Here is a 90170-nt window from a genome sequence, read left to right on the forward strand (position 1 = left end):
GGTGCTGCGCACGCACACCTCGCCGGTGCAAATTCGCACGATGGAAGCGCAACAGCCGCCGATCCGCATCATCATTCCCGGCAAGACCTACCGCCAAGATTCGGATGCCACCCATTCGCCGATGTTCCACCAAGTCGAGGGCCTGGTGATCGACAGGACGGCGAATGTCGCCAACATGCGCTGGGTGCTGGAAGAGTTCTGCAAGGCGTTCTTCGAGGTGGATCAGGTGACGATGCGGTTCCGCCCGTCCTTCTTCCCCTTCACCGAGCCGTCCTTCGAGGTCGACATCCAGTGCGACCGCTCCGGCCCCATCGTCAAGTTCGGCGAAGGCACGGACTGGATGGAAATCCTCGGCTGCGGCATGGTCCATCCGAACGTGCTGCGGGCCGGCGGTCTCGATCCGGACGAGTATCAGGGCTTTGCCTGGGGCATGGGGCTCGACCGCATCGCCATGCTGAAATACGGCATGCCGGACCTGCGCGACTTCTTCAACGCCGACGTCCGCTGGATGACGCATTACGGCTTCCGCCCGCTCGACATGCCGACGCTCTTCGGCGGCCTTTCCGCTTGATCGCGCGCTGATATTTTTGGGACACAGGTGAAAACATGAAATTCACGCTTTCCTGGCTGAAGGACCATCTGGAAACCGACGCCTCGCTCGAGGAAATCTGCGCCCGCCTGACGATGATCGGGCTGGAAGTCGAGGACGTCGACGACAAGGCAGCGTTCAAGCCTTTCGTCATCGCCAAGGTCGTCTCGGCCGAGCAGCACCCGAATGCCGACAAGCTGAAGGTGCTGATGGTCGATACCGGCAACGGCCACCCGGTTCAGGTCGTCTGCGGTGCGCCAAACGCCCGCAAGGGTCTCATTGGCGCCTTCGCGGCTCCCGGCACCTACGTGCCCGGCATCGATGTCACGCTCTCGGTCGGCAATATCCGCGGCGTCGAAAGCCGCGGCATGATGTGCTCGGAAAAGGAGCTGGAGATTTCCGACGACCACACCGGCATCATCGACCTGCCAGAGGATGCTCCGATCGGCACCAGCTACGCGGCTTACGCCGGGCTCGACGATCCGGTCATCGAGATCAACCTGACGCCGAACCGGCCGGATTGCACGAGCGTTCACGGCATCGCCCGCGATCTCGCCGCCTCCGGGCTTGGCACGTTGAAAGCGCGGCCGGCACCGTCCTTCCCTGTGGAGGGGGAAACGCCGGTCAAGGTGAGTCTCGATCTCGGCGAGGACAAGCACCTCTGCCCCGGCTTCGCGCTCCGCCTCGTGCGTGGCGTCAAGAACGGCCCGAGCCCGGCCTGGATGCGCCAACGGCTGAATGCGATCGGTCTCCGGCCGATCAACGCGCTGGTCGACATCACGAACTACCTGACCTTCGACCAGGGCCGGCCGCTTCACGTCTTCGATGCGGCCAAGGTCACCGGCAACCTTACGGTTCGCCGGGCGAAGGAGGGCGAGAAGGTACTGGCGCTCGATACGCGCGAATATACGCTGTCGCCGGCTAATGTGGTGATTGCGGACGAGGACGGGATAGAGTCGATCGGCGGCGTCATGGGCGGCGAGCATTCCGGCTGCGACGCGAACACCACCGACGTGCTGATCGAATCCGCACTCTGGGATCCGATGAACATCGCCAAGACCGGCCGCACGCTCGGCATCATCACCGATGCGCGTTATCGCTTCGAGCGCGGCGTCGATCCGGAATACATGGTGCCGGGCCTGGAACGCGCGACCGAGCTGGTACTGGAGCTTTGCGGCGGCACGCCCGCCAGGCTGGATGTCGTCGGCTATGAGGGGCATACGCCCAAGGTGGTCGACTTCCCCGTCTCGGAGGTGAAGCGGCTGACCGGCCTCGAGGTCTCGACCGAGGAAAGTGTCTCGATCCTCACCAAGCTCGGCTTTGCCGCGGAGGGCTCCGGCGAGCGCTTCCGCGTCACCGTGCCCTCCTGGCGCCCGGACGTGGACGGCAAGGCGGATCTCGTCGAGGAGGTCATGCGCATTCATGGCGTCGACAACATCGTTGCGGCTCCGCTCGAAAGCCACAATGTCGTCAACGGCAAGATCCTGACGACGCTGCAGATCCGCACGCGTCAGGCCAAGCGCGCGCTCGCAAGCCGCGGCATGCTCGAAGCCGTCACCTGGTCCTTCATCTCGGAGGAACAGGCGAAGCTCTTCGGCGGCGGCCAACCGGCACTGAAACTCGCCAACCCGATCGCAGCCGACATGTCGGACATGCGGCCTTCGCTGCTGCCGGGGCTCTTGACCGCCGCGCAGCGCAATGCCGACAAGGGCTATGGCGACGTCGCGATCTTCGAGGTGTCCGGGACCTATGAAGGGGATGCGCCCGAAAGCCAGCGCCGTGTCGCCGGTGGCATCCGCCGCGGTACGGCATCGCTGAACGGCGCCGGTCGGCTGTGGTCGAATGCGGCGAAAGGCGGCGGCAGGCCGGTCGATGTCTTCGACGCCAAGGCCGATGCCATCGCCGTGCTCGAGGCTTGCGGCGTGCCGATGGGCAATGTCCAGTTCGAGGCCGGTGGCCCGGCCTGGTATCACCCCGGCCGTTCCGGCACGATCAAGCTTGGCCCGAAAATCGTTCTCGGCAGCTTCGGCGAGTTCCACCCGAAGACGCTCGATGCCCTCGACGTATCGGGCGCGCTTTGCGGCTTCGAGATCTACCTCGACGCCATGCCCGAGCCGAAGAAGAAGGCAACGCGCACCAAGCCGGCCCTGGAGCTTTCGCCGTTCCAGGCGGTCAAGCGCGATTTCGCCTTCGTCGTCGACAAGACGGTCGAGGCGGCAGCGATACTGCGGGCCGCATCCGGTGCCGACCGCAAGCTGGTGACCGGTGTCAACGTCTTCGACGTGTTCGAGGGAGCATCGCTCGGCGAGGGCAAGAAATCGGTGGCGATCGAGGTGACGATCCAGCCGGTGGAACGCACGCTGACCGACGAGGATTTCGAAGCGCTGACTTCGAAGATCATCGCCAATGTGGCGAAGAGCACCGGCGGCGTGCTCCGCGCCTGACGAAAGATGAAGGCCGCTGTCTGCAGCGGCCTTCATTCATTTGCAGTAAGATGCGTGCGGCTTCCGCCTGAATCCGAATGCGATGTCACCAGTCCACGGGCTGCATCAGCTCGATCCTGTTACCGAACGGATCGCAGACATAGCGACGCACGAATCCTGCAAGCGGTTCGTCTTCAACCACGTGAGCGCCGGCGGCTTGCAGTCGGGAGACCATTGCGAAAAGATCATCGACTATGAAGGCGGGATGTGCCTTGCGAGCGGGGACAAAGTGTTTCTCCACGCCAAGATGGATCTTCAGGCTTGGCCGCTCGAACCAGCCGCCGCGGCGTGCAGCCAGATTTTCTGGTTTCGGTACCTCCGGAATACCGAGAAGATCGGAGTAGAAGCGGCGGGCTTCGGTTTCGCCGCCCTCCGGCATCGCCAATTGCACGTGATCGATAGCAATTACCGATCCGCACATCGCGTGTGGCCCATTGCCGGTTTTTACCAAGGACAATGATGTCTCCCGCAGCCTACGAGTGCGCGTGCCAGACCTTGTTGATGATCAGCCATCGTCCGTCGACTTTCAGCAGCGACAGGTAATCCGTATAGCGTGAGCCGGCGAATTCATCGACGACTTTCACGCTCGCCGCGTCGCCGGTGACGTGGATCATCTCCACGTCCATGAGAGGCTGTGTTTCCGGCGGTGCCGCACCTTCCTTCAGGATCGTCGCGATGAAGGCGTCGCGGGCCAGCCATTCGACGGCGCCTTCATAATTGCCGACGATCGAGGCGTTCGGGTGGAAGGCTTTGCGCAGCGCCGCCTCGTTGGCAAAGGCCATGCCGTCGACGTAGAGATGGACCACTGCGCTGATCGCCTGCTCTTCCGACATTCCTCATTCCTCCTCTTTGGGGCCGACTGCACTAGATCACGATGATTTTAGGTCGAATCGACCTAAAATCATGACCGTGATCGATTCTAATAAGGCGGAAAACCGCACACACTTTTCCTAATCCCGCTCTATAGGTAGGGCATCGCCGGCGAAATGCGATGCCCTCCCGCGTGCCTGTCCGAGGGGCGAATGCGTCTTACCGGTTCGTCAGCGCCAGCGACGCCTCGGTGTAGCGCTTGCCGGCAACAAGGGCCGGCGACAGGATCTCGGCGAGCTTGGTGAGCTCGGCGTCGGAAAGCACGATATCCGCGGCGGCAACATTCTCTTCCAGGTGCCGGATCCTGCGGGCGCCCGGGATCGGCACGATGAAATCGCCCTGGTTGATGACCCAGGCCAGCGCGAGCTGGGCGGCGGTGACGCCTTTTTGCGCCGCCAGCGTTTCGAGCATCGAGACCAGCGCCGCATTGGCGCTCAAGTTTTCTGCCTGGAAGCGCGGCAGCGATCGGCGGAAATCATCGGCGGCGAGATCATCCATCTTGGCGATCGTGCCGGTCAGCATGCCGCGCCCCAGCGGACTGTAGGGAACGAAGCCGATGCCGAGTTCGCGGCAGGTGGCGAGCACCTCCTCCTCCGGGTCGCGCGTCCACAGCGAATATTCGCTCTGCACCGCCGCGATCGGGTGGACCGCATGGGCGCGGCGAATGGTGGCGGCACTCGCCTCCGAAAGGCCCAGCGCGCGTACTTTGCCCTCCTTCACGAGCTCCGCCATGGCGCCGACCGTCTCCTCGATCGGCACACTCGGGTCGACGCGGTGCTGGTAATAGAGGTCGATGACATCGGTCCCTAGCCGCTTCAACGAGGCTTCGGCGACCGCCTTGGCATTTTCCGGCCGCCCGTCGACGCCCTTGATCGCTTCGGCCGCCGGTTTGCCGGGCTCGATGCGGAAGCCGAACTTCGTCGCGATCGTCACCCGGTCGCGCCGGTCCTTCAATGCCTTGCCGATGAGTTTCTCGTTTTCAAAGGGGCCATAAACTTCGGCCGTATCGAAGAAGGTCACGCCGAGTTCGACGGCGCGATGGAGCGTGCGGATCGATTCTTGCTCGTCCGCCTCACCATAGGCGTAGCTCATGCCCATGCAGCCAAGGCCGATGGTAGAGACGGTCATTTGATTTCCGAGCTTGCGGGTTTTCATGGAATGTCCTTTCAGGCTGAAACTTGGGGCACCCAGAGGGCGCCGCGTGGGCGCGCGGGTGGCTCGCGTCGAAGGATGCGTTCGCTGAGTGGTCTCTTCATCAGGCGCCGACGCCCGATGTCGAGGTGAAGATAGGGCGGACGTCAGCAGTTGAAAATCGCTTTCAATTCTCACGGGTTGTTCTATTATTTCGATCAATGAACCGCACGCAGCTTTCCCAACTCGCAGTCCTGTCCGCCGTCGCCGCGCATGGCAGCTTCCGCGGCGCGGCAAAGGAACTCGGTGTCGCCCCGTCCGCCGTCAGCCACGCCGTCGGCAGTCTCGAGGCGAGCCTCGGTGTGCGACTGCTCTCCCGCACCACGCGCAGCGTCGCGGCGACGGAAGAGGGGCGGCGGCTGCTGGAACGGTTGCGCCCGGCACTTGACGAAATCGCCCATGCGCTGGAGGCCGCGGCCGACGCGCGCGAGCGACCCGCCGGGAACCTGCGCATCACCGCGCCGCGCTTTGCCGCCGATCTCATCCTTGCGCCTCGCCTCGGCGCCTTTCTGGATCGCTATCCCGATATTGTTCTGGAGATCGCCAACGAAGACGGCTTCACCGACATTGTCGAACAGGGCTACGACGCCGGCATCAGGCTTGGCGAGAGCCTGGAAGCCGACATGATCGCGGTGAAAGTCGGTCCGGACCTCACAAGCGCCGTGGTCGCGGCGCCATCCTATTTCGAGCGCCACGGAAGGCCCTCCCACCCGCGCGATCTCGCCGGGCACCGCTGCATCCGCAGGCGCTTTTCGAATGGCACGCTCTATCGTTGGGAATTCGAGAAGGAGGGGGAGGAGATAACGGTCTCGGTGGCCGGCCCTTTGATACTCGGCGAGGATCGGCCGATCATCAAGGCGGCGCTTGGCGGCGCTGGCCTCGCCTACCTCTTCGAAACGCGAGTGGCCGAATACATCGCTGCGGGCAGACTGGGGCGCGTGCTCGAAGATTGGTGCGCCCCCTATGCCGGCCCTTATCTCTATTATCCCAGCCGCCGGCAGATGCGCCCGGCGCTCAGGGCCTTCATCGATTTCTTCCGGCACGTGGCGTGACGGTGACCGGCGCCTACAGCGCCGCGCGTCCTATGAGACGTGCAAAGGACGCTGTGACACTTTGAATTGCTGCATGTTTTTATCCCTAAATCGGCTACGATTTAGGAAGCATGCAGTGGCGCCGGCCACCGCGAACGATCATGCGGCCTCCTTGTTCGCTTGCGCCATGACGAGTTTCGTCAGGTCCTCGTCGGTTTCCCCCTTGAGCGTAGTGTCGAACCGTCGAAAGTCCGGAGAGACCGGCCTTCCCGCTGCCTCTGAAATCGGGTGGCCGCCTGGCGCCGGATCTGGGATTCCTTTGTCGCTATCGAGAAAGGAGCCCGTGATGCCAAGACTTGAAGGAAAGATCGCGATCATAACCGGCGCAAGCTCGGGCATCGGTCGCGCGGCCGCCGCGCTTTTTTCCCGTGAAGGCGCAAAGCTTGTCGTCACCGCGCGGCGCGAGCGCGAACTTAAAGAACTCGTGCAGGAAATCGAGGACGCGGGTGGCGAGGCCGCGATCCTCGCCGGCGACATCCGTGACGAAGCCCTGAACGAGGCGCTCGTCGATGTGGCGATCCGCCGCTTCGGCGGGCTGGATATCGCCTTCAACAATGCCGGGGCGCTCGGCGCAATCGGCGAACTCCCATCGCTTTCCATCGAGGACTGGCGGGAGACGCTCGACACCAATCTGACGAGCGCTTTCCTTGCAGCCAAGCATCAGGTACCGGCGCTGGTGGCCCGTGGCGGCGGCTCGCTTGTCTTCACGTCGAGTTTCGTTGGACACACTGCTGGCTTTCCCGGCACCACCGCCTATGCTGCGAGCAAGGCCGGTCTTGTTGGTCTGACGCAGTCGCTGGCGGTCGAATTCGGACGGCGGGGCGTGCGCGTCAACGCGCTGCTGCCGGGCGGGACCGACACGCCGTCCAACCATGCGAACCTGCCGGGCGCGGCGCCGGAAACGCGAGGTTTCATCGAGAGCTTGCATGCGCTGAAACGCATGGGGCGGCCCGAGGAGATCGCCGAAGCCGCACTCTATCTCGCATCCGATGCCGCGAGCTTTGTCACCGGAGCGGCGCTGCTCGTAGATGGCGGCGTCTCGATCAACCGTACCTGATCTTGCAATCATTCAGCGCATGGTCACAGTGCTGTCTCGCAGGCAGCAGTTCAAAGCGCTACAGCGTCCTTTGCGCGTCTGACAGACGCGCGGCGCTGTAGGGAGGAGTAGCATGAAGAAGCCGGGATCGATGAAATCGCTTGAGGATTTGGGCCGCGTCAGGCTCTCGCAAAATTTCTTCTTGCGGGACTTCCTCCATTCCGAGATTGCCGATTTCTATCGCATTCCGAACATTCCGGACGATCCGGATCTCGCCATCGAGGCGGGGACCAGGCTCTGCGAGCAACTGCTGGAGCCGTTGCAGGCGACCTTCGGTCGCCTGCACATCCGGTCCGCCTATCGGAACCGGGCGGTCAACGCCTTCGGTAACGCCAACAAGCTCAATTGCTCCACCAATGGGGCGACGGCGGCGGACCACATATGGGACATGCGCGATGCCGACGGTTGCATGGGCGCAACCGCCTGCATCGTCATTCCCTGGGTTTAGGATCGGCAACGTGAGGGCGGCGGCTGGCAGAGCCTTGCCTGGTGGATCCACGACCACCTGCCCTATGCCTCCCTCTGCTTCTTTCCAAAACTCTGGGCCTTCAACATCCAGTGGCACGAGAGGCCGCGCCGCACCATCAGAAGCTATGCCGAGCCGCGCGGGCTTTTGACGAAGCCGGGCATGGCCAACCACGAGGGCAGCCACGCTCAGCACTATGCCGGCTTTCCATCGCTTTCGATGACAAACTCATAATTGGCCCCTCCCCACAAGGGGAGGGGCCTTCCTGTGGCGTCCGCTCCATTGCCATCGAAGCGGCTCCACGAGCTCGGACGTTGAAGGTGCCGCCGAGCGAACGACGTGCAAGTCCCTCCCCCTTGCGGGGAGGGGTTTTCGCGTCGCGTCGCCCTTTCCGCTAATCGCTCACCTCGTTGAGCCGTTGTATGGCGTCCTCTGACAGCCTCAATTCGGCCGACTTTACGAGGCTCTTCACTTGCTCGAGATTGGTCGCGCTCGCGATCGGCGCGGTCACGCCTTTGCGGGCGATGATCCAGGCAAGCGCGATTTCCGCCTGTTTCGCCCCGGTTTCCTCGGCGATTTCATCGAGCACGCCAAGGATGCGCATGCCGCGCCCGTCGAGGTATCTCTCGACGCCGCCGCCGCGGGCCGAGCCCTCGAGATCCATGTGCGAGCGGTATTTTCCGGAGAGGAACCCCCTCGCCAGGCTGAAATAAGTGATGACGCTGATTTCCTCGGCGATGCAGAGGTCGCGCAAGGGGCCGTCATAGGACGCCCGGTCGTAGAGATTATATTCCGGTTGGAGCACGTCGTAGCGCGGCAGCCCCTTCGCCGCCGAGACGTCGAGAGCGTCGCGCAGTTGCGTTGCGTCGAGGTTCGATGCGCCGATGGCGCGGACCTTGCCTTCAGCGAGAAGCGCATCATAGGCGGCAAGCGTCTCCTCGTAAGGCGTCTCTGGATCCGGCCAGTGCGAGAGGTAAAGATCGATGTGGTCGGTCTGCAGACGTCGAAGCGAGTCCTCGACGGCCTCTACGATCCAGCGCCGCGAAAGGCCCTTGCGATCCGGCCCCAACTCCGACCCCACCTTGGTGACGATGACCGCCTCGTCGCGCGCACGCCCTGACTGCTTCAGCCACTTGCCGATGATCGTTTCGGATTCGCCACCCTTGTTTCCGGGCACCCATGTCGAATAGGCGTCCGCCGTATCGACGGCGTTGAAGCCGGCGTCGAAAAAAGCGTCGAGCAAGGCGAAGGATGTCTTCTCATCCGCTGTCCAGCCAAAGACGTTGCCGCCGAAAACGAGCGGCGCAATCGAGAGGCCGGTGCGGCCAAGTCTGCGCTTTTCCATGGTTTCGCTCCACCAGGTTGGATGAAAACAAGTCTGCGATCGGGAGGATTGCGGGCTGAAAGATAAGCCAGCATCGCGCAGAATGACACCTGCCAGATCACGATGATTTCGGGTCGTATCGACCCAAAATCGCAAACGTGATCGATTCCAAGCGAGGTGCGGGCGGAAGACCGCCCGCACTTTTCCATGATCCCGCTCTGGCGTTTTTCTGCGCGTCGCATGGTTGCTAGGTACGTACCTCGGGGTTAGTGTCGGCGCAGCCAGGAAGGAGTCTAGCCATGCTGCGTTTCGGAATTCTGTCGACGGCCAAGATCGGCCGCGAACTCGTCGTGCCTGCCATTCAGGATGCGGAAAACTGCGTGGTCTCGGCGGTCGCCAGCCGCGATCTCGCCAAGGCGAGGGCGATGGCCGATCGCTTCTCGGTGCAGCATGCGTTCGGATCCTACGAGGAAATGCTGGCATCCGACGTGATCGATGCCGTCTACATTCCGCTGCCGACCTCGCAGCACGTGGATTGGACGATCAAGGCCGCCGATGCCGGCAAACACGTGCTCTGCGAAAAGCCGATCGCGCTCAAGGCGGAGGAGATCGACGCGTTGATCGCGGCGCGCGACCGCAACAAGGTGCTGGTTTCGGAAGCCTTCATGGTGACGTACAGCCCGGTGTGGCGGAAGGTGCGCTCGCTGCTTGCTGAAGGGGCGATCGGCAAGCTCAGGCATGTCCAGGGCGCCTTCACCTATTACAATCGAGATCCCGGCAACATGCGCAACGTCCCGGAACTCGGCGGCGGCGGCCTGCCGGATATAGGTGTGTATCCGACGATCACGACCCGTTTCGTGACCGGCAAAGATCCGGTTCGTGTTCAGGCCAATACCGACCGCGACCCGGAATTCGGCACCGACATCTATTCGAGCGTGCGCGCCGATTTCGGTGATTTCGAACTGAGCTTCTACATCTCGACGCAGCTTGCCGCCCGCCAGGTCATGGTCTTCCACGGCGACGAGGGCTATATCGAGGTGAAGTCGCCCTTCAATGCGGACCGCTACGGCCGCGAGGAAGTGGAACTGACCAACCAGAACCACGCCCAGTCGCAGCTCTTCCGCTTCCAGGATGCGCGCCAGTACAAGCTCGAGGCCGAGGCGTTCTCGCGCGCGGCAACCGGGCAACCGGAGGAAGTGGTGACGCTCGAGAACTCGCGCCTTAACCAGAAGCTCATCGATGCCATCTACCGGGCGAGCGAAAAGGACGGTTGGGAGACGGTCTAAATCTAAACATTAGCCGGCGAATGATGGCCCGCCTCGAGCGGGCCATTTGTTGGAAGCTCCTCATGCTGCTGGTGAACATCAAACCGATTACCTCCGAGGTAATGGATTTTGCGCTTCCATTGGGCGAGTCTGCCGGCGCAGTGGAGGAAGGGACTCATGGAATTCGGCCGTCACCTGAAGGAATGGCGCGGGCATCGCCGCATGAGTCAGCTCGATCTCGCCGTCGCGGCGGGGATTTCGGCACGCCACCTTTCGTTCCTTGAAACCGGCCGGTCGAAACCGTCCGAGGGGATGATCCTGCGGCTGGCGTCGGTGCTCGATATCCCGGCCCGGGATCAGGGCCCGCTCTTTACTGCCGCAGGCTACCGGCCGCGGATGACGACGCGTCCCGCTCGCGGGCTCGATGCCATGCCCCCCGCCGTCGCAAGCGCGATCCGGTTGATGCTCGACCGCCATGCTCCCTATCCCGGACTCGTTTTCGACCATGAATACACCGTGCTGCTCACGACTCCCGCTTTTGCCGCACTTGCGGAAGCGACGAAGATACCCGTCAACCCAGGTCAGAACTTCCTCGACGCCTTCCTCGGATCGGAGAGCATCCGCACGCTCGTCATCAACTGGGAGGCGGCCGCCGCGGACCTGGTCCAACGCGTGCGCATGGAGGCATGGCTGCAGGGGCCACGCAGTCCCTTGCAAAGACGGCTGGAGCGGCTCGTCGTCGATCCGGCGGTCGCCCGGGCAATCGACAACTATCCCGACACCGAGCGGCTGCCGGTGCTGCCGGTTGAACTGCGCGTCGGCGCGGCTGAACTGCGCTTCATCACCACGCTTTCAACCTTCGGCTCGACTCAGGACGCGCTGGTCGAGGGTGTGCTGATCGAGTCCTTCTTTCCGGCCGACGACGCGACGCGGCGCTTCTTCGAACATCCGGATTGATGCTTGGCAGAAGCGAGGACGGATTTGTTGAGCGACGGGATTCAGGAATTTATGACGATCATGCCGCCGATGATGAGCGCGGCGCCGGCGGCGTAGCGGATGGTCAGGGCTTCGCCGAGAAAAAGCGCCGCAAACAGCGGTACGAAGCAGAATGTCAGCGCCATGAAGGAATAGGCAAGCGTCAGCGGCACGGATCTCAAGGTGAAGATCCAGATGATCGTACCGAGGCCATAGAGCGCGAGCGCCGCGAGAAGCGTCGGGTTTGCGAGAAGCGCCGTCAGGCCTTGGAAATCGAATCCGCCCGTTCTGGCGCTGGTCATCTTGAACAGGATCTGCCCGGTCGAAATCAGGATCGGCGTGAAGATCAGCCCAAACCAGACGGCCGGCGCGAGGTTAAAAGCCATCATCCGCGCAGCCTCACGACTTGTCTTCGCAATAGAAAATGTCGCGCCCGATGTCGACGCACTCATGCTGCTCCGGCACCGGATGCATCGCCCGCAGGAAAGAATGCGTGTAGGGGAAGAAGTTGAAATGCGGGTTGAAGGTGTAGCGGTATTCTCGCTCGCGCGGCACGACGATGATCACCCGCCGCCGAGAGACGCGCCGGAGCTCCGATATCGCTTGCCGGTAGTCGAGAATATGTTCGATCACGTGGGTGCAGACGACCGTGTCGAACTCTCCATCCGAAAACGGCAGTTCCTCGATCTTGGCGGCAACGTATTCGATGCCGTCGATCGCAGAGGCATCGTCAATGGCGAAATCGACGCCGGCGAGCCTCTCCAGGGCCGGGTTCGCGCTTCTGATCCGCTTCAAAAGCGCGCCGGTGCCGCAGCCGACGTCGCAGACGCTGGTGCCGCGAATTTCCGCCGCGATCTTGCGGATGCAGGCCTCGGAGTTATCGGTTCCTTCATGCACACGCGGATGCTGCCGGTAGAGCTGTTCGTACTCCGCCGCCGAGAGGAAGGGCGCTCGTTCGCGAAAGCGCGCGAGGTGGGAGATATGGTCGCCCCAGGCAAGGCTCGCCATCCCCCTGAAAAGGCGCGAATCGCGCAGGATCGGCGGAATGACGTCCTCGATGACGAAGCGTATGCGGTTTGTCGTTTCCCGGTTCATCGGCAATGTCCTTCGGGCAATTCCAGGAGAGTGGGTAACGGGTTTCCGTCCGGAATTGCGTAGGTTCAAAGAGTTAGTTCTCAGGCGGCGGCTTTCCTGCTCCGCCGCTTCGGCAGGGAGGCAGGGATTGCCGACGATTTTTCTACGTCGTACGGCCTTTGCCGGGCGATCGACATGTAGTGGATCCGCAGCTGCTCCGTTCGAGCGCGCGAGACGGAATCGAGGATGAGGCCGGCGGTGAAAAGCATGATCGCCACCAGCATGAGCGCCATCGAAAGAACCCAGGTCGGCAGGCGCGGCACGAGGCCTGTTGCGAAATATTCGATGAGCACCGGCGCCATGGAGATCAAGCTTGCGGTGAGGAAGGCCGTGCTGATCAGACCGAAAAACGCGAAGGGCCGCGTCTCCTTCATCAGCATGGCGAACATCCAGAGGATCTTGACCCCATCCCGGAAGGTCGAAAGCTTCGAATGGGAGCCCTCGGGCCGCCGGCCATAGTCGAGTTCAAGTTCGCTGACGGGCAGCTTGAGCCGGGATGCGTGCACGGACATTTCCGTTTCGATTTCGAATCCGTTGGAGACGGCGGGAAAGCTCTTCACGAAACGGCGCGAAAAGGCCCGATAGCCGGAAAAGATATCGCTGAAGTCGGTACCGAAGATCGAACGGTAAAGGAGATTGAAGACACGGTTGCCGAAGGCGTGGCCCTGGCGTCCCGCTTCAACCCGGATATCCCTGCGGGTTCCGACGACCATGTCCGCCTGCTCGGTCAGGAGCGTGCGAACGAGGTCTTCGGCATCCGCAGGCGCGTATGTGCCGTCCCCGTCGGCCATGACATAGATGTCCGCGTCGATATCGGCGAACATGCGCCGGACGACATGGCCCTTGCCCTGGCGGCGCTCGCGTACGACCGTGGCGCCGGCGAGCATCGCCACGAGCGGCGTGCCGTCGATGGAATTGTTGTCGTAGACATAGATGCGGGCGGATGGCAGCGCCGCCCTGAAGTCGCGTACGACCTGTCCGATCGTCGATGCCTCGTTGTAGCAAGGCAGGAGGATGGCGATGTCTAGCTGATCGGACATGGGGCGCTGCTCCGGTGGAGGGAACTCACGCGATCCTACACGTGATGCGGTTAACAAGACGCTATGTCTGGCGGGGCATCGACTGCGCGATCCAGAGGCGCCTCCGGCGCGGCTTTACGCTTTCTTGATTGGCGCTCGCTAAGATTGCGGCACACTTCAGGCGGAAGCCGTGACGCGGTTCTTCGCATCAAACGATCGATCACGCAGCGTCCTTGGGCCATTTCGATCCAATCGCAGCCATGATCCCAGCGCGGGTAGACAGTCCGATGGCAGAGACGGTTGGGACATTGATTGCGTCGGATGAGCACGCCGGTGCAAGGCACGCTCCGCTTTGGTCGCGATTGCCATGGATGGTCTTCGCCTGCGCTCTGCCTGTAATCGCCTTTTCCGCCATCAGGATGCTGCGCGCCGAGGACTATGTCGGCCGCGACAACGACGACGCGATGCGGCTCGTTCAGGTCCGCGACCTGCTGGCCGGTCAAAGCTGGTTCGACCTCACCCAGACGCGGCTCGGCCTTGATGGCGGCACCTTGATGCACTGGTCGCGTCTCATCGACCTGCCGCTCGCGGCACTCATCTCCCTCTTCGAGCCGATCGCTGGTGCTGAGCGAGCGGAAATGATCGCCTTGGCGATCTGGCCGTTTCTGCTGGTCTTGCCACTGCTTGCGGTCATGGGGCTGGCGGGCAGGCGGATCGGCGGCCCGCAATGCATGCATTTCTGCCTCGGATTGACGGCGATCTTCGTCGCGACCAGCAACCGCTTTCTGGCGGGAGCGATTGATCACCACAATGTCCAGCTCGTGCTGGTGGCGACAATGGCGGCGATGGTGGTCGATCAGCGATATCGGGCGATCAACTTCGCGCTCGCCGGTGTCGCCGCGGCCTTGGCAATCGCCATCGGCGTCGAGACGACGCCCTTCGTGGCGGTGATATGCCTCGTCGTCGCTGTTATCTGGGCCTGGGAGGGGCAAGTGTTTGCCGCCGCGGCCGTCGCCTTCGGTGCGGGTCTGGCAGCAACCGTGAGCGCCGCATTCTTCCTGACTGTGCCGCCTAGTCTTTATCGAGCCGTTACCTGCGATAGCCTCTCGATCGCATTCTATGCCTTGTCCGCGACGGGCGGCGTCTTGCTTGCCGGTGCGGCGGTCGTTGCAAGCCGCCTTGGCCGGCCTGCGCGGTTTGCCGTTCTCGCCGTCAACGGCTTCGTGATCGCAGGAGTGCTTCTCGGCATTGCGCCGGAGTGCCTGCGAAATCCGCTCTCCGATCTCGACCCGCTCCTCACCGAACTGTGGCTGGACCGAGTTATCGAGGCGCGATCATTCCTGTCCATCGCGGGGCAGGACCCGGGTAGCCTCGGCGGCTTCTATGCTGCAGGCCTCTTTGCCGTGGTGCTTTGCCTGTGGCGCATCAGGCGGGGCGAACGCACCGGCTTGTTCCTCATCCTGCTGGCCGTGGTTCTCATCAATTGGGGCATCGCGCTGATGCAGGTTCGGGCGGCCGTCTTCTCCAATCTGCTTTCCATACTGCCGATTTCGCTTCTGCTCGTCGATCTGAGATCAAAAACGATGCAGGAGGGCGGTGGTCCGTTCGCATCCGTCATTTATGTCGTGGCTGTGCTCGTTTCCGTCCCGGCTGTCTGGGCTGTAGCGGGCGAGCTGGCGGTTAACGGCGTCAAGGAAATGGCAGGCGACGCGGCCAGCGGGCAGCAGCGCGCGGGCCGTTGCTATTCAGCGGCGGCGATGGCGGATCTGCAGAAGATCGAGCCCACCCTTGTTATCGATCCGTCGAACATGGGTGCTTCGATCCTGCGCTTCACAGCGCATCGCGCCTTGAGCGCGCCCTATCACAGAAATCCGCAAGGGATGCTGACTGAACTGCGGATCGGATTGGCGGAGCCGGATGAGGCGGCGCCGATGCTGAAGGCGCTGGGCGGCCCGGTGCTGGCCTTCTGTGCCGACGACCCGCAGACGCGAACGATCGTCAAGAGGGAACCCAAGGGGCTTTATGGTCGTCTCGCCGCGGGAGAAATACCGGATTTCCTCGAACCATTGCCGGTTACGGCGGGGACGGGCGTAAAACTCTTCCGTCTCAAGGCGAGTGTTCTACCGCAAGTCGTGGAATAGTCCGGCCATTGGCAGAAAAATGGTAGATAGGGGCGCGCGGCTGCTGATATTCGGGGCGCTGTCGGGTACAAAGGGCGCATGAACTCGTCTTTCGATTCTCCTGCGCCGTCCAATCTCGCCGAATATTCGGTCTCGGAGCTTTCCGGCTCGATCAAGCGCACGGTCGAGCAGGCGTTCGACCAGGTTCGCGTGCGCGGCGAGATCTCCGGTTATCGCGGTCCCCACTCGTCGGGTCACGCCTATTTTTCGCTGAAGGATGATCGCGCCCGGATCGACGCGGTGATCTGGAAAAGCGCTTTTTCGCGGCTGAAGTTTCGCCCGGAAGAGGGGATGGAGGTCATCGCCACCGGCAAGGTGACGACCTTCCCCGGCTCGTCCAAATATCAGATCGTCATTGAATCGCTGGAGCCGGCGGGCGCCGGCGCGCTGATGGCACTCATCGAGGAGCGCAAGCGCAAGCTCGCGGCCGAGGGCCTGTTCGACGCCGGGCGCAAGCGGCCGCTGCCCTTCATGCCCAAGGTGATCGGCGTGGTGACCTCGCCGACCGGCGCCGTCATCCGCGACATTCTCCACCGGATCGCCGATCGTTTCCCGGTTCATGTCGTCGTCTGGCCTGTGCGCGTGCAGGGCGACGGATCGGGCGAGGAAGTGGCGGCAGCGATCCACGGCTTCAACGCGTTCGAAATCGGCGGACCCATTGCACGGCCCGACGTTCTCATCGTCGCCCGCGGCGGCGGCAGCCTCGAGGACCTCTGGAGCTTCAACGACGAGGCCGTCGTGCGCGCGGCGGCCGCGTCCGATATCCCGCTGATCTCGGCCGTCGGCCACGAGACGGACTGGACCCTGATCGACTATGCCGCCGACCAGCGGGCGCCGACGCCGACTGGCGCGGCCGAAATGGCCGTACCGGTGAAGGCCGACCTCGAGGCGGAATTGTCCGCATTGTCGGCGCGGCTGAAGGGGGCCGCTGGACGACAGATGGAGAACCGCCGGCAGGCGGTGCGCTCGCTTTCCCGCGCCCTGCCTTCGCTCGATCAGTTGCTGGCTCTGCCGCGCCGCCGTTTCGACGAGGCGTCGGCCGGCCTTGGCCGTGGCCTGCAAATGAATACCGCCAACAAGCGCCGTGCCTTCGAGCGGATAGGTGCGCATCTCCGGTCGGATCTGCTGACGACGAGGATCAGCGACCGCCGACGGCGCCTCTCGGAGGCGATGAACCGTGCCGAGCGGATCGTCGAGCGTCAGGTCCATCGCGGCCAGTCGCGCGTCTCCGCCGCCGACGCCTCGCTTCGCGCCCTGCCTTCGCGGCTCATCGGGCAGATCCACCGCGCCTCGGATCGCGTCGCGGGCCTTCGCGCACGGTCTGATGCTGCTATCGGCGGCGAGATGCGCAGGCTCAAGGGCGTGCTCACCGCGCAGGACCGGGTGCTGCAATCGCTATCTTATCGCAATGTGCTCAAGCGCGGCTTTGCGCTGGTGCGCGACGCGGCGGGCCACCCAGTGAAACAGGCGGCGGCGGTCGCGTCCGGCATGGCGCTTTCGCTGGAATTCGCCGATGGCAGCGTGTCGGCAGTCGCGGGCGAGGGCGGTTCGCCCCCTTCGCCGCAAGAGCCGAAAAAGCGTCAATCACGGTCGCCGGAGCCTGCTTCCGGGCCGCCCAAGCAGGGCAGCCTGTTTTAAGGAAGGCACGATGCGATGGTGCTCCTCTTTCCGCAGTAGCGGCTAAATTTCCCGGCGATCCTCGAGGCCTTTTCGATCGGGTCTTCGCGCGCGGTGTCGCCTTCGATCATAATGAGGCAGGCGGTCGTATTGTCCCGCTGGCGACAACATCAGGCTGTTCTGGGCGCTGACCAGCACGGGTTCACCCTGTTGGTCGTGCATCTTTACATGAGCAATCCGGTGCGCCGGCTGCTCACTCGCGACCTCGCCGCCCTATGCGGCAAGGTCTCGACTTCTGCATGATCAGCCTGCATGACATGGACCGGGCGACGGAGGCGAAGCGTAAGCGCCATATTGAGCGCGTGCGGGCTCTGTTGGGCTCAACTCATTCAAACGTCGCCAGGAACTTCCGGAGCAGCGCATTGAGCGCTTTCCGCTCCTCGGGTTCAAGGCCGGCGACCAGGCGCTGCTGGTTGGCGACATGGGCCGTTACCGCCGCGTCGATGCGCTTTTTCCCCTCCGGCGTCAGGGCGATGATCACCCCGCGCCGGTCTTCGGGATTGTCGAGCCGCTCGACGAGGCCGGCCTTCTCGAGTTGGTCGATACGGTTGGTCATGGTGCCCGAGGTGACCATGGTCGCGGCAAGTAATTCGCCGGGCGAAAGCTGAAAAGGGGGGCCGGAGCGCCGGAGCGTCGCCAGCACGTCGAAGCTCGCCGATGTCAGCTCGTATTCGGCGAAGACCGCTTCCTGCTCCCGGGCGATATGAGCCCTCAGCCGTCCCATACGCCCGAGAAGGCCCATCGCCGAAACGTCGAGTTCCGGCCGCTCCCGGCGCCACTGCGCCAGGATCTTGTCCACGTGGTCCTTGTCTGACTCTTCCATATCGATCCGCAACAGCGAGGCAGCATCGACCCCTTCCGCCGTCCTGTCCGATCTAAATCCCTTGATATCTTGACGTCAAGATAAATCCGGTTAGAATTATATCTTGACGTAAAGATACTTGAGATGAAGACATGAATACGCGCAACTTCGACATCGGCCTTACGGCCGTAGCACCGGCCATATGGGGAAGCACCTATCTGGTCACCACGGAATTCCTGCCACCCGGCTATCCGCTCACCGTCGCGATGCTGAGGGCTCTGCCGGCGGGGCTGCTTCTGCTGCTCGTCGTCCGGCAAATGCCGAAGGGCATCTGGTGGCTGCGCAGCTTTCTCTTGGGTGCACTCAACTTCTCGTTCTTCTGGGCGATGCTCTTCGTCTCCGCCTACCGGCTGCCGGGCGGCGTCGCCGCGACCGTCGGCGCCATTCAGCCGCTGATTGTCATCGTGCTGTCGCGGATCGTTCTCGGCTCGCCGATCCGGGCGCTCAGCGTCGGCGCAGGCGTGGCCGGCATAGCAGGGGTGGCGCTGCTAGTGCTGACGCCAAACGCAGCGCTCGATCCGGTAGGCGTTTTCGCCGGTATGGCCGGGGCCGTCTCAATGGCCTTCGGCACGGTGCTCAGCCGTCACTGGGCGCCGCCGGTCTCCCCGCTCACCTTCACCGCCTGGCAATTGACCGCCGGCGGCCTGCTGCTGGTGCCGGTCGCGCTCCTGCTGGAGCCCTCCTTGCCGCCGCTCACCATGGCGAACCTCATGGGTTTCGCCTATCTCGGCCTCATCGGTGCCGCCTTCACCTACGTTCTCTGGCTTCGCGGGCTTTCACGTCTGGAGCCGGCGCAGGTCTCGCCGCTCGGTTTTTTAAGCCCCGTTACGGCAATCCTGCTCGGCTGGGGCGTGCTCGAGCAGCAGCTCACGCCCGTGCAACTGATCGGCATCGCCGTCGTCTTCGCGAGCGTCTGGATGAGTCAGCAGGCACAAATGCCGCGCCGCGCGGCGCCCGTCCGAGCGTAGCGGGATGCGGCACGAATTCGCAAGAGTCAGGCGGAATTACCCCTCACCCTCCGCAGGCGGGGAGAGGGGACTTGGGCGATGCAGCGAGTCTCCTTCGCCCCGCTTGCGGGGAGAAGGTGGCCGGCAGGCCGGATGAGGGGCCGCTATTCGCGCATGACCGATCAGGCCCACTCGCCCCTCCGCATGACCGGCACGCGGCTGCCGTCCGCCCGTACGCCGTCGATATCGACCTTGTCCGAGCCGATCATCCAGTCGATGTGGATCAGGCTTGAATTGCCGCCCTGAGCCCGGATTTGCTCCTGGCTGAGGTTGGCGCCATCAAGGAAGCACTTCGAGTAGCATTGGCCGAGCGCAATGTGGCAGGAGGCGTTTTCGTCGAAGAGCGTGTTGTAGAAGAGAATGCCGCTTGCCGAGATCGGCGAGGAATGCGGCACCAGCGCCACTTCGCCGAGCCGGCGTGCGCCCTCGTCGGTGTCGAGAACCTTCTTCAGCACCTCCTCGCCGCGCGAGGCCCTGGCTTCGACGATCCGGCCGCCTTCGAAGCGCACCTGGATATCGTCGATCAGCGTGCCCTGGTGGGAGAGCGGCTTGGTGCTCGACACGTGGCCTTCGACGCGCAGCGCATGCGGCGTCGTGAACACCTCTTCGGTCGGGATGTTCGGGTTGCAGGTAATGCCGTTCTTGGCGGTCGAGGCGCCGCCATGCCATTCGTGGCCGTCCGCAAGCCCGACAGTCAGGTCGGTACCCGGGCCGGTGAAATGCAGCGCGGCGAAGCGCTCGCCGTTCAGCCATGCCGAGCGCCTGCTGAGGTTCTGGTTGTGCTCCTTCCAGGCGGCGATCGGGTCGTCGACATCGACGCGGGAGGCGGCGAAAATGGCGTTCGCCAGCTTCTCGACGGCGACCGTCTCGGGCTCGTCCGGAAACATCTGCTTCGCCCAGGAGGGGTTCGGATAGGAGACGATGTTCCAGTTGATGTCGAAGTTGGAGATCTTTTCGAGCGCCGGCTTGTAGGCGATCGAGTTCGCCTTGTTGGCGCGCGCGACCTTCGCCGGGTCCTGCGCCGAAAGCATCATCGGGTTGTCTCCGGCAATGGCGAGCCGCGCGGCGCCGCCCGCATAGGCTTTCGCCATGCCCTCGTAAAGCCAGTAGCTTGCGCGGTCGAAACTCTCGTCCGGCGCATGGGCGTAGCGGGCAAGCGTTGTATCCTCATCCGAGTAGAACGTCGTCACCAGTCCCGCGCCGGCCATATAGGCATGCTTGGTGATGAGGCGCACGAGTGGCAGCGCCGCGATCGGCGCGGTCACCACCAGGTCCTGGCCCCTCTGCAGCTGCAGGCCGACCTTGACTGCGACCTCCGCGAGCTTTTCGAGTTTTACGGGATCGACGGGGTTTCTTGCGGATTGAAGGGGGGCGTTCATCGCGGCTCCTGCTGTCCTCTCGCGCCGTTTCCTGAGGCCACGGCGTTGCCGGTGGAAGCGAGCGCATGCCTGGCTTACGGTGCCGTCGCCGCTTCGCCCGTCTGGGGGCGCGCGGTCCGGCGGCGCGCCCGTTTTAGACCGGTTTAGCCGAAAACAGAAGGCCTTTGCGATGTGGCCCCCCGTGTCATGCGGCGGCGCGCCTTGAGCGAAGAAGCGCCGCCTCGTGTTTTTCGAGAAAGGCCATCAATCGCTCGGGATAGTCTTCGGTTACCGCGGCTTTCACGCTTGCCCGTGCGGCAAGTGCCTTCCGCCAGGCGGTGACGCGTGGCATCTTGTCGAAGATGCCCATGTCTGAAATCGTGTCGAACACGTCGAAATAGCGGAAGATCGGCGCAAAAACGGCATCGACCAGGCTGAAATCGGCGCTTGCGAAATAGGGGTCATCGCCGAGTTCTGCTTCGACAGTCGCGAATTTCGTGTTGAGCACGCCGCGCTTTGTTTCGAGCACCTCGGCATCCTGGGTCGTTTCATAGATCCAGAGATCGGAGAGGATAGCAGATCCGAATTCCATCCAGCCGCGATGGCGCGCCCGCGTCAGCGGGTCGGCCGGGTGCAGTTTCACTCCCGGCTGGGTCTCTTCGAGATATTCGCAGATCACCGTGCTTTCGAACAGGATCGCTTCCCCTCCGTCCCGGGGGATGCGGAGCAGGGGCACCTTGCCGAGCGGTGAGATTTTCAGGAACCAGTCCGGTTTGTTGGCAAGATCGATATAGACGCGTTCGAACCGCACACCCTTTTCGGCGAGCGTGATCGCAGCGCGCTGGACGTACGGGCAGAGGTGGTGGCTGATCAGGGTCAGTGGCGCGGTCATTGGTAGTCTCCCGCTTTGGCGATGTAGATGCAATTGCATATATAACGACTTGCCAAATCCGTCAAGGTAGATGTAATTGCATCTATGAAGGATGAAAGTTCAGCGGGCTGTGAGCCGACATTACTGACCACGCGGGCGTGGGTCGCGCTCATGCGCGCGCAGCGGCGTGTACTCTCGGCGATCGAGAAGGATTTCAAGGAGGCAGGACTGCCTCCGCTTGGCTGGTACGATGTGCTCTGGGAGCTGGTACGTGCCGAGGCGGGCAGGCTTCGGCCGTTCGAGATCGAGGCCCGCACGCTGCTTGCCCAATACAATCTCTCGCGCCTGATCGATCGGCTGGAAAAGGAACGCTTGGTGCGCAGGGAGGCCTTCGACGAGGACGGCCGAGGCTGCTGGGTCGTCGTGACCGAAGCGGGCCGTACGATGCGGGCGAGCATGTGGCAAATCTACGCGCGGTCGATCGAGAGGCACGTCGGCGCAAAGCTCGGCGAGGTCGAGGCAGGCAGGCTCGCCGAACTGCTTTCGCGCCTGACCTGAGACGGGCGGATCAGGCAATCAGCGGAGCGGCGATCGCTTTCAGCGCCGTCTGCGCATCCTTCGGGTGAAGCCGCACCTGCAGCCCGCGCTGCCCGCCGTTGATGTAGACCTGCGTTTCAACCAACGCCGCCTCCTCGATCGCCGTCGGAACGACCTTCTTCTGGCCGAAGGGACTGATGCCGCCGACATGGTAGCCGGTCAGGCGCTCGGCGTCGGCGGGTTTCATCATGTTGGCCGATTTGCCGCCGAAGGCGGCTGCCAGTTTCTTCATGCTGACTTCCCTATCGGAAGGCACGATGCAGCAGACCGGCTTGCCATCCACCTCGGCCATCAGCGTCTTCAGCACGCGGGAAGGATCCTCTCCGAGCGCCTCGGCTGCCTGCAGGCCGACGCGCTCGGCGCCGGGATCGTAGTCGTAGCTGTGCACGGTGAAGGAAACACCGCCCTTGGCGAGCGTCTGCGTGGCGCGGGTCGTCTTCGACATCGTCTGCCTCCTACGCGCCGAACCGGGCTTCATAGAACTCCGGCTTGAAACCGATGAGCAGTTTGCCGTCGGCATCGAGCACCGGGCGCTTGATCATCGACGGCTGCTTGAGCATGAGCGCGATCGCCTTGTCGGCCGTCATGTCCTGCTTGTCCGCCTCCGGCAGGTTGCGGAAGGTCGTGCCCGAGCGGTTGAGCACCGTTTCCCAGCCGAATTCGTCGCACCAGCGTTCAAGAGGCGCACGATCGATCCCCTCTGCCTTGTAGTCATGGAACTTGTAAGCGATGCCGCGGCCTTCGAGCCAGCTGCGTGCCTTCTTCATCGTGTCGCAGTTCTTGATGCCGTAGATCGTAACCGTCATGCCTAATCTCTTCCCGTCTCCAACAGTGCGCGCAACCACATAGCGGGGCACCGCCCCGGAGAAAAGCCCGGAAGCGGCCGCTTCAGGTTATGCCGACGTATCGGCCGGGCTTGTGGTTGATCGCGAGGATCATGTTGACGACGCAAGCGCCAACGATCGAGAGCACGAGATTCGCCGGCGGCAGCACGAAGAAGGCGGCGGCGAGGATCGCCAGATCGACTGCGAGCTGGAAATAGCCGGCGCGGATTCCCCATTTCTCCTGCAGATAGATCGCCAGGATGTTGATGCCGCCGAGGCCGGTGCGATGCCGGAAGAGAACGAGCAGGCCCATCCCCATCAGCCCGCCGCCGACAACGGCGGCGTAGACCGGATCGATCCGCGCGAACTCCACCCATTGCGCCGTCAGGCGGGAAAACAGCGAGACCAGGCTGACGGCGAGGAAGGTGCGCAACGCGAACGGCCAGCCGAGCCGCCGGACGGCAAGAACGTAAAAGGGCAGGTTCACGAGTGAGAAGACCAGCCAGAACCCGGCTCCGGTTGCATATTGCAGAAGCAGGGCGAGGCCGGCGGTGCTGCCGGTCAAAAGCACCGCCTTGCTGTAGATCACCACGCCCAGCGAGACGACGAGCGTGCCGGTAAGGATGGCAAGCCCATCCTCATAGAGCCTGTGGCGCTCGGCGGGCGCAACGGCAATGCGGGCCTCTCCGTCGACCTTCATCCCCGCTGCTCCGTCACAGGCTCGTGAAATTGCGGACGACGCCGGCGACTTCCGCCGTCTTCAGCCCGGCGATGTTGATGCGGCCCGACGTCGGCATGTAGATGCCGTGCTCGCTTCTGAGCCGCAGCACCTCCGCTTCCGAGAGCGGCAACATCGAGAACATCCCCTCCTGATCGGCGATCGCGCCGAGCGCCTGCCAGCGCGTGCGGAGACCTTCCGCAAGCGCCCGGCGGATGCCGGTCATGCGCAGGCGCATCGCCTCGAGTTCCTCCGCCCATTCGCGGGCAAGGTCCTTGTCAGCGAGGATCGTGCGCACGACGGCGGCGCCGTGATCCGGCGGCATGGAATAGCTGGTGCGGGCGAGCCCGGCGAGGTTGGACCGCACGGTATCGGCGGAGGTGGACGAGGCGGTGAGCGCGTAGATGGCGCCGGTGCGCTCACGGTAGAGACCGAAGGATTTCGAGCAGGAAACGGCGACGAGCGCTTCGGGAACGACGCCGATGAGATGCCTCAGGCCGGCAACGTCCTCGTTGAGGCCGCGGCCGAAGCCTTGATAGGCGAGATCGACCAGCGGCAGGAGGCCCCGCTCCGCGACGAGCGCAGCGATCTCCAGCCATTGCGCTTCTGTCAGCGCGCCGCCGGTCGGGTTATGGCAGCTTGCGTGCAGCAAAACGGCGTCACCGGCCGCAGCACCCTCGAGCGCCCCGATGACATTGTCGAAGAGCACCGCCTGCGACGGAATGTCGAAGAAGTCGTAGCTTGCCGTTTCGAGACCCGCCGCCTTGAAGATTGCCGCATGGTTCGGCCAGCTCGGCAGGCCGAGCCAGATCCGTCGGCCGCCCACGCGGTGGATAAGGTCGGCTGCGAGCCTCAGCGCGCCCGAGCCGCCCGGCGTCTGCACGCTTGCAATATGGCTCCGCTCGACCGTGTCGCCGCCGACGAGCGTCCAGAGATGGTCCAGGAACACATGGTCCCCTTCGGGCCCCACATAGGCTTTGGTGTCCTGGGTTTTCAGGAGCCGCGTCTCCGCCGCCTTCACGGCCCGGAAGATCGGCGTATGGCCGGTTTCGTCGCGATAGACGCCGACGCCAAGGTCCACCTTGCCGGGACGCTCGTCCTTTCGGTAGAGGCCGATCAAGGCTAGCAACGGGTCGTCGGGTTGACGGGCGAGAGCATCGAACATGCCAAGTTTCCCTCTGGTGCTGACAATCGAGGAATAGTCGTTTTGGGCAGGCGGAAAGGCAAGCCGCATGCGCGACTAGTTTGTTCTCTCTGTAAAATAGTCCGGACGCAAATTCGACGCTATATTTGCGAGTTGAGCGGATATGGCTTGCTTATTTTTGCGTAATTTGGTGAGTATCATGCCAGTATTTGCGCATTTATGGATCGGAGCGAAATCGCGATGGAGCGCGGAAAAACGGAACTGGACGCGATCGACCGGAGGATCGTCCGCCTGCTCGTCGAGGACGCATCGAGAAGCAACAACGAACTGGCGGAAAAGGTCGGCCTCTCGCCGGCGCCATTGTCGCGGCGCTTGGCGCGACTCTATTCGGCCGGCGTCATCCGCCAGACGGTCGTCGTGGATCCGAGGGCTACCGGCATCGGCTTCCAGGCCTTTGTCGAGGTGACGCTGGAGCGCACCGCCAGCAAGGTGGGACAGCGTTTCATCGAGCTGGTCTCGCGCATGCCGGAAGTGGTCGAATGCCATACGGTTGCCGGCGATTTCGACTTCCTGCTGAAGATCGCCGTGCGCGATGTTGCGGACTACAAGCGCCTGCTCTGGAGCGAGTTCGAACAGATCGCCGAAATCAAGACGCTCCGCTCGACCATCCTGCTTGACAGTCCGAAGATGCAGGCGGGTGCCACGCCGTAGATGGCGAAGAGCGCTTCAATGGCCCCTCATCCGGCCTGCCGGCCACCTTCTCCCCGCAAGCGGGGCGAAGGGACACTCGCGGCGACCGTTCAGTCCCCTCTCCCCGCCTGCGGGGAGAGGGCTAGGGTGAGGGGCATTGCCGCTACCAACAATCACGCCTCCAGTGTGCCCGGCTTGCGCGCCGCGCTCGAGGGTTCCGCACAGGCGATCTTCATCAGGTCCGACCGGCGGCGTGCGAAACGCGTCGAGACGCGCGTGACAATCAGCCCGTCCTGCGGAGCTCTCACTTCCACCGCGCCGTCCGGCATGCCGGGCTTGGCGAGGATCGTCGCGAGCAGGTCTCCAGCCTTCACGCTTTCGCCGATATCGCGATGGAACAGGATCGCGCCGGATACGGGCGCCCGGATCATCTCGATGTTGTCGAGCGGCACGGCTCGTCCGGCAAAGGTCGGAAGATCGAGGCGCGCCCCTGTAACCACGCCGCGACCGAGCAGAAACTGCCAGACGCCTTCGGCATCCTTCCTTGCAATTTCCGGATAGACATCGCGCGTGCCGCGCAGCTCCACGGTCACGGAAAGTCTGCCGGGCAGGGCCGTCCTCTTCCGGCCTTCGGCCTCGTTTTTCCAGGCATAACCGACCGCTTCCTCGAAAGCGGAGCTTTCGCCATCGGAGAGAAGCACGGCTTTCATATCGAGCGTCGCGGCGAGGTCCGCGGCTTCCGGCCAGAAAGCCTCGTCGATATAGGCGTATGGCAGCCCCTCGTCGTCGCAATGGAGGTCGAGCACCAGCTCGGCGCCAAGCGCCATGTGGATGAGATGCCGCTTCAACCTGTCGGCCGCCGAATATCGGTCGAGGTCTTCGAGCAGGGTGTCGCGCTCGCTGAGGGAAATCAGCGGGAAGTCACGGTTGAAATTGGCGCGGGAGCCGAGATCGAAGCGACCTTGCAGCTCGCCGAAAAGCGACTGCGCCGAACCGATCGGATTTGCCTGCGGAACGACGGTGATATCGCCGAGTATTGCGCCGTCGGTATCCGCCTGGCGCAGCCTCTCCAGAAGGAAATGCAAGAGCGCCGTGCCCGGCAGTTCGTTCGCATGAAGCGCCGCCTGGATATAGGTCCGCGGTGCCTCCGGTTTCGTCCCCTTGAACCGGAAGACCGGCAGTCGCCATTCGACGCCCGGCGTGTCGCCGGTGATGATGATGTCCGAAATTTCCACGGTCTCTCCCCGTCACTTATTGATGAGCGCTTATCGGTGCTCCTGTCCAGTTCCGCAAGTATGTAGGAGTGGCATCGACCCTGGCACGCTCGTCACCCGGCACTACAGCGCCGCGCGTCTTATCAGACGCGCAAAGGACGCTGTAGCACTTTGAATTGCAGTAGCCGCATCGTGCTTCTTCCGTCAGAGCGGAAGCCGCCAGCGATGGACAGTCCTGAATTCGCCCCGTCCTTTGCGCGTATGGACAAGTGCGAAGTCTTGAATTGTCCATGCGATCGGCCTCGCGAGATCGACGCGCGGGACTTTGCGGTCGCTGCAGTAAGGCGTCATATGCGGAGTGATCTCACCGGAGATAGAAAGCTGGTCCGAAGTCATGCAATACTCCCCGGGGTTCAGCATATCCAACGGCGATAAATCAAATACATGGGAATGCGAAAAGGGCGCACCAAGGCGCGCCCTTCAGAAATTAGGAGCAAGGAACGCTTCGGAGCCCTCACTCCCACTCGATCGTGCCCGGGGGCTTTGAGGTCACGTCGTAAACGACGCGGTTGATGCCGCGGACCTCGTTGATGATGCGCGTTGCGGCGCGGCCGAGGAATTCCATGTCGTAGTGGTAGAAATCCGCTGTCATGCCGTCGACGGAGGTTACGGCGCGCAGCGCACAGACGAATTCGTAGGTACGGCCGTCGCCCATGACGCCGACCGTCTGTACCGGGAGCAGCACGGCGAAGGCCTGCCAGATCGCGTCGTAGAGACCCGCCTTGCGGATCTCGTCGAGATAGATCGCGTCCGCCTCGCGCAGGATTTCGAGTTTTTCGCGGGTGATGCCGCCGGGGCAGCGGATCGCAAGACCCGGACCCGGGAAAGGATGGCGGCCGATGAAGCTGTCCGGCAGGCCGAGTTCGCGGCCGAGCACGCGCACCTCGTCCTTGAAGAGTTCGCGCAGCGGCTCGACGAGCTGCATGTTCATGCGCTCCGGCAGGCCGCCGACATTGTGGTGCGACTTGATTGTCACCGACGGGCCGCCGGTGAAGGAAACGCTTTCGATCACGTCCGGATAGAGCGTGCCCTGCGCGAGGAAATCCGCGCCGCCGAGCTTCTTTGCCTCTTCCTCGAAGACCTCGATGAAGAGACGGCCGATGATCTTGCGCTTGGTCTCCGGATCGCTGACACCTTCGAGTTCGCCGATGAAGCGGTCGGAGGCATCGATGTGGAGGAGGTGGAGGTTGTAATGTTCCTGGAACATGGCGACGACGTTCGCCGCCTCGTCCTTGCGCATCAGGCCATGGTCGACGAGGATGCAGGTGAGCTGGTCGCCGACGGCTTCGTGGATGAGAAGGGCTGCGACGGAGGAATCGACACCGCCGGAAAGAGCACAGATCACCTTCTTGTCGCCGACCTGCTCACGGATCGCCTCGACCGCGTTGGCGCGATAGGCCGACATGGTCCAGTCGCTCTTGATGTCGGCGATCTTGTGCACGAAGTTTGCGATCAGCTTGGCACCGTCCGGCGTGTGGACAACTTCCGGATGGAACTGCACCGCATAATATTTGCGCTTCTCGTCGGCGATGAAGGCGAAGGGCGCGTTCGACGAGGTCGCGACCACCTCGAAACCTTCCGGGATCGCCGTGACGCGGTCGCCGTGCGACATCCAGACCTGGTGGCGCGAGCCGACCGACCAGAGACCATCGAAAAGCGCGCATTCTTTCTCAACTTCCAGGAAGGCCCGGCCGAACTCGCGGTGATGGCCGCCTTCCACCTTGCCACCGAGTTGGGCGCATATGGTCTGCTGGCCATAGCAGATGCCGAAGACCGGCAGACCGCTGTCGAAGATGACCGAGGGCGCACGGGGCGAACCGATCTCGAGCGTCGAAGCCGGGCTGCCGGACAGGATCACCGCCTTCGGCTTCAGGCGCTTGAAGCCTTCCTCGGCCGACTGGAACGGCACGATTTCGCAATAGACGCCGGATTCGCGCACGCGCCGGGCGATGAGTTGGGTCACCTGGCTGCCGAAGTCGATGATGAGAACGGTGTCGGGATGGGCTGTCTGGGTCATGTCGGGCCTTCAAGCGAGCTTGATCATGGCGAGCCTTTAATGAAAGCCCGGCCTTGGCGCAACGATTACATTGCACCCCGACAATATACCGCCGGATGAAGGATCGTCAGAGCCGGATCTCGTGGTTTTCGAGCGCCGCCTCCAGTCGGTCGACCGTCGCCGCCAGCTTTTCGTCGATGACGTGCAGATATTCCGTCCAGTCGTCGACGTGCTTCAATTCCGCCTTGCCGTCCGAAATGCTGCGCAGGCCGATCAGCGGCAGGCCGAAGGACTGGCAGGCGCGCAGGACCGCGAAGGTTTCCATCTCGACCATGTCGGCGTCGATGCCGTCATAGGCCTTCCCCGAGACGATGTTGCCACCGGTCGAAAGCCGCGCCTCCTTCACGCCCGGGATGCGCAGGGGCAGTTTGACGACCGCGGGAAGATCGAGGAACGGCGTCGCCCCTTTCTCGAAGCCGAGCGCGGACGCGTCCATGTCGCGATAGCCGACCGACGTCGCCTGGTAGACTTCGGTCTGTTCGAGTGTGGCGGACCCCGCCGAGCCGAGCGAAACGACGAGATCGGGCAGGCTGCTGCCGGCATCGAGTTCGGCGAGCGTTCGGGTCAGAGCGACGGCGGCTTCGACCGGGCCGACGCCCGTCATCAGTGGTGCGATCCGGGCCCGCAGGCGTGCCCCGTATTCGGCATCGACCGCCATGACGTAAAGGATCTTGCTACCGGCCACCGGCTTCAGTTCAAAGCTCATCCCTCGATCCCCTCGCGCCCGCGCACGACCATCATCGTCCCCGTCATCGAGGCGATCAGCTTTGCCGGCCCGTCCGGCCGGATGGCATAGGCCCGCCCATCGGAGACGATGATGGTCGTGCCGGGCTTCGTCACCTCACCGCGGAACAGGAAGCGGTCGCCGCGGCCGGGCGAAAGCAGGTTCACCTTGAACTCGATCGTCAGCAACGATGCGCCGGGGTCGATGACGGAATAGGCGGCATAGGTTCCGGCGGCATCGAGCGCGGCGGAGATCACGCCGGCATGCAGCAGGCCGTGCTGCTGCGTCAGCTTGGGATCGAAGGGCAGCTCGATCTCCACCGTTCCCTGCTCGATGCGTGTCAACTCCGCGCCGATCGTGTGCATCGCCGCCTGGCGGTCGAAGCTTTCCCGGATGCGGGTGCGAAAATCCTGCAGCTCGCCGTCGTCAATCAATAGAAGAAGCCTTTCCGAGGGCGGGACCAAGCGCCCGCGTCGGGCCGACAGTGGCATGCGCGCGGAAGCAGGACAAGCGCGGGCGAGGCGGAAAATCGACGCGCCGGGAGGTCATTGGCCCGACATGCGGCGAACCACATCCGGGCGAAATATGCGACAGTTGCGGTGCGCGCTTGCTTTCGCGAAACCCGGCTGATCCATATATGTTTACGATGAGGAACATCAGACGCATTGAAATCCGACCTGCCGAACCCGACGACGTCCTGATGATGGCGTCGGTGCTTGTCGAAACCTGGCGGTCGACGTTTCGGGGCATCATCTCCGACGCCTATCTCGATGCGATGACGGTCGAGGATCAGGCGATCCGGCATGCGCGCCGCATGCGCGCCGCGGGCGTTTTCCATATGGTCGCGGCCGATATGGCCACGAAGAAGGTGATCGGCCTGGCGAGCTACGGGCGAGCACGAGGGATGCCGCCGGCTTTCGACCGCGAGCTCTACACGCTCTACCTGCTGGAGGAGTTCCAGGGTGCCGGCATCGGCTCCGCGCTGGTACGCACGGTTGCGCGGCATTGCCGGGACGCGGGCGCTTCGTCGCTTTTTGCCTGGGTGCTGGCAGGCAATCCGAACCGCGTGTTTTACGAACGGCTCGGCGCGCGCGTCGTCGGCCGAGGACGCGTCAGCGTCGGCGGAGAAAGCTATGATCAGGTCGCCTATCGCTGGGACGATCTCGCGATGCTTTCAGGCGCCGGAAATGCCGCGATGTGACGTCGGCGGCCCCTCTACCCTAACCTGACAATATGCTGGTCCCAGGCAACGGCGCTTTTGCGCTCCCGGAAGCGTCCTTCGTAGGAGGAGACGGCGAAGCAGTGCGTGGCGGCGGCGACACCTGCGGCCTCCGCGACGAACGTCTCATTCAAGACGGCGCCCGTCCGGGCATCGAGCGTGACGGCGACGTTGCCCTTCGGCGATGTCAGTCCGACGAGCCCTTCGCGACGATTGACGGCGATCGCGCCGACATAGTTGGCGAGCGCCTCGGTCGTTCGCTCGGGAAGAGTGACAAAGGCAAGGTCCTCACCTCGCGAGAAATGCCCGACGAGCGGCGGCAGGTCGTTGCGCGGCCCTTCATATTGGCAGGCGAACCATATCGTTCCATCGGCGCCGATGTCCACGTGGCGTGTCGATAGCCGGCTAAGTTCTCTCGGCAGCAATCGCTTTTCGATGAGCGCACCCGTGACGGTGTCGACCAGCGTCAGACTCGGCTCCATGTGGTCGAGATTGAGCTTGGTCCGGCCGAAGTCCGGGTGGGTCTCGATGCCGCCATTGGCGATCGCGAGCGTCCGCCGGTCGGCCGCAAGGGTCATGTCATGCGGCCCGATGCCGTAGGTCGGAAATTCGCCGATCCGGGCAAATCCCCTCGTGCCGTCGTAAATGCCGATCATGCCGCGATTGGCGGAAAAGTCGTTCTCGGTCGCATAGAGCAGGCGCCCGTCGGCGGAAAAGCAGCCGTGGCCGAAGAAGTGGCGGCCTTCGGCGGCTGTAATCACGACCGGTTCGGTGGCGCCATCGGCCGAAAGGATCATCGCGTAGGTGCCCGGCCGGCGGGCAAAGGCGACAGTGCGGCGGCTTTCCGGCGAGAAGGCCATGCCGTGCGCCCGCGCCGGCAGCAGCGTCCGGTCGATGATTTGGCCCTCGTCGGTGAGGGTCGCGACGCCGAAGCTGCCGTCCGGCGCCATGAAGGCCGAGGCGTAGACGGCATCCGCTCTTTCAAGCGCGAAAGCGCCACGCGGCGCAAGCGTTGCCATCCAGGCGGCGCCCGCCATTTTGACGAAGCTGCGTCGATCGATGAGTGTTTTCGCGGTCATGCGCGTCCTGCCACAAACGGGACGATGACGGCGGCGATGCTGCCGCCGATCTCGATTGGGTTTAGCAGATTATCGTCTCAGAGCCAGCCACGGCGCTTGAAATAGAGAAAGGGCAACAGCGCCGACAGCACCATCATGGATAGCGCGTAGGGGTAGCCGAGTTGCCATTTCATCTCCGGCATGACGTCGAAATTCATGCCGTAGATCGAGGCGACCAGCGTCGGCGGCAGGAACACGACCGCCGCGACCGAGAAGATCTTGATGATCTGGTTCTGTTCGAGATTGATGAGGCCGAGCGTTGCGTCGAGCAGGAAATTGATCTTGTTCGACAGGAACAGCGCGTGGTCGCCGAGCGAGGCTGCGTCGCGCTGGATCAGCTTGGTCCGCTGCCGGCTCTCCTTGGCTGCCTTGCGCTGGCCGCTTCCCTCGATTGCCACGTGGTAGGCGACGAGCCTGCCGACGCTCACCAGACTTTCACGAATAATCGTCAGCAGGTCGCCCTTCTGGCCGATCTGCTCGATCAGCGATTGCAGGTCTCGCGTCTTCTTGGTGGCGCTGGCGTTCGATTTGCGGAAGACTTCGCGCGAGATCGCGTCGACCTCGTTGCCGGCGCGCTCCAGCGCATCCGCCGTGCGGTCGATCATCGCCTCGAGCAGCCCCAGCATCACCAACTCACCGGTTTCGCACGCCGCTCCGTTCGGCCTCTGGATCCGGTTGGCATAGACCTGGAACGGCTTCGGATCGGCGTGACGCACCGTGACGAGACTCGTTCCCTTGAGAATGAACGTCACCGGCACTTTTGCCGGATAGTCGCTGTCGAGCTTCGCCGCGGCGGTCATCGTCATGAACTCGGCGCCGTCCTCCTGGTAGAGGCGGTCGGAAAGCTCGATTTCCTGCATTTCGTCGCGTGTCGGGATGGCGATGCCGAGGCGGTCTTCGACGAGGCGCGTTTCCTCGCTCGAGGGATTGAAGAGGTCGAACCAGATCACCGGTTCCTGGGATGCCAGGCCGTTGAGAAGGTCGACGGGCGCGAGATGGTTGTTCTGGCCTTTGTAGATGCGCAGCATGCGGGGCTCCATGAGCGAGTCGTCCGACCGCCTGAAGCCCTGATCAATCAGGACCGGACGGCCGTGAGCGTGAAGGCTCGACTTCGACTGTCGGGGTTCATTCCGGTTGATCCTTGGTAGGTGAAACATGCCCGCGACAGCGGACACGAATTGCGCTTTGCGCCCAAAAGGGCGGCTTGTCAACCGCCGGGCTGCCAGGCCCCTTCACGTTGCCGTGTCAACTTGCCGTGTCAATCGCCGTCGGCAAAGGAAAAGCCGGCGCCAAGGCCGATGGCGCCGCCGAATTCGCGGTTGAATCGATCGAGCAGGTCGGCGGTGTTGAGCGTGATGAAGTCGAGTGTGGCACGCTGATTCTCGTCCGCAAGCACGGCATCGATCGGTCCCTCGATGCGGTCCGCGGCGCGGATCAGCACGTGGAAGAGGAAATTGATCGAGCCGGCGATCGAGCGGCTGTCGGCTGGAAGCAGGCTTTCCATGCCGGCCGTATTGAAGAGTTTTTGCAGGGCGCGCAGATTCGCGGAAATGGACGGCATCGTATTGACCGAGCGCCAGTAGATGGCGAGCCTTGGACGTCCCTTATCCGACTTTCCGTCGACGGTGCCGGCGTAGAACGGCCGCAGCCGCTGGTCCTTCACCATCTCGACGCTGTGGACGAGGATGCCGAGGAGTTCGCTTGCGGCTTCCTTGCTGTCGCGGAAGAGCGGATTGTCGGGACCCGGCTTCCTCCAGGCGGCCTGGATTCCGTCCGGCCTTTCCCATTCGGCGAGGATCTCGCCGGCGATCGCCCTCAGGTTCTCCGATATCGCGACGCCGTAGCGGCAGCGAAAGGCGCCGTCCTTTCCCGCAAGCGTATCTGCCCCGGTGCCGTAGAGTACGTATTCGAGCGCCCCGAGGCCCTGGACAGCGACGCTTTTCGTCTTGAGGCTCTCGGCGTGCGTTGCGCGTTCGTCTTCCTTGGCAAGGATCGCCTGCACCTGCTTCAGACCGGTGCTCTTGCGGTCCGGATAGAAGAGGAAGCGCTCGAAGCGGTTCTGTTCGAGGGCCGGGCCGAGGCGGATGATCTCGATCGCCGACCATCTCTGCACGACGCCCGAAAAGGCCGAGCGGGCGGCCTCGAGCGCCGCTGCCGATGGCGTCTTGCAAAGCGCGGCGCTCGTTTCCGCAAGGCCGGCCGTCGCCTCCGCGAGGCCGCGATAGCCGGGGATGATGAAGCCGTCCACCGCCTTTGCCATGACGCCCGGCACGGCGGCTTCGTCGACGACACGCGGCGAGAGCGCTGCACCTTCTTGCGCGGCTGTCGGGGCGGCGATCGCCGTGAGCAGGATGACGGCCAGGGTTAGGGGAAGGCTCGGGCGCATCAGAGTGACTCCAGGAATGTGATCAGTGCCTTTCGGTCGTCCTTCGGCAAGGAAACGAACGCGTTGCGGGCCTTTTCCGCTTCACCGCCGTGCCACAGGATGGCCTCGGTAAGATTGCGGGCGCGGCCGTCGTGAAGGAAGAAGGTGTGGCCGCTCACGGTTTGCGTCAGTCCGATCCCCCAGAGCGGCGCCGTGCGCCACTCGCGGCCATCGGCGACGCCGACTTGCTGGCCGTCGGCAAGACCTTCGCCCATGTCGTGCAGCAGGAAATCCGAATAGGGCCAGATCAACTGGAACGCCTGCTCCTTGTGCGGCGCATCGCGCCGGGTCACGAATTTCGGCACATGGCAGGCCGTGCAGCCGGATTCGTAGAAGAGTTGCTTGCCCCGCAAGGTTTCGGGGAAGCTCGCCTTGCGGCGGGCGGGCACGGCCAGGTTGGAGGCATAGAAGGCGACGAGGCCAAGCACCGGGTCGGGCGCTTCGACGGGGCCGAGCCGTTCCTGAACGCCGGTCGGAAGCGCCAGGCATTCCCTCTGCGCCTCGGTGCAGTCACCGTGGCTGCGGTCGTTGCCCGGACTGGAGAGACCGATGTCGATGGCGAAGGCGTCGGCGGCCTGTCGGCTGAGCGTCGGGCTTTGGGCCTTCCAGCCGAAGCGGCCAAGCACCATGGTTCCGTTTTTGGCGTCGCGGATCAGGGCAGGCCGCCCGCTGATACCGTCCTCGTCGCGGTCTCCCGGATCTGCGCGCGCGAAAAGGTCGGCGTCGTGGATCGCCTCGATCAGTCCGAGACCGATCATCGGCGAAGCGACCCGCGGCGAGAGCGTCGTCGTCGGATCGAGCGGGCCATAACCGAGGCCGGTGACCGTATAGTGCGGCTTCCGCAGGGAGACCGTCTCGCCATCCGCAAGGCCCACCTGCTCTTCCCGGTAGGTGACCGTTACGCGCCCTTCGGCCGCAAGCCCCGGCACGGCGCTGTCCTGAAGTTGCGCACCGTAGACGGGATCTGGAAAATTGAGCGCGGCATGGGAGGCGATCATTTCCTGTTCGGCGTCGTCACGCGGCGCACGAGCAAGGCGATAGAACATCGACGTTGCGTCGGACGCCCCTTCCGGGGGATGACCCCGCCCGTCGCGCGGATGACAGCTCTCGCAGGCACGGGCGTTGTAGAGCGGGCCGAGCCCGTCGGAGGCTTGCGTGGAGGAGGGCGACGAAACCCAGAGCTTCTCGAAAAGCGCCTTGCCGAGCTTGAAGTTCTGCTCGGCCTCGAAGGGCAGGTTCGCCGAAAACTGGGAGAAGATTTGCCGGTCGATCGGCGCAATCGTCGTTGCCGCGCCGGCGGAAAGCGCCTCGAACTGTTCGGCCCTGGAGAAATCCGTCGTCGGCCGGGTAACGGTCAGCACGCGTTTGCGGTCGTGCTCGGAAAGGTCTTCGCGTTCGAAGTTGCACCCCCCTCTGCCCTGCCGGGCATCTCCCCCACAAGGGGGGAGATCGGCAAGGGGCGATGCCCCTCTCAACCGATTGCTCAGTGCATGTACTGCTGAACTCGGCGGATTCAGCGTTTGCGCGCTCACCGTCGGGCAGGGCCTTGCTTCCGGCCAATCTCCCCCCCTGTGGGGGAGATGCCCGGCAGGGCAGAGGGGGGTATCGACTGCAGTTTTCTGGGATTCCGCTTTCGCAGCGAGGCCAAGATCATCGCCTGTCGCCGATGCCGCGGCGGTGAGGCCGATCAGCGCAGCGAACGGCAGGGCGAGGAAAGGGGCGGTCGGCACATGCATTGGACTTGGGCCGGGCCGCACCCTTTCGGAGCGGCCCGCCTTTCGGCTCATTGGAAGACGGCGCTAGGATTATCCAGGCTGTCGGAACCTTCAAGCTCGATCGTGCCGAGATCGAGCGACGCGATGACGCGTTCGACGGTCTTCGCCTGCGCAATCAGGCCATCGATCGCGGCCTGGACGGTGGCGTTACCCTCCGCATTGCCTTCACCGATCATCTGATCATAGGCTTCGACGGTTTCAGCGCGCTTGGCCATCGCCTGCATTTTTTCGACGGTGGCGGCGAGATTGTCCTTCAGTTCCTTATCCAGCGCCGCGTCCTTCGCGGCAACGAGTTCGGAGAGCGAAGGACCGGTCAGCTTCGTGCCGTCGATACGGGTATATTCGCCGGTATAGGCGGACTGGATGCCGATCGCGTCATGGAGATGCGAGTTGTGCGTGTTGTCCGAAAAGCAATCGTGCTCTTCTTCCGGATCATGCAGCAGCAGCCCGAGCTTCATGCGCTCGCCGGCGAGCTCCCCGTAGGAAAGCGAGCCCATGCCGGTGAGGATGGTCGCGAGGCCGGCCTTGGGGTCGGCTTCGACGGCCTTGGCGGCGGCGCCATCCGGCGTCCAGTTGGCGACCATCTCCTTCAGATCGGAAACGAGCAGGCTGGAGGCTGCCTTCAGATAGGCGGCGCGGCGGTCGCAGTTGCCGTTCGTGCAGGCCTTGGTGTCGAAGTCGGTATGGGAGCGGTTGCCGGCGCCCGCGCCGGTGCCGTTCAGGTCCTGTCCCCAGAGCAGGAATTCGATCGCGTGGTAGCCGGTCGCGACATTCGCCTCGATGCCACCGGCTTCCTGCAGCGTTCCGGACAGGAATTCCGGCGTGATGTTCGTCGAGTCGACGTCCTTGCCGTCGATCTTGATCGACTTGTTGGCGATCACGTTGGCAACGAAGAGAGCGTTCTCGTCGCTTTCGGTGCCGTAGCTCTGATCGACATAGTCGATCAGGCCCTCGTCGAGCGGCCAGGCGTTCACCTTGCCTTCCCATTCGTCGACGATCGTATTGCCGAAACGATAGACCTCGGTTTCCTGATAGGGGTTGCGCGCCTTGAGCCAGGCTTCACGCGCAGCCTTCAAAGTCTCTTCGCTCGGGCTGGCGATCAGCGCGTCGACCGCCTTGTCGAGGGCTTCTGCTGTCGTCAGGGCGTCTTCGTATTTGGCGTGTGCAACCGCAGCATAGTGCTTGACGACCGCAGCGGCGTCGGTGGCGGCATTCGCCGGCTGCAAGGCCAGCGCCGACGTTGCCGTCATGAGCGCCAGCGTGGCGGCGCGGATGAAACTCTTGGTCATGACCCTCTCCTTTGCTCCTTCCAGGCCGAGCAACGTCTCAAGGCCCGCTAAGCCGGCCTGTCATGGACCAAAAGTAAACTTGTGTCAAAGTGTATAGTTTAGAATGCTTTCAATCTTTTCCCGGCGCGCGAAAACGCCGGCCGGCGATCCGGCATTAGCTCTTTCGGCCCATAAGGCAGAAGAAGAAGCCGTCGGTCCCTGTCGAGGCGGGCGTCAGCGTGACCGTCTTCATGTCGGCCGACCACGGCGGCGGTTTGTCGCTGCCGAAGAGTGTCGCCCATGTGTCGGCGGCCGAGAGGATCTCGAATTCCGGATTGTCCTCGCAGAAGCCGTAGACCTGCGACTCGTTTTCCTCGGGAAGCACCGAGCAAGTCACGTAGATCAGATACCCGCCCGGCCGGACGAAGTGGGCGGCGCTTGCAAGGGCTTCCTCCTGCTGCGCCAGCCTCTCCTCGAGGTTCTTTTGCGTAAGCCGCCATTTCGTGTCCGGGCGGCGGCGCCACGTGCCGGTCCCGGTGCAGGGCGCATCCACAAGCACGCGATCGAAGCGCCCGGCGAGCGGCGCGAGGGAGTCCGCCGATTCATGCACCTGCACATTGCGGGTGCCGGCACGCTTCAGCCGCTCGATGATCGGCGCCAGACGCTTGCGATCGGTGTCGTAGGCGTGGACCTGGCCCTTGTTGTTCATTGCTGCCGACATGGCGAGCGTCTTGCCGCCGCCGCCGGCGCAGTAGTCGAGCACCTGCTCGCCTTCCTGCGGGAAAACGAGATCGGCGACAATCTGCGAGCCTTCGTCCTGAACTTCGAACCAGCCCTTCTGGAATGAGATCTCCGCGGTAACGTTCGGCAGGCGCGAAGCGCCTTCGCCGGCCGGGATGCGCACGCCGTGGCGCGCGATCGTAGCGGGTTCGGCGCCGCTCCGTTCGAGCGCCTTCAAGACCTTGTCGCGGCTCGCCTTCAACGTGTTGACGCGCAGGTCCAGTGTCGGCCGTCCGGCAAGCGCCTTGGCTTCATTGAGCCAGTGGTCGGAGAAGTTCTCCTCGAAAGAGGCCTGCGTCCATTCCGGAATATCCGCCTGCACATGCTTGGGCGCATCTGCAAGCCGACGCTCGGCAAAGGCCTTCATCATTTCCGCCGAAGGCGCCTCGGGCGCGAACTTGTCGTCGGCCAGCTCCGCTGCAAGCGTCTCGGCGGTAAAACCCCATTGCCGATACATGACCGCATGGCCAAGCGCGGCCGCGCTGTCGCTGTCCATCAGATAGGCGTGGGAGAGTTTCATCCGCAGCGCGTCGTAGACGATGTTGCCGATGGCTGCGCGGTCGCCCGATCCGGCGAAACGATGCGAAAGGCCCCAGTCCTTGAGCGCATCGGCGACGGGACGCTTCCGCTTCTCTATGTCGTCAAGAACCTCAACGGCTCCGGCGAGCCTTCCGCCCAATCGCATCTTCGATGAACTCCTTTTTCGCCGTGGTAGCGGCGATGGCACCGAAGAGCAAGACGGAAGCGCTATAAATGGGCGAGAGCGCCTACTGCATGTTTCCTTAAATCGCAGCGATTTAAGGGCAAAAACATGCAGCAATTCAAAGTGCTACAGCGTCCTGTGCGCGTCTGGTGATACGCGCGGCGCTGTAGTCTCCGTGAACAAATCCGCCCGGTGCGAAAATCGGGCGGAAGTATTGGCGCATCAGGAATTGATGACGCGGTAACAGATGCTGGCGGTTCCCGAGCGGATCATGCCGATCTGCGAGGCGGCCGCCTTCGAGAGATCGAGCACGCGGCCGCGAATGAACGGACCGCGATCGTTGATGCGGACCACGACCGACTTGCCGTTGCGCTTGTTGGTCACCTGGACCTTGGTGCCGAATTTGAGGTTGCGGTGGGCAGCGGTGAGGCGGGCGGCGTTCATTCTTTCGCCGGACGCGGTCTTGGAGGTCAGGGCGTACCAGGATGCGCCGCCGCAAGCGGACCCTGCTGCCTGACTATCGGATGCCGAGACCAACCCCATCCCGACGGTGAATAGCACTGCTGCGGCAGCAGTTTTAATGTTCGCTGGTTTCAAGCGACGACCCCCACGGTTTGAAAGTTTAGTTAATTTCCCTGCTGATCGAGCTAATTGAGGCGAAACATGGCAAAACCGTGCTTCAACCGTTAACCATTCATTAGCTATTGTTGAAATGTAGTGAAAATTTAAAACGAAAGATTGTTTGAATTATTTTAAAACTTCCTGAGAAGTTCTTTGGAATCAGGGATTAAACGTCGGACAGGAGTCCGCGTCGAGTGCAGACTCCCTGTGGTGGAAAAAAATCATTTAAAATTTCAATTCGCATGAATTTCCACCATTATCGTTCATGGAATTCCGCTAACTATCGCTAAAGTTGTGCAAGCGGCGAAGTATAGGCCAAATATGGGCAAGCGTTAGGCAGTCAAACATAAGTCGTGCTCACCGTTACTATCGGATGATCTGAAAACATGCTTTCATCCGAACGGAGGTATTCTGGATAGACGAATTGTGGTGGAGTCTACTTCCCGCGCCAAATGCCTGTTTGCCACAACTGTGCAAGCGACACGCGATAGTTCGGGAAGGCGAATTGGAAGCCCGTCCCGCGAAGGCGGGCATTCGAGACGCGCTTGTTCTCGCCGTAGAAGGAGCGCGCCATTGGCGACAGTTCGGCGCTCTCGAAGGGTATTTCCGGTGGCGGCTCGACGCCCATCAGCCGGGCGGCTTCCGCTACCACATCTTGCGGCGGCGCCGGTTCATCGTCGGTGACGTTGAAGACCCCACCCATGCCGCGGTCGGCAAGGAAGGCGGCAGCCGATCCGATGTCTTCGACGCGAATGCGGTTGAAGACCTGATTGGGCTTCACCAATCGGCGTGCTGTGCCTTCGGCGAGGTTGCGAAAGGCATTGCGGCCCGGGCCGTAAATGCCGGCAAGGCGCAGGACCGCGACCGGAATGCCGCGCTGGGTGCCATAGGTAAGCCACGCATTCTCAGCCCCGACCCGTTGGATGGAACGCTCGGAAACAGGCTTGTAGGGCGTGTCCTCCGTCACCCAGGCGCCCTTGTGGTCGCCATAGACGCCGACGGTGGAAAGATAGCCGATCCAGCGAAGATTGGGCAGAAGTTCGGGCAACGGCGTGACGCCGGTGCGGAACATAGGGTCGCCGTCCTGACCAGGGGCAATCGACTGGACGAGGTGGGTTGCCTGGCGCATCGCCTCCGCGAGCTCGGCGGATATCGTCGCTCCATCGAAAAGGAGGGGACGAATCCCGGCTTGCGCGAGCTCGGCGAGCCTTTCAGGCGAACGGGTGGTGCCGGCCACGGACTGGGCCGCGGGCGCCAGCGCCTTCGCAATCGCCGTGCCGGAATAGCCGGCGCCAAGAATCAGGACATGCATCGGCTTACTCCTGCCATTTCCCATTCCGAAAGAACGTCGTTGTCGGTTTCCCGTTCGCACTGCCTGGCGAAGGCGGCAAGCTCGTCGCGCGGCAATAGCCGCGAGAGCGCCCAGATGGCCATGGCCCTCACCGTTGGGCAAGCGTCTCGGGCCAACGCCTTGCAATGCGGTATCAGGTCTTTTTCACCGGAATTGCCGGCCGCTATCAAGGCGTTTCTGACGAAACGGTCGCGACCGATGCGTTTGACCGGAGAACCGGAGAAGAAGGCGCGAAACGAGGCGTCGTCCAAGGTCAGCAGGAAACGAAGCTCCGGCTCCTTGAGGTCGTCGCGCGGCTTGAACTTCATCTCAGAGGCCGAGCGCGCGAACTTGTTCCACGGACAGGCCGCGAGACAGTCGTCGCAGCCATAGATCCGGTTGCCGATCAGAGGGCGGAGCTCGGGCTCGATCGGGCCTTTGTGCTCGATCGTCAGGTAGGAAATGCAGCGCCGCGCGTCGATCTGGTACGGTGCCGGAAAGGCCCCGGTCGGGCAGGCATCGAGACAGGCCCGGCAGGAGCCGCAATGGTCGCGCTCGGGCTCGTCGAGGGCGAGGTCGGCGGTCGTGAAAAGGCTGCCGAGAAACAGCCACGAACCGTATTCGCGGCTGACGAGATTGGTGTGCTTGCCCTGCCAGCCGATGCCGGCTTTCTCGGCGAGCGGCTTTTCCATGACCGGGGCCGTATCGACGAAGACCTTCACGTCCTCGCCGGCGCGGGCGGCAAAGCGCGTCGCGATCTCCTTGATCCGCCCCTTGACGACATCGTGATAGTCGCGGTTCTGCGCATAGACCGAAATCGCCCCGCGATCCCGCATGTCAAGGATCGCGCGCGGATCGTCCTCGGGACCGTAGTTCATGCCGAACATGACGATCGAGCGGACGTCGCTCCAGAGTACACGCGGATCGGACCGCCGTTCTGCCGTTTCGGCGAGCCACTCCATCGTGCCGTGAGCGCCTTCGGCCAGAAACTGTCTGAGCCGCGCCGGCGCCTCCGGAATGGCGTCCGGTCGCGTGATGCGACAGATGTCGAAGCCCTTGTCCGCCGCCTCGCTCTTCAGAAACGCGGTCAGCGTGCTGCGCTTCCTGCCCTGGTTCTCCGCTCTTACGGCGTCGCCGGGCATTGCCTTGTCCTCAGAAGTCGAGGTCCGCATAGTGCGAGACCGGTGTGACGCCGCGCACCCGCTCGCCGAGCAGCGGGCGGAAGGACGGGCGGGACTTCAATCGCTGGTACCACTCTTTCGCCGTCGGCGCCTCGGACCAGTCGATCTCGCCGAGATAGTCGAGCACGGAGATCGCGGCGGCCGCGGCGAGGTCGGCATAGGAGATGCGGTCGCCCGCAAGCCAGGGGCGCGAGCCGGCGAGCCAGGAGAGATATTTCATGTGCTGGCGGATATTGGCGCGCGACGTGCGCAGGATTTTCGAATCGGGCGCGCCACCGCCCTGATCCGGCGTCATCTGCAGCTTGAAGATGCGTTCGCGCACCAAGGGGCGCGTCACATCGGCTTCCATCTTTTGCAGGAACCATTCGGTGAGCCGGCGAATCTCCGCCCGCTGGAAAGGATCCTCGGCGAGCAGCCGGCGATCGCGCTTCAGAATGCCGTTCGTTTCGTCGAGATATTCGGAAATGATCGTCGCGCCGCAGAGCGCGCGCATGCTGTCGTCGACATAGACCGGTAGCGTGCCCGCCGGATTGAGAGCCAGAAAGTCCCGCCGGTTCTCCCAAGGCTGCTCCTCGCTCAGCTCGGTCTGGTAGCCGTATTCCGAAAGAATCAGGCGTACGAACCGGGAGGCGGAGGACATGGGGTGATGATAGAGTGTCGGCATCGAGGATCGGGCTTCGTAAATCTTTTTCAGGGAGCGTCAGCATCGTGGCACATGTGTCTGGCCACGGCTTGTCATAAAAACGAGCTATAGGTAGTTCAGGTGGCAAACACAAGCAAATCGACCTTCTCCTCCCACACCCCAACATGTCAGGAACATCTTATTTATGGCGGATCAATCGATCATCAGCGCGCTCGTCCTCGGGCTTGTCGAGGGACTGACCGAGTTCATCCCCGTGTCGTCGACGGCGCATGTTCTTCTTGCCGGCCACTTCCTTGGCTTCAGGTCACCCGGAAATACCTTCGCCGTCCTCATACAACTCGGCGCGATCCTTGCGATCCTGCTGGTCTATTCCCACCGGCTGCTCAAGATCGCACTGGCCTTGCCGTCGAGTGCTCTCGCGCGTCGTTTCGTGCTCTCGGTGCTCATCGCCTTTCTTCCGGCGGCCGTCATCGGCGCCGCAGCCCATGGCTTCATCAAGTCGGTGCTTTTTGAAACACCGATGCTGATCTGTATCGTGTTGATCGTCGGCGGCGTCATCCTCTACGCGATCGACCATCTGCCGCTGAAGCCGCGCTACACCGACGTGATGGACTATCCGCCTTCGCTCGCCTTCAAGATCGGCCTCTTCCAGTGCCTTGCGATGATTCCGGGCACGTCGCGTTCCGGCGCCACGATCGCCGGTGCTCTGCTGATGGGAACCGACAAGCGTTCTGCAGCGGAGTTTTCGTTCTTTCTCGCCATGCCGACGATGGTCGGTGCCTTCACCATCGATCTCTACAAGAACCGCGATGCGCTGTCCTTCGACGATATGACGCTGATTGCGGTCGGGTTCATCGCCGCCTTCGTGGCCGGGGTGTTCGTCGTGCGCTCGCTGCTCGATTTCGTCTCGCACCGCGGCTTCACGCCCTTCGCGATCTGGCGGATCATCGTCGGGGTTGCCGGCCTCATCGGCCTTTGGCTTCTTGGCTAGATTCAGAAGGGCGCAATTCGCTCTGCCGTGGATTTGCTCCTCACCCTAACCCTCTCCCCGCAAGCAGGGCGAGGGGACTTTAAGTCGGCGCTTACCTCGAGTTTCCTTCTGCCCGCTTGCGCGGAGAAGGTGCCGAAACGCGGATGGGGAGCACGAACCGATCGCGCAAAAATAAAGCCGCATGCGCTCTTTCGAAACGCATGCGGCTCCCTGGCCCCCGCCAAAACTGAATATCACGCCGCAATGCCGTCCGTCTCTTAGAGGACAGCTACTCTTTATGCGACAGGTGCCGGCTTACTCGCCGGAAAACTCGATCGACGCCGTCGTGCAGGGGTCGACGCCATAGGCGGGCGCGCATCCCTTGCTGCTGCTTGCCACGGTGCTCGGAGCCATGAACGAGCCGGCCAGAATGATCAGTGCCGCAGACGCAAAAAAGATTGCGATCGACTTGCCCATGGGACGTGATGCCTTTCGAGTGTGATGTTGGCACCGACTGCGCTCGCCGAGCGATGTGGTGCGAGGGGTGTTTATTCGCTGGACATGTCATGATCAATATCAGGACATGCTGAATCCGCGGTAAACGCTATCCGCGCTTGCAACTGCGGCAGAACTGCAACGGTGTTGCATGATTACAACAAACAAGAGCCGCCGGCAGGGCCGGCGGTCACAGTGCGAAGATTGAATGGGATGAGGCGTCAGGCCGCCCGTCCGCTGCGCGTATACTGGCCATGCGGGCGATAGCGCACCAGATAGCTCGGCAGGATCGAATCCAGCATCGTCGGTTCAATGCCGATTCCGGCGAGCGTCCGCCCCTCCGCTTCGGCTTGTGCGGAGACGACATTGTCGGATTTGAGCAACACCACCTGATCGGCCGTGAGCGGTGGCGTGACGAATGGCACCAGCGAAGCGACGCTACCCATCAACGAAGCGACGCCGAAGGGTATCGACAGGAGACGGCGCTTGCGGTCGATCGTCTTCAGCATCAGCTCGAGACATTCACGGAACGACAGGACCTGCGGTCCCCCGAGCTCGTAGATCTTGCCTTTCTCGACCTTGCCGTCGACCGCGCGGGCTACCGCTTCGGCAACGTCGGTCACATAGACCGGCTGGAATTTCGTGTGACCGCCGCCGACGAGCGGCAGGAACGGCGAAAACCGGGCCATTTCGGCGAACTTGTTGAAGAAGCCATCCTCGGGTCCGAATATGATCGACGGCCGCAGGATGATCGCCTCGGGAAGCGTTTCGAGGATCGCGGCCTCGGCGCGGCCCTTGGTGCGGGCATAGCTCGACTCGGACTTGGCGTCGGCGCCGATCGCCGAGATGTGGGTCAGTGTCGCTCCGGCGGCCCGCGCCGCTTCGGCGACTGCCCGCGCGCCGAAATCCTGAACCGCGTCGAACGTGTTGCGGCCGCTCTGGAACAGGATGCCGACACAGTTGATCACATGGTCAGCGCCTTCGACGGCGCGGTCGATCGATTTGCGATAGCGCAGATTGGCCTGGACGAAGGAAATCTGGCCGACATTCCCGAGCGGCTGGAGATGGCCGGCGAGATCGGGACGACGGACTGCGACACGAATGCGATAGCCGCGCTTGGCCAGCGCGCGCACCACATGACGGCCGACAAATCCGGATCCGCCGAAAATCGTCACCAGCGGCGGAAGGTTGGACAAGGTCATGGGAAACGCACTCCTGATATCATTGGGAATAATCGCTTGCTACATAGCCCAAGCGGCGGGCTAGGTGAAGGCCAATCCACGATCGCCGCACCAGCACTTTCGCGATGCCTTCTGCGGGTTCAAACGCCTTCGACCACCACCATCTCGGCGTCGGCCACTTCCTGGCGGATCGCCGCGGCAATCTGGTATTCGGACGAGTTGTAACAGTCGACGGCGGCCTGAAGGGAGGGAAACTCGATGACGACGTTGCGGGAGCGAACCGCGCCTTCCAGCCGGTGGAAATTGCCGCCGCGGGCAAGGAACTTGGCGCCGTATTTCTCGAAGGCCGGCTTTGCCGCCGCCACATAGTCCTTGTAGCGCTCAGGGTCCCGTATATCGACCCGAGCGATCCAATATCCCTTGGCCATGATAAGCTCCTCGTCTTTCGGTAGAACACACAGACGGGGTCGTTACTTCCGGCAATTCACGGCCAACGTCAAGCGTAGCGTCTTGCCAATGGACGCAAGCTTGCAAAATAGCCGGAAAGCCCTTCGGCGCCGGCGGGTCAACCGGAAAGCGCGCTCTCCATCTCGGCCAGTATCGCATGGGCGGCAGTCAACGGCTCTGCAGCCTGGACGACCGGCCGCGCGACGACGAGATGGCTCGATCCCGCGCGAAGCGCGTCAGCCGGCGTCATCACACGCTTCTGGTCACCCTTGTCGGCACCGGCGGGCCGGATGCCGGGCGTGACGAGCGCCATGTCCGCTCCGATGATCTTGCGCACAGCCGCAGCCTCCTCGGCGGAGCAGACAATGCCGCCCATTCCCGCGGCGCGCGCCTGTTCGGCGCGGCGCAGCACCAGCGTGTGCGGATCGTATTCGTAACCGGCATCGATCACGTCCTGCTCGTCCATGGAGGTGAGGACCGTGACGCCGAGCAGACAGAGGTCGGATCCGTGCGCCGCCTCGACAGCGGCTTTCATCGCCTTAGGATAGGCGTGCAGCGTCAGCATCGACACGCCCATCTTGGCGATGTTCTCGACGCCCTTCGCCACCGTGTTGTCGATGTCGAGCAGCTTCATGTCGAGGAAGACCTTCCTGCCGCTCGCGGCAAGGTCGCGCGCGAATTCGAGTCCGCCGGCGAAGGCAAGCTGGTAGCCGATCTTGTAGAAGGCGATGCTGTCGCCAAGTGTCGAGACGATCGCTTCCGCCTCGGCAACCGTCGGAAGATCGAGGCCGACGATCAGCCGGTCGCGCGCGCTCATGGTCATGTCGAGATCACCCCTGCCAGAATTCCATCGGCGTCCAGTCGCACGTGACGGCGCGATCCGCAAGGCGAAAAGCAAAGAGGTTGCCGCCCCCCGCTGGCTGGTCCGCGTCGCGTGCGATCGCGGCGCCGGTCATGCGACATTTGAGCAGCGTCCCGACGCCGCCATGCCCGACGAAGGCGATCGGAATTGCCGGGTCGTGGCGATCGAGAATGTAGGAGACGGCATTCCAGATGCGCAACTGGGCATCCGCCGCCCGTTCCCACCCTTTGAAGCTTTCGTTCGGGTGGGCGAAAAACCAGTCGGCGGCCTCCTCGAACGCCTGCGGCGGCAGGAAGCCTGTCGCGGCGCGATCGTTCTCGCCCATCTCTTCGTCGGTCTCGACCGGGATGCCTGCCGCACGCGCCAGTATGGCCGCCGTCTCCACGGCTTTTGTCTCGTGGCTGGATATGATGCGGCCGAGGGACCTGACCCATGGGTTCGAGGCCGCTGCGCGTGCGCGGTCCCTGCCGAGCTCTGACAATCCCCATTTCGGCACGGCGATTGCCGGGTCGATCGTAACCTGCGGATGGGTCAGATAGACGCCGAACACGCGACGCCTCAGTGCGCCTTGCGATAGACCCAGAGCTGAGCGGGCGGAATGTTGCGGACGACGAAGTCGAGATGCTGGATGCTGTAGCGATCGGGCATGGCGACGACCGGCGAGAGCGCGCCATAGGAAATCTGCACGACGGGCCGTCCGACCGGGATGCGCGAGAGCAGGTCCTCGATAAGTTCGACGCGGCGGTGCATCGGAAAGTTCAAAAGCGGCACCGCGGACACGACGCTGTCGAACTTCCGGTCCTTCAGTGATCCGAGCGTGTGTTCGAGATCGAAGGCGTCGCCGTTGATGAACTGCACACCGGCGAAACGGGCCTTCAGCTGATTGAAGAAATCGGTCGAATATTCGACCGAGACGAGTTTTTCCGGTGCGATGCCGCGCTCGAGGATCGCCTTGGTGATCACGCCGGTCCCGGGGCCGAGTTCAAGCACCGGCAGGCCTGAGTGCGGATTGACGACGCTCGCCATCCGCCGCGCCGTGATCGAGGACGTTGGCAGGATCGCTCCGACGGCGCGGGTGTTGTTCATCCAGCCCTTGAAGAAGCGGATTTCCTCGTCGAACTTCCGGCCGAACCTTTCCTTCACCTTCAAGCGCAAACTCATCGAAACCCCTCGAAAAATCATTCTCATTTTGGTTGCACGCGGCCCACGCTGCGTTCTGATTCGGCCGGGCCGTGCAAGTACATGGAGCATAATGTGCTCCCATCTGCGGCAAAAACAAGTCTGTCCGCGTCCAAAAGCGACAGCTTATCAACAAGGCGCGACCGCAGGTTTCATGAAAAACCCGCCGTCCAACGGCGGCGGGTTAGCATTTCAACACATCGCACCAGGCCGTCACACGCGCATCGGCATGAGGACATAGAGCGCGTCCTCGGCGGCAAGATCACGCACCAGCGTCGGCGAACCGGGATCGGCGAGCATGAAGACCGCATCGTTGCCGGTGAGCTGGGCGGTGATGTCGAGCAGGTATTTGGCGTTGAAGCCGATCTCCAGAGGGTCGCTTTCGTAGCCGACCGGCAGCTCTTCCGTAGCACTGCCTGAATCCGGATTGTTGACCGTCAGCGTCATCTGTCCGTCGGTGAGCGCAAGCTTCACCGCGCGGCCTCGCTCGGAGGAAATGGTCGAGACACGATCGACCGCCTGGGCAAAGGACTGGCAGTCGACGCGCAGCTCCTTCTCATTGTTGGCCGGGATTACCCGCTGATAGTCGGGGAAAGTGCCGTCGATCAGTTTCGAAGTCATGATGATCGAGCCGATCGTCAAGCGGATCTTGGCGTCCGAGACCTCGACCGTCACGACGATGTCGGGATTGTCGAGCAGCTTCTGCAACTCGCTGACAGTCTTGCGTGGGATGATGATGCCTGGCATGCCTTCCGAACCGGCCGGAGCCTCGACGTCGGCGCGCGCAAGGCGATGCCCGTCGGTCGCAACCGCGCGCAGCTTCAGCTGTCCCTTGCTCTCGACCGTGTGCATGAAAATGCCGTTGAGGTAGTAGCGGGTCTCCTCCGTCGAGATCGCGAACTGCGTCCGGTCGATCAGCATCTTGAGGTCCGTCGCCTTCAGCCGGAAGGAATGCGAGAAGCTCCCGGCCGTCAGATCCGGGAAATCCGATTGCGGCAGGCACTGCAGCGAAAACTTCGAGCGGCCGGAGGCAACCGTCATAGCCGTGCCTTCGGCATTGGTCGCAAGCAGCACTTCCGCCCCATCCGGGAGCTTGCGAACGATATCGTAGAGGAGATGCGCCGGAACGGTGGTGGCGCCCGCCTGTTCCACCTGCGCCGGCGTCGCCTCGGTGATCTCGAGATCGAGGTCGGTTGCCTTCATCTCGAGGCTCGCTCCGTCGGAGCGCAGCAGCACGTTCGAGAGGATCGGGATCGTGTTTCGCCGTTCGACCACGCGGTGAACATGGTTCAGCGATTTCAGGAGATTGGACCGCTCGAGAGTAATGCGCATGGGATGCTACCGCTTTCAACCATTGCCCGGCGGGCGAACCCGCCGCGGCGTCAACTGCGAGTGTCCCGGCCGATCGGCCGGAAGGATGTGGACGGGCAAAATGGCAGAAAGAGAGCCGCAAAAGCAAGGGGTTTCGCGGGGAGTTTCCCCAATTGCGCAAGGGGGCGGCCACGACCTGTCCTTGCCTCACGCCATCAGCTCGCCCATAAAGGCTGAAGCCGGCACGACGGACATAGTCGGCAGGAAGATAAGCAATTGGAAAAGCACGAAATGGCCGAAGCGGCGGACAGGGAGAAACAGCGCGGCTACCGGCTGCACAATGCGAGCATACCGGCCCGCCCGCTGGAGCCGGCGCTCTATCTCGTCGCGACCCCGATCGGCAATCTCTCGGACATTACCCTCAGAGCCCTGGAGACGCTCGCCGGTGCCGACGTTCTCGCCTGCGAGGACACCCGCGTCACCCGTGTGCTGCTCGATCGCTACGGCATCGTCAATCGTCCCTTTGCCTATCACGAGCACAATGCCGACGAGGCCGGCCCGCGGCTGCTGGCGGCGCTCGACCAGGGCAAATCGGTGGCGCTCGTTTCCGACGCTGGTACGCCGCTCGTATCCGACCCGGGCTATCGTCTCGCGCAGCATGCGATCGAAGCCGGGTATCGGGTCGTGCCGATTCCCGGGCCATCGGCTCCCCTTGCGGCGCTCGTCGGCTCAGGCCTTCCGAGTGATGCGTTCCTTTTTGCCGGCTTCCTGCCGGTGAAGGACAAGGCGAAGCGTGATCGCCTCGGCGAGCTTGCCGCGGTGCCGGCGACGCTGCTCTTCTTCGAGTCTCCGCACCGGATCGCGGCAACGGTCGCCGCTGCCGCAGATGTCCTCGGCACGGAGAGGAAAGCGGTCGTCTGCCGCGAGCTGACGAAGGCCTTCGAGGAATTCCGTCGCGGCACGCTCGGCGAGCTCCGCGCCTTCTACGCGGACGGCGCGAACGTGAAGGGCGAGATCGTCCTGGTCGTCGGTCCGCCGGATGCGAAGCCTGTTCCAAAGGAAGCGGACGTGGACGCTCTTCTGAGCGCGCTTGCGCAGGAAATGCCGATGGGCAAGGCGGCGACGGTAGCCGCCCGCCGGACCGGACTGCCGCGCAAGGAACTCTATGACCGGCTTCTCGCTCGCAAGGAACGTGATGAAGGTTGAGCAACCGGACCGTCGCAAGCTGAAGGCCTTCAAGCGCGGTCACGTCGCCGAATACCGCGCGGCGCTCTGCCTGATCCTCAAAGGCTACCGTATCGTGGCGATGCGCTACCGCACCAAGCTCGGCGAGATCGACATCATCGCCCGTCGCGGCGATCTCATCGCCTGCGTCGAAGTGAAGGCCCGCCGCGGCTTTGACGAGGCGGTCTTCGCCGTCTCCGACACGGCACAACGGCGGATCAGGGCCGCGAGCGATATCTGGCTGTCGCGCCAGGCGGATTTTCACCGTCTCTCCGTCCGCTACGATATTGTTGCCGTCATGCCCTGGCGCTGGCCGCGACATCTGCCGGATGCATTTTGACCAAACGGGCAAATTTGTAATCGTTTCGACATAAAAGCATTACCTGTCTGTCATCGAAGGCCACTAGTCCACTGCCATTCCTAACGAAGGTGGAGAGGGCAATCGACCATGATCAGGAACTTCATAACTGCCGGCTTCATGCTGGCGCTTTCGGCATCCTCCTCGCTCGCAGCGACCGAAATCACCTGGTGGCATGCCATGGGCGCCGAACTCGGGCAGAAGCTCGAGGCGATCGCCACGAAGTTCAATGAAAGCCAGACCGACTATGTTGTGAAGCCGGTCTACAAGGGGACCTATCCTGAGACGCTGACGGCGACGATCGCCGCCTTCCGCGCCGGCCAGCAACCGGCCATCGTGCAGGTCTTCGAAGTCGGTACCGGGACCATGATGGCTGCCAAGGGTGCGGTCTATCCGGTCTACAAGCTGATGGCCGATCAGGGCGAGGCTTTCGATCCCAAGTCCTTCATCGCACCGGTGGTCGGTTATTACACCGATACCGAGGGCAACATCCTTTCGATGCCGTTCAACTCCTCCACGCCGATCCTCTACTACAACAAGGACGTGTTCAAGAAGGCCGGCCTCGACCCCGAAGTCGCTCCGAAGACCTGGGCCGAAGTCGAGGATTTCTCCCGCAAGATCGTCACCTCGGGCGCGGCGAAATGCGGCTTCACCAGCGCCTGGATCACCTGGATCCAGACCGAGAACCTTTCCGCCATCCATGACCAGCCGTTCGGCACGCTGGAAAACGGCTTCGGCGGCACCGGCACGGAATTCACCTTCAACGGCCCGGTCCAGGTCAAGCATTGGGGCAATTTGAAGAAATGGGCGGACGAAGGCCTGTTCCAGTACGGTGGCCCGGTCGGCGGCGATGATGCCGCCACGAAGTTCTACGCGCAGGAATGCGCCATGACGATGAACTCCTCGGCCGGTCGCGCCGGCGTCATCAAGAACGCCAAGGACTTCACGCCCGGTTTCGCGCCGCTTCCCTACTACGACGACGTGACGAAGGAGCCGAAGAACTCGATCATCGGCGGCGCGACGCTCTGGGTTCTGAACGGTCAGGGCGATGACGTCTACAAGGGCGTGGCGAAGTTCTTCACCTATCTGTCGCAGCCGGAGCTTCAGGCCGATTGGCATCAGTTCACCGGCTATCTGCCGGTCACCAATGCTGCTTACGAGCTCGGCCAGAAGCAGGGCTACTACGAGAAGAGCCCTGGTTCCGACGTAGCGATCCAGCAGATCACCCGTGGCACGCCGTCGGTAAACTCGAAGGGTGTACGCTTCGGTAACCTCACACAGGCACGCGCCATCCTCGACGAGGAGTTCCAGGCGCTGCTCGCCGGCACCAAGACCCCCCAGCAGGCGCTCGACTCCGCAGTCCAGCGCGGCAACGAACTCCTGCGCGAGTTCGAGGCGGCCAACTAAGGTTGCCCTTTACCAACGAAAAGCCGGCGATACCGCCGGCTTTTCGCCTTTTGGCGGGCCGAAGCGAAAGTCTACGATGGACACGAAACGCACGATCTTTCCGAACCGGGTCCTGCCCTATCTGCTTCTGGCGCCGCAACTCGTCATCACGCTCGTGTTCTTCATCTGGCCCGCGGGGCAGGCGGTGAAATCGTCCTTCGAGCGGGAGGACCCGTTCGGACTATCGACGAGCTTCGTCGGCTTTCAGCATTATGTCCGGCTTCTCGGGGATCCGCTCTATCTCGACTCGCTCGGGCGAACGGCGGTCTTCGCCGTCGCCGTGACCGCGCTGTCGATGGCCTTCGGTCTCGCCCTTGCGGTCGCGGTCAATCGCCTTTTGAAAGGTGGGCGCTTCTATACGACACTTCTCGTCTGGCCCTATGCCGTGGCGCCGGTGATTGCCGGCCTGCTCTGGTGGTTCCTGTTCAATTCGACGACCGGCGTGCTTGCCTATTTCCTCGGCCAGCTCGGCATCAGATGGGACCACAATCTGAACGGCACGCATGCAATGATCCTGATCATCATCGCCGCCGCCTGGAAGCAGGTTTCGTATAATTTCCTCTTCTTCCTCGCCGGTCTTCAATCCGTGCCGCATTCGCTGATCGAGGCCGCGGCGATCGACGGCTCCGGCCCGGTCAAGCGGTTCTTCACCATCGTCCTGCCGCTCTTGTCGCCCACCACTTTTTTTCTCTTCATCGTCAACGTCAACTACACGATGTTCGATACATTCGGCATCGTCGACGCCACCACGGCGGGCGGCCCGGCGCAGGCGACCAATATCCTTGTCTACAAGGTCTATAACGACGGATATCTTGGCCTCAATCTCGGCTCGTCCTCGGCCCAGTCGGTCGTTCTCATGTTGATCGTGGTGGTGCTCACCGTCATCCAGTTCCGCTATGTCGAGCGGCGCGTGCAATATTGAGGCGATGCGATGGTCGAAAACCGCCCGTTTCTCACCTTCCTGACGCATCTGGTCCTGATCGCGGGCGTCGTGATCGTTGCCTTTCCTGTCTATGTCGCCTTCATCGCGTCCACCCACACACGCGAAGTGCTGGTCGGCGGCATGATCCCGCTCCTGCCAGGCGGCCACCTGATCGAGAACTACACACAAGTGCTGAGCGCCAGCTCTGCCGCCAACGGCCTGCCGTCCTACACGCTGATGGCGCTGAACTCGCTCGGCATGGCGTTGATCATCACCTTCGGCAAGATCGCGATTTCGATCCTCTCGGCCTTCGCCATCGTCTATTTCCGCTTTCGCTTCCGGCTTCTTGCCTTCTGGATCATCTTTATCACGCTGATGCTTCCGGTCGAGGTACGCATCATTCCGACCTACAAGGTGGTGGCCGACCTCGGCATGCTGAATTCTTATCCTGGTCTCACGGTGCCGCTGATCGCTTCGGCGACCGCCACCTTCCTCTTCCGGCAATTCTTCATGACGGTGCCGGACGAGCTCATGGAGGCCGCGCGCGTCGATGGGTCGGGCCCGCTCAAATTCTTCCGCGACATCCTGTTGCCCTTGAGCCGCACCAATATCGCCGCGCTCTGCGTCATCCTCTTCATTTACGGGTGGATCCAGTATCTCTGGCCGCTGCTGGTCACCACCGATCCCGGCTACTACACGCTGATGATGGGGCTGAAGCGCATGGTCGCCGTCCAGGACGGCGAGGTCCAATGGCATTTGGTCATGGCCGGCGCGATCCTTGCGATGCTGCCGCCCGTTTTCGTCGTCATCCTCATGCAGCGCCTCTTCATCCGGGGCCTCACCGAAACGGAGAAGTGACATGGCTGCTATCGAAATCAGCGACGTCCGCAAGATCTATGCCGGCGGCGTCGAGGCGGTGAAATCCGTCTCGATCGATATTGCCGACGGCGAGTTCATCGTGCTCGTCGGCCCGTCCGGCTGCGGCAAGTCCACGCTGTTGCGCATGGTCGCGGGACTCGAGACGATCAGTGCCGGCACCGTGTCGATTGGCGGCCGCGTCGTGAATGCCATCGAGCCCGCCGAACGCGACATCGCCATGGTCTTCCAGAACTATGCGCTCTATCCGCACATGACGGTCTACGAAAACCTCGCCTATGGCCTGAAGAACCGGAAAACGCCGAAGGCCGAGATCGATGCGCGCGTCGCCGAGGCAGCGCGCATGCTCGAGATCGAGCCTTATCTCGACCGCAAGCCGCGGGCGCTTTCCGGCGGTCAACGCCAGCGCGTCGCGATGGGGCGCGCAATCGTCCGCAAGCCCGCCGCCTTCCTCTTTGACGAACCGCTGTCGAACCTCGATGCCAAGCTCCGGGTTTCCATGCGCGGCGAGATCAAGCGATTGCAGAAGCGGCTCGGCACGACCTCGCTCTACGTCACCCACGACCAACTCGAGGCGATGACGCTCGCCGATCGCCTCGTCGTCTTGAACGGTGGCTGGATCGAACAGATCGGCCGCCCGCTCGACGTCTATCACACACCGGCCTCGACCTTCGTCGCGAGCTTCATCGGCTCGCCGGCGATGAATCTCGTCAAAGGTACCCTCGACGGCGGCCGGCTCAATATCGGCGCGCAGTCGATCGACCTCGGCGACTGGGCGCCCGCGAGCGGACCGGTAACCGTCGGCTTGCGTGCGGAGGATCTGCGTCTCGCAAGCGTTGGCGAGCAGGCTCTTCCCTTCCGAGTCGAATACGTCGAGGAACTGGGAGCGCAACGCCTCGTTCACGGCGCAATCGACGATCATGTTGTCACTGTCGCGCTTGCGCCGGAGACGCCGCTCTCGGACGGTCTCGCCATTACCATCGCGCCCGAGCGCTTGCATTTCTTCGCGCCGGACGACGGCAGGAGGATCGGCGGACCGAAATCGGCAGCGGGCACCGCATCGGCCACCGCGCGAACCGTAAGCCTGGAGCCGGCATTGTGATTGAAACGACCGCAGCAAGGCTTGCAGCACCTCCGCAGGAGGCGCGTCCGGGTTTTGCCCGGACCGAGCGTACCGTTGCCGCCCACGACGCCATCATGGGAAGGCTCGAGGCGATGAACACGGTTGAGATCGGCGGTGCGCCGCCCGTCCAACGGGCGCTTGCCTTTCCGGTCGCCGTCGCGGCATGGAATCTTGAACGCTGCCTGTTCGCCAAGGAGAGCGCCGCTCACCTCGGCGCCACCGGCGCCTCGCTTGTTCTGCTTTCGGAGATGGACAACGGCATGGCGCGCACCGGCCAGCGGCATCCGACGGCAGAGATCGCGGCCACCCTCGGCATGCAATATGCCTATGGCGTCGAATTCATCGAACTCGGACTGGGCTCCGAGAGCGAGCGCGAATTCTGCAAGGACGACTTCAACGAGAAGGGCTTCCACGGCAACGCGCTGCTAGCGGCCGTTCCGCTTGCCCGCCCCTTCATGTTGCGGCTCTGGGGCGAGAGGCCGTGGTTCATGGACGGCGGCGACCAGCCGCGCGTCGGCGAGCGCCTTGCTATCGGCGCCGTGATCGAGACCACAGTCGGCCCTTTCGTGGCCGTTTCCACTCATCTCGAAAGCGCGGCTAAGCCCGCCTACCGCGAGCGGCAGGCCAAGGAACTGATCGATGCGCTGGATGCGGCCTTTCCGGGTCTCCCAACCCTCATCGGCGGCGATCTCAATACCGGCAATCACGCCGGCGGCGATTTCGAGGCCGAAGGGCTGTTTGCGATAAGCGCCGCGCGGGGCTTTACGCGCCACGGTGGTCCGATTGATCGCATGACCACGCGCCCGAGCCTCATCACGCGCCGGCCGAAGCGGGCAATGAAATACGACTGGTTTCTCTCGCGCGGTCTAAGGATCGGCGAAAGCCACATCATTCCTTCCCTCGATCCTTCGGGCCGGCCGCTGTCCGACCACGACCTCATCACCTGTGTCGTCGAGGGCTTCGAATAGCGTCCAGAACGCGTGACGATGACGCAGTCAAGGAGAAGCGCATCCCGCTGCGCTCCTCTAAAAGCCTTGTCACGCGTTTGTTCTATTATTGTTCTTGTTTTTGAGCGCAGTCCGTGCAAGATTTGATGCTGCAACCGGCGGCGGTTGTGGCGGCGCAAATGCGGTCGCCGTGACGAGGGGGCATCATGGTCGCGCGTGTCAGCACGATTGCATTCCAGGGGATCGAAGGCGTGCCGGTCGATGTGCAGGTGATGGTCGCACCCGGCAAGGTCGGCATGCAGATCGTCGGCCTGCCGGACAAGGCGGTCGCCGAAAGCCGAGAGCGTGTCCAGGCGGCGCTGCATGCGTCCGGGCTGGCGCTGCCGGCAAAACGGGTCACGGTCAATCTGGCGCCGGCCGACCTGCCGAAGGAAGGCAGCCATTTCGACCTCGCCATCGCCCTCGGGCTGATGGCGGCGCTCGGTGCCGTTCCGGCGGATGCGCTCACCGGCTACGTCGTCATCGGCGAACTCAATCTGGACGGCACCATTGCCGCCGTCGCCGGCGCGCTGCCTGCCGCAATCGGCGCCAACGCGCTTGGCAAGGGCCTGATCTGCCCGGCAGAAAGCGGCCCGGAAGCGGCCTGGGCCGGGTCGGAGATCGACATCCTCGCGCCGCGCAGCCTGATCGCCATCGCCAATCACTTTCGCGGCACGCAGGTGATTTCGCGTCCCGAGCCCGCCATCCGGGCCGCTGCCGCCAACCTGCCCGATCTCGCCGACATCAAGGGCCAGGAAAGCGCCAAGCGGGCGCTCGAGGTGGCGGCCGCTGGCAACCACAATCTGCTTATGGTGGGTCCGCCAGGATCCGGCAAGTCGATGCTAGCCGCGCGACTGCCGTCGATCCTCCCGCCACTCTCCCCGGCGGAATTGCTCGAAGTTTCGATGGTCCATTCGATCGCCGGTCAGTTGCCGGGCGGCAAACTTTCCGACCGGCGGCCGTTTCGCGCGCCGCACCATTCGGCCACCATGGCCGCGCTGATCGGCGGCGGGCTGAGGGCGAAGCCTGGTGAGGCGTCGCTTGCCCACCACGGCGTGCTCTTTCTCGATGAGTTTCCGGAGTTTTCGCCGCAGGTTCTCGACGCGCTGCGCCAGCCGCTCGAAACCGCCGAATGCATCATCGCGCGCGCGAACCACCGTGTCAGCTATCCGGCGGCGATCCAGCTCGTCGCGGCGATGAATCCGTGCCGGTGTGGCATGGCGGGCGAACCGGGGCGCACATGCGCCCGCGGCCCGCGCTGCATGGCCGACTATCAGGCGCGGATTTCCGGTCCCCTGATGGACCGCATCGACATCCGCATCGACGTCCCGGCCGTTAGTGCCGCCGACCTCCTCCGCCCCGTTTCAGCCGAACCGAGTGCAGTGGTTGCCAAGCGTGTCGCCCGCGCCCGCGCGCTGCAGGCGGACCGCTTCGCCGCGCTCGGCAATCCTGAGCTGACGAACAATGCCCGCTGTTCGACTGCGATGATTGAGAAGATCGCGGAACCGGATGCCACGGGTTTGCAGCTCTTGAGGGATGCGGCAGAGAAGATGAAGTTCTCGGCGCGCGGTTATCATCGGGTGCTGAAGGTGGCCCGCACGCTTGCCGATCTCGACGAAGCGCCGACCGTTGGCCGCATCCATCTTGCCGAAGCCATTTCCTATCGCATCGCCGGAGAGCGATTGCCGGCGGCGGCGTAGCGTCATCTGGTGCAGAAAAAACGGAGCGCGCCGGAGCAAACCGAAGCGGAGCGAAAGCCTGATCACCGGAGCGTCGTAGCCGGGACCGCTTAGAGCGCCGTGCGTTCAAGTGAACGCACAAAGGACGCTCTAGCACTTTGATTCTAAAGCATCAGTGATTCCGCTTGAAAGCGGAATGCTCTGGCACACCCAAGCATCAATTCGTTCGACGACTCGCCCTGCGCCGGTCACAATCTCTCCTGGATCAGCGTTTTCGCCGCCCGGATTCGCGCCTCGTCACGTTTGTAGAAGACCCACTGCTTGATCCGCTTCGAACGCACGAGTCCGGCCTGAGACAGGACGCGCATGTGTTCGCTCAAGGTCGCCGCGGAAATGGCGAGTTTGTCCGCAATCAATACGGCGCAGACGCCGTCCTCGATGAGATCTCCATCCACCTGCGGCGGGAAATGGACCAGCGGCTCTTTGAGCCAGGCGAGAATCCGAAGTCGCCTTTCGTTGGCGAGCGCTTTGATGATATCGACCTCTTGCATTTCGTTAGTTTGCTAAGTTACGAATTAAAGTCAATGGCCGGGAGTTTTCCATGATAGCTGATACGCAGATTTCACAGACGCACATCCGGGAGGCGGAAGCTCTGATCCGTCCCTACATTCGGCGCACGCCTGTTCTTCGCATCGACATGACGGATTTCGGCCGAGCGCCCCTGCCTGTTGCACTCAAGCTTGAATGTTTGCAGCATTCCGGATCGTTCAAGGCGCGTGGCGCGTTCACCAACCTGATCGGACGACCCGTGCCGCCGGCCGGCGTTGTCGCCGCATCGGGTGGCAATCATGGTGCCGCCGTCGCCTATGCGGCGAACCGCCTGGGCGTTCCGGCGACGATATTCGTGCCAAGTGTGACCTCACCCGCCAAAGCAGATCGGATCCGAAGCTACGGTGCAAAACTGGTGATCGGGGGCGAGCGCTATGCCGATGCCCTTTCGGCAAGCGAGATCTTCGTCAAAGAGACGGGCGCGCTTAGCATCCACGCCTACGACCAGGCTGAGACCCTGATTGGTCAGGGGACCCTTGGCTTGGAGATAGAACAGGACCTGCCGGAGATCGACACGTTGATGGTTGCCGTCGGCGGAGGCGGATTGATCGGCGGCATAGCAGCCTGGTTCACCGGTCTGAAGCGAATCATCGCGGTGGAGCCTGAAGGCTCGCCGACACTGCATATGGCGCTTGACGCCGGCCGGCCCGTCGATGCTCCCGCCGACGGAATTGCCGCCGATTCCCTGGCGCCAAAACGGGTCGGCGCCCTGATGTTTCCCTTCGCCCAATCTTACGTCGATCGTTCGATCCTCGTCAGCGACAACGAAATCAAACAGGCGCAAGTGTTATTGTGGGACACGATAAGGATCGTCGCCGAACCGGGAGGCGCAACGGCCTTCGCGGCCCTGTTGAGCGGAAAATACACGCCGGCACCAGGCGAGAAAGTCTGCGTCCTCATATGCGGCGCAAACACGACCGCGGTACGTTTTGACTGATATCCGCAACGGGTGGCAGATGGAGCTTGAGCCGCATTTGCCATTTCATGGACGTTGACGGTCGTGCGCAAGAATGCCGCGCCCCATGGCATCTCGCCATAAGATGAAGAGGCAGGCCGCGCACCGTCGATGTGCTTCACCGAATCATCCGTGAAGGGAAGCGTCCCGCGAAAACGAGAGGGCGCCCGAAGGCGCCCTTTGGCCAAGTGCGGTTTAACCGCCCAGTCCCTCGAACAGCACCGTCGAAAGATAGCGCTCCGCAAACGAGGGAATGATCACGACAATGTTTTTGCCGGCGTTCTCGTCGCGCAGGCCCACTTCAATTGCGGCCTGGAGCGCAGCACCGGCGGAGATGCCGACCGGCACGCCTTCGAGCCTGGCGACGAGGCGCGCGGCTTCCACGGCCTCGCCCGCATTCACGGTAATCACCTCGTCGTAGATCGTCGTGTCGAGGATCGCCGGCGCGAAGCCGGCGCCGATGCCTTGGATCTTGTGCGGACCGGGTTCGCCACCGGAAAGCACAGGGGACTCTTCAGGCTCCACGGCGATGACCTTGACCGACGGCTTGCGCGTCTTCAGGACCTGGCCGGCACCTGTAATCGTGCCGCCCGTGCCGATGCCCGAGACCAGGATATCGACGCCGCCTTCGGTGTCGTTCCAGATTTCCTCGGCCGTCGTCTTGCGGTGGATCTCCGGATTGGCCGGATTTTCGAACTGCTGCGGAATGACCGCGTCGGGAAGCGTCTCGGTGAGCTCCTGCGCCTTGGCGATCGCTCCCTTCATGCCCTTGGCGCCTTCCGTCAGAACGAGCTCCGCGCCAAGCAGATAGAGCATCTTGCGCCGCTCGACCGACATCGTCTCGGGCATCGTGAGGATCAGTTTATAGCCTTTGGCGGCCGCAACGAAGGCGAGCGCGATGCCGGTATTGCCCGAGGTCGGCTCGATCAGCGTCGTGCGGCCAGGCGCGATCTTGCCCTGCGCCTCGAGCGCCTCGATCATAGAGACGCCGATACGGTCCTTGACCGAGGCGATCGGATTGAAGAATTCAAGCTTGGCGAGGAGGTTCGCCTTTACGCCCTTCTCTTTTGCGAGCTTGTCCAGGCGCACGATGGGAGTGTCGCCGATCGTCTCAGTGATCGAGGAAAAGACGCGGCCGCGGCCGGGCTTGCGCACTTCAGGCATTTCGTTTCTCCCTTCATTGGTTACCGCGAGAATAGGAACAATGCCCGTTCCCTTCCAGAGCGCGAACGCCCAGGGTCAGGCCCACCCGAAGGAAAAAACGATTGCGAAACCGCCGGTTTGAGAATCTTTTTTCAGCTCGCCCGGGTCGCGATATAGGCCGCCGTCCCGGCGAGGATGCCGGCTGCGGCCCGGTTCAGGGCCTTGAGTGTCTTCGGCTGTTTCAGAAGCGAACTGGCGCGGGCCGCGAGCAGCATATAGGGCAGCAGCACCGCGAGAAGGACAAGGAATGTTGCCGCCAGCAGCAGGCTGTAATCCTCGGGGCCGATTGCGGCGAGATCGATCAGCGTCGGCACGAGCGCAACATAGAACAGCATCGTCTTGGGATTGCCGAGCGTCACCATCAGCCCCGACAGGAAAGACATCGCCGCGCTCGCCGACTTTTTCGCCTGTATATCCTGCGACAAAAGGCCGGCGGTCCAGAGCTTCCAGGCGATGTGCCCGAGATAGAGTGCACCGGCGATCTTCACGATCAGAAAGACCGTGGTGAAGGTCTGGGCGACGAAGGCGAGCCCGAGCACCACGGCCGTCAGATAGGTCATGTCGCCAAGAATGAGTCCCAGGCCCATGAAGAAAGTTTCGCGAAATCCGGAGCCGAGTGCCCGCGCAACCAGCGCCGTTATGCCGGGGCCAGGAATGGCCGCTGCGATGAAGAGGGCGCCGCTATAGGCGACAAGGGCCGCGAGTGTCACGATGTCTTTCCTCCTGAACGGGTGGTTTGTTTAACGCAAAGCGTGCCGAAGGAGAACCCGGCTTGACCCGACGGCGAGGCTTCTCGTGAGAAAATTGATCGGGTGACAAGAACCGCGTTGCTCCGATCCGGGGAGCCGTGCACCTTCCGGAAAAATCGCGGAAGGCCATGCTCCATGCCCGAAACTCAGCACCTTGTCGGCTTTGCCCTGATCGCGCTCGGCATGGTGCTCACACCTGGGCCGAACATGATCTACCTGATCTCCCGCTCCATCTGCCAGGGACCGGCGGCGGGCCTCATCTCGCTGGGCGGCGTCGCGCTCGGTTTCGTCTTTTACATGGTCTTCGCCGCGCTTGGCATCACCGCATTGCTGCTGGCGGTTCCTTTCGCCTATGACGCATTGCGTTTTGCCGGAGCGCTTTACCTGCTTTATCTCGCCTGGCAGGCGGTCCGGCCCGGCGGCCGTTCGCTCTTCCAGGTGCGCGACCTGCCGAAGGACGGGCCGCGCAAGCTCTTGCTGATGGGGCTTGTCACCAACCTGCTCAACCCGAAGGTGGCGGTTCTCTACCTGTCGCTGCTGCCGCAATTCATCCGTCCCGAACAGGGCGATGTGCTTCTCCAGTCGCTCGTCTTTGGCAGTCTGCAGATCATGATCAGCGTCACCGTCAACGCCTTGATCGCGGTGACGGCGGGCTCGATTGCCGCCTTCCTTGCCGGCCGGCCGCTCTTCATGCTCATGCAGTGCTGGCTGATGAGCACCGTGCTTGCGAGCCTTGCAGTCACCATGGCGGCGGAGGCGCGCCGATAAAGCGAGGCGTGCAGGCCACAACTTGGTTCCGGGTACCTCGCGCGCGATCTTTCAGACGCGCGCTGTAGCACTTTTAATCGCTCCATGTTCTTATCCTCAAATCGGTAGGATTTCAGGAAACATGCAGTAGGCATGGCCCGGAGGTGATGACCGTGCCCCGCAAACCAAGATCACTCAGCTTGACCCCGGCCCACGTCGCGAAGGTTCATCGGGCGGTTACCGACGGGGGGCCGGGGCCGGGCGCGGTCCTCCACAGCGACGCGGACTACGACGAATGGGTGGCGCGGATGATAAGGAGCCATCCGGCTCCGGGGTCGCGAACGATGCTCTTCGCCTACGGATCGCTGATCTGGAAACCGGAGATCGAACATGTCGGCGAAACGGTAGGCGTTGCCCGGGGCTGGCATCGCTCCTTCTGCTTCCGAATGATCCGCTTCCGGGGAACGCCCGAACAGCCGGGCCTCATGATGGCGCTCGATCGCGGGGGACAATGCCGAGGCGTGCTCTACGAATTGCCGGACGATGACCTCGAGGGGCAATTCGGAAGGCTTTTCCGGCGCGAATTCACCTATAAACCGCCCAACAGCATGCCGCGCTGGATCAAGGTCGAGACGGACTCCGGCCCGGTGTCGGCCCTGGCCTTCGTCATGAACCGCGCTTCGCCGCTCTATGCCGGACCTCTCTCCCTCGAAGCCGTCGCGGAAGTGCTGGCTTGCGCCTGCGGTCATGTCGGCTCGGGGGCGGAGTATCTGCTCAACACCGTGACGCATCTCGAGGCCAGGGGCATCCGGGACCGCAATCTGTGGCGCCTGCAAGCGCTCGTCGCAGAATGCATCGAGCGCCACAATGGAGCGGTGCATGCGGACGAGGCTGCCGAGCGCCTGATGGTCACGCGCTCGGTCTGATTGCGCGTTTGGCAAGCGGGATCAACCGAAGCTTCCAGCCGAGATTCATGCCGGCCGCGGCCAAGAGGATCGCCGCCGACCCGGCGATCTGTATCGCCTGCAATTCGTGGCCGAAAGCGACGCGATCGACGAGGATCGCGGCGATCGGATAGATGAAGGAGAGCGCACCGGTCATATGAGTCGGCAGCCGCTGGATCGCTCCGTAGAGCAGAATATACATGATGCCAGTATGAACCACGCCGACGGCGACGAGCAACGTCCATTGCCACGCGCCCTGCGGCAGCGGTGCGGAGAGCGCGAAGGGCGCGAGCATGATCGTCCCGGTGATCACCTGGATGAGTGCGATTAGATGCGGCGGCGTGCCGGTGAGAAGCTTGGTGACGAGCGCGGCGACGGCGTAGAAGAAGGCCGCGCCGATCGCAAGGGCGATGCCGGCCAGATAATGGTCGGGATCGAAGCCACCGCCAGGCTTGGCGGAGACGATCGCCATCATTCCCGCGAAGGAGACCGAAAGCCAGAAAAGCTTCGTGATGGTGATCCGCTCCCCCAGAAACAGCGCGCCGAGGCCGAGCAGCATGAAGGGCTGCGTGTTGTAGACCATCGTCGCGATCGAGATCGACGCGCGCGAATAGGCGGCAAAAAGCAGCAGCCAATTGACGACGATAGCCACGCCGCCAAGCGTGGAAAGGACGACGACGCGCGGCTTCAGGTGGCGAAAGTCAATGAGCCCGAGCATTGCCGCGAGAACGATCAGCGTTAGCGCCCCGAAGACGCAACGCCAGAATACAACACCTGTGACCGGCTGGCCGGACATCAGAACGAACCAGCCGATTGTCCCCGAGATCAGCATTGCCGCCGTCATCTCAACGCTTCCGCGCTTCAGTTCTCCGTCCATGGCCGGTCTCCTTTTCTGATCGCACAACAATAATCGGCTGTTGGGCGATTTTATATGGATGCAGGAAGGAGAACGGGGTACGATGCCTAATTATGGAAGGCGAACTTGCTATTCTATCTTATCGGGGCTGCCGTGATGCTGGATGATGTCGATTGCCGCATTCTCGAGATTCTCGCGGCCAATGCCCGTGTATCTCTGAAGGAACTCGCGCAGGAGGCGGGTCTTTCCTCGCCGAGCGCGGCAGACAGGCTGCGCAAGCTCGAGGAACGCGGCGTCATCAATGGCTTCACCGTCTCCGTCAATCCGGCGCGACTTGGTTATCCGTTGCAGGCGGTCGTGCGCGTCCGGCCGATGCCCGGCATGCTGCACATCGTCGAAAAGCTCATTCAGGAAACGCCGGAGATTGTTGAATGCGACAAGATCACCGGCGACGACTGCTTCATCGCCAAGATGCTCGTGCGGGACATGGGCGAACTCGACACGATCCTCGACCGCATCGCCGAAAAGGCACAGACCAACACCTCGATCGTCAAGTCGACGCCGGTCAAGCGGCGTCTGCCACCGCTTTAGATTCTTGTTTTGGGCATGCCGCTATCTCAAAACCGCTGAACACTTTTGGGCGACACGCGCTACTTGGATCCGGTAGAGCCGAAGCCGCCGGAGCCGCGCGCTGTCGTGCTCGTCCCGTCCGCCTCGCGGATCGCCACCTGTGTCACCGGTGCGATCACCATCTGGGCGATGCGCATGCTGCGCTCGATGACGAAATCCTCCTCGCCAAGATTGATGAGCAGCACCTTCACCTCGCCGCGATAGTCGCTGTCGATCGTTCCCGGCGTGTTGAGGCAAGTGATGCCGTGCTTGAAGGCTAGACCCGAGCGCGGCCGCACCTGGCCTTCGTAGCCAAAAGGAACCTCGAAGACGAACCCCGTCGGGACCAGGGCGCGCGCGCCCGGCTTGATCGTTATTGGGTCGCCCGCGCGAACGGCCGCGCGCAAGTCGATGCCTGCGGCCCCCGCCGTCTCATAGGCGGGCAGGTCAAGATCCTGCGCATGCGGCAGGCGGACAAGAGCGAGGACAGGGCGGTTTTCAAGTGGGTGCATGGTCATTCCGTCATAAGCGCCAGCGGTCTTGTCGCAGTCAATTGCATATTGGACTGCGAGCCTGTAAAGACGCCGCAACTCACAGGATACTCGAAAATGGCCGAAAGCATTGCCGAGGCGGTTTCCCGCCGCCGCACATTTGCGATCATTTCGCACCCGGACGCCGGTAAAACAACGCTCACCGAAAAGCTCCTCCTCTTCGGCGGCGCAATTCAGCTCGCAGGCGAGGTCAAGGCGAAGAAGGACCGCATCCAGACCCGCTCGGACTGGATGAAGATCGAGCGCGAACGCGGCATCTCGGTCGTCACCTCGGTGATGACCTTCGAATATGATGACACCGTCTTCAACCTACTCGACACGCCCGGCCACGAGGACTTCGCCGACGACACCTATCGCACGCTGACGGCGGTGGATGCGGCCGTCATGGTGATCGATGCCGCCAAGGGCATCGAGCCGCGCACGCTGAAACTCTTCGAGGTTTGCCGCCTGCGCGACATTCCGATCATCACCTTCGTCAACAAGATGGACCGCGAGAGCCGCGATCCCTTCGAGATCCTCGACGAGGTCGAGCACAAGCTGGCGCTCGACTGCGCCCCGGTCACCTGGCCGATCGGCCGCTCGAAGACCTTCTGCGGCACCTATCACCTCGCCACCAATGAGGTGCGCGGCGCCGACACGCAGGAACGGCTGACCAAGGTCAACGACCCGGAAATGGCTTCCCATCGCCTGCCGGAAAACGAGCGTGACGCCTTCATCGAAGAAACGACGTTGGCGATCGAGGCCTGCAAGCCGTTCGATCACAAGGCCTTCCTCGAGGGTCATCTGACGCCGGTATTCTTCGGTTCGGCGCTCAGGAATTTTGGTGTGCGTGACCTTATCAACGCGCTCAGCGAGTTCGCGCCGGCGCCGCGCGCCCAGGTCGCCGATATCCGCACCGTCGAGGCGACGGACGAGAAGATGACGGCCTTCGTCTTCAAGATCCAGGCGAACATGGATCCGAACCATCGTGACCGCATCGCCTTCGTCCGTGTCTGCTCGGGCAAGCTCGAGCGCGGCATGAAGGCGCGGCTCTCGCGCACCGGCAAGCAGATGGGACTGTCGGCACCGCAGTTCTTCTTCGCCTCGCAGCGCCAGCTCGCCGACACCGCCTTTGCCGGCGACGTCGTCGGCATCCCGAACCACGGAACGCTCCGCATCGGCGATACGCTCACCGAAGGTGAGCCGCTCGTCTTCCAGGGCGTCCCGAACTTCGCACCGGAAATTCTCCGCCGCGTCCGGCTTGAGGACGCGATGAAGGCGAAGAAGCTCAAGGAAGCGCTGCAACAGATGGCGGAGGAGGGCGTCGTGCAGCTCTTTTCGCCGGACGACGGCTCGCCGGCAATCGTCGGCGTCGTCGGCGCGCTGCAGCTCGACGTCCTGAAGGAGCGGCTGCAGGCGGAATACGGCCTGCCGGTCTCCTTCGAGATGTCACGCTTCTCCGTCTGCCGCTGGATTTCCGCCGATCATCCGGGTGAGCTCGACAAGTTCATCACCGCCCGCCGCGGCGACATCGCCCGCGATCTCGATGGCGATCCTGTGTTCATGGCGCAGGATAGCTTCTCGCTGCGCTACGAGGCGGAACGCTATCCGGCGATCAGGATGGTGGCGATCAAGGAATATCACGTCGCCAAGGCGGCGTGATCGATCCACGCGAAGATCGTAGCCGGCGCGCGCAACCGCCGGCTACGACGGCGTCATCCGGAGTGCCAGGATTAGCTGGGCGACACGGATGGTGATCAACACGTAGACGACCACCAGCAGCAGCTGCAGGGCGACGTGCCGCTTGATCTTCCCAAGCCGATGAAGTCCGTCCGCGAAGTTGAGGAAAAACAGCGCAATCCCGATCGAGAAGACGAAGTAGCCGGCGACCGGGATACTCAACAGCCCCTTGACATCGATGATGTCGGGATTCTCGACGGCGTGCAGGCCGGCGGCGATGACCAGAGTCGCGACAACCAGATTACGGACGTGGCGAAAGATTTCCTCGAGCCCGCCCCGATCGAGAAGCGCCTGCTTGAGGTCCAGAAGCCATGGCGTGGCGCGTTCGTCGGGCATCGCGGCTGTCATCTCGCATTCTGGTTCCGTGCGGATGATATTGGGCTCGGTTTTGCGTCGTCAAAGGATTTCGGCCCGTCGCGCGCACGTCGAGTCGCTTTGGGGACGCAGGTGCGCCATGGCCTCAAATATCGAAGCGCGGGGCCGACTGATCCAACACCGCGCTCCGCGGAGTGACGGCCCAGCTTGCGCCCATCGCTCCCGCCAGTTCATGGACGAGCCGGCTTACGTCTGTCTCGGCGCTTGAATGCAGCGCCTCCGCAACGATCAGCACGGCCGTCGTCTTGCTACCGACCGCCGAAAAACCGCTCTGGCGGTTGGTCCAGCGGCGCGCATGCGCTCGCCCTTCTTCATCCGCGAAAATCACTTCCTGCGGCTCGGGGTATTCCGTTTCGCCGGAAAACGTCGTGTAGATCTCGTTGCCGGAGGCGTAACGGACCTCGAGATGACCGGCTACCCTGGAGAGATCGAAGACAGCGATCGGAATGGCAAATGCGAGCGATGCTGCGTTGCAAAGATCGATCAGCGGATGGATCCGTGGCAGGGATCCCTCCTTCCGGAAACGCCGGAGCAGTGCCTCGGAGGCCGAACGATACTGCGTCGGCTTCAAACCCATGCGCGAGAAGGCGCGACGCCAGGCCTGGATCTCCGGAAATTCACCCTCCGAGCTTGCTGCGAGCCGCGCTTTCGCCGCGGCCTCGAAGCCGGCAAGGCGCGCATCTATGGAGACGTCGCGGTGGATGCCTTCGGCGTGAAGAATTCCGGCGGAAAGTTCGGGAAAATTTCTCCAGATGTCGTTTGCATGGCGGAAATACATCGTTGCTGCCTCTCTGGTGTGAACGGCGTTTCGGGAATGCAGGTTGCCTCATCCAGCTTCCGAGCGGTTTCGATGCGCGCTCGGCAACCGAAGCGCCAGACTCAGGACGGCGGCGAGCACGCAGGCGATGCCGATCAGCTGATTGGCGGAAATTGGCTCCCCAAGCATGGCAAAGGCAAGGAGAACGGCCGAGACAGGGGCAAGCGCCGTGAAGACCGAGGCCTCCGTGCCGCTCACTTTCGCCAGCCCCGCGTACCAGAGCAGGAAACCGCCGATTGTCGGTACAAGCGCGTAGTAGACGACTGCGGTGATCGATTGCGTGGTTACCGCAGCTGCCTGCGGCAGTTCGAGCAAGGCAATCGGTGCTGAGATAGCGACCCCCAGGCCGGCCATCAGCGTCGACAGGGCGAGGGGCGAAATCGCCGTGGTCAGCCGCTTGTTGATGAGGATGAACAGGCCTTCGCAGATGACGGCGCCAAACACCAGGATGTTGCCGAGGAGCGAATGGGTGCCACCGCTATCGGCCCGGAAAACGATCGAAAGGACGCCTGCGGCGGCGAGGGTGATCGCCAGCAGGATCGAACGATCCGGCCGTTCGCCGAGAACGATAATGGCAATCGCTGCCGAAACGATAGGGAGCGTGCCGATGATGACGCCGGCATCGGCGGCTGGCGTCAGCCGCAGGCCGGAAATCAGGAGCGTCGTATATCCGACGCTGCCGGCACCCGCCTGGATGAACAGGATGAACCATTCGCGCCGTTGCAGGCTCGGCCATGTCGTCGCCGTCGCGCGCATCAGCATGAGGAAGAGCGGAAAGGCAAGCGCGAAGCGCAAGGCCGTCGCCGTGAACGGCGGCAGTCCGGACGCTATGACCTTGCTCGCGATAACCGTGCTGCCAACGAGTGCCATCGCGAGCGACAGATAGATATAGCCCTGAAATTGCCTCGACATGACCGCCAATCCCTGCGTGTGAGGGCTGCAGAAAACCCGATCGACGATCGGCGGTCTTGAACGGAATTGCAGGTATCAGCCCAAGGCTGCGACATAGGCGCCCGGCGAAACGCCGTAGGTGCGCACGAAGACGCGCGTCATGTGGCTCTGGTCGGCGAAACCGCCGGCGATTGCCGCTTCTGCGAGCGAGGTGCCTTCGGCGATCAGGCGCCGGACGATGTCGATCCGCCGCTGAACGAGATAGGCGTGGGGCGTGAGGCCGGTCGCCTTCGCAAATCGCCGCACCAGCTGGAATCGACTGAGCCTGCTTTCGCGCGCCAGATCAGCCAGTGTGATGGCAGCCAACGGGTCGTCATCGATCAGGCTGCGCGCTGCAGTGATCGATTCCGGCACCTTGCATGCGTCGCGCGGAACGAGTTGCATCACCTCGGCAACAAGCGTCAGAACGAACTCGTCCCAGCGAAGGGGCGCGTCGCCACCTTCCGAGGTGGTCGCGATTACGAAGAGTTCGTGGAAATGAGCAGCAAGGGCGGCATTCCGGATGACCGGGTCGGCAAATTCGCACATTCGTCGTCCGCCCTCGCTGATATCGCTGACGGCGGTTTCGACGATCGCCGGATCGAGATAGAGCATCCGCCAGGAGCGACCGGCATCGCCAATCGGCGTGCCATCATGGACCTCGCCGGGGTTGACGGTGATCACATCGCCGCGCTCGGCCTCCACCAGGCCGCGTCCGCTCAGGGACCTTTGCGCCCCCTGATAGATGAGGCCGATGCCGAAATGATCATGCGTGTGGCGCGGGAAGCTGTGGCGCGTAGACGCTTCGACCGCATCCACGCCGGCGATCCGGCGACGCAGCATTCTGAACTGGCCCTTCGTCATGCCTCTAGTCCCGCGGCTTGCCTGGTAGTTTGCCAACGTCCCCGATCCAGGGCAGGGCGGACGAGCACCAGATCTGCGACCGCGGTTGAAGCTCGCGCCGCTGGTTGATCGTGCCAAGGCGGATGCCGATCTCCTCGGCGTCTTCGTCCGTACCCGTCGTGTAGATCGGCGAGCCGCATTCAGGGCAGAAGAACTGCAGGCGCTTTCGTCCGTTCTCGGCGATCTTGATATAAAGCTTCGGCTCGGCGCCCGTCAGACGGAAGGACGCCCGCGGCGTGCTCGCGGTGACGCGATAGGCGGAGCCTGTCAGTTGCTGGCAATCGGTGCAATGGCAGATCGACACGTCGTCCGGGTCGATCTCCGCCTCGTAGGTGACATGGCCGCAATGGCATTGACCATCGATCCGCATCGGCCGCTCCTCGCACGATTTTTGCTACTGCATGGATCCTTAAATCGTAGCCGATTTAAGGATAGGAACATGCAGCAAATCAAAGTGCTACAGCGTCCTTTGCGCGTCTGATAAGTCGCGCGGCGCTGTAGAGGGGTTACGATAGACCAGCCGGGGCAAACGTCCAGTGTTTCTCCTCAGATGCCCGTGAACAGCCACTCATGTTCCTTGGCGTTATGGAACTTCCAGATCCGCTTTGGACCCGCCATGACGTTCAAATAGTAGACGTCGTAGCCATGGACGGCCGCGACCGGGTGGTAGCCCTTCGGAACGAGGGTCACGTCGCCGTCTTCCACCGCCATAGTTTCGTCGAGCGAGCGATCGTCCGTGTAGACGCGCTGCATCGCAAAGCCCTGCGGCGGGTTGAGGCGGTGGTAATAGGTTTCCTCGAGATAGCTTTCAGCCGGCAGGTCGTCCTGATCATGCTTGTGCGGCGGGTAGGACGAGGTGTGCCCGCCCGGCGTGATCACTTCGACAACGAGCAGAGACTGCGCCGATCCGTCGTCCTCCGGCATGATATTGGTGACATAACGGGTGTTGGTGCCCTTGCCGCGCTTCATCTGCGGATGCGTGCCGGGGCGGATGACTTTCGCCTTGAAGCCCTCGCCACCGGGCGCCGAGCAAACGGCAAGATCGAGGTCCGCCGTTGCTTCCGCCTGCCACCGGCTTCCCTTCGGCACATAGACGGCGTAGGGCTGGCCCTCGAAGGGCGTCATGCGCTCGCCGAGTTCGCCGAAGTCTTCGCCATCGACGGAAATCTTCGCCTTCCCGCTGACGAGAACGAGGCAGAGTTCCTTCTCGCCGGCGTCGCCCGCCGTCGTTTCGCCGGGTTTCAAGCGGTTGAGCGCGAAACCGACATAGGTCCAGCCGGCGCTCTCGGGCGTGATCTCCTGCATCAGCCCCGATTGTGCCTTCGGTTTGACTAGCAGTTTGGACATATGACGGTCTCCTGATCTTGCGTACTTTGTGATCCGCGCCTCACCCTAACCCTCTCCCCGTGCGCGCGGAGAGGGGACTGCGAGGGCGCGGCATATCCCTTCTCCCCGCCCGCGGGGAGAAGGTGGCGGCAGCCGGATGAGGGGCCACCACCGACAGCCGAATGAGGGCTCTACTTATCCAGCCCTGCTTCCTTCGCAAACGCCTTCAGCGATTTCAGCCCGAGCGACTGGTATTCGAACGGATTGCGCACGGCCGAATCCTGCTCCGCCTCGATCACCAACCAACCATTATAGCCGTGTTCGGCTGCGATTTTCAGCACGGGGAGGAAGTCGACGCCGCCTTCGGAGTCGCCCGGAACCGTGAAGACGCCGCGGCGCACACCCTCGAGGAAGGAGAGGCCCTGGCTTTCCACTTCCTTGCGGATGGCCGGACGGACATTCTTGCAATGGATATGGCGAACGCGGTGCATGTATTTCTTCGCGACTTCCGCCGGATCGGAGCCGCCGAACCAGGCGTGGCCAGTGTCGAGCAAGAGCTTGGTCGCCGGCCCCGTATTCTGCATCAGCAGATCGATCTCCTCGCCGGTCTGGACGATCGTGCCCATGTGGTGGTGATAGACGAGGTCGATACCCTGGTCGGCGCAATATTGAGCGATTGCTTCGAGATCGGCGCCGAACTTCTTCCACTGGTCCGCCGGCAGCACCGGCTTGTCGTTGGCGACGGATTTGGCATCGTCTCCGTGGATGGCATTCGAGGTCTCGCAGACGATCGCCACCTTGCAGCCATTGTGTTTCAGGAGATCGAGATGCGGCTGGATCGCCTTCTTTTCGGCTTCGACATCATGCGTCAGAAGATTGGTGGAGTGCCAGCCGGAGACGAAGACGAGGCCATAGGAGGCGAGCTTCTGCTTCAGCGCCTCCGGGTCGGAGGACATCTTGTGACCCTTCTCGATACCGTCGAAGCCGATCTTCTGGCAATCGGAAAGGCAATCCTCGAGCGTCAGATGCGCACCGATCGAATGATCGTCGTCATTGCTCCAGGCAATCGGGTTGGTTCCGTAGCGGATCATGTCTGTCACTTTCTCCTGCATCATCCGCTTGGGGCGGACGGTTGTTGTTTCTCTGGTGCGGAAGGGGTGCGAGGGGCCCTCATCCGGCTGCCGCCACCTTCTCCCCGCTCACGGGGAGAAGGGATATGCCGCGCTCTCTCAAGTCCCCTCTCCCCGCCTGCGGGGAGGGGGCTAGGGTGAGGGGCACCAGACGTAAAGCGGCGCCCGCGGGAACGCGAGTGCCGGTGGTTGATTTTAGCCGAAGCGCTGCGACTGGAGCGCCTTCTCGTAGCCTTCGCGGGCCGACTTCACCGCCTTGCGATCCGAAACCTCGGGAACGGCGACATCCCACCAATGGCCGCCGGCTTCCGTGGTGATAAGCGGGTCCGTATCGATGACGATGACAGTCGTGCGCGGCTCTTCCGCCGTTTCGGCGAGTGCGCCCTCAAGTTCCGGGATCGAGGCGACCTTGCGCGTGACTGCACCCATGGCGCCGGCATGGGCCGCAAAATCGATGCCCGGCAAGGTCACGTGATGCGTGTCCTTCAAGAGGTTGTTGAAGTTGGCACCGCCCGTTTCCATCTGCAGCCGGTTGATGCAGCCATAGCCGGCATTGTCGAGGAGCACGATCGTGATCTTGGCGCCGAGCATGATCGAGGAGGCGATCTCCGAATTCAGCATCATGTAGCTGCCGTCGCCGACCATGACGATCACGTCGCTGTCGGGCTTGGCGAGCTTGACGCCGAGGCCGCCGGCCACTTCATAACCCATGGTCGAGAAGCCGTATTCCATGTGGTAGCCGCCGGGCTCCTCCGCCTGCCACAGCTTGTGCAGTTCGCCCGGGAGGCCGCCGGCGGCGCAGACGAGCGTCGTCTTCCTGCCGCCGCGGGCACGCTGGACGGCGCCGATTACCTGGGCGTCGGAGGGAAGCGCCGCATTGGTGGTTGCTGTTGCCTTGTCAGCCGCGGCCAGCCACTCGGACTTGCCGGCTTTCGCCTTCTCGGTCCAGGCGCCGTCGGCCTTGTAGCTGCCAAGGCCGCCGGACATGCGGCTGAGACCGGCCCGCGCATCGCAGATCAGCGGCAGGCCGTTGTGCTTGCCGGCATCGAAGGGCTGGACGTTGAGGCCAATGATCTTCAGCGCATCGTTCTTGAAGAGCGCCCAGGAGCCGGTGGTGAAATCCTGAAGGCGCGAGCCGACGGCGAGCACCACATCAGCCTCTTCCGCGAGCCTGTTGGAGGCGGAGGTGCCGGTGACGCCGACCGATCCCATGTTGAGCGGATGCGAATGCGGCAGCGCGGATTTGCCGGCCTGAGTCTCGACGACCGGAATGCCGTGCTTTTCGGCAAAGTCCGCGAGCTCCGCGCTTGCTTCCGAATAAAGCACGCCGCCGCCGGCGATAATGATCGGCTTCCTCGCTGACTTGAGCAACGCGATCGCCGCCGCCAGCTCGTCGAGATCGGGCTCTACGCGGCGCGGCACCCACACCTTCTCTTCGAAGAAGTTTTCCGGATAGTCATAGGCTTCCGCCTGGACGTCCTGGCAGAGCGAGAGAGTGACCGGGCCGCAGTCGGCCGGATCGGTCAGAACCTGCATGGCGCGCCGCAGTGCCGGGATGATCTGTTCGGGCCGGGTGATGCGGTCGAAGTAGCGCGAGACCGGACGGAAGCAGTCGTTGGCCGAGATCGTGCCATCGCCGAAACTTTCCACCTGCTGTAGCACCGGATCGGGCCGGCGGTTGGCGAAGACGTCGCCGGGCAGAAGGAGAACCGGCAGGCGGTTGACATGGGCGAGCGCCGCCGAGGTGACCATGTTCAACGCACCCGGGCCGATCGAGGTCGTGCAGGCCATGAAGCGGCGGCGAAAGCTCGCCTTGGCAAACGCGATCGCCGCATTCGCCATGCCCTGCTCGTTCTGCCCACGGTAGGTCGGCAATGTTTCGCGCACGGCGTAAAGCGCCTCGCCGACGCCGGCGACGTTGCCGTGACCGAAGATCGCGAAGACGCCGCCGAAGATCGGCACACGCTCGCCGTCGATGATCGTCATCTGCTTGGTCAGGAACCGCGCCATGGCCTGAGCCATGGTGAGGCGCACGGTTTTCTGGCTCATTTTCTATTTCCTCCTCGCGAGCGAAGCCCTTGCTTCGCCCTTTCCGCTGCATCCTCGCCCGCGCGATCCTATGCAGCCTTTGTTTCACCCAGTTGCAGCCAGAGATCCACCAGCGCCTTGAACCTTGCCGCCATGTCGGCGATCGCCTGCTCATCGGTCATGCTGCCGGCGAGCCAGGCCTTGCTGGCGTCGGCGAAGATCGTCCGGCCGACCGCAAAACCCTTGACCGTCTTCGACGTCCGGGCGGCGGCAAAGCCATCCTTCAGTACCTCGTAAGGTGCCTCGAGCCCGAGCAGGACGACGCCGCGGCAAAGGGGGTCGCGCGTTTCGATCACGTCGTCGATCGCGGCCCAGGCACTGCGGCTCGCCTGTGGCTCCAGCTTCCACCAATCGGGCTTCAAACCGGCATCGTACAGTTCGGTGAGCGCTCGCGGAATGGTCAGATCGTCAAGCGTGCCGTGTTTGCTGGCAATGATTTCGATCAGGATCTCGCGGCCGACCTTGCGCGCCGCTTCGAAGGCGGAGCGAAGCTTGGCGATCTGCGCGGCCTTGAGCTCGGCCGGATCGTCGGGATGGAAGAATGAGAGCACCTTGATGCAGTGATCGACCGGCCAGTCGATGAGGCGGCTGCCGAGGTCCTGGCTGAACTCGAACTGCAGCGGGCGCGAGCCGGGAAGCTCGATCGGCTTGCCGATCCAGAAATCGCAGTAGGCGCCGGCGGCATAAAGCGCGTCGCGGCCATATTTGTCGTCGATCAGCATGCCGAAACCGGGCCGACCGGCGGCGACCTGAGAGGCGGCCTTGACCGCAAGCACCTTGAAAGCGGGAATGCGTGCCAGGAGTTCCGGGTTGCCGTCCGCAATATCTTCCAACTGGCTGCGGTGATCGATGGCAAGCGCCATCAAAAGCGGGATGTCGCGGCGGCGGGTCGTCGCCCAATGAACGTGGTTGATCGCCTCGTCCTTGCGGAGCGCCTTTTCCTTGCTGCCGTTTTCGAGGAAGAACGTGAGCTCAGTCCAGGTAGGGATTTCCGGCGCGCAGAGCAGGCGCGACACAGCGAAGGCGCCGCAGGCATTGGCCCAGGTGGCCGATGTCGCGTGCGGTTCGCCGGTCAGCCAGCCGCGCAGGAAGCCGGACATGAAGGCATCACCGGCGCCGAGCACGTTGTAGACCTCGATCGGAAAACCCCTGCCGACGATGCCGTCTTCGAGATTGTCGGAGATCGGGCCGTCATAGACGATGCAGCCCATCGGCCCGCGCTTCAGCACGATCGTGGCTTTGGAGAGAGACCGGATGGTCTTCAGCGCCGCGAGCAGATCGCTCTCGCCGGACGCGATCAGAACCTCTTCCTCCGTGCCGACGATGAGATCGCAGTCGCCGAGAACGGTCTTCAGGTGAGCGGAGACGCGGTCGGAGGCGATGTAGCGGCTTTCGCCCGCGTCGTGGCCGGCAAGGCCCCAGAGATTGGGGCGGTAATCGATGTCGAAGACGACCCTCGCGCCCGTTTCCTTGGCGATGCGTATGGCCTTGCGCTGTGCGGCATCGGTATTCGGCTTGGAGAAATGCGTCCCTGAAACGAGGACCGCGCGCGCGGAACGGATGAAATCTTCCGTAACATCGTCCTCGCAGAGCGCGTTGTCGGCGCAGTTGTCGCGATAGAAGAGCAGCGGGAAGGACTTGTCGTTTTCGACGGCGAGGATCGCGAGCGCCGTCAGCCTCTCGGGATCGGTGACGATGCCGCGGGTTTCGACTCCCTCGCGTTGAAGCTGCTCGCGGATGAAGCGGCCCATCTGCTCGTCGCCGACACGCGTCAGCAGCGCCGATTTCAGCCCGAGGCGCGCGGTGCCGACCGAGATGTTGCAAGGGCAGCCGCCGACGGACTTGGCAAAGCTTGCCACGTCTTCAAGCCGTGTGCCGATCTGCTGGCCGTAGAGATCGACCGAGGCCCGGCCGATCGTGATGAGGTCGAGGGGCTTGGCTCCCTTTGCCGACGGGCTTTGGGCCGATGGACTCTGGCTCACTGCTTCCTCCCCGCGGACGCCGCGCCGGCGCCGACAATTATGATTATGTCATGGGCGATGAGGTTATGAAACATAAATTCCGTCGTTTCGTCAATATGGAATTTTCATTCTATTGACCATCCGCCAGGCGCTGCCGTTTCTCGGCGATCGCCACCGTCAGCGCCATCGCGAAGGCCATGCTTGCGGAAAGGGAACGGAAACCGGCATGGTCAGCCTCGACCAGTTCGAACCAGACCTTTGATGACTCGGCAAGCGGCGAGAAGGCCGAATCGGTAAGCGAGACGACCGGCACCTTGCGGCTGGCGAGCAGGCGCGCCTGGCTGGCGCTTTCCGAGGCATAGGGCGAAAAGCTGACCGCGAAGGCCGCATCCTGCTTGGTCGCCATCGCCAGCATGTCGTCGTCTATCCCGGCTGCCGTCCCGACATGCTGATACTTCACTTTCAGCTTGCCGAAGGCGTAGGCCATGTAACTGGAAATAGGATAGGAGCGGCGCTTGGCGATGAGATAGATCGTGTCGGCCTTGGCGAGGATGTCGACGGCACGCTCGAAGGCCTCCGGGTCGACGGATGTGGCGACATTGTCCAGCGATCGATGGGCGGCGGCGACGAAGCCGTTGAAGATCGAGCCGCTTTCGAGCTTGCTGTGTTCGTTCTGGCTCAGCGCTTTCAGCCGCTCTTCGTATCCGGGCGTGCGCTCCCTGAGCCGTGCTCGAAAAATCTGCTGCAGGCTCGAAAAACCCTCGAAACCGAAATGCTGCGCGAAGCGCACAAGCGTCGACGGCTGGACATCGGCGGACGTCGCAATGCTCGCCGCCGTGCCGAAGGCGATCTCGTCCGGATTGTCGAGCGAATAGGCGGCGACCTGTTTCAGCCGCTTCGGCAGTTGCGCCTTGCGTTCGAGGATGACGGCCTTCAGCGCCTCGAAATCCTGAGGGAGGTCCATGGTCGTCTCCGGCGTTGGCATCGTTCAGAATCTCCGGCCTCTTGTTTCGTTACCTCACTCTAATCGATTGATGACGGCCGGGGTAGAATGGATGTTCCATTTTCCCGTTTTCCGTCACGTTCGCCCCTCATCCGGCCTGCCGGCCACCTTCTCCCCGCAGACGGGGAGAAGGCCTCCCGCGGCGCCCGCTGAAGTCCCCTCTCCCTGCTTGCAGGGAGAGGGTTAGGGTGAGGGGCAAAATCAGGAACCAACCCAGGTATCGGTCGAACAGCCTCAGCCGATGTCGACCCACTCGTTCGTTCGCGCCGACTGGTAGGTCGCCGACAGCACCTTCTGGACCTCGTAGCCTTCGCGGAAATCGGTTGAGGGCTTGCCGCCCCTGGCGATCGCGTCGAGAAATTCGTGGACCTCGATCGCCTTCAGATCGTTGAAGCCGATCTGGTGGCCCGGCGCCACGCAGAACGCGCCGTAGGGCGGGTGCTCGGGTCCCGCCCAGATGGTGCGGAAGCCACGACTGCGGATGTCGTCACCCGCATAATAGACCTTGATTTCGTTCAGCCGCTCCTGGGTAAAGACAATGCTGCCCTTCGATCCGTAGATTTCGAAGTCGTGCTGCATCTTGCGGCCGGTGGCGATCCAGCTTGCCTCGAAGCTGCCGGTTGCGCCGTTCTCGAAGCGTACAAATGCACGGGTGATGTCATCGACTTCGACGGTGCGCGTCTCGGCAGCGCCGCGCGAGACCGGGCGCTGAGCGATCTGGATGATCGTTTCCGCAAGGACCGACCGGATCGGTCCGACAAGGTGGCGCATCGAGCCGATGATGTGGCTGCCGATATCGGCAAGCGCGCCGCCGCCGCTCCGCGGATCGAGCCGCCAGCCCCACGGAACGTTCGCGTCCGCCATGAAGTCCTCGGCATGAATCCCGCGCATGGAGCGAATTTCGCCGATCTCGCCGCTTTCGATGATGTCCTTGGCGAGGAAGATCAGCGGATTCTTGAGATAGTTGAAGCCGACCTGGGTGACGATGCCGGCCTTGTCGGCTGCTGCCACCATTTCCGCGCAGTCGGCGACCGTCGGCGCCAGAGGCTTCTCGCAATAGACGTGCTTGCCGTGGGCGATGGCCGCAAGCGCCATCTCCTTGTGCAGAAGGTTCGGGGTGGTGATGTCGATGATGTCGATGTCGGTATCGGTCAACAGGTCCCGCCAGTCCGCCGTTGCCTTGCGGAACCCAAGGCGCTGGCGTGCGCCTTCAGCGCTTTCCTCGCTTACGTCAGCGACGGAAACCAGGTCCAGTTCGAAGGGCAGATCGAATACGCGCGCCGCAGTCGTGAAGCCCAGGGCGTGGGCCTTGCCCATGAAACCCGTACCGATCAGGCCGACGCCCAGTTTGCGTTTGCCGCTCATGTCATTCCTCCCGGGAAAAGCCCTTGCGCTTCGGGGAAATGAAATGAAATGTGCGAATGTTGTCAATATGGAATATTTGTTCGAAATCTCCCGACGGCAATGTGCCGCGAGAAACAGCGCCGGATCAGCGAATCCGCTACGAACGACGGGCAGGGGATGAATTTGTTAACGCATTTTTACCATGTTTCATTGGAACATCGCCGGTAACAATGGTTAACGAATCGCCTCGAAAGGCCGGAGTGAAGGAAGCATGTGCCGTTGGGCAGCCTATCGCGGAGAGCCGCTCTATCTCGAGGAACTTGTAACCTCTCCGGCACACTCGCTGATCGAACAGTCCCATTGTGCAACCCGCGCGAAGACCGCGACCAACGGTGACGGGTTCGGTATTGCCTGGTACGGCGATCGTCCAGAGCCTGGCCGCTACCGCGACATCCTTCCCGCCTGGTCCGATTGCAATCTCAGGAGCATCGCCCGGCAGATCCGCTCGCCGCTGTTCCTGGCCCACGTCCGCGCAGCGACCGGCGGCGGTACGCGCCGCGACAATTGCCACCCCTTCGTCTTCGGGCGCTGGTCGTTCATGCATAACGGCCAGATCAGCGATTTCGAGCATTTGCGCCGGCCAATGGAGAGCATGCTCGACAATGATCTCTATGCGGCGCGCACCGGGACGACGGACTCGGAGCTGCTTTTTCTCCTGGCCTTGCAGTTCGGCCTCGATCGCGATCCGCTTGGCGCGATTGCCGAGGCGCTTGCCTTCGTCGAGCGGCTCGCCGGTCGTCTCGGTTGCCCGCCGCTCGTCCGCTTCACCGCTGCCTTGTCCGATGGTCGCAATCTCTACGCGATACGTTATGCCACCGACTGGAAGGCGCCCACGCTCTATGCGGCGCCGATGGGGCCGAGCGGCGGATACTGTCTGGTCTCCGAACCGCTCAACGACGACGACAATGCCTGGGTCGAGATCCCGGACGGTACAGCGGTCATCGTCGGCGAGAACGGCGTCGACGTGCGCCTTTTCGGTACCGCCGAGATCGAGGTACGGGAAGGCCCGTTAGCGGATGCGCCACGCAGCGAATTGCGCGCGTAGACGCGGCAGTACATTCGGTCTGACGACCAGCTACTGTGAAAACGCGTCGGCAATGCACGCCGCGAGCTTCGCGGCCACGTCTTCCTTGTCCATGTCCGGCCAGTCTTCGACGCCGTTGCGGCCGATCAGTTTCACCCGGTTGCGATCGCCGCCCATGATACCGGTCGCGGGCGAGACGTCGTTCGCGAGAATGTAATCGGCGCCCTTCCGTTCCAGTTTGGCGCGGCCGTTCTCGGCGACGTTTTCCGTTTCGGCGGCAAAGCCGATCACGAGTTTCGGGCGCGACGGATGGTGCCCGACCGTTTTCAGAATATCGGGGTTCTCCGCAAGCTGGAGCGGAGGAGGGGCTTCACCCGGTTTTTTCTTGATCTTGTTGCCGGCGGCGGAGGCGACGCGCCAGTCGGCTACCGCCGCGACCATGACGGCAACATCCGCCGGAAGCGCCGCGAGCACCGCATCGCGCATTTCCTCGGCGCGTTCGACATGGACAACACGAACGCCTGCGGGATCGGGAATTGTCACCGGACCGGAAACAAGCGTGACCTCCGCCCCAAGTTTCGCGAGCGCCGCGGCGATCGCGTGGCCTTGCTTGCCGGAGGAGCGGTTGGCGATATAGCGCACCGGGTCGATGGGCTCGTGCGTCGGCCCGGAAGTGACGATCGCCTTTCGCCCCGCCAAGGGTTTTTGTCCGGCGTTCGAGAGCTCCTCGACGGCGGCGACGATCTCGAGCGGCTCGGCCATCCGGCCTTCGCCGGCTTCACCGCTTTCGGCCATCTCGCCTGCCGCAGGCCCGACGAAACGAACGCCGTCCCCGGCTAGCGTTTTGCGGTTGCGGCGCGTCGCCGGATGCGCCCACATTTTCGGGTTCATCGCCGGGGCGAGCAACACGGGCCGGTCGGTCGCAAGCAGGATGGTCGAGGCGAGGTCGTCGGCATGGCCATTCGCCATCTTGGCCATCAGGTCGGCGGTCGCCGGCGCCACGACGACGAGATCGCATTCGCGCGCCAGCCGGATATGGCCGACATCCTGCTCGTCCTCGCGCGAGAAGAGGTCGGTGAAGACATGGGAGGCGGAAAGGGCGCCGACGGCAAGCGGCGTCACGAACTCCTGCGCAGCCGCCGTCATCACCGGCCGGACCTCGGCGCCGCGCTCGCGCAGGCGGCGGATGAGGTCGAGGCTCTTATAGGCGGCGATGCCGCCCGAAATGATGAGAAGTATGCGCTTGCCGGAAAGTGTCATTCCGCTTCGGCTCTTGGCCGCTCCTGGTTCTATCATGGCGACCCTACCCGACGGACCTGCCGTACGCAATTGGAGCCGCTGCAGCGGCTAACTTGTCTGTTGCAGCTTCTGCCATTCGGCGTAAAGCGGCACCACATCCTGCGCTTCAAGTGGCACATGGCGAAACCGCATGGCCTGTTCCGTGATCGGCTTGGCCAGTTCCGCGTAGATCGCCGCGGTCGACAGTCCGTAAGGCTCCGCTTGCGTATTCGAGTGGGCGTAGGCGATCTCGTTGATGCCGGCCATGCGCATTGCGGCAAGGCACATCGGGCATGGCTGACCGCTGGCGTAGACGGCGCAGCCCTCGAGCCGCAGCGACCGAAGAGCCTTTGCCGCGTCACGCAGCGCATTGAGCTCGGCATGCGAGGTCGGGTCGCCCGTCTTAGCCATCTCGTTGACGCCCGTCGCAATCACCACGCCGTCCTTGACCACGACGGCGCCGAAGGGGCGACCGCCGTTTTCCATATTGCTGCGCGCGAGCGACACGGCCTCGCGCAGAAAGCGTTGTTCCTCTTGCATGATTTTCTCCGGGTTCAATGGGCGCCGGCGGCGATGAGAAGACGTTCGATCTCGCCGAAGCGACGCCTTTGCGCATGGGCGAGAGGTGTGACGCCTTCGCCGTCGGCAAGATTGACGTCAGCGCCGGCATCGATCAGCAGCCTGACGATCTCGGTATGCTTGTCACCGCCACCACCGAGGATGATCGCTTCAAGGAGCGCCGTCCAGCCAAGGCGATTGACATGGTCGACGGCGACGCCGGCCTCGATCAGCGTCCTGACCGTTTCGACATGGCCGCGCTCGGCCGCGGGAATAAGGGCGGTGCCGCCGTAGCGGTTGGTGCTCTTGAGATCGGCCCCATGCGCGAGCGTTATCTTCAGGATTTCGAGATGGCCGCGCGCGCCGGCATAGAGGTAGGGGCTGTCACCTATGTGGTCCTTGGCATTGACGTCGGCGCCGGCCTCGACGAGGACCCGTGCGGCCTCGACGTTGTTTGCATGCGTGGCGACGAGCAGCGCCGTGGCGCCCGTCTCGTCCCGCGCATCGGCCGTGGCGCCCCGCTGAATCAGGGCGCTGATTTCGGCGGCGTTGCCCAGCCGCGCGGCGGCGATCAGTTCTTTCTCCAGCATGGCGGCTCCGGCGGCTCCCACACTCAACAGAAACATGATGGCGGCGAGGAATCGGCACCGCAATGCCTGTCCGGGCCTCATTCTCTCGAGCGACATGATGGCACGCCAGCGATTCAAAGCATCGACCGGCTGAGACCGCCGTCCACCGGCAGCGCGATACCGGTGACATAGGCCGCCTGGCGGCTCACAAGGAAAGCGGCAGCCGCGCCGAATTCCGCGGGCGTGCCGTAGCGACCGATCGGAATTTCGGACTGGCTGCGCGCGGCGACGGTTTCGACGCTGACGCCCTCGCTTTCCGCATCCATACGGTCGAAGGAGAGCGTGCGATCGGTCGCCAGCCGCCCCGGCAGCAGCATGTTGACCGTGACGCCGTCAGCCGCGACCTCGCCCGCGAGCGTCTTCATCCAGCCCGCAAGCGCGCTGCGCAAGGTATTGGAGGCGCTAAGGCCCGGTATCGGCTCGCGGATGCTGGTCGAGGCAACCGCGATGATGCGGCCGAAGCGGCGCTCGCGCATGGCCGGCAGCAGGCGGTGCGTGATACGCATGCCTGCCAGGACCATCGCCTCGAATTGTGTCCGCCAGAAATCGGGATCGATGTCGGCCGCACGCGTCGGCGGCGGTCCGCCTCCATTCAGCACCAGAATGTCGATCAAGCCGAATTCGGCGGTCAGTCGATCCAGAAAAGCGTCGATCGTTTCGGGTTTCGTAAGGTCGAGTGAAAATCCGGCGGCGATGGAACCGATCTCGGCGGCGACCTTGCCGGCTGCCTGCGCGGTCCGGCCGGTCAGAGCGACCGCAACACCTTCGGCAGCAAGCGCCTCAGCGATGCCGCGTCCGAGTCCCTTGCTCCCGCCAAGTACAAGCGCCCGTTTGCCTTCGATCCCGAGATCCATGATGCAGTCCTCTTATCCATTGATCGCTACTCGTGCTGTTGGAGCGCGCCTCGGCGATGTCGTCAATGGGCAGGGGAAATTGGCAGGGTGATTGTTGCGTCGGGCTGGCGGGCGATTCCACCATTAAATTCGAGAAGAAGAGCCCGGGCGCGAGCGACCGGGCTTGATACCCGCGTGCGCTGGCTTAGCGGCAGATACGGACGCGCCTGGTGTAGAAGTTGCCGAAACGATCGTAGCGCTTCACCTTCCTGACGAAGCAATAGGGTTCGTAATAGTTGTAGTAGGGGCCGTCGTAGTAGCTGCCGGTAAGGCCAACGCGGCCGCTCCAGCCGTGATGATAGCGCCCGTGGCCGAAGCCGATCGAGAGCCCACCCGCTTCGGAAGGGGCGGCAAGGGAAATGCCGGCGATGGTGACTGCGGCTGCGATGATGATCTTGCGCATGGTGTCTTCTCCTCCGGGATGAACCTTCGTCACTCGTGCGGAAACGATCGCATCGCGACTGCATCGTCGCAGTTTCGAATGGAACATGCGCCCAAAGGGCGGAGGAAGCCCCATGCGGTCGCATCCGACCGCAGCAACTTTGCTGGCTGTTACTGCATCTCTCCTTAATCGACCTCGATTTAAGGAGACATGCAGTAATTCAAAGCACTACAGCGCCCTTCGCGCGTCCGATAAGACGCGCGGCGCTGTAGTGCATGTCGCCCGAAAGTGTGCAGCGGTTTCGGGCAACGACATGCAGGAAAACTGAGACCTAAGCGCGTCGCATGGCTCGAATTGAATGCGGCGCGCTTTAGGTGCGAAGCCGCGCCATGGCCAGCACGTCGGCAAGCGCGCCGTCCCGCAGCGCGTAGGATTTCAGCACACCTTCGGTGACAAAGCCCGCCTGGCGGTAGAGACCGATAGCCGCTTCGTTGTCGGTAAAGACCGTCAACTCGATGCGCGAAACGCCGAGCCAGCGGTCGGCCGCACCGATCAGTGCGTCGAGCAGCGCCCTGCCGATGCCGCGCCGCCGGTAATCGTCATGGACGCTCATGCCGAGATCCGCCGCATGCTGCCGTCGTCCCTTGTGACGATGCAGTCCGGCCAGCCCGACGATCCGCCCTTCGAGTTCGGCGACGATGACCATGTCGGTTTCGGTGAGGTTTTCGAGCCATTTCCGCGTCTGTTCCGGCGGTGCGAATGGCAGCCGCAGCGTGCCGGCGCGAACGCCGGGCAAGTCTCTAAAGGCGGCGAGCGCCTCCCAGTCCGTGGCGGACGCGGCGCGGATATGGAGTTCGGGTGAAGCGGCGGTCATCGTTTCCTCTCTCGTTCGGGAACCGAGGAAACAGAGCCGAACCCTGCTCGCCTCGGCAGGGTTGCTGGAAGACGGTCCGCTTAGCGCAACGGGTCCCCCGCACACCCTGAGGTCTGCGTGGTTACCACCATCACGAGCGAAAACCGGCTGTCCATGTGAGGATGCTATTCCAGGATGCGGAAATTCGGAAGAGGCTTTTTGGGTGGATGCGTTTCCATTCGCCCGTCATCCGCTTGCCGGCACCAGCGCCCCGCAGGCGAGGCGAAGGGCGATGCCGCGCCGCCGAACTCCCTCTCCCGCTGGCGGGGAGAGGGTTAGGGTGAGGGGTATTTGACCTGAGCTGCCATGAGTACGGGACCGCTCAAGCAAGCTGCCAGGCGATGTAGACGAGCGTCGCGGCGATGATCCAAAGCGCAACGCGGCCCGAACGCGTATGGCGCGCCTCGGCCTTTCCGATCGCCTGCGCGGTCTCCGGATCGAAGCGCAGGCCGTTTTCGCTCATCGCCATGATTTCCGCGGAGAAGCGCTCGGTCCGGGCGGCGATTTCCGGGACCGCCTCGGCAACCCTCAGCGCCGCATGCAGACCATCGCGGAGATCCGTCACGATGCGCTTCGGCCCGAGATTGTCGCGGATCCATTTGCCGACGACCGGCTCCGACGCCTTCCACATGTTGAAACGCGGGTTGAGCGTACGGGCGACGCCTTCGACGACGACCATGGTCTTCTGCAGCATGACGAGCTCCGGCCGTGTCTGCATGTCGAAAAGCTCTGTGACCTCGAACAAGAGTGTCAGCAGTTTCGCCATCGAGATGGTCTCGGCCGGCTGACCATGGATCGGCTCGCCGATTGCCCTGATCGCCTGGGCGAAGCTCGCGGCATCATGATGCGAGGGGACGTAGCCCGCTTCGAAATGGACGTCGGCGACGCGCTGGTAGTCGCGGGTGATGAAGCCGAAGAGAATTTCGGCGAGGAAGCGGCGTTCCTTCCTCCCGAGCCGCCCGACGATGCCCATGTCGACGGCGACGATGTGGCCGGCGTCATCGACGAACAGATTGCCCTGGTGCATGTCGGCATGGAAGAAACCGTCACGCAGCGTATGGCGCAGGAAGGACTGGATAAGCGTTTCGGCCAGCCTGTTGAGATCGTGACCGGCCCGCTTCAGTCCTTCGATGTCCGACATCTTCACGCCGTCGATCCATTCCATGGTGACGACGTCGCGGCCGGTTCGCTCCCAGTCCACCTTGGGCACGCGAAAACCGGAATCTTCCTTGGTGTTCTCGCCGAGTTCGGAAAGTGCGGCGGCCTCGAGCCTCAGGTCCATTTCGACCTTGGTCGTCTGCTCGAGCGTCTTTGTCACCTCGACCGGCCTCAGCCGCCGCGTATAGGGAAGAAACCGCTCCTGCATGCGCGAAACCAGGTACATCGCCTCGATGTCGGCGGCAAAACGCTGGCGCACGCCCGGGCGGATGACTTTGACGGCCACCCTTTCGCGCTTGCCGTCGCGCAGAACCACGGCCGGGTGGACCTGTGCGATCGAGGCGGCCGCCATCGGCTCGGAGAATTCGGCAAAAAGCGCGTCGACCGGTCGGCCGAGCGAGCCTTCGATCGCGGCCCTCGCGTCGCTCTCGGGGAACGTCGCCATCCGGTCCTGCAAGAGCGAGAGATCGGCAGCGAGCTCGGCTCCGACGACATCCGGGCGCGTCGCCAGGAACTGGCCGATTTTGACATAGGAAGGCCCAAGCCGTTCGACGGCGCGGGCAAGCCGGCCGCTGCGCGCCTCGAGCCGGGCTCTGCGGCGGGCAAGCAAGCCGGCGAGCCTCTGCACGAAACGCGCAAGCGGAGGAAGGTGCTCCGACGGGACGGCAGAAAAGGCGTCCTCGCGCGCGAGGACCCAGCCGATCCGCACGAGGCGGAAATATGCTCCTGGCGTGCTCATAGTGGTTAGATTTTCCAGCCGGAATGAAGTGCCGCGATACCGCCGGTGTAATTGGTGAAGCTGACGCGTGAAAAGCCGGCGTCCTTGATCATCGCAGCGAAATCCCGCTGGCTCGGGAACTTCCGGATCGATTCGACCAGATACTGATAGGGCGCATCGTCACCCGTGATCAGCTTGCCGAACCTCGGAATCGCATTGAACGACCAGGCGTCGTAGAAACGATCAAGCAGCGGCATCTCGACCTCGGAAAATTCGAGCACGAGCAGCCGCCCGCCGCGCTTCAACGCGCGATGGGCCTCCTTGAGCGCCACGTCGATGCGCGGCACGTTGCGGATCCCGAAGGCGATCGTGTAGGCATCGAAGGAATTCGAGGCGAAAGGCAGGTCCTCGGCATTGGCCTCGACGAAGTCGAGATTGGCCGAAAGCTTCTTCTTGCTTGCCCGTTCGGCGCCGACGGCGAGCATCGATCCGTTGATATCGAGCACTGTGGCATGTGCTTTGCGATCGGAGGCTTCGACGATGCGAAATGCGATGTCGCCGGTGCCCCCGGCCACGTCGAGCACCCTGTAACCCTCCCGCCGCGGCGGGTTGAGCGCGGCGATCATCGCATCCTTCCAGACACGGTGAAGCCCGGCCGACATCACGTCGTTCATGATGTCGTAGCGCTTGGCAACCTTGTGGAAGACATCGTTGACGAGCGGCTGTTTTTCGCCGGCGCCGACCTCGCGGAAACCGAAGGAGGTTTCCATGCCGCCATTGGCCGATACGCGCTCATCCGTCATGCGAAAACTCCACTTCAACCAATTTTGCCGGCACCATAGCGAAATCGCCCCGTCCGCGCTATCTCAGCGGTGAGGATGGGGCTGCGGCCTACAGGCCGTGCGTCTTTCAGACGCACAAGGGTCGCTGTAGCGCGTTAAATCGCTGCATCCCTATAGGACATCAATGCCGTGAAGGGAATGCCGCGCACGACCGCTGCGCGAGCACAAGAAGGAAGACGAACAATGCCGGAATTGCCCGAGGTCGAGACGGTGAGGCGGGGGCTGGCGCCGACCATGGAGGGGGCGCTTCTCGTGCGGGCCGAGTTGCGCAGACCGGACCTGCGCTTTCCCTTTCCCGACAATTTTTCAGCTTCCGTGTCCGGGCGTCGCATCGTTTCCCTCTCGCGCCGCGCCAAATATCTGATGATCGATCTCGAAGGCGGCGATGTGATCATCGCGCATCTCGGCATGTCCGGTTCTTTCCGGATCGAGGCTGGCGACGATCCCGCCGCACCGGGCAAGTTCCATCATCCGCGCGGCAAGGACGAGAAGCACGACCACGTCATCTTTCATCTCAACGGCCGATCCGGTCCCGCGCGCGTGATCTACAACGACCCGCGCCGCTTCGGCTTCATGGACCTCGCCCGGCGCGACGGGATCGCCGATCATATCTTTTTCCGCGACCTCGGCCAGGAGCCGACGGGCAATGCCCTCGATGCGGCCTATCTCGCCCGGCGCTTTGCCGGCAAGGCGCAGCCGGTCAAGGCAGCGCTTCTGGATCAGAGGATCGTTGCCGGCCTTGGCAATATCTATGTTTGCGAAGCGCTGTGGCGGTCGGAGCTGTCGCCCTCCCGTCCGGCGGGCTCGCTGGTGGACAAGCGCGGGCACGCGAAGCAAGGTCTGGTGGCGTTGACGCAGGCGATCCGCGAAGTGATCGCGGACGCCATCGCCGCGGGTGGCTCGTCCTTGAAGGACCACATCCAGGCGGACGGTTCGCTCGGCTATTTCCAGCATTCCTTTTCGGTCTACGATCGTGAAGGCGAGACTTGCCGCAAGCCGGGCTGCGGCGGTACCGTCGCCCGCATCGTTCATGCCGGGCGTTCGACCTTCTACTGCCCGCGCTGCCAGAAATAGGGCGCTCGACCGGGCGCATCCGAATGGAGGAGATCAAGAATGAGTTACGAAACGTTGCTGGTCGAAACACGTGGACGCGTGGGCCTGATCACGCTCAACCGCCCGCAGGCGCTGAACGCGCTGAATTCGACCGTGATGCGGGAGCTCGATGCGGCGTTTACGGCATACGACGCCGACAAGGAAATCGGCGCGATCGTGCTGACCGGTTCGGAGCGTGCGTTCGCGGCCGGCGCCGACATCAAGGAGATGCAGGCGCTGGATTTCGTCGATTCCTATCTTGGCGATTTTCTCGGCGGCTGGGAGCGCGTGGCCGGCGCCCGCAAGCCGGTGATCGCCGCCGTTTCCGGCTTTGCGCTCGGCGGCGGCTGCGAGCTCGCGATGATGTGCGACATCATCATCGCGTCGGAGACGGCGAAGTTCGGCCAACCGGAGATTACCCTCGGCGTCATTCCGGGCATGGGCGGTTCACAGCGTCTCACCCGCGCCGTCGGCAAGGCGAAAGCCATGGATCTGGTGCTGACCGGCCGGATGATGGATGCGGCGGAAGCCGAGCGGTCGGGACTCGTTTCGCGTGTGGTGGCGCCTGAAAAACTGATGGAAGAAGCGCTCGCGGCCGCCGAAAAGATCGCCGCCTTCTCGCTGCCGGCGGTGGTGATGGCCAAGGAGGCGGTAAACCGCTCGCTGGAGGTTACCCTGGCCGAAGGTCTGCGCTTCGAGCGGCGGCTTTTCCAGTCGCTCTTTGCGACCGAGGATCAGAAGGAGGGGATGGCCGCCTTCGTCGGAAAGCGCAAAGCCGAATTCCGGCACAAGTGACGCGCAAAGCGCGCAGTTTTCTCAAATTTGCGCGTTGACGAGAGGGCGGTTTCCAGCTATACGCCGCCCTCAGCTTGGAACGCCGCATTCTGAGGCTTTCCGATAATGCTCCCGAATTGCTTTGGATGACAGGTCGCAGTGACCCGGCACGGCGAAGGCGGAGTTCATGTCAGTTTTCGAAGAGAGGCATCAATGGCCAATACAACTTCGGCGAAAAAGGCGACCCGCAAGATCGCACGCCGCACCGCAGTGAACAAGGCCCGTCGTTCGCGCGTCCGCAACTTCATCCGCAAGGTCGAAGAAGCCATCGCTTCCGGCGATCAGGCAGTCGCCGCCGCTGCCCTCAAGGCAGCGCAGCCGGAACTGATGCGCGCCGCGACCAAGGGTGTGCTGCATGCCAACACGGCGTCGCGCAAGGTTTCCCGTCTGGCACAGCGCGTGAAGGCCCTTTCGGCCTAATCCGGCTAATTAAAAAATTTGTTGATGAAAGGCCCGGCCCTTGCGCCGGGCTTTTCGGATTCATACTTCTGTCACGGCGGTCAACAAATAGCCGGCTTCGACGTGTGTCACTGCGATGACAAATTTTATCAAGTAATTTCAATTGGTTACGCGAGGTCTCTGCGCGAGTGTCATCGAGGGTCGGGGACAAGCGGGGTCCGAAGCGAGTCAAGCGAATTTTTATTTTTTTTCTTTTTCGCCAGCTAAGCAAGCGCGCGGAAATCAAAACCCTTGATTCAAAAGCGATTCTTGATGGACTCAGAATGCGGCAAGCAAAAGGCGCCGAGAGAGTCAACCGGCGGCGTTTAACGGTCGGTAAAATTCGCGATTGATCTTGAGGATCGATCCTGCCTAAATGCCTCGCAACAGGGGACACGGATCATATCTGTAAAGGGAAGAACAGGGCCATTTCGCTGAAGTGGCTTCGAGCTTTCTGTTCCCTGTGGCGGGGTCATTCCACGTCGTTCAATCAAACAAGTCGAGATAGAGAAACCGGACCGATGCTTCGTTCCGGAACGAGGATCTTTCGTCCTGTGGTTGAGCGAGTGAGTGGGTGGCTGGGCAATGGGAGGATGCCGGGAGGCGTTCCGGGAAAGAAGGAGGACGGTGGGCTGTCCGCTTCGTACGAGGGTGCGGTGCAGCCGGTGAAGAGGAATGCGACTTAACGCGGCTTGAAAGCGGCCGGGTGGAGTCGGTAAAGGCGAGGCGCGAGGGGACATTCGCTCACGAAAGCGAGCGGATGAGCGCAGCGCGCACCGGAACGGGATATGAGGAGCCCGGCTTCGGTGCGACAGGAGCGTCCGTCGGACGCGGCATGGCTTTGAAGGCGGCCGTGGCAGACGGGCATAAGAGATGAGGCCGGCAGCAATGACGGCATCGGAGCATGAATTTGGAAGGCGGCAAC

The 90170-nt window shown here is 63.0% G+C and carries 88 protein-coding genes and 4 pseudogenes (1 of these 92 only partly in view); 33 read left to right on the forward strand and 59 right to left on the reverse strand.

All coding sequences use genetic code 11. From position 1 onward, the window contains the following. Positions 1–571, forward strand: the 3' portion of a protein-coding gene (gene pheS / locus RB548_RS20160) for a phenylalanine--tRNA ligase subunit alpha (protein ID WP_331372957.1). The gene continues 512 nt to the left of window position 1, outside the view; 571 of the gene's 1083 nt are visible here — the last part of the coding sequence; its start codon lies beyond the left edge, outside the window; the stop codon is at positions 569–571. A 35-nt stretch (positions 572–606) separates the two neighbouring features. Further along, positions 607–3033 carry a phenylalanine--tRNA ligase subunit beta gene (gene pheT, locus RB548_RS20165; RefSeq protein WP_331372958.1) on the forward strand — a complete coding sequence of 809 codons (2427 nt, stop codon included), beginning with the start codon at positions 607–609 and terminating at the stop codon, positions 3031–3033. Positions 3034–3118: 85 nt separating this feature from the next. Here the strand turns inward: pheT and RB548_RS20170 are convergent, their stop codons facing one another. From RB548_RS20170 to RB548_RS20180, 3 genes are all read right to left on the reverse strand, one after another. Further along, positions 3119–3493, reverse strand: a complete 375-nt coding sequence (locus tag RB548_RS20170; RefSeq protein WP_331375027.1) for a VOC family protein — start codon at positions 3491–3493, stop codon at positions 3119–3121. A gap of 52 nt (positions 3494–3545) precedes the next feature. Then, entirely contained in the window at positions 3546–3905 is a 360-nt protein-coding gene (locus tag RB548_RS20175) for a nuclear transport factor 2 family protein (RefSeq protein WP_331372959.1), read from the reverse strand. 196 nt (positions 3906–4101) lie between these two features. Continuing rightward, positions 4102–5097 carry an aldo/keto reductase gene (locus RB548_RS20180; RefSeq protein ID WP_331372960.1) on the reverse strand — a complete coding sequence of 332 codons (996 nt, stop codon included), beginning with the start codon at positions 5095–5097 and terminating at the stop codon, positions 4102–4104. Between the two features lie 197 nt (positions 5098–5294). On the opposite strand from RB548_RS20180, the gene RB548_RS20185 reads away from it, so the two are divergent. The 3 genes and pseudogenes from RB548_RS20185 (at position 5295) to RB548_RS20195 (ending at position 8020) form a co-directional block, all read left to right on the forward strand. Beyond that, a complete protein-coding gene (locus tag RB548_RS20185) occupies positions 5295–6185 on the forward strand; it encodes a LysR family transcriptional regulator (RefSeq protein ID WP_331372961.1) in 891 nt (296 codons plus the stop codon). Between the two features lie 325 nt (positions 6186–6510). Beyond that, the gene (locus RB548_RS20190; RefSeq protein WP_331372962.1) at positions 6511–7281 is read left to right on the forward strand and encodes an SDR family oxidoreductase; all 771 of its coding nucleotides are present in this window, start codon (positions 6511–6513) and stop codon (positions 7279–7281) included. A 112-nt stretch (positions 7282–7393) separates the two neighbouring features. Further along, a pseudogene (locus RB548_RS20195) lies at positions 7394–8020 on the forward strand (hypothetical protein). Between the two features lie 160 nt (positions 8021–8180). Here the strand turns inward: RB548_RS20195 and RB548_RS20200 are convergent. Next, the gene (locus RB548_RS20200; RefSeq protein ID WP_331372963.1) at positions 8181–9131 is read right to left on the reverse strand and encodes an aldo/keto reductase; all 951 of its coding nucleotides are present in this window, start codon (positions 9129–9131) and stop codon (positions 8181–8183) included. Between the two features lie 278 nt (positions 9132–9409). Here RB548_RS20200 and RB548_RS20205 point away from each other — a divergent pair, with 278 nt between their 5' ends. Further along, positions 9410–10396, forward strand: a complete 987-nt coding sequence (locus RB548_RS20205) for a Gfo/Idh/MocA family protein (RefSeq protein ID WP_331372964.1) — start codon at positions 9410–9412, stop codon at positions 10394–10396. Positions 10397–10552: 156 nt separating this feature from the next. Further along, positions 10553–11332 (forward strand): helix-turn-helix domain-containing protein, encoded by a 780-nt coding sequence (locus RB548_RS20210; RefSeq protein WP_331372965.1) that lies wholly within the window; start codon positions 10553–10555, stop codon positions 11330–11332. Positions 11333–11373: 41 nt separating this feature from the next. On the opposite strand, the gene RB548_RS20215 is transcribed toward RB548_RS20210, so the two are convergent. From RB548_RS20215 to RB548_RS20225, 3 genes are all read right to left on the reverse strand, one after another. Continuing rightward, a complete protein-coding gene (locus RB548_RS20215; RefSeq protein ID WP_331372966.1) occupies positions 11374–11739 on the reverse strand; it encodes a DMT family transporter in 366 nt (121 codons plus the stop codon). A 10-nt stretch (positions 11740–11749) separates the two neighbouring features. Beyond that, a complete protein-coding gene (locus tag RB548_RS20220) occupies positions 11750–12445 on the reverse strand; it encodes a class I SAM-dependent methyltransferase (protein WP_331372967.1) in 696 nt (231 codons plus the stop codon). A gap of 80 nt (positions 12446–12525) precedes the next feature. Beyond that, positions 12526–13524 carry a glycosyltransferase gene (locus RB548_RS20225; RefSeq protein ID WP_331372968.1) on the reverse strand — a complete coding sequence of 333 codons (999 nt, stop codon included), beginning with the start codon at positions 13522–13524 and terminating at the stop codon, positions 12526–12528. 266 nt (positions 13525–13790) lie between these two features. On the opposite strand from RB548_RS20225, the gene RB548_RS20230 reads away from it, so the two are divergent. The 3 genes and pseudogenes from RB548_RS20230 to RB548_RS20240 form a co-directional block, all read left to right on the forward strand. Next, positions 13791–15644, forward strand: a complete 1854-nt coding sequence (locus tag RB548_RS20230; RefSeq protein WP_331372969.1) for a hypothetical protein — start codon at positions 13791–13793, stop codon at positions 15642–15644. A 78-nt stretch (positions 15645–15722) separates the two neighbouring features. Further along, on the forward strand, positions 15723–17321 hold the full coding sequence (gene xseA / locus RB548_RS20235) for an exodeoxyribonuclease VII large subunit (protein ID WP_331372970.1): 1599 nt from the start codon (positions 15723–15725) through the stop codon (positions 17319–17321). A 9-nt stretch (positions 17322–17330) separates the two neighbouring features. Next, positions 17331–17677: pseudogene (locus RB548_RS20240) on the forward strand (NAD(P)H-dependent oxidoreductase); the annotation flags it as partial. Between the two features lie 8 nt (positions 17678–17685). Here the strand turns inward: RB548_RS20240 and RB548_RS20245 are convergent. Continuing rightward, complete coding sequence (locus RB548_RS20245) at positions 17686–18183, reverse strand: MarR family winged helix-turn-helix transcriptional regulator (protein WP_331372971.1); 498 nt, start codon at positions 18181–18183, stop codon at positions 17686–17688. A 131-nt stretch (positions 18184–18314) separates the two neighbouring features. Here RB548_RS20245 and RB548_RS20250 point away from each other — a divergent pair, with 131 nt between their 5' ends. Further along, positions 18315–19190 carry an EamA family transporter gene (locus RB548_RS20250; RefSeq protein WP_331372972.1) on the forward strand — a complete coding sequence of 292 codons (876 nt, stop codon included), beginning with the start codon at positions 18315–18317 and terminating at the stop codon, positions 19188–19190. A 161-nt stretch (positions 19191–19351) separates the two neighbouring features. Here RB548_RS20250 and RB548_RS20255 read toward each other — a convergent pair whose 3' ends face one another. Both RB548_RS20255 and RB548_RS20260 read right to left on the reverse strand, forming a co-directional pair. Further along, the gene (locus tag RB548_RS20255) at positions 19352–20608 is read right to left on the reverse strand and encodes an aminopeptidase (RefSeq protein ID WP_331372973.1); all 1257 of its coding nucleotides are present in this window, start codon (positions 20606–20608) and stop codon (positions 19352–19354) included. A 184-nt stretch (positions 20609–20792) separates the two neighbouring features. Next, positions 20793–21479 (reverse strand): glutathione S-transferase family protein, encoded by a 687-nt coding sequence (locus RB548_RS20260; RefSeq protein ID WP_331372974.1) that lies wholly within the window; start codon positions 21477–21479, stop codon positions 20793–20795. 84 nt (positions 21480–21563) lie between these two features. On the opposite strand from RB548_RS20260, the gene RB548_RS20265 reads away from it, so the two are divergent. Continuing rightward, the gene (locus RB548_RS20265) at positions 21564–22016 is read left to right on the forward strand and encodes a MarR family winged helix-turn-helix transcriptional regulator (protein WP_331372975.1); all 453 of its coding nucleotides are present in this window, start codon (positions 21564–21566) and stop codon (positions 22014–22016) included. A 10-nt stretch (positions 22017–22026) separates the two neighbouring features. Here RB548_RS20265 and ybaK read toward each other — a convergent pair whose 3' ends face one another. From ybaK to tatA, 4 genes are all read right to left on the reverse strand, one after another. After that, positions 22027–22500 carry a Cys-tRNA(Pro) deacylase gene (gene ybaK, locus RB548_RS20270; protein WP_331372976.1) on the reverse strand — a complete coding sequence of 158 codons (474 nt, stop codon included), beginning with the start codon at positions 22498–22500 and terminating at the stop codon, positions 22027–22029. 10 nt (positions 22501–22510) lie between these two features. Beyond that, positions 22511–22861, reverse strand: coding sequence for an ArsC family reductase (locus RB548_RS20275; protein ID WP_331372977.1), 351 nt, complete (start codon positions 22859–22861; stop codon positions 22511–22513). A gap of 82 nt (positions 22862–22943) precedes the next feature. Continuing rightward, complete coding sequence (locus tag RB548_RS20280) at positions 22944–23579, reverse strand: YitT family protein (protein WP_331372978.1); 636 nt, start codon at positions 23577–23579, stop codon at positions 22944–22946. A 13-nt stretch (positions 23580–23592) separates the two neighbouring features. After that, positions 23593–24762, reverse strand: coding sequence for a tyrosine aminotransferase (tatA, locus tag RB548_RS20285; RefSeq protein ID WP_331372979.1), 1170 nt, complete (start codon positions 24760–24762; stop codon positions 23593–23595). 219 nt (positions 24763–24981) lie between these two features. Here tatA and RB548_RS20290 point away from each other — a divergent pair, with 219 nt between their 5' ends. Further along, positions 24982–25452, forward strand: a complete 471-nt coding sequence (locus RB548_RS20290; RefSeq protein ID WP_331372980.1) for an Lrp/AsnC family transcriptional regulator — start codon at positions 24982–24984, stop codon at positions 25450–25452. Between the two features lie 152 nt (positions 25453–25604). Here RB548_RS20290 and RB548_RS20295 read toward each other — a convergent pair whose 3' ends face one another. The 4 genes from RB548_RS20295 to RB548_RS20310 form a co-directional block, all read right to left on the reverse strand. After that, positions 25605–26666 carry a succinylglutamate desuccinylase/aspartoacylase domain-containing protein gene (locus RB548_RS20295; RefSeq protein ID WP_331372981.1) on the reverse strand — a complete coding sequence of 354 codons (1062 nt, stop codon included), beginning with the start codon at positions 26664–26666 and terminating at the stop codon, positions 25605–25607. A 493-nt stretch (positions 26667–27159) separates the two neighbouring features. After that, positions 27160–28722, reverse strand: coding sequence for a glutamine-hydrolyzing GMP synthase (guaA, locus tag RB548_RS20300; protein ID WP_331372982.1), 1563 nt, complete (start codon positions 28720–28722; stop codon positions 27160–27162). Between the two features lie 106 nt (positions 28723–28828). After that, entirely contained in the window at positions 28829–29467 is a 639-nt protein-coding gene (locus RB548_RS20305) for a 5'-methylthioadenosine/S-adenosylhomocysteine nucleosidase (protein ID WP_331372983.1), read from the reverse strand. Further along, positions 29464–29850 (reverse strand): PaaI family thioesterase, encoded by a 387-nt coding sequence (locus RB548_RS20310; RefSeq protein ID WP_408642428.1) that lies wholly within the window; start codon positions 29848–29850, stop codon positions 29464–29466. Before RB548_RS20310 ends, RB548_RS20305 begins: the two co-directional genes overlap by 4 nt. A gap of 281 nt (positions 29851–30131) precedes the next feature. Here RB548_RS20310 and RB548_RS20315 point away from each other — a divergent pair, with 281 nt between their 5' ends. After that, a complete protein-coding gene (locus RB548_RS20315; protein ID WP_331372984.1) occupies positions 30132–30686 on the forward strand; it encodes a GNAT family N-acetyltransferase in 555 nt (184 codons plus the stop codon). A 14-nt stretch (positions 30687–30700) separates the two neighbouring features. Here the strand turns inward: RB548_RS20315 and RB548_RS20320 are convergent, their stop codons facing one another. The 7 genes from RB548_RS20320 to RB548_RS20350 form a co-directional block, all read right to left on the reverse strand. Continuing rightward, the gene (locus RB548_RS20320) at positions 30701–31783 is read right to left on the reverse strand and encodes a DUF1513 domain-containing protein (protein WP_331372985.1); all 1083 of its coding nucleotides are present in this window, start codon (positions 31781–31783) and stop codon (positions 30701–30703) included. A gap of 77 nt (positions 31784–31860) precedes the next feature. Next, a complete protein-coding gene (locus RB548_RS20325) occupies positions 31861–32850 on the reverse strand; it encodes a magnesium transporter CorA family protein (RefSeq protein ID WP_331372986.1) in 990 nt (329 codons plus the stop codon). A gap of 230 nt (positions 32851–33080) precedes the next feature. Beyond that, complete coding sequence (locus RB548_RS20330) at positions 33081–34208, reverse strand: imelysin family protein (protein WP_331372987.1); 1128 nt, start codon at positions 34206–34208, stop codon at positions 33081–33083. Further along, entirely contained in the window at positions 34208–35983 is a 1776-nt protein-coding gene (locus RB548_RS20335) for a di-heme oxidoreductase family protein (protein ID WP_331372988.1), read from the reverse strand. The genes RB548_RS20330 and RB548_RS20335 overlap by 1 nt, the downstream gene beginning before the upstream one ends. Before the next feature lie 47 nt (positions 35984–36030). Continuing rightward, entirely contained in the window at positions 36031–37311 is a 1281-nt protein-coding gene (locus tag RB548_RS20340) for an imelysin family protein (RefSeq protein ID WP_331372989.1), read from the reverse strand. Between the two features lie 154 nt (positions 37312–37465). After that, positions 37466–38755: an RsmB/NOP family class I SAM-dependent RNA methyltransferase gene (locus tag RB548_RS20345; protein ID WP_331372990.1), complete on the reverse strand. Its 1290-nt coding sequence runs from the start codon at positions 38753–38755 to the stop codon at positions 37466–37468. 240 nt (positions 38756–38995) lie between these two features. Continuing rightward, positions 38996–39370 carry a septal ring lytic transglycosylase RlpA family protein gene (locus RB548_RS20350; RefSeq protein ID WP_331372991.1) on the reverse strand — a complete coding sequence of 125 codons (375 nt, stop codon included), beginning with the start codon at positions 39368–39370 and terminating at the stop codon, positions 38996–38998. Between the two features lie 470 nt (positions 39371–39840). Here RB548_RS20350 and RB548_RS32170 point away from each other — a divergent pair. Then, a pseudogene (locus RB548_RS32170) lies at positions 39841–39885 on the forward strand (hypothetical protein); the annotation flags it as partial. A 386-nt stretch (positions 39886–40271) separates the two neighbouring features. Here the strand turns inward: RB548_RS32170 and RB548_RS32175 are convergent. The 3 genes and pseudogenes from RB548_RS32175 to RB548_RS20365 all read right to left on the reverse strand — a co-directional run. Continuing rightward, a pseudogene (locus RB548_RS32175) lies at positions 40272–40730 on the reverse strand (NAD(P)-binding domain-containing protein); the annotation flags it as partial. Beyond that, positions 40694–41866: a tRNA epoxyqueuosine(34) reductase QueG gene (queG, locus tag RB548_RS20360; protein WP_331372993.1), complete on the reverse strand. Its 1173-nt coding sequence runs from the start codon at positions 41864–41866 to the stop codon at positions 40694–40696. The pseudogene RB548_RS32175 and the gene queG, both read right to left, overlap by 37 nt. A gap of 10 nt (positions 41867–41876) precedes the next feature. Then, complete coding sequence (locus tag RB548_RS20365) at positions 41877–42569, reverse strand: glutathione S-transferase family protein (RefSeq protein ID WP_173511519.1); 693 nt, start codon at positions 42567–42569, stop codon at positions 41877–41879. A 163-nt stretch (positions 42570–42732) separates the two neighbouring features. Between RB548_RS20365 and RB548_RS20370 the strand changes: the two genes are divergently transcribed. Beyond that, entirely contained in the window at positions 42733–43539 is an 807-nt protein-coding gene (locus RB548_RS20370) for an undecaprenyl-diphosphate phosphatase (RefSeq protein WP_331372994.1), read from the forward strand. Positions 43540–43833: 294 nt separating this feature from the next. Here the strand turns inward: RB548_RS20370 and RB548_RS20375 are convergent, their stop codons facing one another. From RB548_RS20375 to dnaN, 7 genes are all read right to left on the reverse strand, one after another. Further along, positions 43834–43995 carry a hypothetical protein gene (locus RB548_RS20375; RefSeq protein ID WP_136506661.1) on the reverse strand — a complete coding sequence of 54 codons (162 nt, stop codon included), beginning with the start codon at positions 43993–43995 and terminating at the stop codon, positions 43834–43836. A gap of 239 nt (positions 43996–44234) precedes the next feature. Continuing rightward, positions 44235–45215, reverse strand: coding sequence for a complex I NDUFA9 subunit family protein (locus RB548_RS20380; protein WP_331372995.1), 981 nt, complete (start codon positions 45213–45215; stop codon positions 44235–44237). Positions 45216–45334: 119 nt separating this feature from the next. Beyond that, a complete protein-coding gene (locus RB548_RS20385; RefSeq protein ID WP_331372996.1) occupies positions 45335–45622 on the reverse strand; it encodes a DUF1330 domain-containing protein in 288 nt (95 codons plus the stop codon). Between the two features lie 137 nt (positions 45623–45759). Then, positions 45760–46464, reverse strand: a complete 705-nt coding sequence (pyrF, locus tag RB548_RS20390; RefSeq protein ID WP_331372997.1) for an orotidine-5'-phosphate decarboxylase — start codon at positions 46462–46464, stop codon at positions 45760–45762. Between the two features lie 7 nt (positions 46465–46471). After that, positions 46472–47053 (reverse strand): histidine phosphatase family protein, encoded by a 582-nt coding sequence (locus RB548_RS20395; protein ID WP_331372998.1) that lies wholly within the window; start codon positions 47051–47053, stop codon positions 46472–46474. A gap of 8 nt (positions 47054–47061) precedes the next feature. Beyond that, positions 47062–47664, reverse strand: coding sequence for a phospholipid N-methyltransferase PmtA (gene pmtA, locus RB548_RS20400; RefSeq protein ID WP_331372999.1), 603 nt, complete (start codon positions 47662–47664; stop codon positions 47062–47064). A gap of 231 nt (positions 47665–47895) precedes the next feature. Then, positions 47896–49014 carry a DNA polymerase III subunit beta gene (gene dnaN, locus RB548_RS20405; protein WP_331373000.1) on the reverse strand — a complete coding sequence of 373 codons (1119 nt, stop codon included), beginning with the start codon at positions 49012–49014 and terminating at the stop codon, positions 47896–47898. 270 nt (positions 49015–49284) lie between these two features. Between dnaN and rsmI the strand changes: the two genes are divergently transcribed. From rsmI to RB548_RS20445, 8 genes are all read left to right on the forward strand, one after another. Then, positions 49285–50199, forward strand: coding sequence for a 16S rRNA (cytidine(1402)-2'-O)-methyltransferase (rsmI, locus tag RB548_RS20410; RefSeq protein WP_331375029.1), 915 nt, complete (start codon positions 49285–49287; stop codon positions 50197–50199). Beyond that, positions 50189–50557, forward strand: coding sequence for a YraN family protein (locus RB548_RS20415; protein ID WP_331373001.1), 369 nt, complete (start codon positions 50189–50191; stop codon positions 50555–50557). Before rsmI ends, RB548_RS20415 begins: the two co-directional genes overlap by 11 nt. Positions 50558–50665: 108 nt before the next feature. Further along, entirely contained in the window at positions 50666–51982 is a 1317-nt protein-coding gene (gene ugpB / locus RB548_RS20420) for a sn-glycerol-3-phosphate ABC transporter substrate-binding protein UgpB (RefSeq protein WP_331373002.1), read from the forward strand. A 76-nt stretch (positions 51983–52058) separates the two neighbouring features. Continuing rightward, on the forward strand, positions 52059–52943 hold the full coding sequence (ugpA, locus tag RB548_RS20425; RefSeq protein ID WP_331373003.1) for a sn-glycerol-3-phosphate ABC transporter permease UgpA: 885 nt from the start codon (positions 52059–52061) through the stop codon (positions 52941–52943). A gap of 9 nt (positions 52944–52952) precedes the next feature. Beyond that, the gene (ugpE, locus tag RB548_RS20430) at positions 52953–53801 is read left to right on the forward strand and encodes a sn-glycerol-3-phosphate ABC transporter permease UgpE (RefSeq protein WP_331373004.1); all 849 of its coding nucleotides are present in this window, start codon (positions 52953–52955) and stop codon (positions 53799–53801) included. 1 nt (position 53802) lies between these two features. Beyond that, positions 53803–54921: a sn-glycerol-3-phosphate import ATP-binding protein UgpC gene (locus RB548_RS20435; RefSeq protein WP_331373005.1), complete on the forward strand. Its 1119-nt coding sequence runs from the start codon at positions 53803–53805 to the stop codon at positions 54919–54921. Continuing rightward, entirely contained in the window at positions 54918–55910 is a 993-nt protein-coding gene (locus RB548_RS20440; RefSeq protein WP_331373006.1) for an endonuclease/exonuclease/phosphatase family protein, read from the forward strand. The genes RB548_RS20435 and RB548_RS20440 overlap by 4 nt, the downstream gene beginning before the upstream one ends. Positions 55911–56095: 185 nt before the next feature. Beyond that, positions 56096–57628 carry a YifB family Mg chelatase-like AAA ATPase gene (locus RB548_RS20445; RefSeq protein WP_331373007.1) on the forward strand — a complete coding sequence of 511 codons (1533 nt, stop codon included), beginning with the start codon at positions 56096–56098 and terminating at the stop codon, positions 57626–57628. A gap of 227 nt (positions 57629–57855) precedes the next feature. Here the strand turns inward: RB548_RS20445 and RB548_RS20450 are convergent, their stop codons facing one another. Further along, entirely contained in the window at positions 57856–58158 is a 303-nt protein-coding gene (locus tag RB548_RS20450; protein WP_331373008.1) for an ArsR/SmtB family transcription factor, read from the reverse strand. A gap of 50 nt (positions 58159–58208) precedes the next feature. Between RB548_RS20450 and RB548_RS20455 the strand changes: the two genes are divergently transcribed. Next, complete coding sequence (locus tag RB548_RS20455) at positions 58209–59153, forward strand: threonine/serine dehydratase (protein WP_331373009.1); 945 nt, start codon at positions 58209–58211, stop codon at positions 59151–59153. Positions 59154–59366: 213 nt separating this feature from the next. Here RB548_RS20455 and cysK read toward each other — a convergent pair whose 3' ends face one another. Both cysK and RB548_RS20465 read right to left on the reverse strand, forming a co-directional pair. Beyond that, on the reverse strand, positions 59367–60335 hold the full coding sequence (cysK, locus tag RB548_RS20460; RefSeq protein WP_331373010.1) for a cysteine synthase A: 969 nt from the start codon (positions 60333–60335) through the stop codon (positions 59367–59369). A 131-nt stretch (positions 60336–60466) separates the two neighbouring features. Then, a complete protein-coding gene (locus tag RB548_RS20465) occupies positions 60467–61084 on the reverse strand; it encodes a LysE family translocator (RefSeq protein WP_331373011.1) in 618 nt (205 codons plus the stop codon). A 174-nt stretch (positions 61085–61258) separates the two neighbouring features. Between RB548_RS20465 and RB548_RS20470 the strand changes: the two genes are divergently transcribed. Both RB548_RS20470 and RB548_RS20475 read left to right on the forward strand, forming a co-directional pair. After that, entirely contained in the window at positions 61259–61891 is a 633-nt protein-coding gene (locus tag RB548_RS20470) for a LysE family translocator (protein WP_331373012.1), read from the forward strand. A gap of 146 nt (positions 61892–62037) precedes the next feature. Next, on the forward strand, positions 62038–62796 hold the full coding sequence (locus tag RB548_RS20475) for a gamma-glutamylcyclotransferase (protein ID WP_331373013.1): 759 nt from the start codon (positions 62038–62040) through the stop codon (positions 62794–62796). Here RB548_RS20475 and RB548_RS20480 read toward each other — a convergent pair. Continuing rightward, positions 62780–63691 carry a DMT family transporter gene (locus RB548_RS20480; RefSeq protein ID WP_331373014.1) on the reverse strand — a complete coding sequence of 304 codons (912 nt, stop codon included), beginning with the start codon at positions 63689–63691 and terminating at the stop codon, positions 62780–62782. The two genes, RB548_RS20475 and RB548_RS20480, sit on opposite strands and share 17 nt — an antisense overlap. A gap of 135 nt (positions 63692–63826) precedes the next feature. Between RB548_RS20480 and RB548_RS20485 the strand changes: the two genes are divergently transcribed. Continuing rightward, entirely contained in the window at positions 63827–64261 is a 435-nt protein-coding gene (locus tag RB548_RS20485) for an Lrp/AsnC family transcriptional regulator (RefSeq protein ID WP_331375030.1), read from the forward strand. Between the two features lie 59 nt (positions 64262–64320). Here the strand turns inward: RB548_RS20485 and dut are convergent, their stop codons facing one another. Beyond that, positions 64321–64791 carry a dUTP diphosphatase gene (dut, locus tag RB548_RS20490; RefSeq protein ID WP_331373015.1) on the reverse strand — a complete coding sequence of 157 codons (471 nt, stop codon included), beginning with the start codon at positions 64789–64791 and terminating at the stop codon, positions 64321–64323. Positions 64792–64887: 96 nt separating this feature from the next. On the opposite strand from dut, the gene RB548_RS20495 reads away from it, so the two are divergent. Further along, a complete protein-coding gene (locus tag RB548_RS20495) occupies positions 64888–66471 on the forward strand; it encodes a peptide chain release factor 3 (protein ID WP_331373016.1) in 1584 nt (527 codons plus the stop codon). Between the two features lie 42 nt (positions 66472–66513). Here the strand turns inward: RB548_RS20495 and RB548_RS20500 are convergent, their stop codons facing one another. From RB548_RS20500 to RB548_RS20550, 11 genes are all read right to left on the reverse strand, one after another. Next, the gene (locus RB548_RS20500; RefSeq protein ID WP_331373017.1) at positions 66514–66897 is read right to left on the reverse strand and encodes a hypothetical protein; all 384 of its coding nucleotides are present in this window, start codon (positions 66895–66897) and stop codon (positions 66514–66516) included. Between the two features lie 112 nt (positions 66898–67009). Beyond that, positions 67010–67702: a B3/B4 domain-containing protein gene (locus RB548_RS20505; RefSeq protein ID WP_331373018.1), complete on the reverse strand. Its 693-nt coding sequence runs from the start codon at positions 67700–67702 to the stop codon at positions 67010–67012. A 48-nt stretch (positions 67703–67750) separates the two neighbouring features. Beyond that, positions 67751–68653: a DMT family transporter gene (locus tag RB548_RS20510; RefSeq protein WP_331373019.1), complete on the reverse strand. Its 903-nt coding sequence runs from the start codon at positions 68651–68653 to the stop codon at positions 67751–67753. Positions 68654–68728: 75 nt separating this feature from the next. Then, entirely contained in the window at positions 68729–69535 is an 807-nt protein-coding gene (locus tag RB548_RS20515; protein WP_331373020.1) for an AraC family transcriptional regulator, read from the reverse strand. Between the two features lie 4 nt (positions 69536–69539). Next, positions 69540–69944: a GFA family protein gene (locus RB548_RS20520; protein WP_331373021.1), complete on the reverse strand. Its 405-nt coding sequence runs from the start codon at positions 69942–69944 to the stop codon at positions 69540–69542. 176 nt (positions 69945–70120) lie between these two features. Further along, entirely contained in the window at positions 70121–70921 is an 801-nt protein-coding gene (gene iolB, locus RB548_RS20525; RefSeq protein WP_331373022.1) for a 5-deoxy-glucuronate isomerase, read from the reverse strand. A gap of 170 nt (positions 70922–71091) precedes the next feature. Next, positions 71092–71991: a myo-inosose-2 dehydratase gene (gene iolE / locus RB548_RS20530; protein WP_331373023.1), complete on the reverse strand. Its 900-nt coding sequence runs from the start codon at positions 71989–71991 to the stop codon at positions 71092–71094. Between the two features lie 234 nt (positions 71992–72225). Then, a complete protein-coding gene (gene iolD / locus RB548_RS20535) occupies positions 72226–74079 on the reverse strand; it encodes a 3D-(3,5/4)-trihydroxycyclohexane-1,2-dione acylhydrolase (decyclizing) (RefSeq protein WP_331373024.1) in 1854 nt (617 codons plus the stop codon). A 68-nt stretch (positions 74080–74147) separates the two neighbouring features. After that, positions 74148–76100: a bifunctional 5-dehydro-2-deoxygluconokinase/5-dehydro-2-deoxyphosphogluconate aldolase gene (locus tag RB548_RS20540; RefSeq protein WP_331373025.1), complete on the reverse strand. Its 1953-nt coding sequence runs from the start codon at positions 76098–76100 to the stop codon at positions 74148–74150. A gap of 109 nt (positions 76101–76209) precedes the next feature. Next, a complete protein-coding gene (locus tag RB548_RS20545) occupies positions 76210–77064 on the reverse strand; it encodes a MurR/RpiR family transcriptional regulator (RefSeq protein WP_331373026.1) in 855 nt (284 codons plus the stop codon). A 252-nt stretch (positions 77065–77316) separates the two neighbouring features. After that, positions 77317–78447 carry a Gfo/Idh/MocA family protein gene (locus tag RB548_RS20550; protein WP_331373027.1) on the reverse strand — a complete coding sequence of 377 codons (1131 nt, stop codon included), beginning with the start codon at positions 78445–78447 and terminating at the stop codon, positions 77317–77319. 250 nt (positions 78448–78697) lie between these two features. On the opposite strand from RB548_RS20550, the gene RB548_RS20555 reads away from it, so the two are divergent. Continuing rightward, complete coding sequence (locus RB548_RS20555; protein ID WP_331373028.1) at positions 78698–79531, forward strand: class II glutamine amidotransferase; 834 nt, start codon at positions 78698–78700, stop codon at positions 79529–79531. 30 nt (positions 79532–79561) lie between these two features. On the opposite strand, the gene coaBC is transcribed toward RB548_RS20555, so the two are convergent. From coaBC to ubiE, 8 genes are all read right to left on the reverse strand, one after another. Next, positions 79562–80770: a bifunctional phosphopantothenoylcysteine decarboxylase/phosphopantothenate--cysteine ligase CoaBC gene (coaBC, locus tag RB548_RS20560; protein ID WP_331375031.1), complete on the reverse strand. Its 1209-nt coding sequence runs from the start codon at positions 80768–80770 to the stop codon at positions 79562–79564. Positions 80771–80857: 87 nt separating this feature from the next. Continuing rightward, positions 80858–81328, reverse strand: coding sequence for a nucleoside deaminase (locus RB548_RS20565; RefSeq protein WP_331373029.1), 471 nt, complete (start codon positions 81326–81328; stop codon positions 80858–80860). Positions 81329–81342: 14 nt separating this feature from the next. Then, positions 81343–81936: an ankyrin repeat domain-containing protein gene (locus RB548_RS20570; RefSeq protein ID WP_331373030.1), complete on the reverse strand. Its 594-nt coding sequence runs from the start codon at positions 81934–81936 to the stop codon at positions 81343–81345. A 113-nt stretch (positions 81937–82049) separates the two neighbouring features. Next, complete coding sequence (locus RB548_RS20575) at positions 82050–82829, reverse strand: SDR family oxidoreductase (protein ID WP_331373031.1); 780 nt, start codon at positions 82827–82829, stop codon at positions 82050–82052. A 184-nt stretch (positions 82830–83013) separates the two neighbouring features. Next, positions 83014–83271, reverse strand: coding sequence for a hypothetical protein (locus tag RB548_RS20580; protein WP_331373032.1), 258 nt, complete (start codon positions 83269–83271; stop codon positions 83014–83016). Between the two features lie 349 nt (positions 83272–83620). Further along, positions 83621–84124: a GNAT family N-acetyltransferase gene (locus tag RB548_RS20585; protein ID WP_331373033.1), complete on the reverse strand. Its 504-nt coding sequence runs from the start codon at positions 84122–84124 to the stop codon at positions 83621–83623. A gap of 361 nt (positions 84125–84485) precedes the next feature. Further along, entirely contained in the window at positions 84486–86060 is a 1575-nt protein-coding gene (gene ubiB / locus RB548_RS20590) for a 2-polyprenylphenol 6-hydroxylase (RefSeq protein WP_331373034.1), read from the reverse strand. A gap of 5 nt (positions 86061–86065) precedes the next feature. Further along, positions 86066–86842, reverse strand: a complete 777-nt coding sequence (ubiE, locus tag RB548_RS20595; RefSeq protein WP_331373035.1) for a bifunctional demethylmenaquinone methyltransferase/2-methoxy-6-polyprenyl-1,4-benzoquinol methylase UbiE — start codon at positions 86840–86842, stop codon at positions 86066–86068. Positions 86843–87064: 222 nt separating this feature from the next. Here ubiE and mutM point away from each other — a divergent pair, with 222 nt between their 5' ends. The 3 genes from mutM to rpsT all read left to right on the forward strand — a co-directional run bounded on the left by mutM (position 87065) and on the right by rpsT (position 89227). After that, positions 87065–87955 (forward strand): bifunctional DNA-formamidopyrimidine glycosylase/DNA-(apurinic or apyrimidinic site) lyase, encoded by an 891-nt coding sequence (gene mutM / locus RB548_RS20600; protein ID WP_331373036.1) that lies wholly within the window; start codon positions 87065–87067, stop codon positions 87953–87955. Between the two features lie 39 nt (positions 87956–87994). Beyond that, positions 87995–88768, forward strand: a complete 774-nt coding sequence (locus RB548_RS20605) for an enoyl-CoA hydratase (RefSeq protein ID WP_331373037.1) — start codon at positions 87995–87997, stop codon at positions 88766–88768. Positions 88769–88960: 192 nt separating this feature from the next. Next, a complete protein-coding gene (gene rpsT, locus RB548_RS20610) occupies positions 88961–89227 on the forward strand; it encodes a 30S ribosomal protein S20 (protein ID WP_136506717.1) in 267 nt (88 codons plus the stop codon). The last annotated feature ends 943 nt before the right edge of the window (positions 89228–90170 follow it).

Source organism: Sinorhizobium chiapasense, assembly GCF_036488675.1.
Classification (GTDB): domain Bacteria; phylum Pseudomonadota; class Alphaproteobacteria; order Rhizobiales; family Rhizobiaceae; genus Sinorhizobium; species Sinorhizobium chiapasense.

What these genes read in the sequence shown, in the direction of transcription:
- pheT (WP_331372958.1), top strand. Translation starts at nt 607, where the DNA reads ATGAAATTCACGCTTTCCTGGCTGAAGGACCATCTGGAAACCGACGCC.
- RB548_RS20170 (WP_331375027.1), bottom strand. Translation starts at nt 3,493, where the DNA reads ATGTGCGGATCGGTAATTGCTATCGATCACGTGCAATTGGCGATGCCG.
- RB548_RS20175 (WP_331372959.1), bottom strand. Translation starts at nt 3,905, where the DNA reads ATGTCGGAAGAGCAGGCGATCAGCGCAGTGGTCCATCTCTACGTCGAC.
- RB548_RS20180 (WP_331372960.1), bottom strand. Translation starts at nt 5,097, where the DNA reads ATGAAAACCCGCAAGCTCGGAAATCAAATGACCGTCTCTACCATCGGC.
- RB548_RS20185 (WP_331372961.1), top strand. Translation starts at nt 5,295, where the DNA reads ATGAACCGCACGCAGCTTTCCCAACTCGCAGTCCTGTCCGCCGTCGCC.
- RB548_RS20190 (WP_331372962.1), top strand. Translation starts at nt 6,511, where the DNA reads ATGCCAAGACTTGAAGGAAAGATCGCGATCATAACCGGCGCAAGCTCG.
- RB548_RS20200 (WP_331372963.1), bottom strand. Translation starts at nt 9,131, where the DNA reads ATGGAAAAGCGCAGACTTGGCCGCACCGGCCTCTCGATTGCGCCGCTC.
- RB548_RS20205 (WP_331372964.1), top strand. Translation starts at nt 9,410, where the DNA reads ATGCTGCGTTTCGGAATTCTGTCGACGGCCAAGATCGGCCGCGAACTC.
- RB548_RS20210 (WP_331372965.1), top strand. Translation starts at nt 10,553, where the DNA reads ATGGAATTCGGCCGTCACCTGAAGGAATGGCGCGGGCATCGCCGCATG.
- RB548_RS20215 (WP_331372966.1), bottom strand. Translation starts at nt 11,739, where the DNA reads ATGATGGCTTTTAACCTCGCGCCGGCCGTCTGGTTTGGGCTGATCTTC.
- RB548_RS20220 (WP_331372967.1), bottom strand. Translation starts at nt 12,445, where the DNA reads ATGAACCGGGAAACGACAAACCGCATACGCTTCGTCATCGAGGACGTC.
- RB548_RS20225 (WP_331372968.1), bottom strand. Translation starts at nt 13,524, where the DNA reads ATGTCCGATCAGCTAGACATCGCCATCCTCCTGCCTTGCTACAACGAG.
- RB548_RS20230 (WP_331372969.1), top strand. Translation starts at nt 13,791, where the DNA reads ATGGCAGAGACGGTTGGGACATTGATTGCGTCGGATGAGCACGCCGGT.
- xseA (WP_331372970.1), top strand. Translation starts at nt 15,723, where the DNA reads ATGAACTCGTCTTTCGATTCTCCTGCGCCGTCCAATCTCGCCGAATAT.
- RB548_RS20245 (WP_331372971.1), bottom strand. Translation starts at nt 18,183, where the DNA reads ATGGAAGAGTCAGACAAGGACCACGTGGACAAGATCCTGGCGCAGTGG.
- RB548_RS20250 (WP_331372972.1), top strand. Translation starts at nt 18,315, where the DNA reads ATGAATACGCGCAACTTCGACATCGGCCTTACGGCCGTAGCACCGGCC.
- RB548_RS20255 (WP_331372973.1), bottom strand. Translation starts at nt 20,608, where the DNA reads ATGAACGCCCCCCTTCAATCCGCAAGAAACCCCGTCGATCCCGTAAAA.
- RB548_RS20260 (WP_331372974.1), bottom strand. Translation starts at nt 21,479, where the DNA reads ATGACCGCGCCACTGACCCTGATCAGCCACCACCTCTGCCCGTACGTC.
- RB548_RS20265 (WP_331372975.1), top strand. Translation starts at nt 21,564, where the DNA reads ATGAAGGATGAAAGTTCAGCGGGCTGTGAGCCGACATTACTGACCACG.
- ybaK (WP_331372976.1), bottom strand. Translation starts at nt 22,500, where the DNA reads ATGTCGAAGACGACCCGCGCCACGCAGACGCTCGCCAAGGGCGGTGTT.
- RB548_RS20275 (WP_331372977.1), bottom strand. Translation starts at nt 22,861, where the DNA reads ATGACGGTTACGATCTACGGCATCAAGAACTGCGACACGATGAAGAAG.
- RB548_RS20280 (WP_331372978.1), bottom strand. Translation starts at nt 23,579, where the DNA reads ATGAAGGTCGACGGAGAGGCCCGCATTGCCGTTGCGCCCGCCGAGCGC.
- tatA (WP_331372979.1), bottom strand. Translation starts at nt 24,762, where the DNA reads ATGTTCGATGCTCTCGCCCGTCAACCCGACGACCCGTTGCTAGCCTTG.
- RB548_RS20290 (WP_331372980.1), top strand. Translation starts at nt 24,982, where the DNA reads ATGGAGCGCGGAAAAACGGAACTGGACGCGATCGACCGGAGGATCGTC.
- guaA (WP_331372982.1), bottom strand. Translation starts at nt 28,722, where the DNA reads ATGACCCAGACAGCCCATCCCGACACCGTTCTCATCATCGACTTCGGC.
- RB548_RS20305 (WP_331372983.1), bottom strand. Translation starts at nt 29,467, where the DNA reads ATGAGCTTTGAACTGAAGCCGGTGGCCGGTAGCAAGATCCTTTACGTC.
- RB548_RS20310 (WP_408642428.1), bottom strand. Translation starts at nt 29,850, where the DNA reads ATGCACACGATCGGCGCGGAGTTGACACGCATCGAGCAGGGAACGGTG.
- RB548_RS20315 (WP_331372984.1), top strand. Translation starts at nt 30,132, where the DNA reads ATGAGGAACATCAGACGCATTGAAATCCGACCTGCCGAACCCGACGAC.
- RB548_RS20320 (WP_331372985.1), bottom strand. Translation starts at nt 31,783, where the DNA reads ATGACCGCGAAAACACTCATCGATCGACGCAGCTTCGTCAAAATGGCG.
- RB548_RS20325 (WP_331372986.1), bottom strand. Translation starts at nt 32,850, where the DNA reads ATGCTGCGCATCTACAAAGGCCAGAACAACCATCTCGCGCCCGTCGAC.
- RB548_RS20330 (WP_331372987.1), bottom strand. Translation starts at nt 34,208, where the DNA reads ATGCGCCCGAGCCTTCCCCTAACCCTGGCCGTCATCCTGCTCACGGCG.
- RB548_RS20335 (WP_331372988.1), bottom strand. Translation starts at nt 35,983, where the DNA reads ATGCATGTGCCGACCGCCCCTTTCCTCGCCCTGCCGTTCGCTGCGCTG.
- RB548_RS20340 (WP_331372989.1), bottom strand. Translation starts at nt 37,311, where the DNA reads ATGACCAAGAGTTTCATCCGCGCCGCCACGCTGGCGCTCATGACGGCA.
- RB548_RS20345 (WP_331372990.1), bottom strand. Translation starts at nt 38,755, where the DNA reads ATGCGATTGGGCGGAAGGCTCGCCGGAGCCGTTGAGGTTCTTGACGAC.
- queG (WP_331372993.1), bottom strand. Translation starts at nt 41,866, where the DNA reads ATGCCCGGCGACGCCGTAAGAGCGGAGAACCAGGGCAGGAAGCGCAGC.
- RB548_RS20365 (WP_173511519.1), bottom strand. Translation starts at nt 42,569, where the DNA reads ATGCCGACACTCTATCATCACCCCATGTCCTCCGCCTCCCGGTTCGTA.
- RB548_RS20370 (WP_331372994.1), top strand. Translation starts at nt 42,733, where the DNA reads ATGGCGGATCAATCGATCATCAGCGCGCTCGTCCTCGGGCTTGTCGAG.
- RB548_RS20375 (WP_136506661.1), bottom strand. Translation starts at nt 43,995, where the DNA reads ATGGGCAAGTCGATCGCAATCTTTTTTGCGTCTGCGGCACTGATCATT.
- RB548_RS20380 (WP_331372995.1), bottom strand. Translation starts at nt 45,215, where the DNA reads ATGACCTTGTCCAACCTTCCGCCGCTGGTGACGATTTTCGGCGGATCC.
- RB548_RS20385 (WP_331372996.1), bottom strand. Translation starts at nt 45,622, where the DNA reads ATGGCCAAGGGATATTGGATCGCTCGGGTCGATATACGGGACCCTGAG.
- pyrF (WP_331372997.1), bottom strand. Translation starts at nt 46,464, where the DNA reads ATGACCATGAGCGCGCGCGACCGGCTGATCGTCGGCCTCGATCTTCCG.
- pmtA (WP_331372999.1), bottom strand. Translation starts at nt 47,664, where the DNA reads ATGAGTTTGCGCTTGAAGGTGAAGGAAAGGTTCGGCCGGAAGTTCGAC.
- dnaN (WP_331373000.1), bottom strand. Translation starts at nt 49,014, where the DNA reads ATGCGCATTACTCTCGAGCGGTCCAATCTCCTGAAATCGCTGAACCAT.
- rsmI (WP_331375029.1), top strand. Translation starts at nt 49,285, where the DNA reads ATGGCCGAAGCGGCGGACAGGGAGAAACAGCGCGGCTACCGGCTGCAC.
- RB548_RS20415 (WP_331373001.1), top strand. Translation starts at nt 50,189, where the DNA reads ATGAAGGTTGAGCAACCGGACCGTCGCAAGCTGAAGGCCTTCAAGCGC.
- ugpB (WP_331373002.1), top strand. Translation starts at nt 50,666, where the DNA reads ATGATCAGGAACTTCATAACTGCCGGCTTCATGCTGGCGCTTTCGGCA.
- ugpA (WP_331373003.1), top strand. Translation starts at nt 52,059, where the DNA reads ATGGACACGAAACGCACGATCTTTCCGAACCGGGTCCTGCCCTATCTG.
- ugpE (WP_331373004.1), top strand. Translation starts at nt 52,953, where the DNA reads ATGGTCGAAAACCGCCCGTTTCTCACCTTCCTGACGCATCTGGTCCTG.
- RB548_RS20435 (WP_331373005.1), top strand. Translation starts at nt 53,803, where the DNA reads ATGGCTGCTATCGAAATCAGCGACGTCCGCAAGATCTATGCCGGCGGC.
- RB548_RS20445 (WP_331373007.1), top strand. Translation starts at nt 56,096, where the DNA reads ATGGTCGCGCGTGTCAGCACGATTGCATTCCAGGGGATCGAAGGCGTG.
- RB548_RS20450 (WP_331373008.1), bottom strand. Translation starts at nt 58,158, where the DNA reads ATGCAAGAGGTCGATATCATCAAAGCGCTCGCCAACGAAAGGCGACTT.
- RB548_RS20455 (WP_331373009.1), top strand. Translation starts at nt 58,209, where the DNA reads ATGATAGCTGATACGCAGATTTCACAGACGCACATCCGGGAGGCGGAA.
- cysK (WP_331373010.1), bottom strand. Translation starts at nt 60,335, where the DNA reads ATGCCTGAAGTGCGCAAGCCCGGCCGCGGCCGCGTCTTTTCCTCGATC.
- RB548_RS20470 (WP_331373012.1), top strand. Translation starts at nt 61,259, where the DNA reads ATGCCCGAAACTCAGCACCTTGTCGGCTTTGCCCTGATCGCGCTCGGC.
- RB548_RS20475 (WP_331373013.1), top strand. Translation starts at nt 62,038, where the DNA reads ATGACCGTGCCCCGCAAACCAAGATCACTCAGCTTGACCCCGGCCCAC.
- RB548_RS20480 (WP_331373014.1), bottom strand. Translation starts at nt 63,691, where the DNA reads ATGGACGGAGAACTGAAGCGCGGAAGCGTTGAGATGACGGCGGCAATG.
- RB548_RS20485 (WP_331375030.1), top strand. Translation starts at nt 63,827, where the DNA reads ATGCTGGATGATGTCGATTGCCGCATTCTCGAGATTCTCGCGGCCAAT.
- dut (WP_331373015.1), bottom strand. Translation starts at nt 64,791, where the DNA reads ATGCACCCACTTGAAAACCGCCCTGTCCTCGCTCTTGTCCGCCTGCCG.
- RB548_RS20495 (WP_331373016.1), top strand. Translation starts at nt 64,888, where the DNA reads ATGGCCGAAAGCATTGCCGAGGCGGTTTCCCGCCGCCGCACATTTGCG.
- RB548_RS20500 (WP_331373017.1), bottom strand. Translation starts at nt 66,897, where the DNA reads ATGACAGCCGCGATGCCCGACGAACGCGCCACGCCATGGCTTCTGGAC.
- RB548_RS20505 (WP_331373018.1), bottom strand. Translation starts at nt 67,702, where the DNA reads ATGTATTTCCGCCATGCAAACGACATCTGGAGAAATTTTCCCGAACTT.
- RB548_RS20510 (WP_331373019.1), bottom strand. Translation starts at nt 68,653, where the DNA reads ATGTCGAGGCAATTTCAGGGCTATATCTATCTGTCGCTCGCGATGGCA.
- RB548_RS20515 (WP_331373020.1), bottom strand. Translation starts at nt 69,535, where the DNA reads ATGACGAAGGGCCAGTTCAGAATGCTGCGTCGCCGGATCGCCGGCGTG.
- RB548_RS20520 (WP_331373021.1), bottom strand. Translation starts at nt 69,944, where the DNA reads ATGCGGATCGATGGTCAATGCCATTGCGGCCATGTCACCTACGAGGCG.
- iolB (WP_331373022.1), bottom strand. Translation starts at nt 70,921, where the DNA reads ATGTCCAAACTGCTAGTCAAACCGAAGGCACAATCGGGGCTGATGCAG.
- iolE (WP_331373023.1), bottom strand. Translation starts at nt 71,991, where the DNA reads ATGATCCGCTACGGAACCAACCCGATTGCCTGGAGCAATGACGACGAT.
- iolD (WP_331373024.1), bottom strand. Translation starts at nt 74,079, where the DNA reads ATGAGCCAGAAAACCGTGCGCCTCACCATGGCTCAGGCCATGGCGCGG.
- RB548_RS20545 (WP_331373026.1), bottom strand. Translation starts at nt 77,064, where the DNA reads ATGCCAACGCCGGAGACGACCATGGACCTCCCTCAGGATTTCGAGGCG.
- RB548_RS20550 (WP_331373027.1), bottom strand. Translation starts at nt 78,447, where the DNA reads ATGAGCGGCAAACGCAAACTGGGCGTCGGCCTGATCGGTACGGGTTTC.
- RB548_RS20555 (WP_331373028.1), top strand. Translation starts at nt 78,698, where the DNA reads ATGTGCCGTTGGGCAGCCTATCGCGGAGAGCCGCTCTATCTCGAGGAA.
- coaBC (WP_331375031.1), bottom strand. Translation starts at nt 80,770, where the DNA reads ATGACACTTTCCGGCAAGCGCATACTTCTCATCATTTCGGGCGGCATC.
- RB548_RS20565 (WP_331373029.1), bottom strand. Translation starts at nt 81,328, where the DNA reads ATGCAAGAGGAACAACGCTTTCTGCGCGAGGCCGTGTCGCTCGCGCGC.
- RB548_RS20570 (WP_331373030.1), bottom strand. Translation starts at nt 81,936, where the DNA reads ATGCTGGAGAAAGAACTGATCGCCGCCGCGCGGCTGGGCAACGCCGCC.
- RB548_RS20575 (WP_331373031.1), bottom strand. Translation starts at nt 82,829, where the DNA reads ATGGATCTCGGGATCGAAGGCAAACGGGCGCTTGTACTTGGCGGGAGC.
- RB548_RS20580 (WP_331373032.1), bottom strand. Translation starts at nt 83,271, where the DNA reads ATGCGCAAGATCATCATCGCAGCCGCAGTCACCATCGCCGGCATTTCC.
- RB548_RS20585 (WP_331373033.1), bottom strand. Translation starts at nt 84,124, where the DNA reads ATGACCGCCGCTTCACCCGAACTCCATATCCGCGCCGCGTCCGCCACG.
- ubiB (WP_331373034.1), bottom strand. Translation starts at nt 86,060, where the DNA reads ATGAGCACGCCAGGAGCATATTTCCGCCTCGTGCGGATCGGCTGGGTC.
- ubiE (WP_331373035.1), bottom strand. Translation starts at nt 86,842, where the DNA reads ATGACGGATGAGCGCGTATCGGCCAATGGCGGCATGGAAACCTCCTTC.
- mutM (WP_331373036.1), top strand. Translation starts at nt 87,065, where the DNA reads ATGCCGGAATTGCCCGAGGTCGAGACGGTGAGGCGGGGGCTGGCGCCG.
- RB548_RS20605 (WP_331373037.1), top strand. Translation starts at nt 87,995, where the DNA reads ATGAGTTACGAAACGTTGCTGGTCGAAACACGTGGACGCGTGGGCCTG.
- rpsT (WP_136506717.1), top strand. Translation starts at nt 88,961, where the DNA reads ATGGCCAATACAACTTCGGCGAAAAAGGCGACCCGCAAGATCGCACGC.